This is a genomic window from Stenotrophomonas sp. Ker107b (genome assembly GCF_053847245.1).
This window is the reverse complement of sequence record NZ_JBSPHX010000001.1, coordinates 448697-563044: the sequence shown is the minus strand read 5'-3', so window position 1 is coordinate 563044 and position 114348 is coordinate 448697. Positions and strand designations below refer to the sequence as shown.

The 114348-nt window shown below is 66.9% G+C and carries 96 protein-coding genes, 3 tRNA genes and 1 pseudogene (2 of these 100 only partly in view); 61 read left to right on the top strand and 39 right to left on the bottom strand.

What is annotated here, in order from left to right; translation table 11 throughout:
* Together rlmKL and ACWV8V_RS02700 are read right to left on the bottom strand one after the other, a co-directional pair.
* Nucleotides 1–2075: the 5' portion of a bifunctional 23S rRNA (guanine(2069)-N(7))-methyltransferase RlmK/23S rRNA (guanine(2445)-N(2))-methyltransferase RlmL gene (gene rlmKL / locus ACWV8V_RS02705; RefSeq protein ID WP_455898882.1), read on the bottom strand. 70 nt of this gene lie to the left of the window's left edge; only the first 2075 of its 2145 coding nucleotides appear in the window; its start codon is at nt 2073–2075; its stop codon lies beyond the left edge, outside the window.
* A gap of 107 nt (nt 2076–2182) precedes the next feature.
* Entirely contained in the window at nt 2183–2710 is a 528-nt protein-coding gene (locus ACWV8V_RS02700) for a hypothetical protein (protein WP_070471803.1), read from the bottom strand.
* A gap of 57 nt (nt 2711–2767) precedes the next feature.
* Between ACWV8V_RS02700 and ACWV8V_RS02695 the strand changes: the two genes are divergently transcribed.
* Nucleotides 2768–3337, top strand: a complete 570-nt coding sequence (locus ACWV8V_RS02695) for an N-acetylmuramoyl-L-alanine amidase (protein ID WP_455898881.1) — start codon at nt 2768–2770, stop codon at nt 3335–3337.
* A 3-nt stretch (nt 3338–3340) separates the two neighbouring features.
* On the opposite strand, the gene ACWV8V_RS02690 is transcribed toward ACWV8V_RS02695, so the two are convergent.
* The 3 genes from ACWV8V_RS02690 to ACWV8V_RS02680 form a co-directional block, all read right to left on the bottom strand.
* Nucleotides 3341–4231, bottom strand: coding sequence for a sulfurtransferase (locus ACWV8V_RS02690; RefSeq protein ID WP_455898880.1), 891 nt, complete (start codon nt 4229–4231; stop codon nt 3341–3343).
* A complete protein-coding gene (locus ACWV8V_RS02685; RefSeq protein ID WP_455898879.1) occupies nt 4228–5031 on the bottom strand; it encodes a CoA pyrophosphatase in 804 nt (267 codons plus the stop codon). The genes ACWV8V_RS02690 and ACWV8V_RS02685 overlap by 4 nt, the downstream gene beginning before the upstream one ends.
* Before the next feature lie 87 nt (nt 5032–5118).
* On the bottom strand, nt 5119–5820 hold the full coding sequence (locus tag ACWV8V_RS02680) for an FKBP-type peptidyl-prolyl cis-trans isomerase N-terminal domain-containing protein (RefSeq protein ID WP_019185884.1): 702 nt from the start codon (nt 5818–5820) through the stop codon (nt 5119–5121).
* 192 nt (nt 5821–6012) lie between these two features.
* Here ACWV8V_RS02680 and ACWV8V_RS02675 point away from each other — a divergent pair, with 192 nt between their 5' ends.
* The 15 genes from ACWV8V_RS02675 (at nt 6013) to rnt (ending at nt 19140) form a co-directional block, all read left to right on the top strand.
* On the top strand, nt 6013–6771 hold the full coding sequence (locus tag ACWV8V_RS02675) for an enoyl-CoA hydratase/isomerase family protein (protein WP_455899597.1): 759 nt from the start codon (nt 6013–6015) through the stop codon (nt 6769–6771).
* A gap of 3 nt (nt 6772–6774) precedes the next feature.
* Nucleotides 6775–7143: a hypothetical protein gene (locus ACWV8V_RS02670; protein WP_455898878.1), complete on the top strand. Its 369-nt coding sequence runs from the start codon at nt 6775–6777 to the stop codon at nt 7141–7143.
* Nucleotides 7143–7817, top strand: coding sequence for an endonuclease III (gene nth / locus ACWV8V_RS02665; RefSeq protein WP_455898877.1), 675 nt, complete (start codon nt 7143–7145; stop codon nt 7815–7817). Before ACWV8V_RS02670 ends, nth begins: the two co-directional genes overlap by 1 nt.
* Before the next feature lie 180 nt (nt 7818–7997).
* Nucleotides 7998–9209, top strand: a complete 1212-nt coding sequence (locus tag ACWV8V_RS02660; RefSeq protein ID WP_259260180.1) for an OprO/OprP family phosphate-selective porin — start codon at nt 7998–8000, stop codon at nt 9207–9209.
* 104 nt (nt 9210–9313) lie between these two features.
* Nucleotides 9314–10093 carry a PA3715 family protein gene (locus ACWV8V_RS02655; protein WP_455898876.1) on the top strand — a complete coding sequence of 260 codons (780 nt, stop codon included), beginning with the start codon at nt 9314–9316 and terminating at the stop codon, nt 10091–10093.
* A 123-nt stretch (nt 10094–10216) separates the two neighbouring features.
* Nucleotides 10217–11236: a phosphate ABC transporter substrate-binding protein PstS gene (gene pstS, locus ACWV8V_RS02650; protein ID WP_046272026.1), complete on the top strand. Its 1020-nt coding sequence runs from the start codon at nt 10217–10219 to the stop codon at nt 11234–11236.
* 231 nt (nt 11237–11467) lie between these two features.
* Entirely contained in the window at nt 11468–12559 is a 1092-nt protein-coding gene (pstS, locus tag ACWV8V_RS02645; protein ID WP_259260177.1) for a phosphate ABC transporter substrate-binding protein PstS, read from the top strand.
* Nucleotides 12560–12646: 87 nt separating this feature from the next.
* Nucleotides 12647–13615 (top strand): phosphate ABC transporter permease subunit PstC, encoded by a 969-nt coding sequence (pstC, locus tag ACWV8V_RS02640; RefSeq protein ID WP_121041561.1) that lies wholly within the window; start codon nt 12647–12649, stop codon nt 13613–13615.
* Entirely contained in the window at nt 13615–14481 is an 867-nt protein-coding gene (gene pstA / locus ACWV8V_RS02635) for a phosphate ABC transporter permease PstA (protein ID WP_121041559.1), read from the top strand. Before pstC ends, pstA begins: the two co-directional genes overlap by 1 nt.
* 19 nt (nt 14482–14500) lie before the next feature.
* Nucleotides 14501–15331, top strand: a complete 831-nt coding sequence (gene pstB, locus ACWV8V_RS02630; RefSeq protein WP_070471812.1) for a phosphate ABC transporter ATP-binding protein PstB — start codon at nt 14501–14503, stop codon at nt 15329–15331.
* Between the two features lie 30 nt (nt 15332–15361).
* Nucleotides 15362–16069, top strand: coding sequence for a phosphate signaling complex protein PhoU (gene phoU / locus ACWV8V_RS02625; RefSeq protein ID WP_070471813.1), 708 nt, complete (start codon nt 15362–15364; stop codon nt 16067–16069).
* 378 nt (nt 16070–16447) lie between these two features.
* Nucleotides 16448–16822 (top strand): HvfA family oxazolone/thioamide-modified RiPP metallophore, encoded by a 375-nt coding sequence (locus ACWV8V_RS02620; protein WP_455898875.1) that lies wholly within the window; start codon nt 16448–16450, stop codon nt 16820–16822.
* Entirely contained in the window at nt 16809–17681 is an 873-nt protein-coding gene (locus ACWV8V_RS02615) for an HvfB family MNIO-type RiPP peptide maturase (RefSeq protein WP_455898874.1), read from the top strand. Before ACWV8V_RS02620 ends, ACWV8V_RS02615 begins: the two co-directional genes overlap by 14 nt.
* Nucleotides 17674–18429 carry an HvfC family RiPP maturation protein gene (locus tag ACWV8V_RS02610; protein ID WP_455898873.1) on the top strand — a complete coding sequence of 252 codons (756 nt, stop codon included), beginning with the start codon at nt 17674–17676 and terminating at the stop codon, nt 18427–18429. The genes ACWV8V_RS02615 and ACWV8V_RS02610 overlap by 8 nt, the downstream gene beginning before the upstream one ends.
* A gap of 123 nt (nt 18430–18552) precedes the next feature.
* Nucleotides 18553–19140 (top strand): ribonuclease T, encoded by a 588-nt coding sequence (rnt, locus tag ACWV8V_RS02605; protein WP_455899596.1) that lies wholly within the window; start codon nt 18553–18555, stop codon nt 19138–19140.
* A gap of 6 nt (nt 19141–19146) precedes the next feature.
* On the opposite strand, the gene ACWV8V_RS02600 is transcribed toward rnt, so the two are convergent.
* The 3 genes from ACWV8V_RS02600 to ACWV8V_RS02590 all read right to left on the bottom strand — a co-directional run bounded on the left by ACWV8V_RS02600 (nt 19147) and on the right by ACWV8V_RS02590 (nt 24471).
* Nucleotides 19147–22119, bottom strand: coding sequence for a two-component regulator propeller domain-containing protein (locus ACWV8V_RS02600; protein ID WP_455898872.1), 2973 nt, complete (start codon nt 22117–22119; stop codon nt 19147–19149).
* A 208-nt stretch (nt 22120–22327) separates the two neighbouring features.
* Complete coding sequence (locus ACWV8V_RS02595) at nt 22328–23746, bottom strand: sensor histidine kinase (RefSeq protein WP_259260172.1); 1419 nt, start codon at nt 23744–23746, stop codon at nt 22328–22330.
* A complete protein-coding gene (locus ACWV8V_RS02590) occupies nt 23743–24471 on the bottom strand; it encodes a response regulator (protein ID WP_455898871.1) in 729 nt (242 codons plus the stop codon). Before ACWV8V_RS02590 ends, ACWV8V_RS02595 begins: the two co-directional genes overlap by 4 nt.
* Before the next feature lie 172 nt (nt 24472–24643).
* Here ACWV8V_RS02590 and ACWV8V_RS02585 point away from each other — a divergent pair, with 172 nt between their 5' ends.
* The 3 genes from ACWV8V_RS02585 to ACWV8V_RS02575 are packed head-to-tail and all read left to right on the top strand — an operon-like array spanning nt 24644 to nt 29303.
* Nucleotides 24644–25900 carry an efflux RND transporter periplasmic adaptor subunit gene (locus ACWV8V_RS02585; RefSeq protein WP_259260433.1) on the top strand — a complete coding sequence of 419 codons (1257 nt, stop codon included), beginning with the start codon at nt 24644–24646 and terminating at the stop codon, nt 25898–25900.
* Nucleotides 25897–27867 carry a MacB family efflux pump subunit gene (locus ACWV8V_RS02580; RefSeq protein ID WP_455898870.1) on the top strand — a complete coding sequence of 657 codons (1971 nt, stop codon included), beginning with the start codon at nt 25897–25899 and terminating at the stop codon, nt 27865–27867. Before ACWV8V_RS02585 ends, ACWV8V_RS02580 begins: the two co-directional genes overlap by 4 nt.
* Nucleotides 27864–29303, top strand: a complete 1440-nt coding sequence (locus tag ACWV8V_RS02575; RefSeq protein ID WP_455898869.1) for an efflux transporter outer membrane subunit — start codon at nt 27864–27866, stop codon at nt 29301–29303. Before ACWV8V_RS02580 ends, ACWV8V_RS02575 begins: the two co-directional genes overlap by 4 nt.
* Before the next feature lie 38 nt (nt 29304–29341).
* On the opposite strand, the gene rlmB is transcribed toward ACWV8V_RS02575, so the two are convergent.
* From rlmB to rnr, 3 genes are all read right to left on the bottom strand, one after another.
* Entirely contained in the window at nt 29342–30088 is a 747-nt protein-coding gene (gene rlmB, locus ACWV8V_RS02570) for a 23S rRNA (guanosine(2251)-2'-O)-methyltransferase RlmB (protein WP_019184367.1), read from the bottom strand.
* Nucleotides 30089–30185: 97 nt separating this feature from the next.
* On the bottom strand, nt 30186–30662 hold the full coding sequence (locus tag ACWV8V_RS02565) for a GFA family protein (protein WP_455898868.1): 477 nt from the start codon (nt 30660–30662) through the stop codon (nt 30186–30188).
* A gap of 109 nt (nt 30663–30771) precedes the next feature.
* Entirely contained in the window at nt 30772–33240 is a 2469-nt protein-coding gene (gene rnr / locus ACWV8V_RS02560; RefSeq protein ID WP_455898867.1) for a ribonuclease R, read from the bottom strand.
* Nucleotides 33241–33367: 127 nt separating this feature from the next.
* On the opposite strand from rnr, the gene ACWV8V_RS02555 reads away from it, so the two are divergent.
* From ACWV8V_RS02555 to ACWV8V_RS02545, 3 genes are all read left to right on the top strand, one after another.
* A tRNA-Leu gene (locus ACWV8V_RS02555) sits at nt 33368–33454 on the top strand.
* A gap of 180 nt (nt 33455–33634) precedes the next feature.
* Nucleotides 33635–33721, top strand: a tRNA-Leu gene (locus tag ACWV8V_RS02550).
* 207 nt (nt 33722–33928) lie between these two features.
* A tRNA-Leu gene (locus tag ACWV8V_RS02545) sits at nt 33929–34015 on the top strand.
* 110 nt (nt 34016–34125) lie between these two features.
* On the opposite strand, the gene ACWV8V_RS02540 is transcribed toward ACWV8V_RS02545, so the two are convergent.
* The 4 genes from ACWV8V_RS02540 to ACWV8V_RS02525 are packed head-to-tail and all read right to left on the bottom strand — an operon-like array spanning nt 34126 to nt 38831.
* Nucleotides 34126–35697, bottom strand: coding sequence for a DHA2 family efflux MFS transporter permease subunit (locus ACWV8V_RS02540; RefSeq protein WP_121041533.1), 1572 nt, complete (start codon nt 35695–35697; stop codon nt 34126–34128).
* A 7-nt stretch (nt 35698–35704) separates the two neighbouring features.
* A complete protein-coding gene (emrA, locus tag ACWV8V_RS02535; RefSeq protein ID WP_123728786.1) occupies nt 35705–36886 on the bottom strand; it encodes a multidrug efflux MFS transporter periplasmic adaptor subunit EmrA in 1182 nt (393 codons plus the stop codon).
* Between the two features lie 11 nt (nt 36887–36897).
* Nucleotides 36898–38382 (bottom strand): efflux transporter outer membrane subunit, encoded by a 1485-nt coding sequence (locus ACWV8V_RS02530; RefSeq protein WP_455898866.1) that lies wholly within the window; start codon nt 38380–38382, stop codon nt 36898–36900.
* Nucleotides 38383–38387: 5 nt separating this feature from the next.
* Entirely contained in the window at nt 38388–38831 is a 444-nt protein-coding gene (locus ACWV8V_RS02525; RefSeq protein WP_346467586.1) for a MarR family winged helix-turn-helix transcriptional regulator, read from the bottom strand.
* 143 nt (nt 38832–38974) lie between these two features.
* On the opposite strand from ACWV8V_RS02525, the gene ACWV8V_RS02520 reads away from it, so the two are divergent.
* Nucleotides 38975–39853: an AraC family transcriptional regulator gene (locus ACWV8V_RS02520; RefSeq protein ID WP_259260165.1), complete on the top strand. Its 879-nt coding sequence runs from the start codon at nt 38975–38977 to the stop codon at nt 39851–39853.
* Between the two features lie 58 nt (nt 39854–39911).
* The gene (gene parC, locus ACWV8V_RS02515; protein WP_121041523.1) at nt 39912–42155 is read left to right on the top strand and encodes a DNA topoisomerase IV subunit A; all 2244 of its coding nucleotides are present in this window, start codon (nt 39912–39914) and stop codon (nt 42153–42155) included.
* 194 nt (nt 42156–42349) lie between these two features.
* Here the strand turns inward: parC and bfr are convergent, their stop codons facing one another.
* Nucleotides 42350–42838: a bacterioferritin gene (gene bfr / locus ACWV8V_RS02510; RefSeq protein WP_121041522.1), complete on the bottom strand. Its 489-nt coding sequence runs from the start codon at nt 42836–42838 to the stop codon at nt 42350–42352.
* Nucleotides 42839–42990: 152 nt separating this feature from the next.
* On the opposite strand from bfr, the gene ACWV8V_RS02505 reads away from it, so the two are divergent.
* On the top strand, nt 42991–45333 hold the full coding sequence (locus tag ACWV8V_RS02505; RefSeq protein ID WP_455898865.1) for a penicillin acylase family protein: 2343 nt from the start codon (nt 42991–42993) through the stop codon (nt 45331–45333).
* A 25-nt stretch (nt 45334–45358) separates the two neighbouring features.
* On the opposite strand, the gene ACWV8V_RS02500 is transcribed toward ACWV8V_RS02505, so the two are convergent.
* Together ACWV8V_RS02500 and asnB are read right to left on the bottom strand one after the other, a co-directional pair.
* Nucleotides 45359–46741 carry a cation:proton antiporter gene (locus tag ACWV8V_RS02500; protein ID WP_455898864.1) on the bottom strand — a complete coding sequence of 461 codons (1383 nt, stop codon included), beginning with the start codon at nt 46739–46741 and terminating at the stop codon, nt 45359–45361.
* Nucleotides 46742–46830: 89 nt separating this feature from the next.
* Nucleotides 46831–48522 (bottom strand): asparagine synthase B, encoded by a 1692-nt coding sequence (gene asnB, locus ACWV8V_RS02495; RefSeq protein ID WP_259260161.1) that lies wholly within the window; start codon nt 48520–48522, stop codon nt 46831–46833.
* A 368-nt stretch (nt 48523–48890) separates the two neighbouring features.
* Here asnB and ACWV8V_RS02490 point away from each other — a divergent pair, with 368 nt between their 5' ends.
* Both ACWV8V_RS02490 and ACWV8V_RS02485 read left to right on the top strand, forming a co-directional pair.
* Nucleotides 48891–49769: a tetratricopeptide repeat protein gene (locus ACWV8V_RS02490; RefSeq protein WP_455898863.1), complete on the top strand. Its 879-nt coding sequence runs from the start codon at nt 48891–48893 to the stop codon at nt 49767–49769.
* Between the two features lie 90 nt (nt 49770–49859).
* Entirely contained in the window at nt 49860–50543 is a 684-nt protein-coding gene (locus ACWV8V_RS02485; RefSeq protein WP_282262698.1) for a pentapeptide repeat-containing protein, read from the top strand.
* A gap of 25 nt (nt 50544–50568) precedes the next feature.
* Here the strand turns inward: ACWV8V_RS02485 and dapE are convergent, their stop codons facing one another.
* The 5 genes from dapE to map are packed head-to-tail and all read right to left on the bottom strand — an operon-like array spanning nt 50569 to nt 56570.
* Nucleotides 50569–51708 (bottom strand): succinyl-diaminopimelate desuccinylase, encoded by a 1140-nt coding sequence (gene dapE / locus ACWV8V_RS02480; RefSeq protein WP_455898862.1) that lies wholly within the window; start codon nt 51706–51708, stop codon nt 50569–50571.
* Nucleotides 51705–52067, bottom strand: a complete 363-nt coding sequence (locus ACWV8V_RS02475; RefSeq protein ID WP_455898861.1) for an arsenate reductase — start codon at nt 52065–52067, stop codon at nt 51705–51707. Before ACWV8V_RS02475 ends, dapE begins: the two co-directional genes overlap by 4 nt.
* A gap of 8 nt (nt 52068–52075) precedes the next feature.
* Nucleotides 52076–53155 carry a 2,3,4,5-tetrahydropyridine-2,6-dicarboxylate N-succinyltransferase gene (gene dapD, locus ACWV8V_RS02470; RefSeq protein WP_455898860.1) on the bottom strand — a complete coding sequence of 360 codons (1080 nt, stop codon included), beginning with the start codon at nt 53153–53155 and terminating at the stop codon, nt 52076–52078.
* Complete coding sequence (locus tag ACWV8V_RS02465) at nt 53155–55776, bottom strand: [protein-PII] uridylyltransferase (protein ID WP_455899595.1); 2622 nt, start codon at nt 55774–55776, stop codon at nt 53155–53157. Before ACWV8V_RS02465 ends, dapD begins: the two co-directional genes overlap by 1 nt.
* A gap of 20 nt (nt 55777–55796) precedes the next feature.
* A complete protein-coding gene (gene map / locus ACWV8V_RS02460; RefSeq protein WP_123728774.1) occupies nt 55797–56570 on the bottom strand; it encodes a type I methionyl aminopeptidase in 774 nt (257 codons plus the stop codon).
* 265 nt (nt 56571–56835) lie between these two features.
* Between map and ACWV8V_RS02455 the strand changes: the two genes are divergently transcribed.
* The 23 genes and pseudogenes from ACWV8V_RS02455 to ACWV8V_RS02345 all read left to right on the top strand — a co-directional run bounded on the left by ACWV8V_RS02455 (nt 56836) and on the right by ACWV8V_RS02345 (nt 85445).
* Nucleotides 56836–57360, top strand: a complete 525-nt coding sequence (locus tag ACWV8V_RS02455) for a Csu type fimbrial protein (RefSeq protein ID WP_259260154.1) — start codon at nt 56836–56838, stop codon at nt 57358–57360.
* A gap of 8 nt (nt 57361–57368) precedes the next feature.
* Nucleotides 57369–58115 (top strand): fimbrial biogenesis chaperone, encoded by a 747-nt coding sequence (locus tag ACWV8V_RS02450; RefSeq protein WP_259260153.1) that lies wholly within the window; start codon nt 57369–57371, stop codon nt 58113–58115.
* A gap of 7 nt (nt 58116–58122) precedes the next feature.
* The gene (locus tag ACWV8V_RS02445) at nt 58123–60468 is read left to right on the top strand and encodes a fimbria/pilus outer membrane usher protein (protein WP_455898859.1); all 2346 of its coding nucleotides are present in this window, start codon (nt 58123–58125) and stop codon (nt 60466–60468) included.
* On the top strand, nt 60465–61529 hold the full coding sequence (locus tag ACWV8V_RS02440; protein ID WP_455898858.1) for a Csu type fimbrial protein: 1065 nt from the start codon (nt 60465–60467) through the stop codon (nt 61527–61529). The genes ACWV8V_RS02445 and ACWV8V_RS02440 overlap by 4 nt, the downstream gene beginning before the upstream one ends.
* Nucleotides 61530–61908: 379 nt before the next feature.
* Entirely contained in the window at nt 61909–62589 is a 681-nt protein-coding gene (locus ACWV8V_RS02435) for a fimbrial biogenesis chaperone (RefSeq protein ID WP_455898857.1), read from the top strand.
* A 214-nt stretch (nt 62590–62803) separates the two neighbouring features.
* The gene (gene rpsB, locus ACWV8V_RS02430; RefSeq protein WP_346467597.1) at nt 62804–63658 is read left to right on the top strand and encodes a 30S ribosomal protein S2; all 855 of its coding nucleotides are present in this window, start codon (nt 62804–62806) and stop codon (nt 63656–63658) included.
* A 127-nt stretch (nt 63659–63785) separates the two neighbouring features.
* The gene (gene tsf, locus ACWV8V_RS02425) at nt 63786–64664 is read left to right on the top strand and encodes a translation elongation factor Ts (RefSeq protein ID WP_088433310.1); all 879 of its coding nucleotides are present in this window, start codon (nt 63786–63788) and stop codon (nt 64662–64664) included.
* 192 nt (nt 64665–64856) lie between these two features.
* Complete coding sequence (locus ACWV8V_RS02420; protein ID WP_455898856.1) at nt 64857–66356, top strand: HDOD domain-containing protein; 1500 nt, start codon at nt 64857–64859, stop codon at nt 66354–66356.
* A 134-nt stretch (nt 66357–66490) separates the two neighbouring features.
* A complete protein-coding gene (gene pyrH, locus ACWV8V_RS02415; protein WP_123728765.1) occupies nt 66491–67219 on the top strand; it encodes a UMP kinase in 729 nt (242 codons plus the stop codon).
* 98 nt (nt 67220–67317) lie between these two features.
* Nucleotides 67318–67875 (top strand): ribosome recycling factor, encoded by a 558-nt coding sequence (gene frr, locus ACWV8V_RS02410; RefSeq protein ID WP_123728764.1) that lies wholly within the window; start codon nt 67318–67320, stop codon nt 67873–67875.
* A 5-nt stretch (nt 67876–67880) separates the two neighbouring features.
* Nucleotides 67881–68651 carry a polyprenyl diphosphate synthase gene (gene uppS, locus ACWV8V_RS02405; RefSeq protein WP_455898855.1) on the top strand — a complete coding sequence of 257 codons (771 nt, stop codon included), beginning with the start codon at nt 67881–67883 and terminating at the stop codon, nt 68649–68651.
* Complete coding sequence (locus ACWV8V_RS02400) at nt 68648–69472, top strand: phosphatidate cytidylyltransferase (RefSeq protein ID WP_123728763.1); 825 nt, start codon at nt 68648–68650, stop codon at nt 69470–69472. The genes uppS and ACWV8V_RS02400 overlap by 4 nt, the downstream gene beginning before the upstream one ends.
* Before the next feature lie 2 nt (nt 69473–69474).
* Nucleotides 69475–70665 (top strand): 1-deoxy-D-xylulose-5-phosphate reductoisomerase, encoded by a 1191-nt coding sequence (locus tag ACWV8V_RS02395; RefSeq protein ID WP_455898854.1) that lies wholly within the window; start codon nt 69475–69477, stop codon nt 70663–70665.
* 34 nt (nt 70666–70699) lie between these two features.
* A complete protein-coding gene (rseP, locus tag ACWV8V_RS02390) occupies nt 70700–72058 on the top strand; it encodes an RIP metalloprotease RseP (protein ID WP_455898853.1) in 1359 nt (452 codons plus the stop codon).
* Nucleotides 72059–72131: 73 nt separating this feature from the next.
* Complete coding sequence (bamA, locus tag ACWV8V_RS02385; protein WP_455898852.1) at nt 72132–74498, top strand: outer membrane protein assembly factor BamA; 2367 nt, start codon at nt 72132–72134, stop codon at nt 74496–74498.
* A gap of 566 nt (nt 74499–75064) precedes the next feature.
* The gene (gene lpxD / locus ACWV8V_RS02380; RefSeq protein ID WP_455898851.1) at nt 75065–76087 is read left to right on the top strand and encodes a UDP-3-O-(3-hydroxymyristoyl)glucosamine N-acyltransferase; all 1023 of its coding nucleotides are present in this window, start codon (nt 75065–75067) and stop codon (nt 76085–76087) included.
* Nucleotides 76084–76539: a 3-hydroxyacyl-ACP dehydratase FabZ gene (gene fabZ, locus ACWV8V_RS02375; RefSeq protein WP_019184406.1), complete on the top strand. Its 456-nt coding sequence runs from the start codon at nt 76084–76086 to the stop codon at nt 76537–76539. The genes lpxD and fabZ overlap by 4 nt, the downstream gene beginning before the upstream one ends.
* A 19-nt stretch (nt 76540–76558) precedes the next feature.
* The gene (lpxA, locus tag ACWV8V_RS02370) at nt 76559–77350 is read left to right on the top strand and encodes an acyl-ACP--UDP-N-acetylglucosamine O-acyltransferase (RefSeq protein ID WP_259260138.1); all 792 of its coding nucleotides are present in this window, start codon (nt 76559–76561) and stop codon (nt 77348–77350) included.
* A 104-nt stretch (nt 77351–77454) separates the two neighbouring features.
* Nucleotides 77455–78627: pseudogene (lpxB, locus tag ACWV8V_RS02365) on the top strand (lipid-A-disaccharide synthase); the annotation flags it as partial.
* Nucleotides 78624–79286 (top strand): ribonuclease HII, encoded by a 663-nt coding sequence (locus ACWV8V_RS02360; RefSeq protein ID WP_455898850.1) that lies wholly within the window; start codon nt 78624–78626, stop codon nt 79284–79286. The pseudogene lpxB and the gene ACWV8V_RS02360, both read left to right, overlap by 4 nt.
* A gap of 601 nt (nt 79287–79887) precedes the next feature.
* Nucleotides 79888–83469, top strand: coding sequence for a DNA polymerase III subunit alpha (gene dnaE, locus ACWV8V_RS02355; RefSeq protein ID WP_455898849.1), 3582 nt, complete (start codon nt 79888–79890; stop codon nt 83467–83469).
* Nucleotides 83470–83503: 34 nt separating this feature from the next.
* On the top strand, nt 83504–84373 hold the full coding sequence (locus ACWV8V_RS02350) for a hypothetical protein (RefSeq protein WP_455899594.1): 870 nt from the start codon (nt 83504–83506) through the stop codon (nt 84371–84373).
* Between the two features lie 112 nt (nt 84374–84485).
* On the top strand, nt 84486–85445 hold the full coding sequence (locus tag ACWV8V_RS02345; RefSeq protein WP_123728752.1) for an acetyl-CoA carboxylase carboxyltransferase subunit alpha: 960 nt from the start codon (nt 84486–84488) through the stop codon (nt 85443–85445).
* A gap of 53 nt (nt 85446–85498) precedes the next feature.
* Here ACWV8V_RS02345 and ACWV8V_RS02340 read toward each other — a convergent pair whose 3' ends face one another.
* Nucleotides 85499–85954, bottom strand: coding sequence for a CopD family protein (locus ACWV8V_RS02340; RefSeq protein WP_259260134.1), 456 nt, complete (start codon nt 85952–85954; stop codon nt 85499–85501).
* Between the two features lie 160 nt (nt 85955–86114).
* On the opposite strand from ACWV8V_RS02340, the gene ACWV8V_RS02335 reads away from it, so the two are divergent.
* Both ACWV8V_RS02335 and ACWV8V_RS02330 read left to right on the top strand, forming a co-directional pair.
* Entirely contained in the window at nt 86115–86711 is a 597-nt protein-coding gene (locus ACWV8V_RS02335) for a class I SAM-dependent DNA methyltransferase (RefSeq protein ID WP_123728750.1), read from the top strand.
* Between the two features lie 57 nt (nt 86712–86768).
* Complete coding sequence (locus tag ACWV8V_RS02330; protein ID WP_455898848.1) at nt 86769–88124, top strand: polyhydroxyalkanoate depolymerase; 1356 nt, start codon at nt 86769–86771, stop codon at nt 88122–88124.
* 147 nt (nt 88125–88271) lie between these two features.
* Here ACWV8V_RS02330 and ACWV8V_RS02325 read toward each other — a convergent pair whose 3' ends face one another.
* The gene (locus ACWV8V_RS02325; RefSeq protein WP_259260132.1) at nt 88272–89252 is read right to left on the bottom strand and encodes a sensor domain-containing protein; all 981 of its coding nucleotides are present in this window, start codon (nt 89250–89252) and stop codon (nt 88272–88274) included.
* Nucleotides 89249–89614 carry a PadR family transcriptional regulator gene (locus ACWV8V_RS02320; protein ID WP_455898847.1) on the bottom strand — a complete coding sequence of 122 codons (366 nt, stop codon included), beginning with the start codon at nt 89612–89614 and terminating at the stop codon, nt 89249–89251. The genes ACWV8V_RS02325 and ACWV8V_RS02320 overlap by 4 nt, the downstream gene beginning before the upstream one ends.
* A gap of 220 nt (nt 89615–89834) precedes the next feature.
* Here ACWV8V_RS02320 and ACWV8V_RS02315 point away from each other — a divergent pair, with 220 nt between their 5' ends.
* Nucleotides 89835–90308: a lytic transglycosylase gene (locus tag ACWV8V_RS02315; RefSeq protein ID WP_137188983.1), complete on the top strand. Its 474-nt coding sequence runs from the start codon at nt 89835–89837 to the stop codon at nt 90306–90308.
* 136 nt (nt 90309–90444) lie between these two features.
* Here the strand turns inward: ACWV8V_RS02315 and ACWV8V_RS02310 are convergent, their stop codons facing one another.
* Complete coding sequence (locus ACWV8V_RS02310) at nt 90445–91929, bottom strand: HEAT repeat domain-containing protein (protein ID WP_455898846.1); 1485 nt, start codon at nt 91927–91929, stop codon at nt 90445–90447.
* Between the two features lie 124 nt (nt 91930–92053).
* Between ACWV8V_RS02310 and ACWV8V_RS02305 the strand changes: the two genes are divergently transcribed.
* Nucleotides 92054–92956, top strand: coding sequence for a peptidylprolyl isomerase (locus ACWV8V_RS02305; RefSeq protein ID WP_455898845.1), 903 nt, complete (start codon nt 92054–92056; stop codon nt 92954–92956).
* Nucleotides 92957–93045: 89 nt separating this feature from the next.
* Here the strand turns inward: ACWV8V_RS02305 and ACWV8V_RS02300 are convergent, their stop codons facing one another.
* On the bottom strand, nt 93046–93927 hold the full coding sequence (locus tag ACWV8V_RS02300) for a DMT family transporter (protein ID WP_137188980.1): 882 nt from the start codon (nt 93925–93927) through the stop codon (nt 93046–93048).
* Nucleotides 93928–94088: 161 nt separating this feature from the next.
* Here ACWV8V_RS02300 and ACWV8V_RS02295 point away from each other — a divergent pair, with 161 nt between their 5' ends.
* A complete protein-coding gene (locus tag ACWV8V_RS02295; protein ID WP_313246289.1) occupies nt 94089–95036 on the top strand; it encodes a LysR substrate-binding domain-containing protein in 948 nt (315 codons plus the stop codon).
* A gap of 69 nt (nt 95037–95105) precedes the next feature.
* The gene (locus ACWV8V_RS02290; RefSeq protein WP_038689504.1) at nt 95106–95399 is read left to right on the top strand and encodes a hypothetical protein; all 294 of its coding nucleotides are present in this window, start codon (nt 95106–95108) and stop codon (nt 95397–95399) included.
* A gap of 44 nt (nt 95400–95443) precedes the next feature.
* Here the strand turns inward: ACWV8V_RS02290 and ACWV8V_RS02285 are convergent, their stop codons facing one another.
* A complete protein-coding gene (locus ACWV8V_RS02285) occupies nt 95444–96256 on the bottom strand; it encodes a DUF4349 domain-containing protein (protein WP_455898844.1) in 813 nt (270 codons plus the stop codon).
* Nucleotides 96257–96613: a GFA family protein gene (locus ACWV8V_RS02280; RefSeq protein WP_455898843.1), complete on the bottom strand. Its 357-nt coding sequence runs from the start codon at nt 96611–96613 to the stop codon at nt 96257–96259. It lies immediately after the preceding gene.
* Nucleotides 96614–96716: 103 nt separating this feature from the next.
* Between ACWV8V_RS02280 and ACWV8V_RS02275 the strand changes: the two genes are divergently transcribed.
* Nucleotides 96717–98528: a DUF885 domain-containing protein gene (locus tag ACWV8V_RS02275; RefSeq protein ID WP_455898842.1), complete on the top strand. Its 1812-nt coding sequence runs from the start codon at nt 96717–96719 to the stop codon at nt 98526–98528.
* An 85-nt stretch (nt 98529–98613) separates the two neighbouring features.
* Here the strand turns inward: ACWV8V_RS02275 and smrA are convergent, their stop codons facing one another.
* Both smrA and ACWV8V_RS02265 read right to left on the bottom strand, forming a co-directional pair.
* A complete protein-coding gene (smrA, locus tag ACWV8V_RS02270; protein ID WP_455898841.1) occupies nt 98614–100446 on the bottom strand; it encodes a multidrug efflux ABC transporter SmrA in 1833 nt (610 codons plus the stop codon).
* An 89-nt stretch (nt 100447–100535) separates the two neighbouring features.
* Nucleotides 100536–102113 (bottom strand): serine hydrolase, encoded by a 1578-nt coding sequence (locus ACWV8V_RS02265; RefSeq protein ID WP_259260125.1) that lies wholly within the window; start codon nt 102111–102113, stop codon nt 100536–100538.
* Between the two features lie 111 nt (nt 102114–102224).
* Here ACWV8V_RS02265 and ACWV8V_RS02260 point away from each other — a divergent pair, with 111 nt between their 5' ends.
* Nucleotides 102225–102665: a VOC family protein gene (locus ACWV8V_RS02260; protein ID WP_259260124.1), complete on the top strand. Its 441-nt coding sequence runs from the start codon at nt 102225–102227 to the stop codon at nt 102663–102665.
* Nucleotides 102662–103480, top strand: a complete 819-nt coding sequence (locus ACWV8V_RS02255) for a DUF72 domain-containing protein (RefSeq protein WP_455898840.1) — start codon at nt 102662–102664, stop codon at nt 103478–103480. The genes ACWV8V_RS02260 and ACWV8V_RS02255 overlap by 4 nt, the downstream gene beginning before the upstream one ends.
* Nucleotides 103481–103484: 4 nt before the next feature.
* On the opposite strand, the gene ACWV8V_RS02250 is transcribed toward ACWV8V_RS02255, so the two are convergent.
* Nucleotides 103485–104141, bottom strand: a complete 657-nt coding sequence (locus ACWV8V_RS02250) for a Pr6Pr family membrane protein (RefSeq protein ID WP_455898839.1) — start codon at nt 104139–104141, stop codon at nt 103485–103487.
* 78 nt (nt 104142–104219) lie between these two features.
* Here ACWV8V_RS02250 and ACWV8V_RS02245 point away from each other — a divergent pair, with 78 nt between their 5' ends.
* A complete protein-coding gene (locus ACWV8V_RS02245) occupies nt 104220–105167 on the top strand; it encodes a DMT family transporter (protein ID WP_123729696.1) in 948 nt (315 codons plus the stop codon).
* 24 nt (nt 105168–105191) lie between these two features.
* Here the strand turns inward: ACWV8V_RS02245 and ACWV8V_RS02240 are convergent, their stop codons facing one another.
* The 5 genes from ACWV8V_RS02240 to ACWV8V_RS02220 all read right to left on the bottom strand — a co-directional run bounded on the left by ACWV8V_RS02240 (nt 105192) and on the right by ACWV8V_RS02220 (nt 113378).
* Nucleotides 105192–106262 (bottom strand): sensor domain-containing diguanylate cyclase, encoded by a 1071-nt coding sequence (locus ACWV8V_RS02240; protein ID WP_455898838.1) that lies wholly within the window; start codon nt 106260–106262, stop codon nt 105192–105194.
* Between the two features lie 47 nt (nt 106263–106309).
* Nucleotides 106310–107032: a pseudouridine synthase gene (locus tag ACWV8V_RS02235; RefSeq protein WP_123728735.1), complete on the bottom strand. Its 723-nt coding sequence runs from the start codon at nt 107030–107032 to the stop codon at nt 106310–106312.
* 57 nt (nt 107033–107089) lie between these two features.
* Nucleotides 107090–108715 (bottom strand): sensor domain-containing diguanylate cyclase, encoded by a 1626-nt coding sequence (locus ACWV8V_RS02230; protein ID WP_455899593.1) that lies wholly within the window; start codon nt 108713–108715, stop codon nt 107090–107092.
* A gap of 111 nt (nt 108716–108826) precedes the next feature.
* The gene (locus ACWV8V_RS02225; RefSeq protein WP_455898837.1) at nt 108827–111256 is read right to left on the bottom strand and encodes a putative bifunctional diguanylate cyclase/phosphodiesterase; all 2430 of its coding nucleotides are present in this window, start codon (nt 111254–111256) and stop codon (nt 108827–108829) included.
* Nucleotides 111257–111434: 178 nt separating this feature from the next.
* Entirely contained in the window at nt 111435–113378 is a 1944-nt protein-coding gene (locus ACWV8V_RS02220) for a DEAD/DEAH box helicase (protein ID WP_259260118.1), read from the bottom strand.
* A 267-nt stretch (nt 113379–113645) separates the two neighbouring features.
* Between ACWV8V_RS02220 and ACWV8V_RS02215 the strand changes: the two genes are divergently transcribed.
* Nucleotides 113646–113876, top strand: coding sequence for an RNA-binding S4 domain-containing protein (locus ACWV8V_RS02215; protein WP_019184435.1), 231 nt, complete (start codon nt 113646–113648; stop codon nt 113874–113876).
* A gap of 15 nt (nt 113877–113891) precedes the next feature.
* On the opposite strand, the gene ubiM is transcribed toward ACWV8V_RS02215, so the two are convergent.
* Nucleotides 113892–114348: the end of a 5-demethoxyubiquinol-8 5-hydroxylase UbiM gene (gene ubiM / locus ACWV8V_RS02210; protein ID WP_455898836.1), read on the bottom strand. Its footprint extends 728 nt past the window's final position; 457 of the gene's 1185 nt are visible here — the last part of the coding sequence; its start codon lies beyond the right edge, outside the window — the gene reads right to left on this strand; it ends in the stop codon at nt 113892–113894.

Sequence of the window (114348 nt, the reverse complement as noted above, 5' to 3'; positions counted from 1 at the left end):
GTCTCGGGCGAAATCTCCTTGCACTCCGCGAATTCCTTGATCGCTTCGTCGTCCAGCTTGAAGCGGCGGAAGTTGTTGGAGAAATACAGCACGCCTTCCGGGCTCAAGCGCGCCACGGCCGCACGCAGCAGGCGCACGTGTTCGCGCTGGATGTCGAAGTCATCGGCGCGGGCGGAGTTGGAGAAGGTCGGCGGATCGCAGAAGATCACGTCGAAGCGGTGACGCTCGGCTTCCAGCCACGCCAGCGCATCGGCCTGGATCAGCTGGTGCTGGCTGCCGCCCTTGCCGTTCAACGCGAGGTTGTCGGCGCACCACTGCAGATAGGTGCCGGACAGATCCACGCTGGTGGTGGTCGCGGCACCGGCCACGGCGGCCTGCACCGAGGCGACGCCGGTGTAGCAGAACAGGTTGAGGAAGCGCTTGCCCTGGGCTTCCTGCGCCATGTGCCAGCGCAGCGGACGGTGATCCAGGAACAGGCCGGTGTCCAGATAATCGAACAGGTTCACGCGCAGCAGCGCATCGTTCTCGCGCACCAGCACGAACTCGCCGCGCTGCTCGAAACGACCGTACTTGCTGCCGCCCTTGCCACGCTCTCGCGACTTCAGCGCGACCTGCTCGGCCGGCACCTGGAAGACCTCGCGCGCAGCCGAGAGCAGCTCGTTGCGGCGGCGACGCACATCCACGTCCGGAATGGTCGCCGGGGCCGCGTATTCCTGCACATGCAGGAACGTGCGGCGGGCACCGCCGTCTTCTTCATAGACATCGATGGCGGCTGCGTACTCGGGCAGATCGGCATCGTAAACGCGGTAGCAGGTGATGCTCTCGCGCGTCCGCCACGTCTTGAACTTCTTGATGTTCTTGCGCAGGCGGTTGGCCACCATCTGCGCGCCCTCGCTCAGCTCGCGCGGCTGGCCGGTGTTCTCGCGCTGCGGCACTGCGATCGGGTCGCAGACGATCAGCGCACACTCGATGGCACCGTTGAACAGCTGGTACTTCTTGTTGGCGCGCAGGCCGGTGGCGAAAGCCAGGTCGGCGCTGCCGCACAGCAGGCTGGCACGCCACTGCGGCACCGCGCGCTTGAGCGCGTCGCCAAGTTGGCGGTACAGCACCGCGTCGGCGGCCAGGCGCTCGTCATAGGGCGGGTTGCAGACCACGCAGCCGGTCTCCTGCGGGGGGACCTGCACATCGGTGATGTCGCGCACGCCGAACCAGATGGCATGGCCCACACCGGCCGTTTCGGCGTTCTGCTTGGCCGCATGGATGGCGTGCGGATCCACGTCGCTGCCGTGGATCACCTGCTTGAGTGCGCTGCGGCCGACGGTTTCGCGGGCGCGCGCTTCTTCCATCAGGCTGTTCCAAGCGTCGCGGTCGAAGCCCAGCCAGCGGCTCGGCGGAATGCTGCCGTGGCGCTGCAGGCCCGGGGCCACGTCGGCGGCCATCAAGGCGCCTTCGATCAGCAGCGTGCCGCTGCCGCACATCGGGTCGAGCAGGCCACCGCCTTCGCTGTGGATCTTCGGCCAGTTGGCGCGCAGCAGCACCGCGGCGGCCAGGTTTTCTTTCAGCGGCGCATCGTTCTGCGCCATGCGCCAGCCGCGACGGTGCATCGGGCCACCGCCCAGGTCGATCGAGATCGTGGCCCGGCCCTTGCGCAGCGACAGGTTGATGCGCACGTCCGGGAAGTCGGTGTTGACCGACGGCCGCTCCAGGCCCTGCGCGCGCAGGCTGTCGACCACGCCGTCCTTGACCCGCTGCGCGGCGAAGCGCGCGTGCGTGATCTCGGTACCGGACACATGCGCGTCCACCGAGAGGGTCAGCTCGGGGCTGATGTGCTGCTCCCACGCCATCGCCGAGACGCCCTGGTAGAGCGATCCCTCGTCCGGGCACTCGAACTCGGCCAGCGGCCACAGCACCCGGCTGGCCAGGCGCGACCACAGCACCACACGCTGCGCCTGCGCCAGCTCGCCCTCGGCGTTGACACCGGAAATGGTGGCGGTGGCCTTGTCCAGGCCGAGCGCCAACAGTTCGTCGGCGAGCAGATACTCCAGGCCCTTGGCGCAGGAAACAAAGAATTTCACGGAATCGGTATCGCAGGTCAGCGGAGAGGGGGTGCCCACGGGCACGGCAAGCAGCCGGGCACGGGGTCCGGGGGGCCATTGTACGTGAGGTGGGCTGGAACGCCCGGTTACAGCGAGGCCAGCAGTTCCTCGAAGGCCCGGCTCGAGGCCTCCACGTGATCGGTCAGGCGGTGGCCGTCGTCCACCATCAGCAGGCGGGCCGAGCGGGCCTGGGCCCAGGCGATCACCTCGGCCGGCGGGATCAGCTCGTCGTGCCAGGCATGCACCACGCTGGTCGGCACGCGGGCGGCATCCAGCGCCGGCATCGGCCCCATCCGGGTCGGCGGCACCATCAGGAACAGGCCCTGGACCGGCACCTGCAGCGAGGCGATGGCCGAGATGTACGAGCCCAGGCTGGAACCGGCCAGCACCACCGGGCCCTGCGCGGCACGGGCGGTGGCCAGGGTGACCAGGCGCTGCAGGCGGGCACGAACATCGCCCAGGCTGCTGACCTCGCGCTGGGCGTCCAGGTCGGTGTAATCCGGGCGCTCGTGGGTCCAGCCCAGGCGCTCGGCCACCTCGGCCAGGGCGGTCACTTTGATGGCGTCCGGGCCGCTTTCAAAGCCATGGGAGAGGATGCAGTGGCCGCGGCTCATGCGCATACCGCGCGGGAATCGATAGGAGCGTTCATGCCCGAATGCTAGCATCGCCGCATGCCCGACCGCGCCCCGCCCGCCATCGATGCACAGCCCCTGCCCTACCAGGACAGGCTGCTGCCCCGCACGCACGACGAGATCGATCTGGTGGTCATCCACTGCACCGAACTGCCGGACCTGGCGATGGCACGCGAGTACGGCGAGCGCGTACTGTATGACAGCGGCACCGGCAACAGTGGCCATTACTACATCGACCGCGATGGGCGCATCGTGCAGTACGTGTCATTGGACCGCGTCGCGCATCAGGTCAGTGGCTATAACCCGCGCTCGATCGGCATCGAACTGGTCAACACCGGGCGCTACCCACACTGGTGGGATTCCCGCCACCAGGCGATGGACGAGCCCTACCCGGATGCGCAGATCGCGGCGCTGATCGACCTGCTGCAACACCTGTGCGGGAGGCTGCCCGCGTTGGCACATATCGCCGGGCATGAGTGGCTGGATACGCGCGAGGAAGTGGCCAGCGATGATCCGGAGCGGCGGGTGCCGCGCAAGCGCGATCCCGGTCCGATGTTCCCGTGGCCACGCGTGCTGGCGGCGGTGCCGTTGCAGGAACTGCGTGGGTGATGATCAGCCGGTTGCGACAGGACGCGAAGCGTCGCTGACCCAGCCGCTCCACGAATCCGCATAGATCCGCGCCCCTTCCAGCCCGGCGGCTTCCATCGCCAGCAGCAGATGGCACGCGGTCACCCCCGAGCCGCACATCAGCACGACCTCGTCCGGTGCGTGCGTGCCGATCAGCGGCTGCAGCGCGGCGCGCAGATCCTCCGCAGGGCGCAACCGTCCCTCATGCACGTTCAACGCGAACGGCCGATTCACCGCGCCAGGCACGTGGCCGGCGACCGGATCCAAGGGTTCCACTTCGCCCCGGAAACGCTCGCCCGCCCGCGCATCGATCAGCCAGCCCGGCGCGTGCTTGAGACGCGCCTGTACCTCCTCGACGGAGGCGATCTGACTGCGGTCGAACTGCCCCGGGTACGGCGGCAATGCCGTCACCTGCGGCAGCGCTGCGGTGACCGGCAGACCGGCGGCCTGCCACGCCGCAAATCCGCCATCGAGAACGCGTACCTGTGCATGCCCGATCAGCCGCAGCAGCCACCACAGCCGCGCGGCCGCCATGCTGCCGTCGCCGGCGTCGTGGATCACGACATCGGTCTGCGGCCCGATGCCCCACGCACCCAGGCGCGCGGCGAACGCATCGCTGTCCGGCAGCGGATGACGGCCATGCCCAGTGCTGCCAAGATCGGACAGATCCCGGTTGAGATCGGCGTACAGCGCACCGGGCAGATGGCCCTGCGCATACAACGCCGCACCGGACTGCGGATCGGCCAACGAGAAGCGCGCATCCACCACCCGTAGCGTGGGGACGGCACTGGCCGTCGCACGTGCATCCATGAGGCGCGTCGCGCCGTCGTCCAACGCCTGTGCGAGGGTGGTGACATCGATCAACGGCGTGGTCATGCGGTCTGCTCCAGGCGGCGACGCAGGTTGTAGAGAATGGCGGCGGTCGCACCCCAGATCCGCTGCCCGGGCCAGCCGTATTCGAGCACGTGGCGGATGCGACCGCGGTGGTCGATCTCGACGTGGTGCAGGTTGGCCGGATCCATCAGGTAGGACAACGGCACTTCGAACACTTCCGCGACCTCGCCCGGCTCGGGCACGGCCACGAAGGCGGGATCGATCACGGCCACCACCGGCATGACCCGATAACCGGTAATCGTCACGAACGGATCCAGATACCCCAATACCTGCACCTGGTCCGGTTTGAGAGCGATTTCCTCATCGCTCTCGCGGATCGCGGCCGCGACGGCATCGCGGTCCTCCGGCTCCATGCGGCCACCGGGAAAACCGACCTGCCCACCGTGATGGCGCAACGTGTCGGTGCGCCGGGTCAGCAGCACCTGGGCGCCGCCCTCGCGCGGAATGATGCCGGCCAGCACGGCCGCTTCAACCGGCGGACCGGGCGGTAACAGATCGATCAGTTCGCTGCGGTTCCAGCCATCACCGGGCGGCGGCTGGTCCAGCGGATGCAGCGCGCGCAGCAGGCGCTCGTGTTCGGCCAGCGAGCCGCGCAGCGATTGCCGCAGTTGTTCGCGCAGGGGCAGCGTGTGCTGCATGACGTGATGTTGTTCGGGTCGGCTCATGGTTCGCCAGCGGGTGATTTCATCCACGGTGCGCAGGCAACCCGTGCAGACACCGGCGCGGTCCAGCGCGCAGATTCCGATGCAGGGAGTGGGCACGGCATGCGGGGAGTGTTCCATCGATTGCACCGGTCAACAGTACCGCGATTGCACGGAAACAAAAAACGCGCCGGTGTTTCCACCGGCGCGTTCTTGATGTTGCAGAAATTACTTGACGCTGACGAGCTTGATTTCGAACTGCACCGCGACGTTCGGCGGGAACGGCGTGCGCGGATCGGCACCATAGGCCTGATCCGGCGGCAGCGTCACTTCCCACTTGGAGCCCGCCGGCATCTGCAGCAGGGCTTCACGCATGGCCTTCATTTCGACTTCGCTGACCTTGATGCCCGGGATCTGCTGGGCCGGACGTGCTTCAGCCGGACGGGTGCCGAACGGGTACGGACCCGCCACTTCCAGCTGCACGGTGCTGGCCTGGGTCGGCTTGGCGCCCTTGCCGGCTTCGATCACGCGGTACTGCACGCCGCTCGGAAGCGACTGCACGCCGGCCTTGGCCTTGTTGGCGGCCAGGAACTGGGTGCTCTTGGTCTTGTTTTCGGCGGCAGCCTTGTCGTACTCAGCCTTGGCGGCCTGCGCACGACCCTGCTCACGCTTCTGGAAGGCTTCGACGGCGGGCTTCAACTGCTCGGCCGTGATCGACGGCTGCTTCTTGGCGTAGGCATCCTGCAGGCCCTTCACCACCGAGTTGATGTCCAGCTGCTCGCCGCGTGCGGTGAGTTCAGCCAGGTTGTTACCGTAGTCGTAACCGAAGTAATAGCTCAGCTTGCCCTTTTCGGACGAGGTGTCCTGGGCGAAGGCATTGCCCGTCAGGGCCAGGGCCGCGACGGCGACCGCGATAGAACGCAACTTCATCAAACTTTTCTCCAGGGGTGGTAACTCAGGACGCGTTGGGCCGCCCTGAGGCGACGGGTTAGGATAGCCGCCGCAACGTTGAACCGCCACTAACGACGCAGGCTCTGACCTGACTTCGTTTCAAGAGTTCAACAATCACTTTTTTTTAACGTTTTCAGGAGTCCTGCCGTGGCCGACGCCCTTATCTCGATTATGGACGATGCAGCCGTGCGCACCGTGACGGTCAACCGCCCGGACAAACTCAACGCCCTCAACCGGGCGACCCTGGAAGCCCTTGATACCGCGTTCTCCGCAGCAGCCGCCGACCCGGCCGTGCGGGTGGTTGTGCTGACCGGCGCAGGCCCCAGAGCCTTCGTGGCCGGGGCGGACATCGCCGAAATGAACGGCCTCAGCGCGGTTCAGGGTCGTGATTTCTCGTTGCTGGGCCAGCGCTTGATGCGCCGCATCGAGCGCATGCCCAAGCCGGTGATCGGCAAGATCAACGGTTTTGCGCTGGGCGGCGGGCTGGAGCTGGCCATGGCCTGCCACCTGCGGGTGGCCTCCGAGACCGCCAAGGTGGGGCAACCGGAGATCAATCTGGGCCTGATGCCCGGCTTCGGTGGCAGCCAGCGGCTGCTGCGCCTGTGCGGCCGCGCCGCCGCGCTGGAGCTGTGCCTGCTGGGCACCCCGATCACTGCCGCGCGTGCCGCGCAGTTGGGCATCGTCACTGAGGTGGTCCCGGCTGCGGAGCTGGATGCCCGCGTCCAGGCACTGGCGTCGCAATTGGCCTCGGCCGCGCCTCTCGCGCTGCGCGGCATCCTCGATGCGATCCATATCGGCGGCGAGTGTCCGCTCGGCGAGGGGCTGGAGTACGAGAGCGTGCAGTTCGGCCTGTTGTTTGCCACCGAGGACATGCGCGAAGGCACCAGCGCGTTCCTGGCGCGCCGGCCGCCGGTGTTCCAGAACCGCTGAGCCATGTCGCCTTCCGATACCGCTTCGCCGGCACAGTTGCTGGCACTCGTCCTCGACGATCAATGGGAAGCTGCGCTGGCGGCCGGGTTGATGGACTACGTGCCGCAGCCGGGCGATGAAGCGCTGCGTCCCGATCATCCCGATCTTCCACAGCGGCTGCAGCACGCACAGCAGCAATTGCAACGCGCCTGGGCCGCACGCGAGCGCTACCGCCAGCGCCAGCAACGCCTCGCGCGCCGCGCCGCCGAGCGCGATGCACGCCGCGCACCGCCCCCCACACCCGAGATCCAGAAACCCGCCCTGCCCTCGGCCGCTGCCGCGATCCTCGCGCGCGCCAAGGCCAAGGCCAAGGCCGCGGGCCGTACATCCTGATGGCCACGATGAAGAAAACCGCCGCACGCACCGCGCGCATGCCCAAGGCCGACGTGATCGAAATGTTCACGCGCCTGCGCGAACTCAACCCGCACCCCAGGACCGAACTGGAGTACAGCTCGCCGTTCGAGCTGCTGGTGGCGGTCACGTTGTCGGCGCAGGCCACGGATGTCGGCGTCAACAAGGCCACGCGCAAACTGTTCCCGGTCGCCAATACCCCGCAGGCGATCCTTGGGCTCGGTGAAGACGGCTTGAAGAAGTACATCGCCACCATCGGCCTGTACAACGCGAAAGCGAAGAACGTGATTGCGGCCTGCGCGATGCTGGTGGAACAGCACGGCGGCGAGGTGCCGCGTGATCGTGCGGCACTCGAGGCGCTGCCCGGTGTCGGCCGCAAGACTGCCAATGTCGTGCTCAACACGGCCTTCGGCGAGCCGGTGATGGCGGTGGACACGCACATCTTCCGCGTCTCCAACCGCACCGGTCTGGCGCCGGGCAAGGATGTGCGTGCGGTGGAGGATCTGCTGATCAAGGTGATCCCGGCCGAGTTCCTGCTCGACGCGCATCACTGGCTGATCCTGCATGGCCGTTACGTGTGCAAGGCACGCAAGCCGGACTGCCCGCAATGCGTCATCCGCGACCTGTGCCGTTTCAAGGAAAAGACCGCCGCCTGAACGGGGGCCGCGACTGCCATATGGACGCAACCCGGCGGTCATCTGCGCCGGGCATCAATAGCAGCCCCTGACGCCGCTTGGGATACGGGCGATGACGGTTTGTCCGAAACTGTCACATTTACGCAATCTTCACTAATTAGCCTGCGCAGCATCTTCCCACCTGCCTGCAAGGCTCCTTCCATGAAACTGCATCGCCAACTTCTTACTGCGGCCGTGGCGGCTGCGCTGTTCGTTCCGGCCGCTCACGCTGAAGTGGCCATCGATGTGATCGGCGGTTCGGAAATCACGTTCGAAGGCCTGGTCCAGGCTGACGGCAACTGGTTCGACAACGACGTGGCCGACCTCAACGGCGGTGACGCCGGCAACGGCAAGAACAGCGAATTCGAGCTGCGCCGCGCCGAGTTGGTGCTCAAGGGCAAGGGCCCGGGCAATGTGGAATGGGTGGTGGGCTACGACGCCAAGGCCGACAAGTTCCTGGACACCAACCTGAAGTACAAGCTGGCCGGCAACGCCAACCACTTCGTGCAGTTCGGCCAGTTCAAGCAGCCCAACAGCCTGGAAGAACTGTCCAGCACCAAGAACAACGACTTCATCTCCAAGGCTACGGTCACCAACACCTACGCCGTGGCCCGCCGCCTCGGTGGTGCGTACAGCATCGGTGACAACAACTGGTCCGTGACCGCCAGCGCCTTCGGCCGCGAGCTGACCCGCAACCTCGCCCACGGCAGCGGCTACGGCGCCCGTGGCACCTGGGCCCCGATCAATGAGAAGGGCCAGGTACTGCACTTCGGCCTGAGCTACGTCGACTACGACACCGACGCCGACACCCTGCGCGTGCGTGCCCGTCCGAATGCGGATCTGGCCACCGTGCGCCTTGTCGACAGCGGCAACCTGGTCGATACCGACCGCGTCAGCACGATCGGTGCCGAAGCGATGTACATCGGCGGCCCGTTCAAGGCCCAGGCCGAGTACTACACCAGCAAGGCCAAGCGTTACTCGCATGACAACTACAGCAGCGACGGTTACTACGTCAGCGGCCTGTGGAACATCACCGGCGAAACCTGGGGCTACAAGGGCGGCACCCCGACCACCGGCCTGCCGGACGAGCCGGGCCGCGGCATGTGGCAGCTGGGTGCGCGTTACGACCACATGGACCTCAACGACGGCAACCTGTCGGCGAACCCGGTGGCCGGTCGCCCGCCGATCGTCGATGGCGTGCTGGGCGGCAAGATGGACATCTGGACCGTGGGCGTGAACTACTACTGGCGCTCCAACACCAAGTTCGCGCTGAACTACGTGATGGTGAACAGCAAGAAGTACAGCTCCACCGCCCGTACCTTCGTCAACGACGACCCGAACATCCTCGAAGCGCGCCTGCAGTTCTTCTGGTAAGCCCTGCAACACGCGTGTGACACAAAGGCGCAGCTTCGGCTGCGCCTTTTTTCGTGCCCGCGCGCCGGTATGCTGTGCGCCCTTTGCCCCATGGATGGAACCCGATGCGTATCGCACTCTCGCTGTTGCTGGCCGTCGCGTGCAGTGCCGCTGCCCTGCCCGCCCAGGCGCAGGACTGCCATGACGCCCAGGCGGCGGCGCAGGAGGCGTACACGGTCCGAGCGCCCGACGTGCTGCCCGACCGCGCCGGCTACACCCGCGACACCGCCGCCAGCGTCTGCCGTCGATGGCCGGCACGCCCCGAGCTGACCCTGGTGGCCACGCCGGTCTGGCGCGACGACGGCGACAACGACGCCCGCGATGGCGACTTGGAGGTGCTGGTGATCGATACCGACACCCTCGCAACGCGCGCATGGACGGTGTTGTCCGGCGCACTCGACAGCGATGCGATCTTCTTCGACGGCATGCACCTGGATACCGCGCGCTACCAGCTTGCGCCGGACACCCTCGCCTTCGGCCTGCGTCTGCAGCGGCGCAATGGCTCCGGGCCCAATCCGTTCAGCGAAGAACAGTTGCATCTGCTGGCGGTGCAGGCAGGCACGCTGCGCACGCTCGGCCCACCGATGGTGCTGCGTCGTTTCCAGGCCGAGTGGGATACCCGCTGCGCGGGTGAATCCACCGACGTAACGCGCACCGTCGCCGTTGGATCCAAGGGCAGACACGGCTTGGCCGACCTCATCCTGCGCGAACGCCGGGTCACCACGCACAGCTGGATGGACGGCGACACCTGCCGCGACCAGGACACGCCGGTGGACGGCGAGCGCCGTGTGCTGCGCTTCGACGGCCGCCGCTACGCGGTCCCGGAGGCGCTGCAGCCGCTGTGACACCGTGCCTAGAAAGCGTGTCACGAGGTGGTCATATGACAGTCGCTGCGCTGTCATCGAACCGTTATGGAATGAGCACCGGGCGGGACACCCCGCACCTTCATCCATCCCAGGAGCCACCCCGTGATCCACGCCTTCAAGTCGCGCGCCGCCGTTGCCGTCCTCGCCGCGTCGTCCGTGTTCGCCGCCAATGCCGCCGATGTGACCGGCGCGGGCGCCTCGTTCATCTACCCGGTCATGTCCAAGTGGTCGGCCGACTACAGCACCGCGACCGGCAAGAAGGTCAACTACCAGTCCATCGGTTCCGGTGGTGGTATCGCCCAGATCAAGGCCGCGACCGTTGATTTCGGCTCCTCCGATGCCCCGCTGAAGCCGGAAGAACTGGCTGCGGCCGGTCTGGCGCAGTTCCCGTCGGTCATCGGCGGCGTGGTCCCGGTGATCAACGTGGCCGGCATCGCCCCGGGCGCGCTGAAGCTCGATGGCCCGACCCTGGGCAACATCTTCCTCGGCAAGATCAAGACCTGGAACGACCCGGCGATCGCCGCGCTGAACCCGGGCGTGAAGCTGCCGGACGGCAAGATCACCGTCGTGCACCGCTCGGACGGTTCGGGCACCACCTTCAACTTCGTCAACTACCTCTCCAAGGTCAACCCGGAGTGGAAGACCAAGGTCGGTGAAGGCACCTCGGTCCAGTGGCCGGTCGGCATCGGCGGCAAGGGCAACGAAGGCGTTGCCGCCTACGTGAAGCAGATCAAGGGCGGCATCGGCTACGTCGAACTGTCCTACGCGCTGCAGAACAAGATGTCCTACGCTGCGATGAAGAACGCTTCGGGCAAGATCGTGCTGCCGAGCGATACCTCCTTCGCCGCCGCTGCCGCCAGCGCCGACTGGGCCAGCTCGAAGGACTTCTACCTGGTCATGACCAACGCCCCGGGCGCCGATGCGTGGCCGATCACCGCCACCAACTTCATTCTGGTCCGCAAGCAGCCCAAGAACGTCGCCAACGCCAAGGCCACCCAGGAGTTCTTCCGCTGGATCTACAAGAGCGGCGATGCCCAGGCCAAGCAGCTCGATTACGTTCCGCTGCCGGACACCCTGGTCAAGCAGATCGAGACCTACTGGTCGCAGAACCTGAAGTACTGATCCACCGCACAACGAGGCAATGGCGCCGGAGGGACCTCTCTCCCCCTTCGGCGCCATCGGGCGCGGACCGCAAGGTTCCGCGCCTTTTTGTTGCCTGCCGCAGAATGCCCGGCCCTTGTGCCGCAAGGCTTTGCGTGCGCTCGGTCACGGCGTCATCAAGCTGTAACAAAAACATCATTTCATAGTCGCGTCGCCGGAAAGCCCGGCCCTTATCCCGCTATGGAGTGACGCATGAAACTGCACACGGCCAGCATCGCCGCCCTTTCCCTGGCCATCGCGCTGGGTCTTTCCGCCTGCAAGCCGGGCGCTGAAGGCCAGGCCGCCGCGCCGGCCACCGACGCGCCTGCCGCTGCCCCGGCCGCTGGCGACCGCCTGACCGCCGAGATTTCCGGCGCCGGTGCGTCCTTCATCTTCCCGCTGGTGTCCAAGTGGTCGGCCGACTACAACACCGCCACCGGCGCCAAGATCAACTACCAGTCGATCGGTTCGGGTGGCGGCATCGCCCAGATCAAGGCCGGCACCGTTGACTTCGGTTCCTCAGACAAGCCGCTGAGCAGCGAAGAGCTGGCCCAGGCCGGCCTCGGCCAGTTCCCGTCGGCGATCGGCGGCGTGGTGCCGGTGGTCAACATCGACGGCCTGGAAGCCGGCAAGCTGCGCCTGAGCGGCGCGCTGCTGGCCGATATCTTCCTGGGCAAGGTCAAGACCTGGAACGACCCGGCCATCGTCGCCGCCAACCCGGGCGTCACACTTCCGGACGGCAAGATCACCCTGGTCCACCGTTCGGACGGCTCGGGCACCACCTTCAACTTCTCCAACTACCTGTCCAAGGTCAGCCCGGACTGGAAGAGCAAGGTCGGCGAAGGCACCTCGGTGCAGTGGCCGGACGGCGTGGGTGGCAAGGGCAATGAAGGCGTGGCGTCGTACGTGAAGCAGATCAAGGGCTCGATCGGCTACGTCGAATTGGCTTACGCGCTGCAGAACGGCATGCCGTACGCCTCGATGCAGAACGCCGCCGGCAACTGGGTGCAGCCGAGCGCGGAAACCTTCGCCGCTGCAGCCGCCAGCGCCGACTGGGCCAGCGCCAAGGACTTCAACCTGGTCATCACCAATGCCCCGGGCGACCAGGCATGGCCGATCACCGCCACCAACTTCATGCTGATGCACAAGCAGCCCAAGGATGCGCAGCGCAGCAAGGACACCCTGGCGTTCTTCAAGTGGGCCTTCGAGAAGGGCCAGACCCAGGCCAACGAACTGCACTACGTGCCGCTGCCGGCCGAGCTGGTCACCCAGATCGAAGCCTACTGGACCAGCGAGTTCAAGTAAGCCAGACAGCGGGCCTGTGCACAGCGCAGGCCCGCTGTCCTCGCCGCACCACCCTGCCGAACCACCACTCGGGCCCCCGCCTCAGCCATGAATGCCATCGCCCAGCCTGTTCCCGCACCGTCCCTCCGCGACCTGCGTGATGCCCGCAACGACAAACTGTTCCGCTGGGTCCTGATCGCCACCGTCATCCTGGTGCTGGTCGCCCTGGCCTGCGCCGCGCTCTCGATGCTGTGGGGCGGCCGCCATGCCCTGCAGGAGCAGGGCCTGAGCTTCTTCTACTCCTCCGAATGGAATCCGGTGGAGAACAAGTTCGGTGCACTCGCACCGATCTACGGCACCCTGGTCACCGCCCTGATCGCGATGGTCATCGCGGTGCCGGTGAGCTTCGGTATCGCCTTCTTCCTGACCGAGGTCGCCCCGCGCTGGCTGCGTGGCCCGGTCGGTACCGCCATCGAACTGCTGGCCGGTATCCCCTCGATCATCTACGGCATGTGGGGCCTGTTCGTCCTGGTGCCGGTGATGACCGAGTACGTCACCCCGTTCCTCAACGATCACCTGGGCACGCTGCCCATCATCGGCCCGCTGTTCCAGGGTCCGCCGCTGGGCATCGGCGTGCTCACCGCCGGCTTCGTGCTGGCGATCATGGTGATCCCCTTCATCTCCTCGGTGATGCGCGAAGTGTTCCTGACCGTGCCGACCCGCCTGAAGGAATCGGCGTATGCGCTGGGTTCCACCAAGTGGGAAGTGAGCTGGGACATCGTGCTGCCCTACACCCGCTCGGCGGTGATCGGCGGCATCTTCCTCGGCCTCGGCCGCGCCCTGGGTGAAACCATGGCGGTGGCCTTCGTGATCGGCAACAGCGTGCGCCTGTCCCCGTCGCTGCTTGAACCGGGCACCACCATTGCCGCCCTGATCGCCAACGACTTCGGCGAAGCCACCGAAACCTACCGCTCGGCGCTGCTGCTGCTCGGCTTCGTGCTGTTCCTGGTGACCTTCGTGGTGTTGGCGATCGCCCGCCTGATGCTGATGCGCCTGGCCCGCAAGGAGGGCAACTGATGTCCACCGCCAACGCCCAACCGCTGTACCTGCGCCGCCGCATCGTCAACGTGGTCGCGCTGCTGATGTCCTGCCTGACCGCACTGTTCGGCCTGTTCTTCCTCGGCTGGATCCTGTGGACGCTGGCCTCCAAGGGCCTGGCCGGCATCAATCTGGATCTGTTCACCAAGATGACCCCGCCGCCGATGCAGGACGGTGGCCTGGCCAATGCCTTCTTCGGCAGCGCGGTGATGTGTGGCCTGGCCATCGCCATCGGGACGCCGCTCGGCGTGCTGGCCGGCACCTGGCTGGCCGAGTACGGCAACTTCCGCAAGACCGGCACGGTAGTCCGCTTCGTCAACGACATCCTGCTCTCGGCGCCGTCGATCGTACTGGGCCTGTTCGTCTACACCCTGTATGTGATGCAGACCGGTGGCCAGTTCTCGGCCTTCGCCGGTGCGCTCTCGCTGGCCTTCATCGTGCTGCCGGTGGTGGTGCGTACCACCGATGAAATGCTGCGCCTGGTGCCTTCGCAGATGCGTGAAGCGGCCCTGTCGCTGGGCATCCCGCAGTGGAAAGTGACGGTGCAGGTGCTGTACCGCAGCGCCGCCGCCGGCATCGTGACCGGCATCCTGCTGGCGCTGGCCCGCATCTCCGGTGAAACCGCCCCGCTGCTGTTCACCGCCTTCGGCAACCAGTACTGGAACAGCAACGTGTTCCAGCCGATGGCGTCGGTGCCGGTGGTGATGAACCAGTTCGCCGGCAGCCCGTACGAATCCTGGCAGGTGCTGGCCTGGGCCGGCGCGCTGGTGCTGACCGTGTTCGTGCTGCTGGTCAGCCTTTCCGCGCGCGGCATCCTGCTGCGCAACCGTATCTCCCATGACTGACCTTTCCACGGACATCGCCATGAACGATCTCTCCAACGCCGTGCCGATGCAGCGCATCGTGGTCCCGGCCTCGCATGAAAGCCTGCAGACCCCGGCGCCGATCAAGCTGGCCGCACGTGGGCTGGATTTCTACTACGACAAGTTCCACGCGCTGAAGGGCATCGACCTGGAGATTCCCGAAAAGCGTGTCACCGCGCTGATCGGTCCCTCCGGCTGCGGCAAGTCCACGCTGCTGCGCATCTTCAATCGCATCTACGCGCTGTACCCCAAGCTGGAAGCGCGCGGTGAAGTGATGCTGGACGGCGAGAACATCCTCTCGCCGAAGTACCCGATGAACCGCCTGCGCAGCAAGGTCGGCATGGTGTTCCAGAAGCCGGTGCCGTTCCCGATGACCATCTTCGAGAACGTGGCCTACGGCATCCGCCACCACGAGAAGCTCTCCAAGTCGGAGATGACCGATCGCGTCGAGCAGGCCCTGCGCCAGGGCGCGCTGTGGGACGAGGTGAAGGACAAGCTCAACCAGAGCGCGCTGGGCCTGTCCGGTGGCCAGCAGCAGCGCCTGTGCATCGCGCGCGCCGTGGCCCTGCGCCCGGACGTGCTGCTGCTCGACGAACCGACCTCCGCGCTGGACCCGATCTCCACCAGCCGCATCGAGCAGCTGGTCGAGGAGCTCAAGCACGATTACACCATCGTCATCGTGACCCACAACATGCAGCAGGCCGCGCGCGTGTCCGACTACACCGCCTTCATGTATCTGGGCGACCTGATCGAACACGACCGCACCGAAGTGATCTTCTCGCAGCCCAACAAGCAGCAGACCGAAGACTACATCACCGGCCGCTTCGGCTGATTCCGGCCCACGAACCCTGGATAGAACCGCATGAGCATTCCCAACGACCACATCGTCAAGAGCTACGACGAAGAACAGCAGCGCCTGGTGGCCGAGATCGTGCGCATGGGCGAGATGGCGGTCGCGCAGCTGGAGGCGTCCATGGACGTCATCGAGAAGCGCGACGAGAACGCCGCCCAGCGCATCATCGCCAACGATGAAGCCATCGATCAGCTTGAGCAGCACATCAGCCACGACGTGATGCGCCTGGCGCTGCGCGGGCCGATGGCACGCGACCTGCGCGAGATCCTGGCCGGCCTGCGCATCCCGGCCGATATCGAACGCATTGGCGATTACGCGGCCAACGTGGCCAAGCGCTCGATCGCGCTGAGCAAGGTGCCGCCGCTGCCGCAGATCCAAGGCCTGCGGGCGCTGGGCCGGCTGGCCGCGCAGCAGGTGCGCCGTGCGATCGAGGCCTACCGCGACAACGACGCCGCCGCAGCGCTGGAGCTGCGCGACGATGACGCCCGCCTGGACGCGCAGTACACCGCGCTGTTCCGCGAGCTGCTGACGTACATGATGGAAGACCCGCGCAACATCACCCCGTGCACCCACCTGCTGTTCATGGCCAAGAACCTGGAGCGCGTGGGCGACCATGCGACCAACATCGCCGAGAACGTGTGGTTCCTGGTGCATGGCGAGCAGGCGCTGCCGCCGCGCGAGAAGCGCGACGAGACGAGCAGTACCGATCACGTCTGAGCGCGTGCTTCAATAACGGAAAGCAAACGCCGCTGCCTTCGGGTGGCGGTTTTCTTTTGGTGGCTGGAAAGTCCTGGCGCGGTGAGGGCGCTGCAGGTGTCTCCGTTCGAGCCTTGGCGCGAGCGTTAGCGCCCCGAAGCGACCGGCAGGCCCCTCGGCAAATGTCCCCCGGCCGACGCCGGGGGACATTCGCCGGCAAGGGCATCGCGGCCCAGCGCCCGACCCGTCCACCGCTGTTGAATCACGCAACGCACTGCTCTGCACTTCACGAAACGTTGAATCCTGTGTGAGGATTCGATGCGCCGGGCCGGGCCACCATGGCCGCACCTGCCCACGCAGCCATAACCGGCACCCGCCCATTTCAAGGAGATCCACACGATGAGCACACCCACCCGATCGCTGTCGTTGTTGGCGGCCACCGCGCTGGCCGCGGGCCTGGGCGTCACCGCCTCGGCGTCCGCATTGAGCATGACCGAGCTGGCCCAGGGCTACCTGGTGGCCGGCCAGGCGGCGACCAAGGCCGCCGAGGGCAAGTGTGGCGAAGGCAAGTGCGGTGCGCATGGCGACAAGGCCGGCACGAAGGCGGGCGACAAGGCCGCGACCGCCGGTGCCAAGGCCGCCGAAGGCAAGTGTGGGGAAGGCAAGTGCGGCGCCGACAAGGGCAATGCTGCTGGCGCCAAGGCAACGACCGCTGGCGACAAGAAGACGGCGGAAGGCAAATGCGGCGAAGGCAAGTGCGGTGCCAAGCACTGACGCGCTCGCCGCTGGCCTGGGCCGGTCGCCGTTGCCTGCGGCGGCGACCGGACTGGGTTTGCGCCGCGCCCTGCTGCAGGACCTGCGCGACGCGCCCACCGGCGATATCGACTTCCTCGAATGCGCGCCGGAAAACTGGATCGGTATCGGTGGGCCGGCCGGCGACGCACTCGCCGAACTGGCCGCGCGCCACCCGCTCACCTGCCATGGGCTGTCGCTCTCGCTGGGCAGCACCGCGCCGCTGGATCCCGTGCTGCTGGAACAGGTACGGCGCTTCCTGGCGCGGCACCACGTGCCGCTGTACAGCGAACACCTGAGCTACTGCAGCGATGAAGGTCACCTCTACGATCTCCTGCCGATTCCCTTCACCGACGAGGCCGTACGCCATACCGCATCACGCATCGCCCGCGTGCAGGACCTGCTGGGCCGGCGCATCGCAGTGGAGAACGTGTCCTACTACCTCGCCCCGGAACCGGCCATGGACGAGCTGGCCTTCACCAACGCCGTGCTGGCAGAGGCCGATTGCGATCTGCTGCTGGACGTCAACAATGTCTACGTCAACGCCTGTAACCACGGCTACGACGCCGATGCGTTCATCGCCGGGCTGCCGGCCGCGCGCATCGTGTGCCTGCATGTGGCCGGCCATCTGGACGAGGCGCCCGATCTGAAGATCGACACCCACGGCAGCGCGGTGATCGATCCGGTCTGGGACCTGCTCGCCCGCACCTATGCGCGCATCGGTGCGCGCCCCACGCTGCTGGAACGTGATTTCAATTTCCCGCCGTATGCCGAGCTGCGCGGCGAACTGCAGCACATCCGCCAGCTGATGGCCGCTCATGCCGGGAACGGACATGACTGAGGTCCCAGCGCGCCTGCACGCACAGCAGAGAGCGTTCACCGCGCATCTGCGCGACCCGGACCATATCGCCGCACCCGATGGCATGGACCCACGCCGGCTGGGCATCTACCAGCGGTTGGTGTTCAACAACGTGCTCGGGCTGCTCTGCAACGGCTTCCCGGTCTGCGTGCGCCTGCTTGGCGAGGCAGCGTGGTCTGCGCTCATCCGGCGGTTCTTGGCAGCGCACCCGGCGCAGACCCCGTTGTTCACCGAACTGGCCGCCGAGTTCGTGCAGTGGCTGCAGCACCAGGCCACGCTGCCGCATCCGGCGCTGGCCGAACTGGCCCATTACGAGTGGGTGGAAACGGCCCTCTACCAGTTGGACGCGTCCCCCCTGCCGCCCTCGCCCAGCCTGGACCCGATGCACGCAGCGCTGCAGCGCTCCCCCCTGGCCTGGCCACTGCTCTATCACTGGCCGGTGCATCGGCTCGGCACCGATGACGCGCCCTCGCAGCCTGCCCCGGAGCCGACCGGGCTGCTGGTCCGGCGCGACCCTGATGGGCAGGTCCGCTTCGCCGCGATCAGCCCGATGGCCGCGCAGTTGCTGGATCTGATCGGCCAGCACCCCGGCAGTACCGGGGCCGCTTACCTGCAGCAGCTTGCGCAGGCGCACGGCATGGCGGCCGATGCCTTGCGCCTGCCCGGCGCCGCCCTGCTGCGCCAGTTCCACGACAACGGCGTGATCGGGCCCACCGCGCCCGCGACCTGACCGCGCGACCTGACAGCGGGGGCGTACAGGTCGCTCTGCTAAACTGGGGCGATGACTGACGACCTCCCCCGCTCCGACGCGCCGGCTGCTGCCGACGCACTGCCCGCTGCTGCCCAGCGCTTGATGGCAACACGCTTCCGCGGTTTTCTGCCGGTGGCGGTGGACGTGGAGACCGGTGGATTCGATTCTGATCGCCACGCCCTGCTGGAGATCGCCGCCGTTCCGATCGAGATGGACGAGAACGGCCTGCTCTATCCCGGCCAGACCGCCAGCGCCCACGTGGTGCCGGCCGAAGGTCTGGAGATCGATCCGAAATCGCTGGAGATCACGGGGATCATCCTGGATCACCCGTTCCGGCTGGCCAAGGTCGAGCGCGATGCGCTGGACCACATCTTCACCCCGATCCGGGCGGCGATGAAAAAGTACGGTTGCCAGCGCGCGATCCTGGTCGGGCACAACGCCCACTTCGACCTGGGCTTCGTCAATGCCGTGGTCAATCGCACCGGCCACAAGCGCAACCCGTTCCACCCCTTCAGTGTCTTCGACACCGTCACCTTGGGCGGCATCGCCTATGGGCAGACCGTTCTGGCACGCGCCGCCACCGCCGCCGGGCTGGGCTGGGATGCCGATGAAGCGCACAGCGCGGTGTACGACACCGAGCAGACCGCAAAGCTGTTCTGCAAGGTCGCCAACAGCTGGCCGCGCCCCTGAGGGGCATCACCCGATAGCGGTTCTATCACGCCCTTCGCTCTTGGCGCGGTACAGCGCGCGATCGGCGCGCTGGTAGAGCAGCATCGGGGTGCGGTCAGCAGCGTCCAGTTCGACCAGACCGGCACTGAAGGTGACCTTCAGGTCGGGGATACCGGCCCAGTCGGGATGATCATGGAACAGCCCGCGCAGCCGCGCGCAGACCTGGGCCGCTTCATCCAGGCGGGTATCGTTGAGCAGCAGCGCGAACTCTTCGCCGCCTGTACGTGCGGGCATGTCCGAGTCGCGGCAGGCCGAGGCCAGCAGCCGCGCTACCTCCACCAGCACCACATCGCCCACCGAATGGCTGTGCTGGTCGTTCACTTCCTTGAAGTGATCGATGTCCAGCACCACCAGGCACAACGGGTGGCGGCTGCGCTGCGAACGGGCGAAATCGCGCGCCAACGCTTCATCGAAGGCACGTCGGTTCGGCAGCCCGGTCAGCGCGTCTTCGCGGGCCTGGCGCTCGAACGCCTCGGCCTGCACCGCCAGGCGATCGGCCAGTTCGGTCTTTTCCTGATTCAGTGCCTGCAGGTTGACCGTCTGGGTCTGCAGATCCAGCGTGGCTTCCTGCACCAGGCGCGCCAGGCGCACGTTGCTGGCCTTGTAGCGGTTGATCAGATACCGGTACAGCGCGACCAGCCCGGCCAGCAACAGCAGCGCGGCGATCAGCTGCACGCTGTGTCGTTGCCACAGGAACGGCTCCACTGTGAACGCCCAGACCGCCTCGCTGTCGCTCCAGGCGCCACCGGGATGGGCGGCCGACACATGCAGGGTGTACTCGCCCGGCGGCAGGCCGATGAACTCAACACTGCGCTGCTGCCCCCGCTCGACCCAGCCCTTGTCCAGCCCTTCCAGGCGGGTGCGGTAGCGGATGCGCTCGGAGAGCAGGTAGCTCAGCCCCACATAGCTCACGCTCAGGCGTCGCCCGCCCGGGATGGTGTTGTGGTTGCTGCCCTGCCAGTGCAGCGGGGCGCCATCGACAAGCACGGTCTCGATCACCGCCGGTGGTGCCAGGCGCTCACGGAAACGCTGCAGGCGCAGTGGATCGACCGTGCTCAGCCCGCCGGCCGTGACCACCCAGAAGGTGCCATCCTGGCGCAGGATCGCCGAGGGGCCGGAACTGCCGTTGGCCTGTGAGTTGGCCATGCCGTCGATCTCGTTGTAATGCTCGACCTCGACCCGTGCGGCACGCCCGTCGGCGACGGCGTTGAGCATGGCCATGTCGGTCCGCAGTACGCCGCGGTTGCTGCTGATCCAGACGTTGCCCACGCGATCGGGAATCAGCTGGAAGACCGTATCCACCGGCATGCCCTGCTCCAGGCCGACCCGTGCCAGCTTGCCTTCCTGGTAGCGGTACAGGCCGCGATCGGTGCTGACCCACATCGCATCGCCGATCTGCTGGAACCCGAACACGCTGCGGCCACCCCCCAGTGCCTCCAGATCGATCGCCTGCACGCGGTTGCCACGCAACACGCGGATGCCCTCGATGGTGCCGATCCACAGGGCGCCCTCGGCATCGTGCGCCAGCGCGGTGGTCAGCCCGGTGGGCATGCCGGGAAAGGCCACCGGCTCGGCCCTGTCGGCGACGATGCGGACCACGCCCTTCTGGGTGCCCGCCCAGATCACTCCGTCACGGTCGATGCTGATCGCGCGGATGTTGCCGCCGAGCAGGCCGTCGGCGCTGCCGTACGTCCGCCGCGGTTGCCCGTTCTCGCCGACCCGGAAGATGCCATCGCCGAAGGTGCCGACCCACAGATCACCGTCGCGGTCCTGGGCCAGGCTCAGCACCGAGGGGCTCTTGCCGACGTTGTTGCGCAGCGGCACCGGACTGACGTTTCCCTGGGCATCGCGGCGATCCAGCCCGCGCGCACTGCCGATCCACAGCTGCCGTTGGCGATCCTCGAAGACCGTGCGGACGTAATCGCCACTGAGCCCGTCGCGTTCGGTGTAGCTGCTGAACAGGGTTTCGCGCAGGCGATACAGGCCGCCGTTGGCGCCCACCCAGATGCTGCCTTCGGCATCTTCGCGCAGGCTGACCACGCGCCCGCCGGGCAAGGACAGCCCGGCCGGCAGCCGCTCCAGCCCGTGCCGCGACAGCCGCAGCAGGCCCTGGTTTTCGGTCCCCAGCCACAGGTCGCCGTGGCGGTCCTGCAGCATGGCGGTGATGTGGGTCGCGCCGGGCAGGCGATGCTGCAGCAACGGCACGCCATCCTGCATGCGGTAGATGCGCTCGCTGGCCACCACCCACATCACGCCATCCGGCGCACGATAGGGCCAGACCAGCCCACGGCCCAGCCCGAAGCTTTCCGGCGCCCGGCGCAGGACCCCATCGCTGTCGCGCACCACCAGGCCATCCAGGGTGCCGACCCAGACCCGGTCCTGGGCATCCACGACCAGCTTGGTGAAGCTCATCGCCAACGGTACGTCGGCCGGTGGCGCCTGGTAGTCGAAGGTGCCGTCCGGGCCCAGACTCGCAATCCCCTTGCCTTCGTACAGCAGCCACAGGCGCCCATGGCTGTCCATCTGCATGGCCTGGATCAGCACCTGCGGTGTGTCGGCGCGGTGTTCCCACACCTGCCAGCGGCCATCCGCACTCCGGCGGGTCACGTTGCCGCGCGAATCACTGATCCACAAGCCGCCACTGCGGTCCACCAGCAACGCCCCGACCCCGTTGTCGCGCAGGCCCGGGGTGGTGCTGCGGTCGAACACGGTGAAGTCCAGGCCGTTGTAGCGGACCAGCCCCTCCCAGGTGGCAAACCACAGGTGGCCCTCCGGGGTCTGCGCGATATCGCGCAGGGAGTTGTGCGGCAGCCCGTTGCGCGAGGTCCACACATCGATGGCGTAATCGCGCAGCGGCGGCGGGCCATCCTGCGCCGCCAGCGACCACGGCAGCGCGCACAGCAGCAACAGCCACAGCGCTAGCGCCTGCAGGGTTGGCATGCCGAAGTCGTTCAGTTGTACCGGCCGCCACCGGATCCTGCCCCCCCGCTCGCTCATCCGTGTGGAGCAGCCTTGGGCAGGCGCCGTGCGCATGGGGGGAACGGCCGTGCACCAGCGCGATGGCTGGCAGAGTCGTACGCTCTCATGGGGGAGACGCTGGAAAGAGACGCCCATAGTAGGCAAAACCGGGCGTCTTGGGGGGCTGGACTCAGCCCCCGCGCGGCCCCGCCGCGGCGCGTGCCGGTGAGGACCAGCGCACGATCGCCTCCAGCCCCCCGTGGGGATGGTTGCGCAGGTGCAGCGTCGCCCCGTCCTTTTCGGCCAGCGCCCGGGCGATGGTCAGCCCCAGCCCGGCACCGCCGGTCTGGCGCGAGCGCGAGGTCTCCAGCCGCACGAACGGGTCGAACACCGCTTCGAGCTCGTCCTCGGCCAAGCCGGGGCCGCTGTCGCGGATACGTACCTCCACATCCTGACCAGCCTGCTCGACCCGGACCCGGGCGGTCTGCCCGTACATCACCGCGTTGTCGACGAGGTTGGAGAACAGGCGATGCATGGCCAGCGGCCGCAACATCAGCACCGCACCGCTGGGCTGCTCGAAGTGGACATCGGCACCGGCCTCGGCGGCATCTTCGACGATGCTCTCCAGCAGCGAATCCAGGTCCAGCGCGGCGCGCTGCTCGGCGCTCTCGGCGCTGCGGGCCAGCTCCAGACCTTCGCGGATCAACGCCTGCATCGCACCGAGGTCACCGATCAAGCGCTCACGCAGGGCCTCATCGGTGACGTTCTCCAGCCGCAGCCGCAGCCGGGTGACCGGGGTCTGCAGATCATGGGTGATCGCCGCCAGCATCTGGGTGCGCTCGCCGAGGTGGCGCTGCAGGCGTTTCTGCATGGCGTTGAACGCCTCGGCAGCGCGGCGTACTTCCAGCGGACCGGTCACCGGCATCGGCGCACCCTGCAGGTCATCGCCCAGCGCCGCGGCGGCATCGGCCAACCGCTGCAACGGCGCGCTGGCCATGCGCGCCACGATATACGCCAGGATCGCGATCGCGATCACCAGCAGGGTCAGGAACAGCGGGTCGACGGCGAGCACACCGTTGTGCGCCACCGCAGGGGAATCCAGCGCCAGCCGCAGCGGCGTGCCGTCGGTCAGCTGCAGAGTCACCACGCGGCACTTGGGCGGGATGAAGGCCGGGTCGCGTTCGCGCGGCGGATGCCGCATTTTGTCTTTGTCGCGCGGGGGCGGCGGCAGCAGCTCCGGCAGGCGCGGCAGGCAGGACCGGAACGAGGTGAAGGCGACCTGGCTGCTGGCGACGGGGCCAGGGCGGTCATCGAGGATTTCCATCAACGCCGCATCCGGTCGCCCGATCCGCGCGCCTTCCGGCAACTGGCGCACGCTCGGCCCGCCGCTGCTGAGCAGGCGCTCGCGCAGTTCCGGATTGCCGTCGAGCAGGTTCACGAAGCCCTGCAGGCGATCAGCGATGCGGTTGAGGTTCTGCCGTTCGAACTCCTGCTGGCGCTTGGTGCTGGCCAGCATGGTCGCACCGACCGCGGCCACGCTCATGCCCAGCAGCAGAATGACGAACAGCCGCCCCACCATCGAGGAAAAGAAGTGGCGCAGGCGTTTCATTCCAAGGTCACTGCCGCAGCAAGCACATAGCCTTCGTTGCGCACGGTTTTGATCAGGCCATCGCTGCCGCCATCATCGGCCAGCTTGTTGCGCAGGCGGCTGACCTGCAGATCGATGGCGCGATCCTGCGATTCGTAGTTGCGGCCGCTGCTCAGCGAGACCAGCTGCTCGCGCGACAGCACCTTGTTGGCGTGCCCGACGAACACCCGCAGCAGCCGGAACTCGGCGCCGGACAACACCACCACGCGCCCATCGGGATCGACCAGGTGGCGGTGTTCGAGATCGAAGATCCAGCTGGAGAAGCGTGCACGCCGGATCGCCAGCGGCTCCAGGTTGGCCGGCAGCGCCTCGGTGCGACGCAGCACGTTGCGGATGCGGGCGAGGAGCTCGCGCGGTTCGAACGGCTTGGCCAGGTAGTCGTCGGCGCCCATTTCCAGGCCCAGCACGCGATCGATCGGCTCGCTGCGCGCGGTCAACATGATCACCGGCGTGCTCGAGCGCGCGCGCAGGTCGCGGCACAGGGTCAGGCCGTCTTCGCGCGGCAGGTTGAGGTCGAGCACGATCAGGTCGACGTGTTCGCGCTCCAGCAGCTGGCGCATGCCATTGCCGTCGCTGGCCGTGCTCACCAGGTAACCGGCGCGGCCAAGCTGCTCGGCGAGCAGCTGGCGGATATCGTTGTCGTCATCGACGATCAGCAGTCTGTGCATGCTGTTGGCAGTCTCCATGCGGTGATCATCCCCTGTCGGGAGCTGAACCGCATCTCCTGGTTTGCGTACGTCTGTTTCAAAGGGTGATGCAGATACACAACGAAACGTGTTGAGCACCGCAGGGATACATCTTGGTACACGGCGAGCATTGAGCCGGCAGTGAACGATCTTCACAATGCTGACAACGCCGATGCACCGGCCTGCCGAGTTGACGATCATCGTGAAGCCCCGTTTGCCCAGAACCCGCCGTGCTCGCCTCCTGCTGTTGCTTGTGGTGCTCGTCCTGATCGCCGCGATTGTGGCATGGATGCTGCGCAAGCCGGCCGCGCCCACCCTGGCGACCACGCCGGTCAGCCGCGGCGACATCGAACAGACGGTGGAAGCCACCGGCGTGATCGACGCCTACAAGCTGGTCAGCGTCGGTGCGCAGGCTTCCGGCCAGGTCACGTCGCTGAAGGTCCAACTCGGCGATACCGTCAAAGAGGGCGATCTGATCGCTGAGATCGACGCCACCACCCAGCAGAACCAGGTGCTCAATGCCCAGGCCTCGCTGGACCAGGTCAAGGCGCAGCGCGCGGTCCAGCAGGCCAGCCTGCGCGAAGCCGAGCTCGAGTTCGCACGCCAGCAGCAGATGCTGGCGGCCGAAGCAACCTCGCGCGCCGAGTTCGATGCAGCCGATGCCAAGCTCAAGACCGCGCGCGCCCAGATCCAGTCCTTCGACGCACAGATCAAGGGGCGCGAAACCGAATTGGGCACCGCCCGCGCCAATCTCGCCTATACCCGCATCATCGCGCCGATGGACGGCACCGTGGTCGCGGTGGTCACCGAAGAAGGGCGCACCGTCAACGCCAACCAGACCGCACCGACCATCGTGATGCTCGCCCGCCTTGATCTGGTCACGGTCAATGCCGATGTGTCCGAAGCAGACGTGGTCAAGATCCGGGCGGGCATGCCGGTGTACTTCACCACGCTGGGCGATCCAGACCGCAAATATCACGCCACGCTGCGCCAGATCAACCCGGCCCCGGCCACCATCGTCAAGAAGGATTCCACCAGCAGCGACTCCTCCACCACCACCGCGGTGTACTACAACGCGCTGTTCGATGTGGAAAACCCGGACGGCACCCTGCGCATCGACATGACCGCCCAGGTCTCGATGATGCTCAAGCAGGCCAAGGATGTGCTGCTCATTCCCGCCGTGGCGCTCGGCCCGAAGAGTCGCGATGGGCAGTATCTGGTGCGCGTGGCCGGTGCCGACGGTATGCCGGCCCCGCGCAAGGTCAAGATCGGCATCAACAACGGTGCCAACGCCGAAGTCCTGTCCGGCCTGGAAGAGGGTGACAAGGTCATCGTCGGCGAAGGCGGTGGTGCACAGGGCGCAGGCGGCGGCAGCCGCGGTGGCGCCGTGCGGATCAGCGGCCCCGGCATGGGCGGACCGCGCCGATGAGCGCGGCCTCGACGGGCACGCCGCTGCTGCGGCTGCGCGACCTGCGCAGGGAATTCCCGGCGGGCGATGACACCATCGCGGTGCTGCGCGACGTCAATCTGGACATCGCTGCCGGTGAGATGGTCGCCATCGTCGGCCAGTCCGGCTCGGGCAAGTCCACCTTGATGAACATCCTCGGCTGCCTGGACCGGCCGACGCGCGGCAGTTACCAGGTGGCCGGCCGCGAGACCGGCCGCATGGAACCGGATGACCTGGCCGAGCTGCGTCGTGAACATTTCGGTTTCATCTTCCAGCGCTACCACCTGCTCGGCGATCTGGATGCGCGCGGCAATGTCGCGGTACCGGCGGTGTATGCCGGCAGTCCCGGCCCGGTGCGCACCGCGCGTGCCGAAGAGCTGCTGCAGCGGCTTGGTCTGGGCGACCGCATGAACCACACCCCCGGCCAGCTCTCCGGCGGCCAGCAGCAACGTGTCTCGATCGCACGGGCGCTGATGAACGGTGGCGAGGTGATCCTTGCCGATGAGCCGACCGGTGCACTGGACACGAAATCCGGCGAAGAAGTGATGGGCATCCTGGGCGAGCTGCATGCCGAAGGCCACACCATCATCATCGTCACCCACGACATGAGCGTGGCCCAGCACGCCCAGCGCATCATCGAAATCCGCGATGGCGAGATCATCGCCGACCGCGCCAATCCAGCGGCGCCGAGCTATCGCGCACAGCGCCAGCCAACCGTGGCCGCGAGCAAGGGCCACAGCTGGCGTGCCGCCCGCGACCGCTTCACCGAAGCGTTCCGGATGGCCCTGCTGGCCATGAATGCCCATCGCCTGCGCACCTTCCTGACCATGCTCGGCATCATCATCGGCATCGCCTCGGTGGTCTCGGTGGTGGCGTTGGGTAACGGCTCGCAGCAGCAGATCCTGCAGACCATCGGCTCGCTCGGCACCAACACGATCGATGTGTATTCCGGTCGCGGATTCGGCGACATGCGTTCGGCTCGCGTGCAGACCCTCAAGGCCAGTGATGCCGATGCGCTGGCCAACCAGAGTTACGTCGACAGCGCGACACCCAGCGTCTCCTCCTCGGTGACCGCCCGCTACCGCAACCAGTCGGCCACGGCCCAGGTGAGCGGCGTCGGCGAGCAGTTCTTCCGGGTCAAGGGCGTCAAGCTGCTCGCCGGCAGCTTCTTCGACCGCGACGCGGTCACGCGGCTGGCACAGGTGGCACTGATCGACGAGAACACCCGCACCCAGTTTTTCCCCAATGGCGAAGATCCAATCGGCCAGGTGATCCTGCTCGGGAATGTTCCGGTACGCGTGATCGGCGTCGCCCAGCGGCCAGGATTTGGATTTGGCGGCAGCACCAGCCTGGGCGTGTGGGTGCCTTACACCACCGTGATGTCGCGCATGCTCGGCCAGAGTCACGTGTCCGGCATCACGGTGCGGGTGGATGATGCGACCCCGATGGATGCTGCCGAAGCAGCCATTTCCAAGCTGTTGATCATGCGCCACGGCACCGAGGATTTCTTCCTCAGCAACAGCGCTGAAATCCGCCAGACCATTGAACAGACCACTCGCAGCATGACCCTGCTGATCAGCGCCATCGCCGCGATCGCGCTGCTGGTCGGCGGCATCGGCGTGATGAACATCATGCTGGTCTCGGTGACCGAGCGCACCCGCGAAATCGGCGTGCGCATGGCCGTGGGCGCGCGGCAGAGCGATATACGCCAGCAGTTCCTGATCGAGGCGGTGCTGGTCTGCCTGCTCGGCGGCCTGCTCGGCGTCGGCCTGTCGCTGGTGGTCGGCTGGCTGTTCGGCAGATTCGCGCCGGACTTCCAGATGCTGTTCTCGACCGCGTCCATCGTGGCCGCCTTTGCCTGCTCCAGCCTGATCGGCGTGGCGTTTGGTTTCCTGCCGGCCCGCAATGCCGCCCAACTTGATCCCGTGGAGGCGCTGGCGCGCGAATGAAGATTTCTCCTGCTCTCCCACACCCCGCTTCGCTGCGTCCGCTGGCCCTGGCCTGCGTGACTGCACTGGCCCTGTCGGCCTGCGTCAGCACCGGTCGCTACCAGGTCGAGGCGCCGGCAGTACCGGCCACCTATGGTCGTGGCGATGCCACCTTGAACACGCCCACCGAGGCAGTGAGCGAGCAGCCGCAGGCGGCTGCCGCCGATGTCCGCAGCGATGCCTGGTGGACCCAGTTCGGCGACACCGGGCTGGACCGCGTGATCGATCGCGCCCTGGCCGCCAACACCGACCTGGTCTCGGCCGGGTTGGCGGTGCAGCGCGCGCGCCTTCAGGCCGGTCTGGCCGACAACGCGCTGTGGCCGCAGCCCTCGGGCAGCATCAGCAGCAGCGGCAACCGCCCCATCGACCAGCGCGCGGACTGGAACCGCGGCAGCTCGGCCGGCGTGTCCCTGCAGTGGGAGATCGATCTGTGGGGCCGCCTGCGCACGCAGCGTGACATCGCCCAGTGGGAAGCCCAGGCCAGCCAGGAAGACCTGCAGAACACCGCCCTGCTGGTGATCAGCGACGTGGCCACGCAGTACTGGACGCTGGCCTTCCTCAACCAGTCCATCGCCGCCGGCCAGGCCAATCTGCAGCGCCTGGAGCGCACCCGCGAGCTGGTCCAGGCGCGCTTCGACGCCGGTGCGGTCTCGCGCCTGGAAGTGCGCCAGGCCGTCCAGAGCCTGGAGGCACAGCGTGCCGCGCAGAGTGCACTGGAGCAGCAGCGTGTCGCCGCGCGCAATGCACTGACGGTGCTGCTGGATGGGCAGCCGCTGGCACTGGCCGAGGAGCCGCAGCAGCTGCAGCGCGCGGGCAGCCCGCTCGTGGCCGAAGGCCTGCCGGCCGATCTGCTCGGCCGCCGCCCGGACCTGCGCGCCGCCGAGCTGCGCCTGCGCAACAGCCTGAAGACCATCAAGGTTACCGCCACCCAGTACTACCCGGCGCTGAGCCTGACCGGCAGCGTCGGCACCGGCGCCACCTCGCTCTCGGACGTGCTGAAGAATCCGGTCGCCACCTTGGGTGCGGGGCTGTCGCTGCCGTTCCTCAATGTGCGCCAGGCCCAGTTGAACACCCGCCTGGCCGGCACCGATTACCAGATCGCGGCCAACGGGTTCCGCCGCACGCTGTACACCGCGCTGTCGGAAGTGGACAACGCCTTGTCGGCGCGCACCCAGTTCGCCACGCAGGTGGCGGCCTCGCAGGCGTCCTACGACGAAGCGGTGGAGATCGAGCGGATGTACGAAGTGCGCTACCGGGTCGGTGCCACCGACCTGCGCACCTGGCTGGAAGCGCAGCAGACCCGGCGCGATGCCGAGCTGTCACTGGCCTCCGTGCGCCAGCGGCAGTTGATCAACGATGTGACGTTGTTCAAGGCGCTGGGCGGCAGCGCGGGGTGATCCCCCGCGCCAGGCGCATCACAGGTAGAGCGCGCGGCTTACAGCCCGCGCTGACGCACGGCTTCGAACAGGCTCACGCCGGTGGCGACGGAGACGTTCAGGCTCTCGATATCGCCCGGCATCGGAATCTTGACCAGACCATCGCAGTTTTCGCGGGTCAGGCGGCGCAGGCCGTCGGCTTCGCCGCCCAGCACCAGCGCCACGTTGCCCTTGAGGTCGATCGCATACAGCGACTCGGTGGCTTCACCGGCCAGGCCGTAGATCCACACGCCCAGCTTCTGCAGGTCCTTCAGGCAGCGCGAGAGGTTGGTCACCTGCACCACCGGGATACGGTCGGCCGCGCCGGCCGAGGTCTTGCGCACGGTCGCATTGACCGAGGCCGACTTGTCCTTGGGAATGATCACCGCCGTGGCACCGGCTGCCGCCGCGCTGCGCAGGCAGGCGCCGAGGTTGTGCGGGTCCTGGACCTCGTCGAGGATCAGCAGCAGAGCCTTGCCCTCTGCCGCTTCGACCAGCCCTTCCAGCTCGTTCTCGCCCCAGGTCCGTGCGGCCTGGTAGCGCGCCGCCACGCCCTGGTGACGCACCGAACCGCCCACACCGTCCAGCGCCTGGGTGTTCACCTTGCGCACGTCGATGCCCTTGCGGCGTGCGTTTTCCTCGATCTCGGTCAGACGCGGGTTCTTCGCACCGGCCTCGATGAGGACCTCGCGGACGTTCTCGGCATCATTCTCGATCGAAGAGGCGACGGCGTTGACGCCGACGATCCACTGGCTTTGCTTGCTCATTGCGGGGGGCGGGACCGGTAAAGGGGTTGGTAATGGTAGAGCATCAAGGCCCACCCTGCCCTGCCGGGCGTTCACGGGGGGCGTTCACTGGCCGCCTTCAGTCCGGTGGCCACTCCGCGGTGTCGTGGTCCGGGTGCTGGTGGGAGAGGATATGCAGCAGGAAGTCGCCAGCCTCGGCGTCCTCTTCGCTGCGCAGCGCGCTGAGCGACCCCAGGGCATCCACGAACGGGAGCTTGGCCTCGATCCCGTACTGGATCGTCGGTGGCAGGCGGGCCGGTTCGTCGAAGGCGCCGGCCGCGACCGCCACGCCATCCGGAGCTTCGTAGGTCAACGGGGTGCCACAGTCAGCGCAGAAGCCGCGCTTGACCCTGTTGGAGGATTGGAAACGTCGGGGCTCGCCGCGGGTCCAGCGGAACTCGCTGCCACGGACCGAGACCAAGGGGGCGTAGTAAGCGCCGAAGGCCTTCTGGCACATCCGGCAATGGCAGATCGAGCTGTGGGTCAGCGCACCGACCACGTGGAAGCGGATTGCGCCGCACTGGCAACCACCGCTGTATTCGGGGAGGGCCTGCATGGGATCGCTCCGGTGGAATCCGTGTGCCCACCAACGGTGGGCGGGTAGACAGCGTGCCGACCAACGGTCGGCACCTGCCGCTTACCGGCCGTGGGCCGGTAAGCGATGATCAGTACTTCTGCTTCTGGCGCTTGGCCGGCTGGCCGCGCGGCGGCAGCTCGGGCAGCGAATCGTCCTTCTCTTCCACCAGGCGGAAGTCGATCTTGCGCTCTTCCATGCTGGCCTTGAGCACCAGGATCCGCACCCGGTCACCGAGGCGGTAGATCTTGCCGCGGCGTTCGCCGTTGAGCGTTTTGCGCACCGCATCGAACTGGTAATAGTCGTGCGGCAGCTGAGTGACGTGGACCAGGCCATTGACCTTGGATTCGTCCAGTTCCACGAACAGGCCGAAGCTGGTCACGCCACTGATCACGCCCTCGAACTGGCCACCGACGTGCTTTTCCATCCATGCGGCGCGGTAACGCTCGTCCACTTCACGCTCGGCTTCATCGGCACGGCGCGCCCGCTCGGAGCACTGCAGGGCCAGCGCAGCCATCTCACGCGGCGAATAGGTGAACTTCTCCGGCGCGGCTCCGCTGAGCGCGTGCTTGATCGCACGGTGCACCAGCAGATCGGGGTAGCGACGGATCGGCGAGGTGAAGTGGGCGTACGCATCCAGCGCCAGGCCGAAGTGGCCCAGGTTGTCCGGCGAGTACACCGCCAGGCTCTGGCTGCGCAGCAGCACCGATTCCAGCAGCGCTGCGTCCGGGCGATCGCGCACTTTCTTCAGCAGCTTGGTGAAATCGGCCGGCTGCACCTTCGACCACGGCGGCAGGCTCAGCTTGAATTCCTTCAGGAACTCGAGCAGATCGGCGTACTTGGATTCCGGCGGACGCTCATGGTCACGGAACGGCGCCGGCACCTGCTTGGCCAGCAGGTAGCGCGCAGCCTGCACATTGGCCGCGATCATGCATTCTTCGATCAGCTTGTGCGCATCGTTGCGCACCATCATCCCGGCCTGGGTGACTTCGCCGGTGTTGTCCAGCACGAAACGCACTTCGGAGGTTTCAAACTCGATCGCACCGCGGCGGTTACGCGCCTTGGCCAGCACGTGATACAGCTGGTACAGGCGATCCACCTGCGGCATCAGCGGACCGATCGCCTTGCGCGCGGCCGGGTCGTTCTCGCCGACCGCTTCCCAGACCTGGTTGTAGGTCAGGCGCGCGTGCGAGTTCATCACCGCTTCGTAGAAGCGCGAATGGATGACCTCGCCTTCGCGGTTCACCTGCATGTCGCAGACGAAGCACATGCGGTCGACCTTGGGCATCAGCGAGCAGATGCCGTTGGACAGCGTCTCCGGCAGCATCGGCACCACGAACCCGGGGAAGTAGACCGAGGTCGCGCGCTTCTGCGCTTCATTGTCCAGCGGCGTACCGGGACGCACGTAATTGGAGACGTCGGCGATCGCCACGACCAGGCGGAAGCCTTCGGCATTGGGTTCGCAGTAGACCGCGTCGTCGAAGTCCTTGGCGTCCTCACCATCGATGGTGACCAGCGGCGTATTGCGCAGGTCTTCGCGGTGGCCGATCTGTTCGGGTGTGACCACCATCGGCACGGCGGTGGCTTCCGCCAACACTTCAGCCGGGAACTCGAACGGCAGCTCATGGCCGTGGATGGCGGTTTCCACCACCAGCGAGGCCGTCAGCTTGTCGCCGAGTACGGCGATGATGCGGCCGATCGGCGGGCGGCGGGTGTCCGGCGCCTGGGTCAGCTCGCAGACCACCAGCTGGCCATCGCGGGCATCGCCGGTCTGGTCGGGCGGAATCTGCACGTTGCGCTGCACGCGCTTGTCGTCGGGCACCACGTAGTTGATGCCGAACTCGACGCTGAAGCGGCCGATCAGGCGGCTCATGCCACGCTCGAGCACACGCGAGATGCTCGCCTCGCGACGGCCACGACGATCGATGCCGGTCACGTTGACCAGTACGCGGTCACCATGCAGCACCTTGCGCATTTCGAACGGCGGCAGGAACAGATCGTCGCCACCTTCGACCGGGCGCAGGAAGCCGAACCCTTCCGGGTTGGCGATCACCACGCCGGTGATCAGGTTGACCGCCTGCAGCGGCGCGAAACCGCCACGGCGGTTCTGCACCAGCTGGCCGTCACGGCACATCGCGCCCAGGCGCTTGCCCAGGGCATCGGCACGGTCCGGCTCGGTCAGGCCGAGGTGGATGGCGATCTCTTCGGCGGTCTGCGGGCCATCGCAGCGGTCAAGCAGCTGCAGAATCGCCTCACGGCTGGCGATCGGCTGCGCATAGCGCTCGGCCTCGCGGGCGGCGAAGGGGTCGACCTGGACCTCACCGTCGAGCGGGGTCGGATGCGGGCGGCGGCGGGTCGGGATCGGCCCGGCATGCGCAGGCTTTGGGCCGCGCTTGTTGCCACGCGGCGGCTCAGCGGTGTTCAGGGATTCGGGCATCCAGGGTGGCAGCTTGCCGGCTTTCTTGGCGGCAGCGCGGGGCTTGCCCGACGGACCGGCTGCCTTCTTGGGCGCCGGGGACTTGGGGGCTTTCGCGCCCTGGGTCGGTTTCTTTGATTTCATTGACCTCAATAGTAACCGCTGCGCGTGTGCAGAACCGGTCAGCGGCGCTCCTGTGCAGGATTGTGAAGAAATTTCACAAAACCGTTGACAACCCGCCGGGACATGCCCAGAATTCGCCCCCTGAGTCGCCCAGGTGGCGGAATTGGTAGACGCACTAGCTTCAGGTGCTAGCGGGGGCAACTTCGTGGAGGTTCGAGTCCTCTCCTGGGCACCATGACTCGGAAAATGATCAAACCCGCGCAAGCGGGTTTTTTCGTTTCTGGCGCCCTGCATCCGCCACGCACGATTCGCGCGTCACCGTGGGCGATGACGCTGCATCGAGCGACGAACAAAAATTCCTGCGACATCCTGTTGACACATTCGCGGTTCTCCCGCAGAATTCTCCTCCTGAGTCGCCCAGGTGGCGGAATTGGTAGACGCACTAGCTTCAGGTGCTAGCGGGGGCAACTTCGTGGAGGTTCGAGTCCTCTCCTGGGCACCATGACTCAGAAAATGATCAAACCCGCGCAAGCGGGTTTTTTCGTTTCTGCGGTTCGTCAATGCGCGGCTCTGCCCTGCGTAGTGCGTAACGCACGAGGTGCGTGGCATCAACACGACGATGACGCGGCGACTGACGACTGACGTAAAATTTCCCACGCGATCCTGTTGACACGATCACCGTTCTCCCGCAGAATTCTCCTCCTGAGTCGCCCAGGTGGCGGAATTGGTAGACGCACTAGCTTCAGGTGCTAGCGGGGGCAACTTCGTGGAGGTTCGAGTCCTCTCCTGGGCACCATGACTCAGAAAATGATCAAACCCGCGCAAGCGGGTTTTTTCGTTTCCGGGCATCGGAAAAAAACCCCGCCTTTCAGCGGGGTTTTTTCGTTTCAGCTCACCGCAAGCACGTCAATGCCCACCGGCCGAGGCAGCGCCCGCCCCTGCACCGAACGGCGGCTTGGCCAGCCACAGGAAGGCGATGATGGCCAGGAAGATCCAGCCCAGCAGGAAGAAGATGTCGTTGAAGCCCATCTGCGAGGCCTGGTGGTTGATCATGTTGTTGAGCGCCGCCGCGCCATGCTGCAGGTCGCCCTGCCCCATCGCGGTCACCTGGTCCTGCATGCCCGGGGTGTAGCCGGAGATGTGCTCGGTCAGATGCGCGTGGTGCTCCTGGGTACGGCGTGCCCACAACCACGTGGTCAGCGAGGCGGCGAAGCTGCCGCCCAGCGTCCGCAGGAAGGTGGCAAGACCGGAACCGGCTGCGATCTCGCGACCGTCCAGATCCGACAGCAGGATCTGCAGCACCGGCATGAAGAACAACGCCACGCCGATACCCATGATCAGCTGGATGCCGGCCACATGGCCGAAGTCCACCTGCAGGTTGAAGCCCGAGCGCAGGAAGCTGGTGAAGGACAGGAAGATGAAGGCGATCGTGGCCAGCATGCGCATGTCGAACCGCGAGGCGTACTTGCCCACGAACGGCGTCATGATCACCGGCAACACACCGATCGGTGCGGTCGCCAGACCGGCCCAGATCGCGGTGTAGCCCATGTCACGCTGCAGCCATTGCGGAATCAGCAGCGCCACGCTGAAGAACGCCGCGTAGGCCACCACCATCGCCAGCGTCCCGGCACGGAAGTTGCGGTGCCGGAACAGGCGCAGATCGACGATGGGATCCTTGTCGGTCAGTTCCCAGATCAGGAACACCGCCAGCGCCACCACCGACACACAGGCCAGCACGACGATCTTGGTCGAACTGAACCAGTCTTCGTCGTTGCCCAGATCGAGCACCAGCTGCAGCGCGCCCACGCCGATCACCAGGGTGATCAGGCCGACGTAATCCATCTTCGGCTTTTCGATCTGTTCCGGGCGCCCCTTGAGCTGGTTGCCCACCACCAGCGCGGCGAAGATGCCCAGTGGCACGTTGATCAGGAAGATCCATTCCCAACTGTAGTTGTCGGTGATCCAGCCACCGAGGATCGGGCCGGCGATCGGCGCGACCACGGTGATCATGGCCAGCAACGCCAGCGCTTGGCCGCGCTTCTCACGCGGATAGAGCGAGACCAGCAGGCTCTGCGTGATCGGGTACATCGGGCCGGCAACGAAACCCTGGATCGCACGTGAGACGACCAGCATGCCCATGCTCTGGGCCAGGCCGCACAGCAGCGAGGCCAATGTAAAGGCCAACGTGGCCCACACGAACAGCTTGGTCTCGCCGAAGCGCCGGCTGAGGTAGCCGGTCAGTGGCAGCGCGATGGCGGTGCTGACCGCGAACGAGGTGATGACCCAGGTGGCCTGCTGCGAACTGGCGCCGAGATTACCGGCGATGGTCGGCAAGGAGACGTTGGCGATGGTGGTGTCCAGGACCTGCATGAACGAGGCCATCGCCAGGCCTGCGGTGCACAGGGCGACGTTGGCCGGCCGGAAGGCCGTGCCCGGGGCCGCGGGGGCGCCCGGTGCGGCGGGAGCTTGTGCGGACATGGTCGCCTCAGCTCGCCTTGCCCTGCTGCGGCAGGTTGCGCTGGATGATCTGGTGGATCACATCGTCAGCGCTGTGCAGCTGCTTGGCGTAGACGTCGGTATCGAACACCTGGCCCTTGGCGATGTCGGTCGGCAGCACGGTGCCCTTCTGGTCACGCAGGCTCACTTCGGCCTTGATCGACAGACCGATGCGCAGCGGATGCTCGGCCAGCTGCTTGGCATCGATGGCGATACGCACCGGCACGCGCTGCACGATCTTGATCCAGTTGCCGCTGGCGTTCTGCGCCGGCAGCAGCGAGAACGCCGAACCGGTGCCCAGGCCGAGGCTGTCGATGCGGCCCTTGTAGGTCACATCGCCACCGTACAGGTCCGAACGCAGCTCCACTTCCTGGCCCAGGCGCATGTGGCGCAGCTGGGTTTCCTTGAAGTTCGCTTCCACCCACATCTGCTCGGTCGGCACCACGGCCATCAGGGCATTGCCCGGCTGCACGCGCTGGCCGACCTGCACCGAACGACGCGCCACGTAACCGGTGACCGGCGCGACGATGCCGGCACGGGCATTGTTGAGGTAGGCCTGGCGCAGCTGCGCGGCAGCGGCCTGCACGTCCGGCTGGGTCGCGATCACGGTGTCATCGACCAGCGCGTTGCTCTGCTCGAAGGTCTCGCGCGAACCGGCCACGGCGGCTTCGGCAGCCGCCAGTTCGGTGCGGGCGTGCGCCAGTTCTTCATTGGAGATCGCGCCGCTGCTGGCCAGATCCTTACGGCGGTTGAAGTCCTCGCGCACGCGCTTGAGGGTGACCTGGCGCGCGTTCAATTCGGCCTGGGCACCTTCCACGCTGCGGTACAGACCGCGCACCTGGCGGACCGTCTTGGCGAGGTTGGCTTCGGCCTGCTGCAAGGCCACTTCGGTGTCGGCCGGGTCCAGCTGGACCAGCAACTGGCCGCGCTCGACGCGCATGCCGTCATCGGCGTTGATCCCGACCACGGTGCCGCTGATCAGCGGGGTGATCTGGACCTGGTTGCCCTGCACGTAGGCATCGTCGGTTTCTTCGAACCAGCGGCCGAACATGAAGTACCACAGGGCCAGCGCGGCCAGCAGCAGCACCACGATGACCAGCAGGCCGCGCAGCAGCTTGCCACGACGGGAGGGAGCTGCCTTCTCGGCAGCGGGGGCGGAGGTCTGACTCATGGGGATGACTCTCAGGAATGCGAGGATTCGGGGGTGGCGGCGACCGTGGCGGCATCGCTGGTCGGGGTGAAGCCACCGCCCAACGCCTGGCTCAGGCGGACCGAAACAAGGATCTGACGCGATTGCAGTTCGGCCAGCCGCTGCTGGGAGACCAGCAACTGCTCTTCGACGCTGAGCACGTCCAGGTAGCTGCCGATGCCGGCGCGGTAGCGCTGCTCGGCCAGGTCATGGGCGGCACGTGCGGTGCTGACGGCCTGGGCCTGGGCACTGGCCTGGTCGGCCAGCGAGCGCACCGCGTTGACCTGGTCGGCGACATCGCGCAGTGCGTTGAGCACGGACTGGTTGTAATCGGCCACGGCCAGGTCGTACTGCGCGTCGGTCTTGCCCAGGTTGGCGCGCAGGCGGCCACCGTCGAAGATCGGCAGGCTCAGTGCCGGGCCGAGGAAAGCGAACGTCGAGCCACTCTTGAGCAGCTGGTCCACTTCACTGGAGACCACGCCGCCGAGGGCGGTCAGATTGAGGCTGGGGTAGAACGCGGCCTTGGCCGCGTGGATCTCGCGGTTGGCCGCTTCCACGCGCCAGCGCGCGGCGACGATGTCCGGGCGGCGGCCGAGCAGCTCGCTCGGCAGTACGCCGGGCAGCTGCAGGGCCAGCGGGTTCAACACCTGCGGGCGCGCGATCTGCAGGCCCCGGTCCGGGCCCTGCCCGACCAGCGCAGCGAGCGCGGTACGGGCTTCGTCGATCTGCTGCTGCGCGGCCTGCCGTTGCTGCTGCGCGGCCGGAATACGGGCTTCGGCCTGACGGGTCTGCAGGTCGCTGTCGATGCCGGCGGCACGCCGCTGACGGGTCAGCTCCAGCGTCTTCTGCGAGCGGGCCAGTTCTTCGCTGGCCACGTCATGCAGCGTCCACGCGTAACCGAGCTGCGCATACGCCTCGGCGATGGCAGCCGAGAGATTCAGGCGTGCGGCCTGGGCGTCCACTTCGGCGGCGTGGCCGCTGTCCACCGCTGCTTCCCAGGCGGCGCGCTTGCCACCCCACAGGTCGATGCCGTAGCTGAAGCTCAGGTAGGCCTGGCCGCTGCCGGCGTAGCTGCCGCCGAGTTCGTCGCCGACCATCGATTCGGGCAGGCGTACGCCGGTGTAGCCACCGGAGGCGGAGACGCTGGGCAGGCGGTCGGCGCGGGCGGTGCCGATCTGGGCACGCGCCTGGCGCAGGCGTGCATCGGCCGCGTCCAGCCCCGGATTGCGCTGCAGGCCTTCGGCGATCAGCGCGTCCAGCTGGGGATCGCCCAGCGCGCGCCACCAGTCCGTGGCCGGCCAGCCGGGCTGGCTCAGGCCATTGGCGGCCAGGGTGCGCTGGGCCTGCAGGCTGTCGGCATCGAGCAGGCGGCCCTGCGGCTCCAGGCCGCGGCTGCTGGCACACGCGGCCAGCGCAAGCGCCAGCGCTGAGATCAGCACCGGCCGCAGCGGGCGCAGTGAGTAAGAACGTTCAAACATGGAAGTCATGGCGTTACCAGTGAGTCGCGTACACGGGTCATGAGGGAAAGCAGCTGCGCGCGTTCGTCCGCAGACAGATCACGCATGGCGTCGTCGATGGTCTGGTCGCCCCGCTGTTTGAGGCGGGCCCACAACTGGCGGCCCGGCTCGGTCAGCACGATCTGCAGCGCCCGCCGGTCCTGGGCATGCGGCTCGCGCCGCACGCATTCCAGGGCTTCCAGCTTGTCCAGCAGGCGGGTGACCGCGCTGGGCACCTGGTCCAGGGCCTGGGCCAACTCGTTGGCGGTGCACGGGGCACGCGCCGCGAGCACCTTCAGGCCGAGATAGTGGGTAAAGCCAATACCGAGGTTTTCCTCGGCCATCGACGTGTCTAGCTGACGGACCAGGCCATCGCGCACTTGGCGCAGCAGCAGTCCGAAGCTGGGGGGATGGGCATCAGGGCAGATCATGGGTGAGCATTCTCTTCCAAAAAATATATTTCTCAATAGAAATATTCAATCTGGAACCAAATGCTGTGTTGCAGCAATCAGAACAATGGGGAGGTCGTTACCTTAATGGCGCCCGCCACTGGCCGGGTATTACAATTTGGACAATGGATGACACTTTCAGGCCAGCGCTGGAGACCGACGCCACCCAGATGATCCGCAACCAGGTTCTGGACTGGTTCGAGCGGGATGACGGGCTGGGCGTGCTCGGCTTCCGCATCGAGAGCCCCAAGGGGCTGGAACGCGAGATCGACTGGCACCAGCACCGGCGCGCCCAGCTGATCTGCGTGGAGGCTGGGCTGCTGACCACCCGCACCCGCCACGGCACCTGGTCGCTGCCACCGGGCTGTGCCGGCTGGATGCCACCGGGCGAGCCGCATACGGTGGATATCTGCGGGCCGCTGCGTGGCTGGGGCGTGATCGTGAGCGCGCCGATGGCCTGTGATCTGCCCGACGAACCCTGCGTGCTGGCCATTTCCGATCTCCTGCAGGCGCTCGCGCTGCGCGTCACCGCGTGGGTGCCCGCGGCCGAGCCGAGCCTGCGCCAGCAGCACATGATCGAGGTCCTGCTGGACGAGATCCGCAATGCGCCGCGCCAGCGCATGCACCTGCCGATGCCGCAGGACCGGCGCCTGCTGCGGATCGCTTCGCAGCTGATCGCCGACCCGGCCGACGGCCGCAGCCTGGAGCAATGGGCCCAGTGGGCCGGGCTGTCGCCGCGTACACTGACCCGACACTTCCGCGATGAAACCACGCTCAGCTTCGCCCAATGGCGCCAGCAGGCCCGGCTGGCCGAGGGGCTGCGCCGGCTGTCCGATGGCCAGAGCGTGTCCGATATCGCGCACGAACTGGGGTTCAGCAGCCCCAGCGCCTTCGTCACCGTGTTCCGCCGCCACTTCGGCAGCCCGCCCGGGCGCTATCTGGCGCGCAGCGGACACCCCCTGAACCCATCACGCGGCTTGGCATCCCCGGCCGCATCCGGATAATCATCCGCCTGCGAGGGCGACAGCCGTCGCCGTCCCTTGCCACAGGTAACAATCCCGCATGACCGATCTTGCCCGCCCCGCGTTCCACGGCTTTGAACAGCTGCCCCTGCGCGAGTACGCCGAACGGGCGTACCTGGACTATTCGATGTACGTGGTGCTCGACCGCGCACTGCCGTTCCTCGGCGACGGCCTCAAGCCGGTGCAGCGCCGCATCATCTACGCGATGAGCGAGCTGGGTCTGAACGCGTCCTCCAAGCCGAAGAAGTCCGCGCGTACCGTCGGTGACGTGATCGGCAAGTACCACCCGCATGGCGACAGCGCCTGCTACGAAGCGCTGGTGCTGATGGCCCAGCCGTTCTCGTACCGCTACCCGCTGATCGAAGGCCAGGGCAACTTCGGCTCGACCGATGATCCCAAGTCGTTCGCGGCCATGCGTTACACCGAGTCCAAGCTGACCCCGATCGCCGAAGTGCTGCTGGGCGAGATCAACCAGGGCACCACCGACTGGACCCCGAACTTCGACGGCACGCTGGAAGAGCCGACCTGGATGCCGGCGCGCCTGCCGCACCTGTTGCTCAACGGCACCACCGGCATCGCCGTGGGCATGGCCACCGACGTGCCGCCGCACAACCTCAACGAGATCGTCAGCGCCCTGCTGCACCTGCTCGACGACCCCGATGCGACGGTCACCGACCTGTGCGAGCACGTGAAAGGCCCGGACTACCCGAGCTTCGCCGAGATCATCACCCCGATCGCCGATCTGCGCACCATGTACGAAACCGGCTACGGCAGCGTGCGGGCGCGTTCCACCTTCCTGAAGGAGAACGGCAACATCGTGGTCAACGCGCTGCCGTTCCAGGTGTCGCCGTCGAAGGTGATCGAGCAGATCGCCGCGCAGATGCGCGCCAAGAAGCTGCCGTGGCTGGAGGACATCCGCGATGAGTCCGACCACGCCAACCCGGTACGCGTGGTGCTGGTACCGCGCTCCAACCGCGTGGACGCCGAGCAGCTGATGGGCCACCTGTTCGCCACCACCGATCTGGAGCGCAGCTACCGGGTCAATCTCAATGTGATCGGCCTGGACGGCCGCCCGCAGGTCAAGAACCTCAAGACCCTGCTCAGCGAGTGGCTGCAGTTCCGCAGCACCACCGTGACCCGCCGCCTCAACCATCGCCTGCAGAAGGTCGAGCGCCGCCTGCACATGTTGGATGGCTTGCTGATCGCCTTCCTAAACCTGGATGAAGTGATCCACATCATCCGCACCGAGGACGAAGCCAAGCCGGCGCTGATCGCGCGCTTCGCGCTGAGCGAGGAACAGGCCGAGTACATCCTGGAAACCAAGCTGAAGCAGCTGGCCCGCCTGGAAGAGATGAAGATCCGCGGTGAGCAGGACGAGCTGGCCAAGGAGCGCGACAAGATCGTCGGCATCCTGGAGAGCAAGGCCAAGCTGAAGAAGCTGATCCGCGATGAGCTGGTGGCCGATGCCAAGAAGTTCGGCGATGACCGTCGCTCGCCGCTGGTGCAGCGTGGCGCGGCGCAGGCCATCGATGAAACCGAGCTGGTGCCGAGCGAGCCGATGACGGTGGTGCTCTCGGAGAAGGGCTGGATCCGTGCGGCCAAGGGCCACGATATGGACCCGTCCACCCTGTCCTACCGTGATGGCGATGCGCTGCTCGGTTCGGTGCGCGCACGCAGCACGCAGCAGGTGGCGTTCCTGGACAGCGAGGGCCGCGCCTATTCGACCCTGATCCACACCCTGCCCTCGGCCCGTGGCAACGGCGAACCGCTGACCGGTCGCTTCTCGCCGGCGCCGGGCAGCGCCTTCATGACCCTGGCCAGCGGCGAGAACAACACGCGCTTCGTGCTGGCCTCCACGCACGGCTATGGCTTCGTGACCCGCTTCGAGAACCTCACCGGCCGCAACAAGGCCGGCAAGGCGATGCTCAACCTGACCTCCGGCTCCAAGGTGCTGACCCCGGCCGTGGTCGCCAATCCGGAGACGGACCGCATCGTGGCCGTGACCAGCTCGGGCAACCTGCTGGCGATCGCGGCCAGCGACCTGCCGGAACTGGACAAGGGCAAGGGCAACAAGATCATCGACATCCCCAAGGCCAAGCTCGCCACCGAGCGCGTGGTCGCGGTGGTGTCGGTGGCCCCGGGCAACACCCTGCTGGTGCGCAGCGGCCAGCGCACGATGAACCTGTCGTTCAAGGATCTGGACACCTACCTGGGCACCCGCGCCACCCGTGGCCATCTGCTGCCGCGTGGCTGGCAAAAGGTGGAAGGGCTGGCGGTGGAGTAAGCGCCGCGGTGTTGACGTGAATCGGAACGGCCGGGGAAACCCGGCCGTTTTTTGTTGCGCCCACAGAAAAGGCCGGGTTTCCCCGGCCTCTCTGTTCGAATCAACGTCGGCTGGCTGGCAGAGGCTGGCGGGCGGACGGGGGTTCAGCAGCTGGCGGGCGAAGGCTGGCTGGCGTGCGGAACCCGATGCCGCACTCAGTGCGCAGCGGTACCCTTCGCATCCATCTTGCTGGTCTGGTACAGCGCCAGGCCGATGCGCTTGATCAGGCCCAGCTGCTGCTCCAGCCACCAGGCGTGGTCTTCTTCGGTGTCCTTCAACTGCACCAGCAGCATGTCGCGGCTGACATAGTCCTGGTGCTGTTCGCACAGCTTCATGCCGGCGGCCAGGTTGTCGCGGACGCTGTACTCGGTCTCCAGGTCCTTCTGCAGCATCTCTTCCACGGTCACGCCGGGCTCGAACACATGCGGGCGCATGTCCGGGTCGCCGCCGAGGAAGAGGATGCGGCGCAGCAGCGCATCGGCGTGCTGCGTCTCTTCTTCCATCTCGTGGTTGAGGCGCTCATAGAGCGCGAACAGGCCCTGGTCTTCGTAGCGGCGCGAATGGATGAAGTACTGGTCGCGCGCGGCCAACTCGCCGCGCAGCAGTTCCTTCAAGCAGGCGATGACGTCCGGGTTGCCTTTCATGGGGGTGCTCCTGATGAATCAATGCGCGCATGGTGCCCTATCTGGAATTCCGGTGATCTAATCGGAATCAGTTGCAGTTGCGCTTCGTTCGGCGTGCACAGGGCGTTCACGCCTCCCTACAATCGAACCACACCTACAGGGGGACGCGCGGGATGCGGCATTGGCTGAAGCGGTTGGTCTGGGGAGTGCTGGTACTGACGCTGGCGACGGTCTTCATGGTCTGGTGTCTGCTGCGTGGCAGCCTGCCCCGCCTGGAAGGCGAACAGGCCATGACCGGCCTGGCGGCGCCGGTGAGCATCACCCGTGACGCATTGGGCGTGGTCACCATCGAGGCCGAAACCCAAGCCGATGCGATGCGGGCGCTCGGCCTGGTGCATGCGCAGGAGCGCTACTTCGAGATGGACCTGATGCGTCGTACTGCCGCTGGCGAGCTCGCCGAGCTGTTCGGCCCGGCGGCGATCGAGATGGACAAGCGCATGCGCGTGCACCGGCTGCGGGCGCGCACCAGGGCCCATCTGGAGGTTGCCACGGGCAGCAGCGCCGCTGCCCTGCAGGCCTATGTGGACGGCATCAACCAAGGCGTCGCGGAGCTTCGGGTACGGCCTTGGCCCTATCTGCTGCTGCGCCAGACGCCCGCACCGTGGCGGACCGAAGACAGCGTGCTGACCGGGCTGGCGATGTATGCCGACCTGCAGGACCCCACCAATCAGAACGAACTGGCGATGGCGCGGATCCGCGCGGTGGTGCCACCGGCGCTCTATGCGTTGCTCAGCCACGAGGGCAGCGAATGGGATGCCCCCCTGTTTGGCGGGGCGCGCGGCAACGCACCGCTACCGGACGCCACGGCGCTCGATCTCCGACGGCTCGATGCGGCGCAGGCAACCGGTGCCGCCGCCGGTCATCTGGACCCGGACGTACTGGGCAGCAACAACTTCGCCGTGTCCGGTGCACTGACCACGGACGGCCGCGCCATCGTCGCCGACGACATGCACCTGGGACTGCGCGCGCCAAATCTCTGGTTCCGGGTACGGCTGCGCTATCCCGATCCGCAGGCGCCCGACGGGCGCGTCGATGTCAGCGGCTTCTCGCTGCCCGGCCTGCCGGCCATCGTCGTCGGCAGCAACGGACACGTTGCCTGGGGCTTCACCAACAGTTACATCGACACCGCCGATTTCCGCAGCGTACCCGCCGATGCCCAAGGCATCACCACGCATGAAGAGCGTATCCGCGTCGCCGGTCAAGCGCCGGTGACGCTGCGCGTGCGCGAGACCGCCTGGGGTCCGGTACTCCACGAACGGCCGGACGGCAGTGGCGAGGCACTGCGCTGGACGGCGCAGCTTCCCGGTGCGGTCCGTCTGGACTTTGCCGAGATGGCGCGCGCAAGGGATCTTGACCAGGCGTTCCAGGTCGCCGACCGCAGCGGTATTCCCGCACAGAATCTGGTCATCGCCGACCGTAACGGACGCATCGCCTGGCGGTTGATCGGCACACGCCCGGACCGCGCTGCGGGCTGCCCGCCAGACGGCAACACGATCACGGCGCCCGCGAGCTGCACGCCGTGGGCGATCCGCAGCGATGGCGCGCCCGCATTGATCGATCCACCCACGCATCGGCTGTGGACCGCCAACGGCCGCGTGCTCGAAGGGGACGCGCTGGCCATCGCCGGGAACGGGGGCTACGACCTGGGTGCGCGCGGCCGGCAGATCCGCGATGGCCTGATGGCGAAGGAGCGCTTCACCGAAGCCGACCTGCTGGCGATCCAGCTCGACGATCGCGCCCTGTTGCTCACGCGCTGGTGGCACCTGCTGCGCGAGGTGGTCACCGCCAGCGACGACCCTGCCCTGCAGCGGCTTGAGGTCGCAACCCGGCAATGGGAAGGCCATGCGGCCGTCGATTCGGTCAGCTACCGGATCACCCGCGGTTTCCGCGGCATGTTGATCGACCGCGTTGGCGAAGGCCTGCTCGCGCCAGCGAAAGCACAGCTCGGCGAGGCCTATCTGGAGCCGCGACTGGGGCAGTTCGAGGGCGTGTTGTGGCCATTGGTGAGCGAACGGCCGGCGCATCTGCTGCCACCCCCGTATGCCAGCTGGACGGCGCTGTTGACCGATACCGCCAAGGCGCTGGAGGCAGACCTGAGCAGTCAGGGACCGCTGGAGGCGCGTACGTGGGGCGAGCGCAACACCGCCGCGATCTGTCACCCGGTCAGTCGCGCCCTGCCCAACGTCGCCCGACGATGGCTGTGCATGCCTGGCGATCCGTTGCCCGGCGACCGCGACATGCCCCGCGTGCAGGGGCCTGCGTTCGGGGCGTCGCAGCGGATGGTGGTCTCGCCCGGCCACGAAGCCGAGGGATGGATCCACATGCCCGGTGGGCAGAGCGGTCACCCGTTGTCACCGTTCTGGGGCGCCGGACACGACGCCTGGGTGAAAGGAACACCCACCCCGTTCCTGCCGGGCAAGACCGCGTACACGCTGACGCTGGTCCCCGTGGAATGATCACGGGCGGTGGCCGAGCCTACGGCTACCGCCTCTTCCACCGCTCCATCGCGTTGAGCAGCGGCCCGGTCATGGCCGTGGTCACCAGGGCCATGATCACCAGCACGGCAAACAGGCGGTCGCCGAGGAAGCCCAGCTCGTAGCCCAGGTTGAGCACGATCAGCTCCATCAGGCCGCGGGTGTTCATCAGGGCACCGAGCTTCCACGCCTCATGGCTGCCCATGCCGGCACTGCGCGCTGCGCTCCAGGTGCCGATCAGCTTGCCCAGCGTGGCCACCACGATCACGATCAGGCACAGCACCAGGTCGCTGGCCTGCAGGGCATCGGCGCGCATGCGCAGGCCGGTCATGGCGAAGAACAGCGGCAGCAGCAAGGTGACCGCGAACGGCTCGACGCGCTCGGCCACGGTATGCCGCAGGGTGGCGTTGCCGGAGACCGCCACGCCGGCCGCGAAGGCACCGAACAGGGCGTGGATGCCCAGCATCTCGGTAACCAGCGCGCAGCCCAGCGCCATCAACAGCATGATCAGCAGCCAGCGCCCTTCCTGGCCGGGGGCGATCACCAAGCGCGAAAACCACGGACGCACCACGCCCAGCATCAGCGCGACGAAGGCGACCACACAGACCAGGTTGATCGTCGCGGGCACCCAGCCCTGCGATTGCGCAGCCGCCACGATCAGGGCCAGCAGGCACCATGCGGTGGCATCACCGAGCGCGGCACAGGCGATCGCGGTCTGGCCCAGCGGCGTGCCGGTCATGCCCCGGTCGGCCAGAATGCGCAGCAGCACCGGGAAGGCGGTGATGCTCAATGAAATACCCACGAACAACGCGAAGCCGGTGAAGCCCACGCCCGGCGGTGCGTGCGCGCCGTAGAGCCAGATCGCCAGCCCCACGCCCAGCACGAACGGCACCGCGATGCCGGCATGGCTGACCACGAAGGCAAAACGACGTCGCCCCCGCAGCCCGCCCAGATCCAGCTCCGCCCCGGCCACCAGCAGGAACATCAGCACGCCGAGCTGGCTGAGCAGACCGAGCGAGCCAAGCGAGGCTGCGGGGAACAGCACGCCATGCACCTGCGGCAACACGGCGCCCAGCACCAGCGGCCCCATCATCAGGCCAGCCGCCATCTCACCGATCACCCCCGGCTGGCCCAGCCGGCGGAACACCCAGCCCGCGCCCTTGGCGACCATCAGCAACACCAGCAACTGCAGCAGGAACAGACCGAGCGGCGCATGCAGATGCGCGGCCCAGTCGGCCCCCAGCGACGACTCGGCACGGGCCACCTGTGCGGTTACGGCCGGGCCGGCAAACCGCGCCAGGCCCAGGCCGATCAGCAGCGGCAGCGCCACCCAGCCCAGATAGCGCCAGGCCAGCCCGCTGCGGCGCATGCCGGTGGTGTCAGAGTCCATGACCGATCCCCATCGATTGAAGGGGCGATTCTACGGGCTGCACGCGTCGCCACACCACCGCGGACGACGCGGCGGTGTGGCGCATCCGATCAGGCCAGTGCCTGTTCGTGTACGCCGGCGATGGCGCGCCCGGAGGGATCGGCCATCGCGGCAAAGCTGGCGTCCCACGCGATCGCCGCTGGCGAGGAGCATGCGATGGATTTGCCACCCGGTACGGTCTCCGCCGCGGCCTGGGTGGGGAAGTACTGCTCGAACACGTGACGGTAGAAGTAGGCTTCCTTGGTCTGCGGCGGGTTGTGCACGAAGCGCTTGTCCGCCGCGGCCATCACCCGGTCACTGACCTGCGCTTCGGCGTGTGCCTTGAGCCCGTCGATCCAGCCATAGCCGACGCCATCGCTGAACTGCTCCTTCTGGCGCCACAGGATCGAGTCCGGCAGGTAGCCTTCGAAGGCTTCGCGCAGCACCGCCTTCTCGATACGTCGCGTACCGGCAGGGCCCTGCCCGACCATCTTGTGCTTGGCATCGATGCGCATGGCCACATCGAGGAACTCGCGATCCAGGAACGGCACGCGCGGCTCCACGCCCCAGGCCATCATCGACTTGTTGGCGCGCAGGCAATCGTAGTTGTTGAGTGCGTCGAGCTTGCGCACCAGCTCCTCATGGAACTCGCGCGCGTTCGGCGCCTTGTGGAAGTACAGGTAGCCACCGAAGATCTCATCGCTGCCTTCGCCGGACAGCACCATTTTCACGCCCATCGCCTTGATCCGGCGCGCCAGCAGGAACATCGGCGTAGAGGCGCGGATGGTGGTGACATCGTAGGTTTCCACGTGGCGGATCACTTCCGGCAGCGCATCCAGCCCCTCTTCGAAGGTGTACTCGAAACCGTGATGCACGGTGCCCAGGGCTTCGGCCGCGATGGCGGCGGCCGCCAGATCGGGCGAGCCCTTCAGGCCGATCGCGAAGGAGTGCAGGCGCGGCCACCAGGCTTCACTCTGATCGCCATCTTCGACACGGTGGCGGGCATAGCGCGCGGCGACGGCTGCGACCAGCGACGAATCCAGCCCCCCGGAGAGCAGCACGCCGTAGGGCACGTCGGTCATCAGCTGGCGGTGCACCGCACGCTCGAACGCCTCACGCAGTTCGACGCGGTCCGCCTCCACGCCTTCGACTGCGTCGTAGTCGCGCCACGGGCGCTCGTAGTAACGGGTGAGCGTGTCGGTGGCGCTGTCGTACCAATGCCCCGGCGGGAACTGCGCGGCGTCGGCGCAGATGTCCACCAGCGACTTCAGTTCGGAGGCCACCACCAGGCGGCCGTCCTTGTCGTGGCCCCAGTACAGCGGCACCACGCCGATCGGATCACGGGCGATCAGCACGCGCTGCTCGGCGCGGTCCCACAGCGCGAAGGCGAAGATGCCGTTGAGGCGGTTCAGGAACGAGGCCGGGCTGTCTTCGCGGTAGAGGGCGTTGATCACCTCGCAGTCCGAGCCGGTCTGGAAGGCGTACGGCTGGGCCAGCTCGGCCTTCAGCTCGCGGTGGTTGTAGATCTCACCGTTGACCGCCAGCGCCAGGCCGCCGTCTTCGGAGAGCAGTGGCTGTGAACCACCGGCGGGATCGACGATGGCCAGGCGCTCGTGGACCAGGATGGCGCCGTCATCGACGTACACCCCGCTCCAGTCCGGGCCGCGATGGCGCTGGCGCTGCGAGAGGTCCAGCGCGTGGCGGCGCAATGCGGCGAGGTCGTCGCCCGCCTGGAGGCCGAAAATACCGAAAATCGAACACATGGGAACAGCTCCTGATGATGGGGGAATACACGTATTGCAGGCATTCGACCGGCCACCCAGGCCCGGAAGGGGTAAACCCGGGCCACAAAAAAACCCGCATCGGTCGATGCGGGTTTTCTGGGGTCCGGGCGTGTTGCTTGTACTAGCCCTGGTCGCAGTCCCGCATCGGCCGCGCACGATTATTCGCGCGCAGATTAGTGCGGTTGGTATTGCTGACAGCGGTGGCCGGGAACGAGGACATGGACCGACCGTAACCGGGTTTGGGCGGCGGTGCAACTGTTGCGATGGCAACCAAACCGACCGCCGCGGACAACCCCGCGCTTCGAGGCCGGGCGATAATCGCGGTCCTTCTGCACCCACTGGCTGGCATGACCCCTCGCATCGGACGCATCGCTACACGCCTGGGCGGCATCGCGCTGACCCTTTCCCTCATCGCCTGCACCAGCGCCCCATCACGGACGCCTGCGAGCATCGTGAAGTCGGTCGAAACCAAGGCGGCCGATGGCAGCTTCGACAGTGCCTGGGAGGCCGCCAGGACCTACGAGACCTTCAACGACCCGCGCGCCGTGACCTGGTACGAGCGTGCCGCCGCGGTCACACCGTGGACCTTCCACAACCCCCAGGCCGAAGAGGCGCTGGGCCGGATCTGGACCCACGGTGAGCTGCTGCATGGCACCGGCCCGAACATCCTCCAGGGCACTGCACTGCGCGCGTCACCGCGCAAAGCAGAGCGCTGGTACCGCGCTGCCGCCGAGCACGGCAACCCGATGGCGATGCTGATGCTGGCCAAGTTCCATCGCGAACGCGGTGACACGGCCAGCGCGCTGCGCTGGGACCTGCGCGCGACGATCTACCACCACATGCCGTCCGAATCCTCGCGGCTGCCGCAGGCGATCGCCGCGCAGCCGGATGGCACTCTGCATCCGCTGGTCGTCGACATCCAGCGGCGTGCGCAACGGGGCGATGCCGATGCCCAGGTGGATCTGGGTGCGATGTACGAACTGGGCATGGGCCTGCCGCGCGATGGTATCGAGGCGCTGCGCTGGTATCGGCGTTCGGCCGACCAGGGCAACGTGTATGGCCAGTATTTCAGCGGTCTGCTGCTCGGCCGCGGCCGCGCCGGTGTGACGCGTGATCTGGACGCGGCCGCGGGTTGGTTTGCCAAGGCCTATGCGCAGAAGTTCTACCTGGCTGGCGAAACCTATTGGCGCGAGCGGATCACAGCGCCGTTCTGGACGTTCGGATAGTGCCGGGCATTGGCGTCGATCCGTTTTGTACACATTCTGCAGCGACCTTCAAGTCTGCCCCTGGTCCGGCCCATCACCCAGAATGGACGCATGAACACTGTCACCTTCCGCGATGAAATCCTCACCCGCGAGCGCATGCAGGCCATCATCGCCGCGCACCCGCGGGCGGCCGTCTTCGAGAGCTGCACGTTCGATCACGGCGACTTCTCGCGGCTGGACATGGATGGGTTCCAGTTCAACCAGTGTTCGGTCACCGGCACGAGCTGGTTGGCGGCCTCGCTGGAAGAAAGCCAGTGGACGAAGTGCCGCGGCAGCCAGTGCGATTTCAGTTCGGCCCTGCTCAGCGATGCACGCTTCTCGCACTGCGATCTCAACAACAGCCACTGGCGCCGCGCGACGCTGTCCTCGGTGCAGTTCCAGGACTGCAAGCTGACCGGCGCGCACCTGCAGGAAGTGACCGGCTGGGCGCTGGAATTCCGCGATTGCCTGCTGGTCAGTGCGGACCTGCGCGGGATGTCGTTCCGCAAAGCGCAGCTGGAGGGCATGGATTTCTCCGAGGCCGAGCTGTCCGGCTGCGATTTCCGCGATGCGGTGTTCAACGGCGGAAGCCTGCGCAACGCACAGACGCGGCTGACGCGGTTTGAAGGCGCCGACCTGCGCGGCACCGACATCAGCGGGCTCAACGTGATGGACGCCAAGCTGTTCAAGAAGGCAGTGATTTCACAGCGCCAGGCAGCGGCCGCCTTGGCGTCGTTCGGGTTGATCGTGGCGTAAGGGCGAACCGACCGACGGTCGGTTCCTACCCGACGCGGTAGGCGAGCAAACGCTCGATCAACCGCTGGTACAACGCCGGCAGCGCTTCCAGATCCGCGACGCGTACGTTCTCGTCGACCTGGTGGATGCTCGCATTGACCGGCCCCACTTCGATGCACTGCGCACCCAGTGGCGCGATGAAGCGCGCATCGGAGGTGCCACCGCCGGTGCTCTCTTCCGGCGGCGCACCGGCAAACTCACCGAGCACGTCACGCGCGACACGGCGCAGCGTGCCTTCCGGGGTGTAGAACGGCTCGCCACTGCGATGCCACTTGAGCGTGTACTCGAGCGCATGACGCTGCAGCAGCGCGGCGATCTCCTGCTCCAGCGCCGGCGCATTCCAGTGCGGGTTGTAGCGCAGATTGAACAACACCTGCAGCTCGCCGGGAATCACATTGTTGGCACCGGTGCCGGCATGGATGTTGGAGACCTGCAGGCTGGTCGGCGGGAAGCTCTCAAAACCGTCATCCCAGTGCCGCGCGGTCAATTCGGCCAGCGCGGCGGCCGCCAGATGGATCGGATTGCGCGCCTTGTCCGGATACGCGACATGGCCCTGCACGCCCTTCACCGTCAGCGTGGCCGAGAGGCTGCCGCGGCGACCGACGCGCAGCAGATCACCGAGCACGGCCGTGGAGGACGGCTCACCGGTGATGCACCAGTCGATGGCCTGGCCGCGCTCGCGGAAGATATCGGCGACGCGACGCACACCGTCGATGGCATCGCCTTCCTCGTCACTGGTCAGCAGCACGGCCAAGGTGCCGGGATGGTCCGGATGGGCGGCCACGAACTGCTCGGCGGCCACCACGAAGGCAGCCACACTGCCTTTCATATCGGCCGCGCCACGCCCGTACAGCACGCCATCACGGATCTGCGGATCGAACGGATCACTGGTCCATGCCGAGACCGGGCCGGTCGGCACCACATCGGTATGCCCGAGCAGCACCAGCACCGGCGCGCCCTGCCCGTGTGTGGCCCACAGGTTGTCGACCTCGCCCAGGCGCAGGTGTTCGCAGTGGAAGCCCGCACGCTCGAGACGGCCGGCCAGCAGTGCCTGGCAGCCGGCATCCTCGGGCGTGACCGACGCACGCGCGATCAGGTCGCAGGTCAAGGCAACGACGTCGTTCACGCGCTCACTCCGAACCGCTGCTTGAAGCCGTTGTCCGAGAAGCCCTGCGTCATCACGCCATCGGCGCTCACCACCACCGGGCGCTTGATCAGCTGCGGGTACTCGCGCAGCAGCAGCTTCCATTCGGCCTCGGAGTCGGCCGCTTTGCGGTTCTCCGGCAGTTGCCGCCACGTGGTGGAGGATCTGTTGATCAACGCAGGAAAGCCACCGGCCTGGCCGGCCCAGTCGATCAGGGTCTCCGGCGTCGGCGTGTGGTCGCGGTAGTCGACGAAGGTGTACGGCACCTGGAAACGGTCCAGCCACTTGGTGGCTTTCCTGCAGGTGTCGCAGTTCTTCAATCCGTAAACGGTCGTGGTCATCGCAGGACTCAGTCGGCCAGGCCGCGCAGCAGCTCGTTGACGCTGGTCTTGCTGCGGGTCTTGGCATCGACCTGCTTGACGATCACGGCGCAGTACAGCGAGTGCGAGCCGTCCTTGGACGGCAGCTGGCCGGACACCACCACGCTGTACGGCGGTACCGAACCGTAGCTGATCTCGCCGGTGGCGCGGTTGTACACGCGCGTGCTCTGGCCAAGGAACACGCCCATGCCGATCACGCTGTGATGGCCGACCACGAAGCCTTCCACCACTTCCGAACGCGCACCGATGAAGCAATGGTCTTCAATGATGGTCGGGCTGGCCTGCAGCGGCTCCAGCACGCCACCGATACCGGCGCCGCCGGACAGGTGGCAGTGCTTGCCGATCTGCGCGCACGAACCCACCGTGGCCCAGGTGTCGACCATGGTGCCCTCGCCCACGTAGGCGCCGATGTTGGTGAAGCTCGGCATCAGCACCACGTCCTTGCCGAAGTAGCTGCCACGACGCGCGATCGCACCGGGCACCACGCGCACGCCGGCGCGACGGAACTTGGCTTCATCGAAGCCGGCAAAACGCGATTCGACTTTGTCCCAGAACGGCGCCGGGCGCGCATCGACCACGGCCATGTCGTTGACGCGGAAGTACAACAGCACGGCCTTCTTCAGCCATTCGTTGACCTTCCAGCCACCGTGGCCATCGGGCTCGGCAACGCGGAATTCACCGGTTTCCAGGCCGTCGATGACGCGGCCGACCAGCGGCTTGGTCGAGCCTTCGATCTCATGCAGGGTCAGCGTGGCACGGCGCTCGAACGCGCTCTCGATGCCGAACTTGAGTTCTTCCACACCCGGCGTGGCCGGCTTGCGCAGCGACTTGCGCGCGATGGTGGCATCCCGGCTGGCACTGCGCTTGGCGGCGCTCTCGGCCGGGGTGGCTGCCACCTTGCGGGCCGGTGCCTTTTTCACGGCGGCCTTCTTCACTGCGGGTGCCGACTTTTTCGCTGCGGCAGCGGTCTTCTTCGCCGCAGGCGCGGCAGCAGGGGTCTTGGCCGCCGCGGTCTTCGCGGCGGTCTTCTTGGCAGGCTTGGTGGCCATCAGTGGGGGTCTCCGGCGTTTCGATCAGGGTCCAGGCAGGCAAGCATCGCGTCTTGCAGCTGCTGCCTGGCGGATTCGGTCAGGGCGTGATCATGCTCATCGCTGATCACGAACATGTCTTCGGCGCGCTCGCCGAAGGTGGCGATGCGCGCATCATGCACGCGCAGCCGCTGGTTGCGCAGCACGAACGCCACGTCGGCCAACAGGCCGGGGCGGTCGGGGGCGACGAGGCTGAAACGGGTGCTGGTGGTGTCACCATCGGTGACATCGCGGAACTCGATGCGCGGGGCGAAACGGAAGTGCCGCAGCTGGCGCGGAATGACGCGGCGCGACGGGCGCAGCCGGGTCAGATCGCCGGCCAGCGCCTCACGCAGGCCGGCCTCCAAGCGCAGCGCATCGCCATCGGCGAAGCTGTCGGCCGGGGTCACTTCAAACGTATCGAAGATGGTATCGACCGGGCCGTCCAGCACGCGCGCGCGATGGATGCCGTAGCCCTTGCGGTCCAGCGTCATCACGATCGCGGCGAACAGGCCATCGCGATCCGGCGAGTGCACGAACACTTCCAGCGCGTGGTCGTCCGGGGTGATCCGGCGCACCTTGACCAGGGTCTTGCCCTGCTTGATCGGCACCAGCGCGGCGGCCTGCCAGGCAAGCTGTTCGGGCCGCAGCCGGATGAAGCTCTCATCGGGCATCACGGTGAACTGGCGCTCGATCGTCGCGTCGTCGTAGCCGCGCTCGCGCACCAGCTGGCGCACCGATTCGCGCGCTTCGGCGACACGCTCGGCGGCCGGCATCTGGTTCTCCAGCCCGTCGCGCAGCGCGCGCCGCGCGGCGAAATACAGGTCGGCCAGCAAACGGTCCTTCCACGCATTCCACAGCTTGGGGCTGGTCCCGGCGATGTCGGCGCAGGTCAGCAGATAGAGGTAGTCGAGCCGGTCGCGGCTGGCCACCAGGGTGGCGAAGCGATGGATCACGTCCGGATCGGAGATGTCCTGCTTCTGCGCAGTGACCGACATGCGCAGATGCTGCTCGACCAGCCAGGCCACCAGCTCCGTATCGGAACTGCTCAGCGCCAGCGCCTGGCAGAATTGGCGGGCGTCCACCGCACCAAGTTCGGAGTGATCGCCGCCGCGGCCCTTGGCGATGTCATGGAACAGGCCTGCCAGCAGCAGTAGTTCCGGCTTGCGCAGGCGCGGCCAGACTTCATGCGCGATCGAGAAGCGCTCATCGGCGCGGCTGCTGGCGAACAGGCCGATGTTCCGCAGCACCATCAGCGTGTGCTGGTCCACGGTGTAGACATGGAACAGATCGAACTGCATGCGCCCGGAGACCTGCGCGAACGCGGGGATCCACTGGCCGAGCACGCCCAGGCGTGCCATCCGCGCCAGGGTATCGACCGCGCGCGGGCTGCGCAGCAGCGCCAGAAACTGCTCACGCGCCGCAGCGCTGGCGGCGGTGTACGCCGCCAGCTCCGGCAGCGATTCGGCCAGCGCGCGCGCGGTCAGCGAGTGCAGGCCGCGCACATCCGGGTTGTAGGCCCAGCTGGAGAACAGCGCGAACACCTGTTCGATATCACCCTGGGGCCAAGCCGGATCGTTGGCAGCCAGATAGCCACGGCGCAGCGAGAAACCGACGCTGACCGGTTCTGGGACTGCTTCGCCATCAAACTGTTCTTCAAAGCGCTGCAGCAGGCGGTCGCTGATCCGCCGCACCACGGTGGCGCTGCGGTAGAACCCCTGCATCATCTTTTCCACGGCCAGGCTTTCGATGTCGTCTTCGAACCCCAAGCGGGCGGCCAGTGTCTTCTGGTAATCGAACCGCAGGCGTTCTTCCGGCCGGTTGGCGACCAGGTGCAGGCCGAAACGCAGCCGCGCCAGCGCACACCGTTCGCGTTTGAGCGCGGCCGCTTCATCCGGGCCGAGATGGCCGAGGCCGACCAGCGCTTCCAGGTCGCGCACGCCGAACGCCCGCAGCGCCATCCAGCCCAGCGTATTGAGATCGCGCAGCCCGCCGGGGCCGTCCTTGATGTCCGGCTCAAGATTGTCGGCGGTGTCGCCAAAACGCTGATGGCGGGCCAGCAGCTCTTCGCGCTTGGCGAGGAAGAATTCGCGTGGCGGCCACAGGCCCTCCACGTTCACCGCCGCCTTCAGTGCCTGACGCGCGGCGTCATCGGCGACCACCGGGCGCGACTCGATCAGCGCGGTGAGCACCGTCTGGTCGGCGCTGGCCTGGGTGCATTCGGCCGGCGAACGCACCGCGTGGCTGACCGGCAGGCCGCAATCCCAGAGCAGGGCGAAGAAACGCGCCAGCCCGGACTCGTGCCGGCGCTGCTGCTCGGGCGTGCCCAGCACCAGCACGTCGATATCCGAGCGCGGGAACAACTCACCGCGCCCGTAGCCGCCCACCGCGAACAGCGCCATCCCCGAACCGGCGGGCAGGCAGCGCTGCCAGGCCAGCCGGATCAGGTGATCGGCCGCCCGCGCGCGCAGGGCGAGCAGGCGTTCGATATTGTCGTTCTGGTCGAAGCGGCGGTACAGCCGCGCGTCGGTCTGTTGCAGCGACTGGCGCGCCAACGCCGCCCAGTCCGGGTCGGCGACGGAATCGGCCGGCGCGTCCAGCATCGGGCTCGCCGGCAGCATGCTCAGACCTGCGATTCGCCGGGCGAGAGGGTCAGCACGTCGACGCCGGTCTCGGTGACCGCGACCATGTGCTCCCACTGCGCCGACAACTTGCGGTCTTTGGTGACCACGGTCCAGCCGTCCGGAAGCACCTTGTTGTAGCGGGTGCCCTCGTTGATCATCGGCTCGATGGTGAAGGTCATGCCGGGCTGCAGCACCAGGCCTTGGCCGGGGCGGCCGTAATGCACCACCTGCGGTTCGTCGTGGTAGACCTTGCCGATGCCATGGCCGCAGTACTCGCGTACCACGCTGAAGCGCTCGGCTTCGGCATAGCTCTGGATCGCATGGCCGATATCGCCCAGCGTCGCGCCCGGCTTGACCGCGCGGATGCCCCGCCACATGGCTTCGTAGGTCGCATCGACCAGGCGCTTGGCCATGACCGACGGCGTGCCGACGTAGTACATGCGGCTGGTATCGCCGTGCCAGCCGTCCTTGATCACGGTCACATCGATGTTGACGATGTCGCCGTCCTTGAGGACCTTGGCTTCGCTGGGGATGCCGTGGCAGATCACGTTGTTGACCGACGTGCAGACCGTCTTCGGGAAGCCGCGGTAACCGACATTGGCCGGCGTCGCCTTCTGCACATTGATGATGTGGTCGTGGCAGATGCGGTCCAGCTCTTCGGTCGTCACGCCCGGTTTGACGTGGGGGGTGACGACGTCGAGCACTTCGCTGGCCAGACGGCCTGCGATGCGCATCAGTTCGATTTCCTCGGGGGTTTTCAGATTCACGCTCATGGGAGTCATTATCGCCGATCCGGGGCCAATCTGAACGGGATCGGGTGGAACGCTGACAGCCGCGGTTTGGGCGGGCTCCCACAGTCAGGTCCCTGAACAACTGCGACCAACGTCTCAGAACGCGACTTTGTGCCGAAAACGGCCATTGATTCCGTCAAATCTCACGGCCTCCAAACAAGACCGAACCTATAAAAGAGTGAAGACGATTTCACTGTCCGGCAGCATCGTGTTGTTCAGCAAGGACTTTTGTCCAAGGAGGATGCCCATGCGATTTTTCCGCCCTTCCCTGCTCACCTTGGCCCTGACCGGCCTCGCCACCCCGGCCTTCGCGGCTGATACCACGACCTTCAATGTGAAGGTGATCATCACCAAGGCCTGCACGATCACTGCGGCCGCCGCGACCGACGTGGACTTCGGCTCGGCGCTGTCTACCGCGACTACCCCGTCCAATGCGCAGGGCACGATCACCGCGCAGTGCTCCGCCCTGACCCCCTACACGGTGGCACTCAATGCCGGCTCCAACGCGGGCACCGCCAATGACGTGACCACCCGGCGCATGAAGAACACCGACGCCAGCGTGACGGCCAACAATTTCGTGGGCTATCAGCTCTATCGCGATGCGGGGCACACCGATGTGTGGGGGGCCACCGCTGGCACCAATACGACGGCCGGCATCGGCACCGGCCTGGCACAGACATTGAATGTCTATGGCCAGATCGCCAACCCCAGCGTCAACAACGCCGCTGCGGGCAACTATCAGGACACGATCACCGCCACCATCACCTATTGAGGACCGCCATGCCGATTTCCGCAGGGCGTCGCCCTGGGCGGCTCGGGTGTGCGGTGCTGGGTTGGCTGTGGTTGCTGATGGGGAGCGCCACCGCCGCGAGTCTGCAGGTCGCCCCGACCTCACTGCAGCTGACGCCGCGGCAGAATGCCGATGCGCTCTGGCTGACCAACAGCGGCACCACGCCCGTACAGGTGCAGGTGCGGGTCTTCGAGTGGCGCCAGGACGCCGGCCAGGACCAACTGCTGCCCACCACCGATCTCCAGGTGAGCCCCCCGATGCAGTCGCTGGCTGCCGGCCAGCAGCAGCTGATCCGGGTGGTCCGCAGCGAACCGACCCCGCCCGCCTCGCAACGCGCCTACCGGGTGATCGTCGATGAGCTGCCCACGGTGGATCCGCGCCGTAGTGGCATGCAGTTCGTGCTGCGCTATTCGATGCCGGTGTTCGTACAACCCGATAAGGATGCCCCGCTCCAACACACCCTGCAGGCGCGCCTGACACGCCTGGATGACGGGCGACCGGCCCTGGAAGTGCACAACAGCGGCAGCAGTTACGCGCAGCTGGCCGATATCGGCCTGGGCCCGGCCAACCGCCCGCAGATCATCCATCCCGGCCTGCTCGGTTACGTCCTTGGCGGACAGACCATGCGCTGGCCACTGGACGTTCCGGCCGCCCGCCTGGCGGGCGCCACGTTCTCGGCAAAGATCAATGGCGAGTCGGCCCAGACGCCACTGCCCGCCGCGCCGCCGGCTCGCTGAGGCCTGCATGCGGATGCTGCTTACCGCGACGCTGACCCCGTGCGCCGCGATGGCAGCCGATGCGGACATTGGCGCCTCGGGCGATGCGATGCTGCCGCCGCCGACGCCACTGACCGCCGCGCAGACCCTGCATCTGGAGGTGACGCTCAACCAGACGCCGCGCGGACTGCTGCCCTTCACCGAACTGCAGGGCCGGCTGATGGCCTCCGGCACCACGCTGCGCCAACTCGGCTTTTCGGCCCGCGGCGAGGAGCCGGTCGCGCTGGAGCACCTCAGCGGGGTGGTCGTGCGCTATGACGCGGCGCTGCAGACGCTGGCCCTGGAGGTGCCGCTGGAGCAGTTGTCGCTGCCCACCACCCGGCTCGAACGGGAGGCCGACACTGCACCGGCAGCGGCCGCCTCGCCCGGCATGGTGCTCAACTATGACGTCTACGGCAGCCACAACGAGGGCGGCGGCAACCTTGCCCTGACCAACGAACTGCGTCTGTTCGGGCTGGGCGAAGGCGTCCTGGAGACCAGCTCGCTGCTGCGTACCTACCAGGATCCCGCCGATCGGCAGTGGCGCGGGGAGAGCGTGCGTCTGGACACCGCGTGGCGCCTGGATTTTCCGGCATCGGCCGTGTCGCTGACCGTGGGCGATTTCTACAGTGGCTTTGTCGACTGGAGTCGGCCGGTCCGCATGGGCGGTGTGCAGATCGGCCGCAACTATGCCCTGCAGCCTTACCGCGTCCTGACCCCCACCCCCACCTTCCTGGGCGAAGCGGTCGTCCCGTCCAACGTGGAGCTGTATGTGGACGGCCTGCGCCAGTACAACGGCGAGGTGCCGATCGGCCCCTTCCAATTGGCCGCACAGCCCGGCATCAACGGCACCGGCAACGCACAGGTGGTGATCACCGATGCGTTCGGCCGGATGCAGACACTGGACTTTGCCTTCTACGGCACCCAGCAGCTGCTGGCCAAGGGCCTGTCCGACTGGTCGGCCGGCGTGGGCCGGATGCGGAAGGACTACGGCCTGCGCTCGTTCGCCTACGAAACGCCGGTGATCGGCAGCGCCACCTGGCGCTATGGCGCCAGCGACCGGTTCACCGCCGAGGCACACGTGGAAGGCGGTGGCGGCGTGATCAATGGCGGCGCGGGGGGCTGGTGGTTGCTGGGCGGCGCCGGGGTGGTCAACGCCGCCTATGCGCACAGCCGGGTCGATGGTCTGCAGGGAGGCCAATACGCTGTGGGCTACAGCTGGAACAACCGCCGCTTCAACATCAACCTGCTGACCCGGCGGACCCATGGCACCTACCGTGACCTGGGCGCACTGCAGGACACCCTGCCTCCGGACATCAGCGAACAGGCCACGTTGGGCATGAACCTGCAGCGCGCCGGCTCGCTCAGCGCCAGCTATCTGCGGCTGCGCTACCCGGACGGCGAGGACAACCGCTACGCCAGCCTGTTCTGGTCGCGCAGCTTCGGCGACCGCTGGTCGGCCTACCTGTCGTTCAACCAGAACCTGACCGACAGCGAAGACCGCAGCGTCTATCTGTCGGTCTCGGCCGCCCTGGGGCGCAACCGGCAGAGCAGCCTGTCAGCGCAGCGCAACGGCGAGCGGCTGACGTATGTCGCCGATCTGTCCCAGCCCGTGCCGGGCGACGGCAGCCAAGGCGGCTATGGTTGGCGGGTGCAGGCGCGCGGCGGTGACGACGGTGCCGGCGGACTGGCCGAACTCGGCTGGCTCAACCGGGTCGGGCGCTACTCGATGGGGTACGCGCGCCAGGGTGATCTCGATTACGGGTACGCCAGCGCCAGTGGCAGCGTGGTCTGGATGGGTGGACACGTATTTGCCGCACGCGAGGTACCCGATGCCTTCGCCGTGGTCTCCACCGATGGGTACGCTGGCATTCCGGTACGCCTGGAAAACCGGCTGATCGGCAGCACCGACAAGAACGGCCTGCTGCTGGTGACCCCCTTGCTGTCCTGGCAGCGCAACCGGCTCTCCATCGATACGCTGGATCTGCCGGCGGACATGCGCGCCGACCGCGTGGATACCTGGGTGACGCCACGACAGAGCGCCGGCACCGGGGTCAGCTTCGGGCTGCGCCGCACCCGGGCGCTGAACGTGATCCTGCACGATGGGCAGGATCGCCCGGTCGCAGTGGGCAGCAACGTGCATCTGCCCGACGGACGCAAGGTCACTGTCGGCTACGACGGCCAGGCCTACATGGAGGATGTGGCCAACGGCAGCCAACTGCAGGTGGACACCCCCCAGGGCCGCTGCAGCGTCACCCTCAGCATGCAGCGCGTGAACAGCACCGGCCCGCAGCGCATTGGGCCACTGCGCTGCCTGCCAGGTACCGGCCGATGAGCCTGCGCGCACTCCTGTCGGCGGGTCTGTTTCTGATCGCGCTGCTGGGCAGCGACGTCGCACGCGCGGACACCACCTGCACGGCCAGCGCACCGACCACATTGCCCTTTGGCACCATCACCAACGGTGCAACCGGCGTCACCGATGCCAGCATCACCATCACCATCACCTGTTCCACCGCCGCGCTGAGCCTGTTGGCCACCGCATCGGTACGCATGTGCATCGGGCTGGGGACCGGCACCACCGGCACCACCCTGCTGCCGAGCCGGAGCATGGCGATCAGCGCCGCGCCACCACAAGGCAACGGTGACACGCTGGCCTACCAGCTCTACAGCAATCCCAACCGCACCACGCCATGGGGCCTGGCACCGGCGGGGACCCCGGCTGCAGTGGTGGCGGATCTGACCTACGCGGTCCCCTTGCTGGGCGGCTCGGGAAGCACCACCGTGACCCTGTATGGACGCATCCCGGCCGCCCAGACCTTGTCGGCGGGTACGTTTTCCAGCAGCTACGCCGGCGCCAACGTCATCCTTCAGTACGCCTACAACGAGCGATTGGCCCTGAACTCGCCAACACCGGCGACCTGCAATGCCGCCAGCGGCGTTACGGGCACCAAAAGCGCCACCAATGCGTTCACCTTCACCACCAGCGCCACCGTGCTGCCCCAGTGCAGCACCTACGTCACCACCGACATGGATTTCGGCAGCAACGCCGGCGCGATCACCGCCAACCTCGATCGCACCTCGACGATCCGCCTGACCTGCATCAACCGCACCGCCTACAACATCGGCCTGAGCAACGGACAGAACGCGCTGGGCAACGTCCGGCGCATGCGCTTCACCGCGCCGGACAGCAGCGCGTACTACATCCCCTACGAGTTGTACCGCGACGCAGCGCGCTCGCAGCGCTGGGGCAACGCAATCAACACCGACACCCAGGCCGGCACCGGCACCGGGAGCGCGCAGACGCTCACCGTCTACGGCCGGGCCCCGCCGACGACCGGGGCGATTCCTGCCCAAGGCAGCTACAGCGACCTGATCACGGTGACCATCACCTATTGAGGGGCCGGGCACTCAAGAGCCCACCCTCCTGGCCGCTAACGGTCGCATCCCCTGCCGTCCGATGTTCGATGCCCGCGCGACCGCCCGCTCTCGTCCTCGCCTGCCTGCTGGCTTCCTGCGCCACGGCGCCCGCTGCCGCTCGGCCGGGCACCGGCACCGGCGCCCTGCGCATCGGCGTACGGATAATGGCCGATTGCCACGCTGCCGGAGCGCGCGACGCCGCCTGTCAACCGGCCCGGCAGCGCAGCGATGGCGACCATCCCGTGCCTGCACACGTCGCGGCGCTGAGCCCGCCAATCGGCGGTGCCACTGGAGCACCGTCGGCCACCATCACCGTGACCTACTGATGCGCCGGCTGCTGGCTGCCCTGTTGGCAGGCATGTGCACCTTCCCCGCACACGCGCTGGATATCCGGCCGGTCAGTGTCTCCGTTCCGGCCGGCCCGGCGCATGCAGCGCTGTGGCTGGACAATCCCGAGCCGACCGCGTGGACGGGACAGGCCCGCCTGTATCGCTGGACCCAGCAGGGCGACGAAGAGCACCTGCTGCCAGCCACCGAGGTAGCGGTCAGTCCGGCGCACCTGGCTATCCCAGCTGGCCGGCGCCAGCGCCTGCGGGTCGTCCGGCTGGGCGCGGCACCGCACGATGCCCAGCAGGGCTACCGACTGATCCTCACCCCCGCGCCCGGCGCGGCCCCAGCACAGCCCCGCTACTCACTGCCGGTCTTCCTGGAGGCGGCCACCGGCACGCCCCCGACCTCCCGCCTGCGCGTCATTGCTGAAGGCAGCCCGGCCCTTCCCCGGCTGCGCCTCTATAATGACGGTGACGCCCACGCGCACCTGGCTGACCTGGTGTTCGTGGATGAGCAGGGGCGGCGCCAGCCCTTGATCGATGGGCTGGCGGGCTACGTCCTTCCCCACAGCCACCGCAGCTGGGCCCTGCCGTCCCGCCCGGATGGTTATGCCGGCGGCCGTTTCAGGGCCCGCCTGGACCACGCAGCAGAGGCTGCCCTGCCCGCCGCCGCGCCCGAGATTGCAGCCCCGGCCCAGGCCGGGCTATAATCGACCGGATCTCCTGCCTCATCGAAGCAGGGAACACGTCAACACCGGACGTCACCGGTGAATCCACACCTGCCGCCCATATCCGTGCCGGGGTGCTCCGCAAGGAGTTCGGTCACGGAAGCGACAGGGAAGCCAAACCCCGGAACCACCCGCCTTGCGGCGGACCGCCCAACTATTACCCGTGGCGGCCGGTTCCCTATCAGGAGTTACTGCAATGCCCCAGGTCACCATGCGTCAGATGCTGGAAGCCGGCGTCCATTTCGGCCACCAGACCCGTTACTGGAACCCCAAGATGGGCCAGTACATCTTCGGCGCCCGCGGCAAGATCCACATCATCAACCTGGAAAAGACCGTTCCGCTCTTCAATGACGCGATGAACTTCATTTCCAGCGTTGCGCAGAAGCGCGGCACCATCCTGTTCCTGGGCACCAAGCGCAGCGCCCGCGAGTCGATCCGTGAAGAAGCCGAGCGTTGCGGCATGCCCTTCATGAACCAGCGGTGGCTGGGCGGCACCCTGACCAACTTCCGTACCGTGAAGCAGTCGGTTGCCCGCCTGAAGGAACTGGAAGCCGGTGAGACCGACGGCAGCTTCGACAAGCTGGTCAAGCACGAAGTGCTGGGCCTGCGTCGCGAGCGCGACAAGCTGGAAGCCTCGCTGGGCGGCATCAAGGACATGAACCGTCTGCCCGACGCGATCTTCGTCATCGATATCGGCCACGAAGACATCGCCATCAAGGAAGCCAAGAAGCTCGGCATCCCGGTGATCGCGGTCGTCGATACCAACTACAACCCGGAACTGGTCGATTACGCGATCCCGGGCAACGACGACGCCATCCGCGCTGTGCAGCTGTACGCCCGCGCCGCTGCCGACGCCGTGCTGGAAGGCAAGGCGGCTGCTCCGCACGCTGCCACCGTCCGTGAAGAAGAGTTCGCCGACGCTGCTGCCACCGAAGAAGCCAAGCCGGCCCGCCGCGCTCCGGCCAAGAAGGCTGCTGCTCCGGCTGCTGCCGCTCCGGCCGCTGAAGCCCCGGCTGCCGATGCTCCGGCCGCTGGCGAAGCCCAGGCCTGATCCAGGCCCACGGTGGGCGCAGCGCGCCCACCGTTCCTGTCCGCTGCCGATGGCGCGACGACAGGACACCTGTCACACGGGCCGGCCACCATGCCGGCCCAACCCCTTTCTTTCGTGAGGAAATCCCGTGGAAATCACTGCTTCCCTGGTCAAGGAACTGCGCGAGCGCACTGGCGCCGGCATGATGGAGTGCAAGAAGGCACTCGTCGAAAACGGCGGCAACATCGACGCCTCGGCCGAATGGCTGCGCAAGTCCGGCCTGGCCAAGGCCGACAAGAAGGCTGACCGCGTGGCTGCCGAAGGCATCATCGTGGCGGCCCAGGACGGCGGCAAGGCCGTGCTGGTCGAAGTCAACTCCGAAACCGACTTCGTCGCCAAGGACAGCAACTTCCTGGACTTCACCAAGGCCGTTGCTGCCACCGCGCTGAGCTCGGGCGCTGCCGACATCGACACCCTGAAGGCCGCCAAGCTGCCGTCCGGCGAGACGATCGAAGAAGCCCGCGCTGCCGTCATCGCCAAGGTCGGCGAGAAGGTCGACGTGCGTCGCATCGTGCGCCTGGAATCGACCAACAACGTCGCTGCCTACGTGCACGGCGGCCGCATCGGCGTGCTGGTCGAGCTGGCCGGTGGCAACGAAGAGCTGGCCCGTGGCCTGGCCATGCACGTGGCTGCCATGAACCCGCCGCACAACAAGGCCGCCGATGTGCCGGCCGAGTTCGTTGCCAAGGAAAAGGAAATCGAACTGGCCAAGATGTCCGACAAGGACAAGTCCAAGCCGGCCGATATCCTGGAAAAGATCATCAGCGGCAAGATCGCCAAGATCGTCAACGAAGTGACCCTGTACGGCCAGCCGTACGTGCTGGACACCAACCAGTCGGTCGAGCAGGTCCTGAAGGCCGCCGGTGCCGACGTGGTCGGCTTCCAGCGCCTGGCGGTCGGCGAAGGCATCGAGAAGGTGGTGGAAGACTACGCCGCCGAAGTGATGAAGCAGGCCGGCCTGGCCTGATCCTCACCGCTCGAATGTGGTACGAAAGAAGCCGCGGATTCCGCGGCTTCTTTTTTTTGCCCGCTGGCTTTGCTTTGTGTGCCGGATCAGCGCAATACTCCCAAACCGATCTGCCGCTTCGACGCAAGAAATCAGGGACAAAACTGTGATGCGCCTCAGGTATTCTTGCCTCAACATACTGAAAGCCCCGCCATGCCTCCCGAGCTGACAGCCGCCCTGGCGCTCTGCCGCAACCTGCCCTCCCCGCCCGGTATTGCCCTGCGCATCATCGAACTGGCGCAGGACCCGGAAACGGACATCACCACCGCCGCCGACATCATCGCCATCGACATGGCGCTGAGTGCCCGCATGCTGCGCATCGCCAATTCGCCGCTGTACGCCAGCCGTCGACGCATCGAGAACCTCGGCCAGGCGTTGACCATGCTCGGCCTCAACGCCACCGTGACGCTCGCCCTGGGCTTTACCGTGACCCAGGGACTGACCGCCGCCGGCGATGGCCAGGACCTGCGCGAGCGTGCATGGCGTCGCAGCATTCTCAGCGCACTGGCCGCCAGCCTGCTCGGCCAGGCCCGCGGCCTGCGCAAGGCCGAAGAGCTGATGCTGGCCGGCCTGCTGCAGGACATCGGCATCCTCGCTCTCGCCCAGACCCAACCGGACACGTATCTGCCCTTGCTGCGCCAGGCGGCCGACAACGACGCCCTGGTGGCGCTGGAGCGCGAACAGCTGCAGTGCACGCATGCCGATGTCGGCGCATGGATCACCGAAGAGTGGGGCCTGCCGCGCTACCTGGTGGACAGCATCGCGCGCAGTGAATCGCCGGTTGATGGCGAAGACAGCTTCCAGGCCTGCGTCGCCCTGTCCGGCGCCGTGGCCGATATCTGGCTCAGCGCCGATGCCGACGCCGCGCGCGAACACGCGCTGCAGCAGGTGCACGCCACCCTCGGGCTGGACAGTGCCCAGTTCGACCAGGTACTGACCCGGATCGGCGAGTCCCTGCCGGACATCAGCGCCCTGTTCGAGACCCCGTTGTTCTCGCCCTCGCGCGTCCAGCAGCTGATCGATCACGCCCAGGAACTGGCGACCCTGCGCAACCTGCGCGAGGTGCAGGACGCCGCCCTGGCCCGCCAGCGCGCCGATGAGTTCGAGGCGCGCGCCAACCGGCTGGCCGAACAGGCGCACCGCGACGCCCTGACCGGCGTGCTCAACCGCCGCCAGCTGGAAGCCGTACTCGAGCAGGAATTCCTGCGCGCCACCCGGCATGGCTGGCCGCTGTCGGTCGCCTTCATCGATCTGGATGACTTCAAGAAGATCAACGACGCGCACGGCCATCTGATGGGCGACCAGGTCCTGCGCATGTTCGCCAGCAAGTTGCAGGAACAGCTGCGCAACAGCGACACGGTGGCCCGCTTCGGTGGCGAGGAATTCATCGCACTGCTGCCCAACACCACCGAGCCGGTGGCGCTGGAAGTGGTGCGCCGGGTACTGGCCAACATCGTCAATACCCCGATGGCCGAAGTGCCCAGCGGCCCCCTGTTCGTGACCTTCTCGGCCGGTGTGGCGACCCAGGGCGGCTACGAGCGTTTCGCCGATGTTCAGGACCTGCTGAAGGCCGCTGACGACGTGCTGTACCGCTCCAAGAACCTGGGCCGCAACCGTGTCATCGCGCGCTCTCCGGGCACTGCGCCAGCCTGATCGCAGGCCCCGGTGGCGCCCCCGGCCCACCACGCGATCCGGGCGGCCATTCGCCGCAGCGCAGCAAATTTATGCTGCCCGATCACCCGGCTTCCAGTAGAATCCGGGCGTTTTCCACGCATCCAGAGATCGCCATGTCAAAGCTCGCCTATCGCCGCATCCTGTTGAAAGTTTCCGGGGAGGCGCTGATGGGAGACGAGGACTACGGCATCGACCCCAAGGTCATCCACCGTCTCGCCCGTGAGGTGATGGAGGCGCAGGCCGCCGGTGCCGAAGTGGCCCTGGTGATCGGCGGTGGCAACATCTTCCGCGGTGCCGGCCTGGCCGCAGGCGGCATGGACCGGGTCACCGGCGACCAGATGGGCATGCTGGCCACCGTGATCAACGCGCTGGCCATGCAGGATGCCCTGGAGAAGCTGGGCGCCAAGGCCCGCGTCATGAGCGCGATCAAGATCAACGATGTCTGCGAGGATTACATCCGTCGCCGCGCGATCCGTCATCTGGAAAAGGGCCGTCTGGTCATCTTCGCCGCCGGCGTCGGCAGCCCGTTCTTCACCACCGATTCCGGCGCCGCACTGCGTGCGATCGAGATCGGCGCGGACCTTCTGCTGAAGGCCACCAAGGTCGACGGCGTGTACGACAAGGATCCGAACAAGTACAGCGATGCGGTCCGTTTCGACAGCCTGACCTATGACGAAGTCATCCGCCGCGGCCTGGAAGTGATGGACACCGCCGCCTTCGCGCTGGCCCGAGACAGCGATCTGCCGCTGCGCGTGTTCGACATGGGCCAGCCGGGCGAACTGCTCAAGATCCTGCATGGCGACAACATCGGCACCCTGGTGCAGGGCCGCGACAACAGCTGAGCCTGAGCGCAGGCCCACGGCTGCGCCCTGAACGGCCCGGCGAAGACCCTTCTTCGCCTATAATCGCCCGATTCCCAGTGACATCCAGGATTCGGGCGATGCTCAACGAAATCAAGCAGGACGCGCAGACGCGCATGGCAAAGAGCATCGATGCTCTGAAGCACACCCTCACCTCCATCCGCACCGGCCGTGCTTCCCCGGCCCTGCTGGACCGCATCACCGTCAAGGCCTACGGGACCGACACCCCCCTGAACCAGGTCGCCTCGATCAGCGTTTCCGAAGGCCATTCGCTGGTCATCACGCTGTTCGACAAGGGCATGATCAAGGACGTCGAGAAGGCAATCTACGCCTCCGACCTCGGTCTGACCCCTAACGTGGCCGGTACCGTCATCCGCCTGAACCTGCCGCCGCCGACCGAAGAGCGCCGCAAGGAGCTGGGCAAGCAGGTGCAGAAGGAAGGCGAAGGCGCCAAGATCGCCATCCGCAACATCCGCCAGGACGCCAACAAGGCGATCGCCAGCCTGATCAAGGACAAGGCGATCAGCGAAGACGACAAGAAGCGTGGCGAAGACGACATCCAGAAGCTGACCGACAAGTCCATCAAGGACGTCGATAGTGTTGTCGCCGAGAAAGAAAAGGAACTGATGGCGGTCTGAGCCCTATGTCCCAGGCCCCGACCAGCAGTTCTGACGCGCCCATCCCGCGCCACGTTGCCATCATCATGGATGGCAACGGGCGTTGGGCGCAGAAGCGCCGTCGCCCGCGCGTGATCGGCCATCGTGCCGGCGCGCGCGCGGTCAACCGCACCATCGATTTCTGCCTCGACCACGGCATCGCCGCGCTGACCCTGTTCGCCTTCTCCAGTGAAAACTGGGGCCGGCCGAGCGATGAGGTCGACGCGCTGATGAAGCTGTTCCTCAATGCGCTCGACCGCGAAGTGGACGAGCTGCATCGCCGTGGCGTGCGCGTACGTTTCATCGGCGAGCGTGAGCGCTTCGGCGCCGGGCTGGTCAGCCGCATGCAACTGGCCGAACAACGCACCGCCGGCAACCGTGCGATGACCCTGAGCATCGCTGCCAGCTACGGCGGCCGCCAGGACATCGCCCGCGCCGCACGCGAGCTCGCCGCCGAGGTTGCGGCCGGTCGCCTGCTCCCCGAGCAGATCGACGAAGCAATGCTGAGCAGCCGGGTAGCGCTGGCCGACCTGCCGCCGCCGGACCTGTTCATCCGCACCGGCGGCGATACCCGCATCAGCAATTTCCTGCTGTGGCAGCTGGCTTACACCGAACTGTGGTTCACCGACGTACTGTGGCCCGAGTTCGATGCCACCGTCCTGCAGGAGGCGATCGATGCCTATGCTTCGCGTGAACGCCGTTTCGGCCTGACCAGCGCCCAGATCGCCGCCTTGGCCACCGAGACCTCTTCCCCATGACCAAGACCCGAGTCATCGCCGCGCTGATCATGGCGCCGGTCGCCATCCTCGCCATCCTCATGCTGCCGACCCAGTGGCTGGCCGCCGCCGCCGCCGCCGTGTTCCTGATCGGGCTGTGGGAATGGCTGAAGCTGGCCGACGTCGAAGACACCCTCGCCCGCACCGTCCTGCTGGTGCTGAACCTGGTGCTGATGGTGCTGATCGTGTGGGCCGATGCAGGCTCGCTGGTGCTGTACCAGATCGCCGCACTGGTCGGCATCGGGTGGTGGCTGCTGGCGCTGCTGTGGCTGCGCTTCTTCAACTTCGGCGCCAGCCCGAGCAGCCCGGCGCGTGCGCTCAAGCTGCTGGCCGGCACGCTGGCGATCGTTCCGGCCTGGGCCTCGCTGGTGCTCATCCATGCCAGCGGTGACAACGGCCACCTGTGGCTGCTGACCGCGCTGGCCGTGGTCTGGGCCGCCGATTCGGGCGCCTACTTTGCCGGCCGCACCTTCGGCCGCACCAAGCTGGCCCCGCGCATCAGCCCCAACAAGACCTGGGAAGGCCTGGGTGGCGGCATGGTCGCCGGCCTGATCGTGGCGCTGGGCTTCGGCTGGCTGGCCGGCATCGACAGCGGTCACCTGGTCGGCCTGGTCATCACCGCCGTGGTCACCGTGTTCGCCTCGGTGCTGGGCGATCTGTACGAGAGCCTGATCAAGCGCCACGCCGGTGCCAAGGATTCGGGCCATATCATTCCGGGCCATGGCGGCGTGCTCGATCGTATCGACGGCGTGCTCGCCGCCCTGCCGGTGTTCGCACTCGGCAAGGAAATTTTCGGGTTCTAACCATGTCCAGCGCTTCCGCCCCCCGCCAGGTCGCCGTGTTCGGCGCCACCGGTTCCATCGGCGCATCCGCGCTGGATGTGATCGCGCGTCATCCGGACCGCTACCAGGTCACCGTGCTCGCGGCTGGCCGGCAGGTGGACGCGCTGGTCGCGCTGTGCGCCACGCACCGCCCGGCCCATGCGGTGATCGCCGACGCGTCGTTGTACGCCGCTCTGCGCGACGGCCTGCGCGGCGCCGGCCTGGCCACCCAGGCCCACGCCGGCGCCGCGGCGCTGGATCAGCTGGCCGCCAGCGACGCGTGCGACACGCTCGTCGCGGCCATCGTCGGCGCCGCCGGACTGTCCTCGACCCTGGCCGCCGCCGCCGCCGGCAAGCGCATCCTGCTGGCCAACAAGGAATCGCTGGTGCTCGCCGGCGAACTGCTGATGCGCCAGGCCGCTGCCGCCGGTGCCGAGATCATCCCGATCGACAGCGAGCACAGCGCGATCTTCCAGTGCCTGCGCTCGCGCGATGCCAGCCTGGACGGGGCCGGTGTACGCCGGATCATCCTGACCGCCTCGGGCGGTCCCTTCCGTGGCCGCAGCCGTGCGCAGCTCGCCCAGGTCACCCCGGCCCAGGCCGTTGCCCACCCGAAGTGGTCCATGGGCCCGAAGATCTCGGTCGATTCGGCGACGTTGATGAACAAAGGCCTGGAAGTGATCGAGGCCCACCACCTGTTCAACGTGCCCGGCGAGCGCATCGACGTGCTGGTTCATCCCCAGAGCCTGGTGCATTCCCTGGTCGAGTTCGTCGACGGCTCGACCCTGGCCCAGATGGGCCTGCCGGACATGCGCACCACGCTGGCCGTCGGCCTGGGCTGGCCGCAGCGGATCGAATCGGGGGTCGGCGGGCTGGATCTGCTCACCCAGGGCCGGCTGGATTTCGAAGCGCCGGATACCGACGCCTTCCCCTGCCTGAAGCTTGCCTGGCAGGCCATGGCCGCCGGCGGCACCGCCCCGGCGATCCTCAATGCGGCCAATGAAGTCGCTGTTTCAGCGTTTCTTCAGGGGCGGGCAGCTTTCCTTGCCATTCCAACGCTGGTCGCTAACGCTCTGTCAACACTGTCGACCGAGTCCGCCGATACACTGGAGGGCCTGCTGACCGCCGATCAGCGCGCCCGCCAGATCACCCAAGCCGCTATCGACCACGCCTGAATGCCCGACACGTCCCTTAACAGCGCTGATCACCATGGGTGATTTCATCGGATCCGTCTGGTGGATGATCGTCAGCCTTGGCGTGCTGGTGACCTTCCACGAATTCGGTCATTACTGGGTCGCCCGCCGTTGCGGGGTCAAGGTGCTGCGCTTCTCTGTCGGGTTCGGCAAGCCGCTGTGGTCGCGCCGCAACCGCGCCGGCACCGAATTCGCGATCGCCGCCATCCCGCTCGGCGGCTACGTGAAGATGCTGGATGAGCGCGAGGTGGAGGTGCACCCGGCCGAGCGCGGCCAGGCCTTCAACCACAAGACCGTCTGGCAGCGTATCGCCGTGGTCGCCGCCGGTCCGGCCGCCAACCTGATCCTGTGCATCGCCCTGCTGTGGGCGATGTTCGTGATCGGCAAACAGGATTATTCGGCCACCATCGGACGCACCACCGGCATGGCCCAGACGTCCGGGCTGCAGGCCGGCGACCGCGTGGTGAAGGTCGACGGCCGCAGCGTGGCCACCGCCGGTGAGGCCAGCATGGCGCTGACCACGGCGGCCATGGACCGCCAGGATGCGAAGGTCGAGGTGCTGGATGGCCTGGATCAACCCCGCACCCGGACCGTGCCGCTGTCGCAGCTGCCCGCCGGCTTCGATGAACGCCGCGTGCCGCAGCTGGCCGGCCTGAGCTGGCAGTTCTGGCTGCAGCCGGCCCTGGTGGACAAAGTGCTGCCCGATGGCGCCGCCCAAGGCGTGCTTGTTCCGGGTGACCTGATCGTAGCCGTGGACGGCCAGCGCATCGAAGGCGCCGACCAGGTACCGGCCCAGGTCGCCGCATTGGGCCAGCGTGGCGGCCCCGGGATGATCGACGTCCTGCGCGGCGGCGAACGGCTGGCGCTGGAAATCACCCCCCGCCAGGGCGTGGATGGCCACGGCCAGGCCACCTGGCAGATCGGCATCGGCTTCCCCGAGACCCATGCCCCCGCGTATGACGCCGAACTCAAGTTCGGGCCGTTTGCGGCAGTCCCGGTCGCCCTGCGTGAAACCGCCCGCATGGCCGGCGATTCGCTGGGCATGATGCGACGCATTGTCACCGGCAATGCCTCGCTGCAGAACATTTCCGGGCCGGTCACGATCGCCCGGGTCGCCAATGTCTCGGCCAAGCGCGGCCTGGACTGGTTCCTGTATTTCCTGGCTTTGCTGTCCCTGAGCCTGTGCATCATCAACCTGTTGCCCATCCCCATCTTGGACGGCGGGCACCTGCTGTATTACCTTATCGAGTTGGTCAAGGGCAGCCCGCTGAGCGAGCGTGCCATGGCCGCCGGACAGTATGTCGGCCTGGCCCTGCTGGCCGGACTGATGGGATTGGCGTTCTACAACGACATCCTTGGTCTGGTCCCGCGATGAACTTTTATCCTTTTGTCGTCGTCTTATGCGCCGGCATCCCGCAATGTTGAAATCGACTCCAACCGGACGTGACATGACGCGACTCCCCAATCGCCGCCTGCTGGCCCTCGCACTCGTTGCCGGTTTCGGCGCGCCCGCCCTGGCGCAGGCAGCCGAGCCCTTCACCGTCAGCGACATCCGCGTGGATGGTCTGCAGCGCATCACCTCCGGTACCGTGTTCACCTACCTGCCGGTGGAACGTGGCGACACCATCACCGACAACAAGGTCGGTGAAACCATCCGTGCGCTGTACAAGACCGGCTTCTTCGAAGACGTCCAGCTCGACCGCCAGGGCGACATCCTCGTGGTCACGGTCAAGGAACGCCCGGCGATCAACAAGTTGACCGTCACCGGCAACAAGGACATCAAGAGCGACCAGCTCCTCAAGGGCCTGAGCGACATCGGCCTGACCGAGGGCGGCACCTTCGATCGCCTGAGCCTGGACCGCGTGACGCAGGAACTGCGCCGCCAGTACAACGACCGTGGCAAATACAACGTGGACATCACCCCGACGGTGAGCCCGCTGGACCGCAACCGCGTGGACATCGCCATTGCGATCAAGGAAGGCAAGGCCGCCAAGATCCAGCACGTCAACCTGGTCGGCACCGAGAAGTTCGCCTCCGAAGACATCCTGGAAACCTGGGAATCGAAGGAGCACAACTGGGCGTCGTGGTACCGCCGCGATGACCAGTACTCCAAGGAAAAGCTGTCCGGCGATCTGGAAAAGCTGAACTCCTGGTACCTGGACCGCGGCTACGTGGATTTCAGCATCGATTCCACCCAGGTCTCGATCAGCCCCGACAAGCGCGACATGTTCATCACCGCCGGCGTGACCGAGGGTGAGCAGTACAAGATCTCCGAGATCAAGGTCACCGGCGACACCATCCTCCCGCAGGAAGATGTCGAGCGCATGGTGATCCAGAAGTCCGGCGATACGTTCTCGCGTGCGCTGCTGGAATTCAGCTCGGACCAGATCACCAATTCGCTGTCCAACATCGGTTACGCCTTCGCCAAGGTGAACCCGATTCCGACCAGCAACCGTGCCGACCGCACGGTGGCCATCAACATGCAGGTCGTTCCCGGCCCGCGCGTGTCGGTGCGCCGCATCACCTTCAAGGGCAACACCCGCACCTCCGACGAAGTGCTGCGTCGTGAAATGCGCCAGTTCGAGAACAGCTGGTACTCGCAGGCCGCGATCGACCGTTCCAAGATCCGTCTGCAGCGCCTGGGCTACTTCGAATCGGTCGACGTGGAAACGCCGCCGGTCACCGGCAGCAACGATCTGGTCGACGTGGTCTACAACGTCAAGGAAACCACCTCGGGCAGCTTCGTGTTCGGCCTGGGCTATTCGCAGTCCTACGGCATGACCACCTCGGTGCAGCTGTCGCAGAACAACTTCCTGGGCGGCGGCAACCGCGTGTCGGTCGAAGCCTCGCGCAGCAGCTACCTGCAGCGTTACGGCTTCAGCTACACCAACCCGTACTTCACCGATGACGGCGTCTCGCTGGGCTACAACCTGTCCTGGCGCGAACTGGATTACTCCGACTTCAACACCGCGCAGTACAACAGCACCAACGGTGCCGCGCAGGTGGTCTTCGGCGTGCCGATCACCGAGAACGACACCGTCTCGCTGATGGTGGGCATCGACAGCAACCAGATCACCACTTACCAGGGCTCGACCCCGCAGGCGATCATCGATTACATCGATGCCATCGGCCAGCGCACGTTCCACTCCTGGCGCAGTGAGCTGGGCTGGGCGCGTGATACCCGTAACGATTACTTCATGCCGACCCGCGGTACCTACCAGCGCGTCGGTCTGGAGACCACGCTGCCGGGTTCGACCGTCGAGTACTACAAGCTGAACTACCAGTTCTCCAAGTACTGGCCGATCATCCCGCAGCTGGTCATCAACACCCGCGCCGAAGTCGGCTACGGCGACAGCTACGGCAATGACACCTCCCGTGTGATCACCAACCCGGATGGAAGCACCCGCGTCGTGACCGCCTCGGGCCTGCCGTTCTACGAGAACTTCTACGCCGGTGGTACCAACTCGGTGCGTGGTTTCGAAGACAACACCCTGGGCCCGCGCTCGGAACCGACCTTGAGCTACAACCGCGGCCAGCCGCTGGGTGGCTCGCTCAAGACCGTCGGTTCGGTCGAAGCCTACTTCCCGCGCCTGTTCGACAGCCCGTCGGCCCGCATCTCGGCCTTCGTGGACTTCGGCAACGTCTATACCGGCGTGGACAACTTCAAGGCCAACGAACTGCGCGTGTCCACCGGTGTGGCCCTGCTGTGGCGCGCCCCGGTCGGCCCGATCTCGATCAGCTACGCCTTCCCGCTCAAGAAGGAAGATGGCGACGAGGTGGAGCGTCTGCAATTCACCTTTGGCGGTCAGTTCTGACCGCCTAAGGTGAATTGCCCAAGGTTTGCGCAGCAAACCTTGGGGCCCAACGATTCCTCCTATCCCCCGCGCCGTCGGCGCGGCCCCCTTAACAGAAGGGGGCCTCTCCACCAGACGCGGTACGCATTCGCCGGGCTTTGCCCGGCGTTTTCGTTTTGGGACCCGGAGCGATCATGCGTCCGTTCCGATTTGGGTTCGAACCAATCATTGGTCGATGCCGCTTTGGGTTGGGACTTATCGTTCGATGCCGCTTTGGGTAGGTGCCGACCGTTGGTCGGTACGAACCTCCGGGATCATCGAGAGCCGGCCAGCGGCCGGCACTAACCTGCCGCGCTCGCGCTGAACCGTCGGGGGTCGTGGCGGGCAGCCCTGGCCAGGACCGTTGGGCCGCATGGATGCGGCCCACGAGCCCCCAAGGATGGGTTTACGGCGCGTCCTGGCCAGGGCTGCCCGTCACGACCCCGCGCGATGGCAACCAAGGCGCCGGAGCCACAGCAAACCGACACACCCACCCCAAAACCCCCGCCCCGCATGACCGTTTCGGCAGCACACGGTAAACTCCCCCGGTGAACACTCCTACCTATACCGCCCAGCAACTCGCCGAGCAGTTTGGCCTGCAGGTCCATGGTGATGGCAGCACCGCCATCCATGGCGTGGCTACGCTCGCCCATGCCGGCCCTGGCCAGCTCACCTTCCTGGCCAATCCGCGCTACCGCGTGCAGCTGGCCGACAGCCAAGCGGCCATCGTCGTGCTGCGCGCCGAGGATGCCGAGGCCGCGCCCGGCGCCGCCCTGGTCGCCAAGGACCCGTATACCACGTTCGCCAAGATCGCCGCCCTGTTCGACATCGCACCGCCGCGCGCCCCGGGGATCCACCCCAGCGCCTGCATCGATCCGGACGCCCAGGTCGCTGCCAGTGCCCACATCGGCCCGTTCGTCACCATCGGCGCCCGTAGCGTTGTCGGTGAGAACTGCATCGTCGGCCCCGGCAGCATCATCGGCGAAGACTGCACCCTGGAGACCGGCTGCGAACTGATCGCCCGCGTCACCCTGGTCACCCGCGTCAAGCTCGGCAAGCGCGTGCGCATCCATCCCGGCGCCGTGCTCGGTGCCGATGGCTTCGGCCTGGCCATGGACGCCGGCCACTGGATCAAGGTGCCCCAGCTCGGCGGCGTGCGCATCGGCGACGACTGCGAAATCGGCGCCAATACCTGCGTTGATCGCGGCGCGCTGGAAGACACCGTGCTCGAAAACGACGTGCGCCTGGACAACCTCGTGCAGGTCGCCCACAACGTCCAGATCGGCGCCCACTCGGCCATCGCCGGCTGCACCGGCATCGCCGGCAGCGCCAAGATCGGCCGCTACTGCCTGCTGGGCGGCGCCGTCGGCGTCGTCGGTCACCTCGAAATCTGCGACAAGGTCGTCATCACCGGCAAATCGGTGGTGCGCAACTCCATTCATGAGCCGGGCGAGTATTCCTCCGGCACCCCACTGACCGACAACCGCACGTGGCGTAAAAATGCCGCGCGCTTCAAGCAGCTCGATGCGCTCGCCCGGCGCATCCTGTCTGTGAGCAAGGAGAAGGAATGAGCAACAACCAGAATCTGCCGGACATCAACCAGATCCAGCAGTTGATCCCGCACCGCTATCCGTTCCTGCTGGTGGACAAGGTGATCTCGCTCGATTTCGAGAACCGGAAGATCGTCGCCACCAAGAACGTCAGCATCAACGAGCCGTTCTTCCAGGGCCACTTCCCGGGCCAGCCGATCATGCCCGGCGTGCTGATCATCGAAGCCATGGCCCAGGCCGGTGGCGTACTGACCCAGCTCACCCTGGGCCGCGATGCGCAGTCCAAGCTGTTCTACATGGTCAAGGTCGACAAGGCGCGCTTCAGCAAGCAGGTCGTGCCCGGCGACGTGCTGGAAATGCACGTGGAGATCAAGCGCGTGATCCGCAACATGGCGGTGTACGACTGCGTGGCGAAGGTCGATGGCGAAATCGTCGCCTGCGCCGAAGTGCTGTGCGCCGGCACCCGCGAATGATCCAGGCAGGAGATCTGCAATGAGTGACAACGCCCCTCTCATCCACCCCACCGCGGTCATCGACCCGTCGGCGTCGCTGGCTGCGGATGTGCGCGTGGGTGCGTTCTGCCTGATCGGCGCGGACGTGGAAATCGGTGCCGGCACCGAGATCGGTCCGCACTGCTCGATCCACGGCCCGACCCGGATCGGCCGCAACAACCGTTTCATCGGCCATGCCGCGATCGGTGGCGAGCCGCAGGACAAAAAGTACAAGGCCGAACGCACGGAACTGGTGATCGGCGATGACAACGTCATCCGCGAATTCGTCACCATCAACCGCGGCACCGCCGGTGGCGGCGGCATCACCACGGTCGGCAACGACAACTGGATGCTGGCCTACACCCACGTGGCACATGACTGCCACGTCGGCAGCCACTGCGTGTTCTCCAACAACACCACGCTGGCCGGCCACGTCACCGTGGGCGACTACGTGATCATCAGCGGCTTCGCCGGTGCCCACCAGTTCTGCCGCATCGGGGCCCACGCCTTCCTCGGCATGGGCGCGTTGACCAATGGCGACGTTCCGCCGTTCACCATGGTCGGCAGCGACAGTCTGGGCCGCCCGCGCGGCATCAACAGCGAAGGCCTCAAACGCCGTGGCTTCGATGCCGAACGCATCGCCAGCATCAAGCGCGCTTACCGCACCCTGTACGTGGCCGGCCTGCCGCTGGCCGAAGCCAAGGTGCAGCTGGCCGAACAGGCCAGCCACAGCGCCGACGTGAAGGACCTGCTGGACTTCATCGAAAGCGCCGAGAGGCCCTTGCTGCGATGACGGGTCCAGGCGGGCAGACCCCGGGCATCACGACCGCCGAGATCATCCCGCTCGCTGCGATGGCGACCAGCGTCGAACAGACGCTGGCGCTGCGCACCTCCGAGCGCCCGGTGCGCATCGCCCTGGTCGCCGGCGAAGCCTCCGGCGATCTGCTCGGTGCCGGCCTGGTCCGCGAACTGCGCCTGCGCTTCCCGAACGCCGAATTCGCCGGCATCGGCGGCGATGCCATGCGCAGCGCCGGCTGCCAGACGTGGTTCGATGCCAGCGAACTGGCGGTGATGGGCCTGACCGAAATCCTGCGCCACCTGCCGCGCCTGCTCAAACTGCGCCGCGAGTTCCGCGCGCGTGCGCTGGAGTGGCAGCCGGACGTGTTCATCGGCATCGACGCGCCCGACTTCAACCTCGGCGTCGAGCGCTGGCTGAAAGAACGTGGCGTCCGCACCGTCCATTACGTCAGCCCCTCGGTCTGGGCCTGGCGCGAAAAACGTGCCGAGAAGATCGGGGCCAGCGCCGACCTGGTGCTGTGCCTGTTCCCGATGGAACCACCGATCTATGCCAAGCACGGCATCGACGCCCGCTTCGTCGGCCACCCGATGGCCGACGACATCCCTCTGCACAACGACCGCGAACAGGCGCGTGCCGAGCTCGGCCTGCCCTCCAACGCGAAGGTGCTGGCGGTACTGCCCGGCAGCCGCCTGGGGGAAATCAGCAAGCTCGGCGAACCGTTCTTCGAAGCGGCCTGGCAGGTCTCCGAACGCATTCCCGGCCTGCACGTGGTGGTCCCGGCCGCCAACGCCGCCTGCCGCCAGTTGATCAGCGAGCAACTCTCCGCCTCGGCGCTGCCGGTCGCGCATTCGCACCTGCTCGACGGCAACGCCCGTACCGCGATGATCGCCGCCGACGTGGTTGTGCTCGCCTCCGGCACCGCGACGCTGGAGACGATGCTGGTCAAACGCCCGATGGTGGTCGGCTACCGCGTGGCCGAACTCACCTACCGCATCGTCAAAGCGCTGGGCCTGCTCAAGGTCGACCGCTTCGCCCTGCCCAACATCCTCGCCGGCAAGGACCTCGCTCCGGAGCTGATGCAGCACGACTGCATCCCGGACAAACTGGCCGCCGCCATCCTGCAGTGGTTCGACCACCCCCAGCGCGTGATCGACCTGCAGGACACGTACGAGCACCTGCATCTGCAACTGCGTCGCGACGCCTCGGCGCGCGCCGCCGACGCCGTCACCGAGCTGCTCGAACGCGGCCCCAACCGCGACCGCACCGCATGAGCCGCCGCCACGCCGCCGCCGCTTCACTGGCCCTGTTCGACGGCGCCGCCCTGGCCACCGTCGCCCCGCGCTACGTGGCCGGCGTGGATGAAGCCGGACGCGGCCCGCTGGCCGGGCCCGTCGCGGTCGCCGCCGTGGTGTTCTGCCCCGACCGACCGCGCCTCAACGGCCTGGACGACTCCAAGCAGCTCACCGCGGCACGCCGTGACCAGCTCTACGACAAGATCCTCGACCGCGCCCTGGCCTGGCACGTGGTGATGGTGGACGTCGGCGAAATCGACGCCCTCAACATCTACCAGGCCACGATGCTCGGCATGCGCCGCGCCGTCGAAGGCGTCGCCCACGTCGCCCAGTTCGCCCGCATCGACGGCAACGTCGTCCCCAAAGGCCTGCCCTGCCCGGCCCAGGCCCTGATCGGCGGCGACACCCTCGACCGCGCCATCATGGCCGCCTCGATCCTTGCCAAAGTCAGCCGCGACCGCTTCATGCAGACCCTGCACGACGCCCACCCCGAATACGGCTTCGACCAGCACAAAGGCTACGGCACCCCCGCCCACCTCGCCGCCCTGCGCAACCACGGCCCCTGCCCCCAGCACCGCCGCAGCTTCGCCCCCGTCCGCGCATGCCTGGAACCCGACCGCAGCAGCCTCCCCGCCTGAGCGCGGCAACGGCTGGGCGCCGCCCGGCACGGCATGACACCCCTCAGCACACGGCGATTGTCAGCTCGTCCGCATCAACGATGTCGAAAGCTTGGCGGTTGCTCGCTCCCGTGTATCAGATGTCTCTCGAAGGATGACGGTTGCCTGCCTCTGCGCACCAGCACCCTCTCGAAGGATCGGCTGTTGCTCACCCCAACGAACCGGCCATCTGTCGAAGGAGCGCTGTCGCCTGCCCCAACGCACCGGCTATCTGTCGAAGGAGCGCTGTCGCCTGCCCCAACGCACCGGCCATCTGTCGAAGGGGTGGCGGGGGTAGAGGCGCGGGACCGTCAGGCAGCATGGATGCTGCCTACGAGCTTACAGGGACGTATTCACAGCGCGTCCCGCGACTCTGCCCCCGCCGCCCCAGCCCGCAGCACCACAGAGCCCACCGCTCCTGCACTTGCTTCACCAACGCCAAACCCCGCAACCGCTGCAACCGCTGCAACCGCCGAAGCAAACCTGAACCCCACCGCCAACCCGCGCCCCCGCAACACCCCTGTCAAGCCTTGTTAGCGACCACCGCCACCGCTACCCTGACCGGGCATCACATTGGTTCGGCATGTCCACTTCCCGTTTCGTACATCTCCACGTCCACACCGAATTTTCGCTGGCGGATTCGACCATCCGTGTCCCGGCGAAGCCGGATCAGGCTGACCCGAAAAAAGCAAAGCAGGCCAACCTGCTCAGCCGCGCGGTCGAACTGAAGCTGCCCGCACTGGCAGTGACGGATCTCAACAACCTGTTCGCGCTGGTCAAGTTCTACAAAGCCGCCGAAACCGTGGGCATCAAACCCATCGCCGGCGCGGACATCATGATCGCCGAAGAAGGCATGACGCCCTGGCGCATGACCCTGCTCTGCCGCGACCGCGAAGGCTACCTCAGCCTCTCCAGGCTGCTGACCCGCGCCTGGATGGAAGGCCATCGCCCCGAAGGCGGCGTCGCCGTCCACCCGGACTGGCTCAAAGCCGGCTGCCACAACCTGTTCGCACTGGCCGGCCGCGACAGCCTCGCCGGCCGCCTCGCCGGCGACGGCCGCCACGATCTGGCCGAGCAACAGCTCGCCGACTGGCAGCGCGTGTTCGGCGACGGCCTGCATCTGGAGCTGACCCGCACCGGCCGCGATGGCGAAGAAGCCTTCAACCAGTTCGCCCTGCAGGCCGCCGGCCAGCGTGGCCTGCCGGTGATCGCCAGCAACGATGTGCGCTTCCTGCAGCCGGAAGACTTCAGCGCCCACGAAGCGCGCGTCTGCATTTCCTCCGGCCGCGTGCTGGACGATCCCAAACGCCCGCGCGACTACAGCGACCAGCAGTACCTCAAGTCCGCCGAGGACATGTGCGCGCTGTTCGCCGACATCCCCGACGCGATCGACAACACCCTGGCGCTGGCCGAACGCTGCAACATCGAGATGCGCCTCGGCACCTACTTCCTGCCCAACTATCCGGTCCCCGAAGAGGAAACCCTCGACAGCTGGATCTGCAGCGAATCGCGCAAGGGCCTGGAAGCGCGCCTCGAAAAGAATCCGCTGGCGCCGGGCAAGACCCGCGCCGACTATTTCGAGCGTCTCGAATTCGAACTGGCCACCATCATCAAGATGGGCTTCCCCGGCTACTTCCTGATCGTGGCCGACTTCATCCAGTGGGGAAAGAACCAGGGCATTCCGATCGGCCCCGGGCGCGGTTCCGGTGCCGGCTCGCTGGTGGCCTGGGCGCTGCAGATCACCGATCTGGATCCGATCCCGTACAACCTGCTGTTCGAGCGGTTCCTCAACCCCGAACGCGTGTCGATGCCCGACTTCGACATCGACTTCTGCATGGACCGCCGCGACGAGGTCATCGACTACGTCGCGCGCAAGTACGGTCGCGACCGCGTCAGCCAGATCATCACCTACGGCACCATGGCGGCCAAGGCCGTGGTGCGCGATTCCGGTCGCGTGCTCGGCTTCCCGTACGGTCTGGTCGACGGCGTCTCCAAGCTGATTCCCAACATCCTGGGCATCTCGCTCAAGGATGCGATGGGCGAAGGCAAGGATTCGGAAATGGCGTCGCCGGAGTTGATCCAGCGCTACCAGAACGAAGACGATGTCCGCGACCTGATCGACCTGGCGCGCCAGCTCGAAGACCTCACCCGCAACGCCGGCAAGCACGCCGGTGGCGTGGTGATCGCACCGGAACCGCTGGCCGAATTCTGCCCGCTGTTCGCCGAACATGACGAAGGCGGCCGCGGCCGCAACCCGGTCACCCAGTTCGACAAGAACGACGTCGAAGAAATCGGCCTGGTGAAGTTCGACTTCCTGGGCCTGCGCACGCTGACGATCATCGACTGGGCGGTCAAGGCGATCAACAAGCGGCACGAGCGCGCCGGCATTCCGCCGGTGGACATCACCGCGCTGCCGCTGGATGACGTGCCTACCTACAAGGACATCTTCGCCAACGGCAATACCGGCGCGGTGTTCCAGTTCGAATCCTCGGGCATGCGCCGCCTGCTGAAAGACGCGCGTCCTGACCGCTTCGAAGATCTCATCGCGCTGGTGTCGCTGTACCGACCCGGCCCGATGGACCTGATTCCCTCCTTCAACGCGCGTAAGCACGGGCAGGAAGAAATCATCTATCCCGATCCGCGCACCGAAGCGATCCTGAAAGACACCTACGGCATCATGGTGTACCAGGAGCAGGTGATGCAGATGGCGCAGATCGTCGGCGGTTACTCGCTGGGCGGCGCCGATCTGCTGCGCCGTGCGATGGGCAAGAAGGTGCCGGCCGAAATGGCCAAGCACCGCGAGATCTTCCGCGAAGGTGCGGCCAAGGACGGTGTCGTCGAAGCCAAGGCCGACGCGATCTTCGACCTGATGGAGAAGTTCGCCGGCTACGGCTTCAACAAGTCGCACGCCGCCGCCTACGCACTGGTGAGTTACCAGACCGCCTGGCTCAAGCGTCATTACCCGGCCGAATTCATGGCCGCGACGCTGTCCTCGGACATGGACAACACCGACAAGGTGGTCGGCTTCCTCGCCGAAGTGCGCAACCTCGGCCTGACCGTGCTGCCGCCGCGCGTGAACGAATCGGCGTACATGTTCGAAGCCTCCAGCGCCGACACCATCGTGTACGGCCTGGGTGCGATCAAGGGCGTCGGCCAGGGTGCCTGCGAAGCGATCGTGGAAGAGCGCCAGCGTGGCGGCCGCTATGCGTCGCTGCTGGATTTCTGCATGCGCGCCGAATCGGGCAAGCTCAACCGCCGCACGCTGGAAGCGATGATCAACTGCGGCGCGATGGACGGGCTCGGCAAGAACCGCGCCTCGCTGATGCTGCAGCTGCCCGAAGTCCTCAAGGCCACCGACCAGATGGCGCGCGAGAAGGCCTCCGGGCAGAACTCGCTGTTCGGCGCGCCCGATCCGGTCAGCACCGCGATGCAGCTGGAGCTGCCGGAAGCCAACGAGTGGGCGCTGGGCCAGTTGCTGGACGGCGAGCGCGAAACGCTGGGCTTCTACCTCAGTGGCCACCCGTTCGATCCCTACGCCGATGACGTCAAGGAACTGGTCGGCACCGACCTGGGCAAGCTGGAAAAGCTGATCCCGCCGGCCCGCCCGAGCAAGGACGGCGAGAAGCGTGCCTGGCGCCAGGAAACGCCGGTGATCCTGGCCGGCCTGGTGGTCGGCGTGCGCCGCAAGGGCGAAAGCCAGATCTTCATGCAGCTCGAAGACGGCAAGGGCCGCGTGGAATGCAGCGCCTTCACCGATGGTCTGGCCGAGTTCGGCCACCTGATGACCAAGGACCGCATCCTGGTGGTCAAGGGCGGCCTGCGCGAAGACGAGTTCAACGGCGGCTATGCGCTGCGCATCCGTCAGGTCTGGGATTACGAAGACATCTGCGCCAACTACGCCACGCGGCTGTCGCTGCGGGTGGATCTGCGCCAGGACGGTGCGGTGTGGAACCGCGTCAACGCCCTGCTCGACCGGCATCGCCCCGGCCGTACACCGCTGCGCCTGGACCTGCTGCTTGGCTCGGAACAGGGCCCGGTGGCCGGCATGCTGGATGTCGCCGGTGACATCGCCGTGCGCGTGGACAGCCACCTGGTCGATGCGTTGCGCGCCGATCCCGCGGTCCGCACGGTGAAGGTGCGCTACAGCCCGCCCTGGGCGAACTGATTTTTTTCTGTTGCAACACAGGTATTTTGTTTTGATCAAGCGTTTTGCCGTGCTGCTGAGTGCAGCCGTCGCCATCACCGGCTGTTCCAGCCCCGCCCAGACCTTCGAGATCGACAACCCGGGCGCCACACCGCTGACCCTGCGCATCGATGGCAATGAACTGCCGATCGCCGCGCACGCCTCGTGCCCGGTCAAGCTCAAGCCGGGTGAACATCATCTGCAGACCGACCAGCTCGGCGATGTGCGTTTCATCGTCTACGCCAGCGGCAAGGGTGGCTTGATCAACCCGACCCTGGCCGAGTACGTGATCGCCAATGAGATCTACGTCACCGGTGAAGACAAGCTGCAGCACTTCGGCAGCCTGAAGAACCAGATCGAGCTGGGCGGCGTGACGTTCGAAGGCCCGTACCAGACCACCCATGACCTGTTCATCGACCAGGCCTGGAGCTTCGGCGTCCGCGAGCCGTTCCCGGAGGTCCAGACCGTGGCCCATGTGGACGCCAGCGGCGGCCGGATCAACGCCAAGATCTTCACTGCCCCGGATTTCATCGCCTACGTCGAAGCAGGCACGGGCCAGCCCGGTGCTTACGCACGCCAGCAGCCCCAGGGCTACGTGGCACCCGCCTACACGCTGGAGGCAGCCCCGACCGCCCTGCCGCCGCTGGATCCGGCCTTCGAGGTCCATGCCGGCCCGCTGCGCGAGCTGTACACCCGCTACCTGCACGCCACCTCTGCCGATGCGCAGCTGCAGCTCCAGCAGGAGGCCTTCCAGGCGCAGATGGCGTTCACCGCAGCGACCGCCCGACTGGGCTCGGGCCTGCCCAAGGAGGCCAACGAGGGCTACAACACCTTCGTGAAGACCCGCAGCACGCTGATGGGCAGCGCGGCGCTGGTCGTCCCCTGACCTGCTGGCGCCCTTCGCCCCGCTGCGCTACCGTCGGTTTCCAGACGACGGCGTACGGGGCTTTTCGGCGCATTCGGCTACACTTTCCCTCTTTTCTTCACGACGGTTTCCGATGAATCCGAACTACCTCGACTTCGAGCAACCCATCGCTGATCTGGAGGCGAAGATCCAGGAACTGCGCAGCGCCAGCGCCGGACCTGCGGTCAATGTCGAGGCCGAGGTGCATGCCCTGCGGGACAAGCTGCGGGTGCGCACCGCGCAGATCTTCCGCAACCTGACCTCCTGGCAGGTGCTGCAGCTGGCCCGGCATCCTTCCCGCCCGTACACCGAGGACTACATCCGCATCATCTGCGATGAGTTCCAGGAACTGGCCGGCGACCGCGCCTTCGCCGACGACAAGGCGATCATCGGCGGTCTGGCCCGCATCGGTGGCCGCTCGGTGATGCTGATCGGCCATCAGAAGGGCCGCGACACCAAGGAAAAGATCAAGCGCAACTTCGGCATGCCCAAGCCGGAGGGCTACCGCAAGGCGCTGCGCCTGATGAAGATGGCCGAGCGTTTCGGCCTGCCGGTGCTGACGCTGATCGACACCGCCGGCGCCTGGCCGGGCATCGATGCCGAATCGCGCGGCCAGTCCGAAGCGATCGCACGCAACCTGATGGAAATGGCCGAACTGAAGGTGCCGGTGGTCTGCACGGTGATCGGTGAAGGCGGCTCGGGTGGCGCACTGGCCCTGGGCGTGGGCGACCGCACCGTGATGCTGGAGTACAGCGTGTACTCGACCATCAGCCCGGAAGGCTGCGCCTCGATCCTGTGGAAGGACCCGGCCAAGGCCAAGGACGCCGCCGAACAGCTCGGCCTGACCGCCCCGCGCCTGAAGGGCCTGGGCCTGGTGGACAAGGTGGTGCGTGAGCCGACCGGTGGCGCCCACCGCAACCCGAACCAGATGGCCAAACGCCTCAAGGCCGTGCTGCTCAACGAGCTGGACGTGCTGGAGAAGCTGCCGGTCGATGAGCTGCTGCAGAAGCGTTACGAGCGCCTGCGCAGCTACGGGACCTACGAAGTGGCCTGATCAGGCTGCGGCGCAGACGAAAAAGCCGGACGCGCAAGCGCCCGGCTTTTTTTTCAGAACGGCTTGGCGATCACCAGCCAGACCACGCCGATGAACAGCACCAGCGGCAGTTCGTTGAACCAGCGCAGCGCGCGCGAGGACGGCAACGGCTTGCCGCGTACCGCGCCCTTCAACAGGCGCCCGGTCCACGAGTAATACACCAGCAGCAGCACCACCAGGCCGAGCTTGGCATGCAGCCAGCCCGCCGCACCGGGCGCGACCATGGTCGGGAAATCGGGAATCACGCGGTAGCCCAGCCACAGCACCACGCCCAGGATCAGCGCGAGGCCGAACATCATGTGGCCAAACTTGTACAGGCGCAGGCCCATCAGCTGCAGCCGCTCGGTCACCGGCAGCTGGCCGGCGGTCTCGCTGAGGTTGACCAGGATCCGGGGCAGATAGAACACCGCCGCCATCCACGCCACCACGAACAACAGATGGAAGGTCTTGACCCAGTAATAGGACTGCATGTGCTTGCTCCGGCGGCTGGCATGGGTTGGCCGCCATTCTCGCATGCCCGGTAGAGCCGCCCCATGGGGGCAGGCGCGACCCATCGCCACACCTCCACTACGCATCCGCGCGCGCCACGCCGTACGATAAGCGCCGCTTTCACCCACGTGCACATCTTCCATGGACAAAACCTACGACGCCGCCTACTTCCAGCGCTGGTACCAGCCTGACCAGACCGGTGGCGCCGCGCGCCTGGCGCGCAAGGTGGCGCTCGCCGTGGCCAGCGCCGAGTACTACCTGGAACGCCCGATCCGCAGCGTGCTGGATATCGGCTGTGGCGAAGGCGCCTGGCGTGCGCCGCTGCTCAAGCTGCGCCCCCGCGTGCAGTACCTGGGCTTCGACAGCAGCGATTACGCCGTGCACCGCTACGGCCGCAGCCGCAACCTGCACCCGGCCAAGGTCGGCGATTTCGCCTGGCTGCGCCCGTGCGCACCGGTCGATCTGCTGATCTGCTCGGACGTAATGCACTACGTGCCCAGCCGCGAGCTGCGCCCGGCACTGGAGGGCTTTGCCGAACTGACCGCCGGCGTGGCCTTCCTGGAGGCATTCACGGCCGAGGATGACTTCGATGGCGACCACGAAGGTTTCCAGCCGCGACCGGCGCGCTGGTACCGCAGCCAGCTCAAGCGGGTCGGCTTCACTGCCTTGGGCTCGCACTGCTGGTTGTCTCCCGCACTGGCAGGTCACGCGGCTGCCCTGGAACGCGGCGCGCCCTGAGTCTCGATAACAACTGAGACAGGCCCCGCATTAACGCGCCCGCCCGACGGGTGCGCTATGCTGCGCGGCAACATAAGACCATACATATTGGACGTCATGCTATATCAGCTGCATGAGTTGACCCGCAACCTGCTCGCCCCGTGGGTGCACCAGGCCCAGGCCAACGCGAAGTTCTTCGCCAATCAAGGTCATTGGTGGTCGCAGATGCCCGGCGCGGATCGCCTGGCCGCTGTGAACGAGCTGTTCCACCGCATCGGCAAGGATTACGAGAAGCCCGAATGGGGCATCAATGAAATCGACGTCGAGGGCGAGCGCGTGCCGATCGTCGTCCACGAAGAAATCAGCAAGCCGTTCTGCAAACTGCTGCGCTTCAAGCGCCACAGCAATGAAGCCGACCAGCTGCACACCATGCTCAACCAGCCGTTCGTGCTGGTGGTAGCGCCCTTGTCCGGCCACCACGCCACGCTGCTGCGCGATACCGTACGTACCCTGCTGCGCGATCACCGCGTGTATGTGACCGACTGGGTCGATGCGCGCATGGTGCCGGGCAGCGAAGGCGAGTTCGGGCTGGATGACTACATCGCCTATGTGCAGGAATTCATCCGCCACCTCGGTGCGGAAAAGCTGCACGTGATCAGCGTTTGCCAGCCGACCGTGCCGGTGCTTGCCGCCGTCTCGCTGATGGCCAGCCGTGGCGAAACCACGCCGCGGTCGCTGGTGATGATGGGTGGCCCGATCGATGCGCGCTGCAGCCCGACCGCGGTCAACAACCTGGCCACGCAGAACCCGATGTCGTGGTTCGAGAACAATGTCATCCACACCGTGCCGGCCACCTTCCCCGGCGCCGGCCGCCGCGTGTACCCGGGCTTCCTGCAGCACGCCGGGTTCCTGTCGATGAACCCGAGCCGCCACTTCAGTTCGCACTGGGATTTCTATGCCGACCTGGTCAAGGGCGACATGGAAGATGCCGACGCGCACCGTCGTTTCTACGATGAGTACAACGCGGTGCTCGACATGCCGGCCAAGTACTACCTGGACACGATCCGCGTGGTCTTCCAGGAGTTCCTGCTGCCGCGCGGCGAGTGGTACGTGCAGGGTGAACGCGTGGATCCCAGCGCGATCACCGGCACCGCACTGCTGAGCATCGAAGGCGAGCTGGACGATATCGCCGGCCTCGGCCAGACCGAAGCGGCGCAGGACCTGTGCACCGGCATTCCGGCCGCGCATCGCGAGCATTTCATCGTCGAAGGTGCCGGCCACTACGGCATCTTCAGCGGCCGCCGCTGGCGCGAAACGGTCTACCCCAAGGTGCGCGATTTCTTCGCGGCCCATGCGCAGACCGTGGCCAGCAAGCCGAAAAAAGCCGCGAAAATCGCGAGCAACGTGACCCCGTTGCGCCGTAACGCGGGCTGACGAGCGCTTGGCGTAAGCCCCCCGACCAGGGGGCTTACGCTGTGGGTAGTGCCGGCCGCCGGCCGGCCGCGCTTTCATCCAGCAGCTTGGGGAGCCGGCCAGCGGCCGGCACTACCGGATCCTCGGGTTCCAACCTGTGGCCGTGGGTTACAGCCGCACCAGCAGATGCTTGGCCATCATCCCGTGCAGGTGACCGATGCCGCGGGCCAGGTGCAGCGTCGCGAACAGCAGCAGCACGCCGATGATCGCCAGCAGCGGTGTGACCCAGATCGGCAGCATCTGGATGCCGTCGATGTGGATGCCCACGTAGTCACTGGAGAACAGCGCCGCCACGGGTGCCCAGATGAAGCCGATGGAGGTCGACAACAGCGTGGTGGCGATCGTGAAGTAGACGATGCCCAGCGGCAGCATCAGCACGAAGTACAGCAGGGTCAGCCAGGTGCGGCCATCGGTGAACATGTCACCGATGCGCTGCAGCCAGCTGCGGCTGCGGTCGGAATACGTCGGCCGGCGCGGCATGCGCTCGCCCAGCAGGGCCTCCACCAGTCGTCCTTCCAGCAGCGACAGACCGCGCACCGAACCGAAGAACAGCACCGCCACCGGAATGCCGATGATCAGCACCATCAGGCCCAGCGACAGCGACAGGCCGGTGACCACCCAGGTAAAGAAGAAGATACCGGTGGCCAGCGAGAGCAGCATGTAGAACAGCGCGCCATAGGTGCGTGCCTCCAGCGCGACGCCGAAGAAGCGGGCCAAGGCCGAGCGTGGCTTGGGCGGCGCCTGCGGCGGTGGTACCGAGGCGATGCCGGGGCTGGTGGCCGCTGCACGCCGGATCGGTGCAGCACCCGCGCTCGGCGTGCGCAGCGCACGGTTCACGGTGATTTCCGTTTCGCGGTAGATCTCGGCCACTTCTTCCGGCGCACCGTAGCTGCCGGCCACATCGGCGATCACCTCGGCCTCGCTGCGGCCCGGCTGGGCGGCCAGCTCCGAGCGCAGGTATTCCTCGGCGTCGTACAGGGCGTCCTGCACCATCGCCGGATCGGCGTCGTGCAGCGCCGCGCGCAGCTGTGCCAGATACGCCGGGATGGTGGTCGGCAAGGCCCGACCGGCCACGGATTCGATGTTCATGCGGTTACCCCTTCCAGGACGGAATCGACGGAATCACGGGTGGCACGCCACGCGGCGGTCCATTGACTGAGCACTTCACGCCCCGTGTCATTGATGCGGTAGTAGCGACGCGGCGGACCAGCCACCGACGGTTCAACATGGCTTTCCAGCAACCCGGCCCCTTCCAGGTTGCGCAGCACCGGGTACAGCGCGCTCTGCTTGCCGCTCAGCACGCCCTCGCCGACCCGCTCCAGCTCCTTGGCGATCAGGTAGCCATACAGCGGCTCACCGGCCTTGGCCAGCACCGCCAGCAAGGCCAGGGATACCGTGCCGGAGCTGAGCTCTTTCTGGAACTTCTTGAGGTGGACTTCGTCTTCGGACATGACCGGCCCTCCACTACGTTGAAGTCAACAGTAGTGCGAAGTCCGCTATAGCGAATGTGTCGTTAGTCACTCTGCCGGTTGGCGAGGGCCGGCTGACAACCAGGTCGGCGGACCCATTGGCTTGCTTGCCCCTCTGCGAGCCGCGGCATACTGTCGCCTTCCAATATCGCAGTGGCTGATCCAGCTGCCGCAGGCACGACGATCCCGGGAATATTCACTTATGACTGAACTTCACTATTGCGACTTCTGGTTTTCCGCAAAGAAGTCCGCGCGAAACATAATCAATGAATCCGAGGCCAAGTCGAGACACGAAAACCACGCTCGCTATACCGTTCTCGTTGGCTCCACCACCACTCCATCAGCGATTGTCGATGTGCTATTGGGCAAAGATATGATTGGCGTCGACTTTCTGGATGAACATCTAAGGGAGCGTCTGACGTATCAGTTCCAACGGGTGGCATCGGACAAGCTGTTCTTGAGCATGGTGGTGCATAGGGAATTCACTGGAAAGAGCGACAACGTTGCTAAAGGAACTTGCTATATATTCAACGAAGATGGTCGGCTCACCATAATCAAGGAAGCTTTTTCGCCCCATCATCTGGAAGAGTGTTCGACTACGCACGACCCCATAGGCAACTACGAACCTGTTCCTGTCTTCGGCCATTACTCCGGTCTAATTGCAGAAGAAAGATAGATGTTGATGCCAGACCGATTGGATCGTCCAAGAGGCGGCGCGCAGGCTGACGCGATTGCCCCGTTGTCTGCCCTCGTCGGCCTCTCTCTTACACCGCAGTTCCGTGCGGCCTTCGTCAAGCAGCAGCGTGCATGATTCAGGCCCCACGTACCGACGCGAGCACCTGCGCGGCGACTGATTCCGGCAGGGTGTGCCTGCCCTCTTCAAGACGGCTGCTCAATGCCTGCCGGCGGGGAGCCCCCAACGGTGAGTAGTGGTGGCTCACCCGAAGCCAGTTCTCCACCAACCGCAGGTGCCAGGCTTGCTCATCGGCGCGCTGCGGCACCGCGTCCAGCAGTAGATCGAGGTGCTGCCAAAGGGGCAACCTGATCAACTGACTCAGCAGGCCTACCTGTGCCACGGCAGAAGGACCATCGTGGCAGAACGCCATCAGCCGGACCGGATCCAGCTCCGCGGCCCACAGTGCTGTCGCGCGGGCCCGCAGCGTGCTCACGGTCCGCCCTTGCTCCTCCAGTGCGGCTCGCAGCCAGTCCAGGCTGGCACCGTCCTCGGCCCGCAGCCAGCCGCGCAGGCAGTTGCGTCGATGGCGCGCCGATACCTGGGGCAGCAGGGTGCGCAATCCATGCACATCGCCAGCCTCGGCATGATCGCCAAGAGCCTCCAATGCCTCGCGCCAGCGCCCGCGTGTACGGTGCTTGAGCTCGTCGCGCCACAATTGGATTGCAGGGGTAGCCTGACGCTGTTGAAGCAACCACGCCGCCAACCTACGCACGCTGCGCGAACGGTCGAACGCAGCAGCGTCGATGTACACGTCGAGGCCAGGCGCTTCGCGTTCGACCAGCGCACGCAGTGCCGCGCCACGTACCCTGCTCGAGGGGGCGGACAATGCGAGGACGCATTGCGCTTCGACCTGTGCGGGCTCGCCGTGTTCCAGAAGATGGTCAAGCGCCAGATGCGAGACATGTGGATCACTGTCCAGCAGCGCGTGTGCGCGCAGTTCCGCCTGGTCCGGATGGATCTGCAGAGCGATGGCATAGGCCGCCAGCCGGGTTCGTGCATCTGGATGACCCAGCAGCCCTTCCAGCACGGCCTGAGCGGAGGGCAATGACAGCCAAGCATACAGGCTGCCCTCGAGCCAATCGCGTTGCGCGCGCTGTGTGTCCCGCAAGCGGACGGCAATCGGCCAGGCAGTCAGCACGTCATGCACCAGGCATTGCCCGAGCAGGGACATCACCACTTCCTGCGCTACCACACGCACTTCGGCTACCCAGTCATTGCAGCGGAGCAAGGCACAGGACAAGGTGAGATGGCTGGGCACCGAGGGCATCATCCGCAACGCGGCTTCGCGCGTGTGACCATTACCATCCGAGCCCGCCAGGAACAGTGCCACTGCCTGTACTTCAACCGGGGCATCCGGACAAGCCTGCAGGCAAGCGAGCAGTCCATCATCGTTGGGGGCCCACCAACTGCGTCGACGCTCATCAAGATCGAACAGGCCCCGTGGCGGCAACGCCTGCAGCCAGCACACGCGGTCCACACCTTCATCGACGACCCCCTTCAGGATCGGGTCGATCATCACGCGCAGTGCGGCTTCGGGCGCTTCCAGGTGCGACATCACCATCGCGTGCTTCCATGGGGAGGATGACCATCGTGCCGCACACGCATCGATCGGGCCAGCACGCCACCGTGGCGCAGGCGCGCACTCTCGCGCAGAATCAGGACATCGTTCATGTTCCGGGGATCCCATGCCACAGCATCGCCGCCTTGCCCTGACCGCCCTCGCCCTCGCCTGCCTGCTGCCCGCAGTAGCCAGCGCGGCCACGCCCTACCGCAGCCCGCAGCAGATTCTGGATGCCTCCCCGGCCAGCGATTGGCGCACGCCGGACCCGGCCAATGTGCTGTACATGAATCTGCCGGCCGGGCGCGTCACGATCGAACTCGCCCCGGCGTTCGCGCCCCAGCACGTGGCCAACATCCAGACGCTGGCGCACGAACATTTCTGGGATGGCGAGAGCATCTACCGGGCGCAGGACAATTTCGTGGTGCAGTTCGGCGACGCCGATGCCGACGATGCGGCCAAGGCCAAGCCCCTGGGCAGTGCCAAGCGCACGCTCCCGGCCGAGTTCCAGCGCGACAGCAAGGGGTTGAAGGTGAGCGCGCTGCCCGACCGTGACGGCTGGGCCGATCAGACCGGCTTCGTCGATGGCTTCCCGGTGGGCCAGGACCGGCAGGACGGGAAGACCTGGCTGGCGCATTGCTACGGCGCGCTGGGTGCCGGCCGCAGCAACGAGGAAGACAGCAGCATCGGGGCGGAGCTGTACGTGGTGACGGGGCAGTCGCCGCGCCAGTTGGACCGCAACATCACGGTGGTGGGACGGGTGCTGCAGGGCATGGAGCTGCTGAGTGCGCTGCCGCGTGGGCCGGCGCCGATGGGGTTCTATGCCGAGGCCGCGCAGCGCACGGCGATTCAGTCGATCCAGCGCGCCAGCGATGTGCCGGCGGCGCAACGGCCGAAGCTGGAGGTGCTGCGCACCGAGTCGAAGACGTTCGCCGATGTGGTGGAGGCACGCCGCAACCGGGTGGATGATTTCTACAAGCGCCCGGCCGGGCACATCGACCTGTGCAACATCGCGGTGCCGGTGCGGTAACGGCACACGCGTTGGCGTTTTGATTGTCTGCGCGCACGGTCGGGTAGAGCCGACCGTTGGTCGGCTGCTCCTCGCCGCGACCGCACAACCTACCGCTTCTGCGACGCGGCCACGCTGCCCAGGATCAACGCACCGGCAACCACCATCGCCCCGGTCACCGCTTCGCCCAGGAACAACCACGCAAACAGCGCGCCGAACATCGGGACCAGGTAGGTGACGGTCGAGGCGCGGGCCGGGCCGATGCGGGCGATGAGGCGGTAGAACATCAGGAACGCCAGGCCGGTACACACCACGCCCAGGGCAATGGCGCAGGCCCAGGACACGGTCGGGATCGGGCCGGTGGGCCAGTGGGTAAGCGCCATCGGCAACAACGCGATGGCAGCGCACCCGAGGGTGGCCCCCGCGGATGCGGCCGGCGGCAAGCCGGTCATGTGCCGCTTCACCAGGTTCACCCCCAGGCCGTACAGCAGCGCGGCCAATGCGCCGGCGATCACCGCCGCGCCGATGCTCAGCCCCGACACCTTGGCGGTGGCCAGCACCACCACGCCGGCAAAGCCGACCAGCAGCGCGATGGCGCGGCGCATGCCGATCTTTTCGCCGAAGAACAGGAAGGCAATCAGCGCGGCGAACAGCACGGTCATGGCATTGCAGATCGCCCCGATCGCAGCCGGGGCGTGTTGCGCGGCCCAGGCGAACAGCACGAACGGGATCGCGGAGTTGATCACGCCGATCGGCGCCAACCACAGCCAGCGCCGCGCCGGGAACTGCGCGCGGGCTTGCCACAGGAACGGCAGCAGCACGAGCGCGCCCAGCAGCAGCCGCACCTCCACCAGCGCATAGGGGCCGAAGCTGGGCACCGCCACGCGCATGAACAGGAACGAGCAGCCCCAGATCGCGCCCAACACGGTCAGCTCCAGCGGGGTGCGCCAGTCGCGTTCGACCACGGCGCTGGCCAGCGGTGCGCCGCTCATGGCCGCACCCCGGACAACAGGCAGATGCGTGGCTGAATGGCGGTCGCGGACGGCAACATGGGGGCGGCTCCAGGGGACAGGGGCACAGCATCCGCCTACCGGAACGGGCCTACAAGCGCGTAGTATCCGGGCAAGCCACAAATCTCATTTGGGTCTCGCCCATGATCCTGCGCCCTGCCCTGCTGCCCGCGCTGGGGGTCTTCGCGGTCGCCGCGCGCCACCAGAATTTCGCCCATGCCGCCGAAGAGCTGCACCTGACCGCCAGTGCGGTCAGCCACCACGTGCGCAAGCTGGAAGTAGTGCTGGGCACGGTCCTGTTCCAGCGCCACGCGCGCGGGGTGCGGTTGACCGCCGAGGGCCGCCAGCTGGCCGATGCCGCCGCCGCGGCGTTGAGCGATCTCAATGCGGTGGCCGGCAACCTGCATCCCCAGGCCGACATCGTGCCGCTGCGGGTGACCACCATCCGTTCGCTGTCGTACTGCTGGCTGGTGCCCCGGTTGGCCCGCTTCACCGCCCAGTACCCGCAGGTGCGCATCGAACTGCAGACCAGTACCGAGCTGGTGCGTTTCGACGAGGCCGGGCCGGAACTGGGCATCCGCTACGGGCTGGGGCAATGGCCCGGCCTGCGCGCGCATCACCTGATGGACGACGCGCTGTGCCCGGTCGCGTCGCCCGCGTTGGCAGGCGTGGCGGCCCTGCGCGAACCAGCGCAGATCGCGGCGTTGCCCCTGATCAGCGACATGTCACCGCAGGGCTGGCGCGACTGGTTCCGCGCCGCCGGGGTGCGCGGCCTGGAACTGCCCTCAGTGCATTCGTTCAGCGACAGCACCGACGCGATGCGCGCGGCGGTGTATGGCATCGGCGCGGTGCTGGCGCGCAAGCACATCGCCCAGCCGTATCTGCAACGCTATGAACTGGTGCGGTTGCCGGGCCCGGCCCTGAAGGCGCGCTATGCCTATTACGTGGTGCATGCCGAACACCGCCCGCTCAGCCCGACCGCAGTGGCCTTCATGGATTGGCTCAAACGCGAAGCGCTGGATGAGCGCACGCCGATACCGGCGCTGCCGGACGAATTGCTGGGCCGGCCCGCATTGTCCGGTGCGCGGTAGTGCCCATCCTCACCCGGCCTTGTCCACGCGCTGGCTAGGCTGGAGTTCCTTTCCCCCAAGGCGTGTTCCATGGCCCTGTTGCGACTCAGAATTACCGGCAGCGATGACGACGCGCGTGCCATCACCGACCTGCTGCAGAGCATCGAAGGCATCGAGCATGTCGAGGAAACCGACGACCTGATGCCGCACATGGACGATGACGATTCCAGTTCGGCGGGCCTGTCCGACGACATCGGCCCGGGCATCCACGAGCTGGAAGTGGAGGTGGGCAATGCGCTCGCCGCCCAGCGCGTGCGCGATGCGGTGCAGGAACTGGCGCTGGAGCTGGACGTGTTCGTGGAATACGAGCACGACGAAGGCTGATGGCTGCGCGGTGCCGGCCTTGACCGGCACCGCGCCTTGCCGCGTCAGCTGGCCCGTGCGGCCAGGCGGCGTTTGCGGCGGCGCCACAGCACGCTGCCGATCCAGGCGAACACCCAGGCCACCACGGCCCACGGCAGCAACGCCGACAGCGCGCGGATCAGGAAGGCCACGCTGGTGGTCAGCACGGCACCGGACTCGCTCAGCGCTTCACCGATCTGGCTGCGGCTGCGCTGCCCGGACGGGGTGTGGAACTGCATCGTCACCAGCTGCGTGTCGATACGGCGGTGCTGCTGGGCCGCCTCCTTGTTGGCCTGCTCCACCCCGGCCTCGATTTCCGAGAGGCGCTGGGTGATGGTGAGCAGGTCGGCCAGCTTGATGTCCTTGCTGTCCTGGTAGGCCAGCAGCCGCTCGTGCTCCTTCTGCAGGCGCGCCTTGGTGAGCGCGGTGTCGGCCACCTGCTGGGCGAGGTCTTCGGCATGGGTGTTGCGCGAGGCCACCTCACCGCCCTGCCCGGCCAGCCCGATCAGTGGCTCGACCCCCTTGGGCGCGATCCGCACCTTGACCGAACCGCTGGGGTATTCGCCGCCCTGCTGGCCCACCTGCAGGACCGCGCAGTCACCGAACCGCGCGGACTGGCACGCCTCGGCGATCTGCTTCACGCGCGGGGCGATGCCGGCCGCGTCCAGGGTGATGTCCAGATCGTGTTCGTAGGCCAGCATCGCCCCCTCCGGCGATGCCAGTGCACCGGCGCCCGCGTCGGCGGCCGCTTCGCCGTGCTTCTGGGCCGCACAGCCGGCCAGCCCGAGCACCAGCATCCCTGCCCATGCACCCTTGGGGTGCCACATCGTCCGTTTCATCTATTTGCTTGCTCCGTCGAAGCGATTGATCGTAAGCCCGTCCAGGTCCACCCCGGGCAGGCAACGTACGTTCACCGCCACCATTTTGCTTCCACTGCGGGGGTCCACGCCCTCGCTGAACGGGGCGGTGCCACAGGTGCGGCAATGGTGGTGGTCCAGGTGGTGCTGGTTGAACTGGTAGGTGGCCACGTCGGCCGGATCGGTGGTCAGCCGCAGCGCCTCGCGCGGGCCGAACCACAGCAGGCCACCGCGGCGGCGGCACAGCGAACAGTTGCAGTCCAGGGCCTCGGTGATCGGCTCGGCCGCCTCGACCACGAACGCGATCTGCCCGCAATGGCAGCTCCCTTCGTACTGCATGGCGCACCCTCCGGCTGGGAAAGGGCCATGGTAATCCAATGGCACGGGCGCGGCCGGGCGCGGGGGCCTATGCTCGGCGATTGACCACAGCACAGGATCGCCGATGCGCCAGCATCTTCTCGCCCTCGCCCTGATCGCCGCCCTCGGCGGCTGCCAGCAGGCCGACGCCCCGACCGCCGCACCCGGTACGCCGGCCGCCGCTGCACCTGCCGGCGACGCCGCCGTGGACGCCGCCTTCGCCGACCTGTCCAAGCGCGCCCTGGACACCTGGATGCAGCTGTCCCCGATCAGCGCCACCCAGATCGGCGATCACCGCTACGACAGCGAGATCGACGACCTGAGCGCGGCCGGCCAGCAGAAAGTGCTGACCGCGTACAAGGCACTGCTGGGCGATCTGGACAAGATCGACGTCAGCAAGCTCTCGCGCGAGAACCAGGTGGACGCGGCGATCCTGCGCAACCAGCTGCAGTCCGAAGTCTGGACCGCGGAAGTGCTGCAGTCGCCCAAGTGGGACCCGCAGATGTACAACGGCATGGCCGGCAGCGCGCTCTATGGCCTGATGGCGCGTGAGTTCGCGCCGCTGCCCGACCGCCTGAAGTCGGCGACCGCGCGCATGGAGAAGCTGCCGCAGATCTTCGCCCAGGCCCGCGAGAACCTGGACCCGGCCCGCGTGCCGAAGATCCACGCCGAAACCGTGGCCAAGCAGAACCGCGGCATCCTGAGCATCGTCGATACCTTCATCACCCCGCACATCGGTGAGTTGCCGGCCGAAGACCAGACGCGCCTGCAGGCTGCGATCGAGGGCCTGAAGAAGGCCGTCGACGAACAGCAGACCTGGCTGGACAAGACCCTGGTGCCGAACGCCAAGGGTGACTTCCGCATCGGTGCGGAGCTGTACGACCAGAAGCTGAAGTTCGCGCTGAACGCCTCGCTCTCGCGCGCCGAGATCGGCGAGCGCGCGCGTGCCGAACTCAAGCGCGTGCGCCAGGACATGTATGGCATCGCGCAGACCGTGCTCAAGGACAAGCCCGGCGCCCCGGCGCTGCCGGCCAACCCGAGCGACGAGCAGCAGCAGGCCGCGATCGAAGCCGCGCTGGAGCTGGCCTATGCCGACAAGCCGGCACGCGACAAGGTCGTTGAAGACGCCAAGGCCGCGCTGGAGCAGTCCACCGAATTCGTGCGCAAGCATGACCTGATGACCCTGCCCGATTCGCCGGTCGACATCATCCTGATGCCGGAATTCCAGCGTGGCGTGGCCGTGGCCTACTGCGATTCGCCGGGCCCGCTCGACAAGAACCTGAAGACCTTCTATGCGGTCTCGCCGATCCCGGACGACTGGACCGACAAGCAGGTCGATTCGTTCCTGCGCGAATACAACAGCCGCATGATCCACCTGCTGAGCATTCACGAAGGCACCCCGGGCCATTACCTGGAAGGCTGGCACTCGGGCAAGTTCCCCTCCACGCTGCGCGCGGTGCTGCGTTCGGGCCTGTTCGCCGAAGGCTGGGCGGTCTACACCGAGCGGATGATGCAGGAGCAGGGTTACCTGGACAACGATCCGCTCTTCCACCTGGTGCAGCTGAAGTTCTACCTGCGCACCATCTCCAACGCGATCCTGGATCAGGGCGTGCACGTGGACAACTGGACGCGTGAGCAGGCGATGCACCTGATGACCCACGACGCCTTCCAGCAGGAAAGCGAAGCCTCGGGCAAGTGGGTGCGTGCGCAGCTGACCTCTGCGCAGCTGCCGACTTACTTCGTCGGCGCGCAGGAACACTTCGATACCCGCAAGGCCGTGCAGGACAAGCAGGGCGCGAAGTTCAACCTGAAGGCGTACCACGATCAGATGCTGTCCTACGGCGCCCCGCCGGTGCGCTTCGCGCGCCAGCTGATGCTGGATCAGCCGATCGAGTAAGCACTGCCTCGTTCCTCGTCAGACAGGCAAACGGCCCGGGGTGACCCGGGCCGTTCTCTTTTCTGCGTGGCGGGCATGACGCGCCTTACGCGTCGGCAGCCACGAAGCCCCCGGTCTGCCGCGCCCACAGCCGCGCATACAATCCGCCGGCCGTGATCAGCTCGGCGTGCGTGCCGGTTTCCACGATGCGGCCCTGATCCATCACTACCAGCCGGTCCATGCGCGCGATGGTGGACAGGCGGTGCGCGATCGCGATCACCGTCTTGCCGGTCATCAATTCATCCAGGTTGTCCTGGATCGCCGCTTCCACTTCCGAATCCAGTGCCGATGTTGCCTCGTCCAGCACCAGGATCGGGGCGTCCTTGAGCAGCACCCGCGCGATCGCGATGCGCTGGCGCTGGCCACCGGACAGCTTCACCCCGCGCTCGCCGACATGCGCGTCGTAACCACGACGCCCTTCCCCATCGACCAGCGTATCGATGAAGGCCGAGGCGCGCGCCTTGGCCACCGCGGCGTGCAGCTGCGCTTCGGTTGCATCCGGACGCCCGTACAGCAGGTTGTCGCGGATCGAACGGTGCAGCAGCGAGGTGTCCTGGGTGACCACGCCGATCTGCCGGCGCAGGCTTTCCTGGGTGACCCGGGCGATGTCCTGGCCATCGATGCGGATCTGCCCGCTTTCCAGGTCGTACAGCCGCAGCAGCACATTGACCAGGGTCGACTTGCCGGCACCCGAGGGACCCACCAGACCGATCTTCTCACCGGGCTTCACCTGCAGGTCCAACCCGGCGATCACACCCCCGCGTTTTCCGTAATGGAAATGGATGTGATCGAAATGCACGCCGCCCTGGCTCACGACCAAGGGCACGGCATCGGCGCGGTCCTGCACGGTCAGCGGCTGGGAGATGGTGGTGATCCCGTCCTGCACCGTGCCGATATCTTCGAAGATGCCGTTGATCGTCCACATGATCCAGCCGGACATGTTGTGGATGCGGATCACCAGGCCGGTGGCCAGTGTGATCGCACCGACGCTGATGTGCCCGCCGTTCCACAGCCACAGCGCAAGGCCGCAGGTGCCCACGATCAGGAAGCCGTTGACGATGGCGATGGTGACTTCCAGCCCGGTGGTGACCCGGGTCTGGCCGCGGTGCTTGGTGGCCAGTTCGTCGATCGCCTCGGCCACGTAGGCCTGCTCGCGCCCGCCATGGGCGAACAGCTTCAGCGTGGGCACGTTGGTGTAACCATCCACGATGCGGCCCATCGCTTTGGAGCGCGCTTCGGAGGCGATCCACGCACGCTCTTTCGCCCGCGGCACGAAGTACCACATGATCACCGCATAGCCGGCCATCCACAGCCCCAGCGGGATCATCAGCCGCCAGTCCGCCTGCGCGAACAGGTACAGCGCGGTGCCGGTGTAGACGATGATGTACCAGAGCGAATCGACCATCTGCACGGCCGATTCGCGCAGCGAGGTGCCGGTCTGCATGACCCGGTTGGCCATGCTGCCGGCGAAATCGTTCTGGAAGAAGCTCAGGCTCTGCCGCACCACATAGTTGTGCATCAACCAGCGCGAGCGGTTGCTCAGCCCCGGCACGATCGCCTGGTTCACCAGCAGGCTGTGCAGCGACACCAGCAGCGGCCGCGCGATCAGGGTGATGCCGGCCATCCACATCAATGTATTCGCATGCCGGGCGAAGAAATCGCTGCCGGGCTGCTCGGCGACCATGTCCACGATGCGGCCAAGGAAATCGAACATCGCCACTTCGACCAGCGCCAGCAGCAGGCCGGCGATCAGCGTGGCCAGCAGCACCGGCCACACCGGGCGCAGATAGTGGATATAGAACGGCACCACCGTGCGCGGTGGCATGCGCGCATCGATCGGCGGGAAAACCGGAATCAGCGATTCGAACCAGCGGAACATCGCAGTGCACCGAAAATAAAACAGGCCGCGATTATCCCACCGCGGCCTGCTGTTTTACTCTCACCTCCATCACACGCCGGCGACGGGGTTCAGCCCTTGGCCTCCGGCGCGATCGGTGTCAGCAGCAGGTCCTGGAAATCGAAACTGAAATCGGTCAGCGAGGACACCGCCTGCAGGCGGACCTCGCGGACCTTGCCGTCCGGATCGAGACTGAAATTCACGAAGGCATCGGCGTTGAGCGAGCGGTCGTCCCAGCGCACCAGGAAGGTATCGTGCTGCCAATGCTCCAGCGTGCCGATCAACTGTGCGGTCTTGCCGAAGCGCAGGCGCAGCTTGCCGCCCTGCTGCTCAACGAATACATCGCCGTACCATGCGTCGCGGTAGCCTCCTGCGTAGCGCGCCAGCGGCAGCGACGGCTTGGACCTCGCATCACGTGCGGCCTGGTGCTTGGCCCAGCCCTCGTCCGCCTTCTCCTGCGATTTGGCCACGGCGGCCGCATAGGCGGCGACCCAGTCGGTGGCCGGTGCCTGCAGATAGGCATCCAGCGCTTCCATCGTGATCGCGTTGAAGGCCGCGCCCACTTCCTGGTTGGTCAACACCACGATGCCCAGCTTCTGCGCCGGTACCAGGGTCACGCGCGAGACCATGCCCGGCCAGCCGCCGGTATGCCAGACCAGTTTCTGGCCCCGGTAATCGCTCAGGCTCCAGCCCTCGCCATAGCCGGCGAAGTTCGGCCGTGCCGCCGCCAGCTGCGGCACGCTCGGCTCGGGCACCACCTGCGGGGTGATCATCTGCCACATCGCCTGCTGGGTCTTGGCGGTGAACAGCGGCTGCCCGTTCTCCAGCGTGCCCTGGGCCAGCTGCACGTTCATCCAGCGCGCCATGTCGTGCACGCTGGAATAGATGCCGCCGGCGCCGGCGTTGTTGGACCAGGTCAGCGGCGCGACGGTACGCAACTGGCTGAAATCATACTTGGCGTGCCCCACTGCAGCGTTGTCGCCGGGCTGCAGATGATCGGCGTTGTAGCGGGTGCCTTGCATGCCCACCGGGGTGAAGATGTGCTGCTGCAGGAAGTCCGCATAGGTCTGCCCGGACACCTGCTCGATCACCTGCTGGGCGACCGCGTAGAGAATGTTGTCGTAGGCATAGCGATCACGGAAGCCGGCCTTCAACGGCACCTTGCCCAGCCGCTGCACCACCTCTTTGTTGCTGTAGGAGGTGGTCGGCCAGAACAGCAGGTCGCCCGCGCCCAGGCTCAGGCCACTGCGGTGCGACAGCAGGTCGCGGATGCGCATTTCCCCGGTCACGTACGGATCGGACATGCGGAAGCCAGGCAGATGATCGATCACGCGATCATCCATCTTCAGCTTGCCCTGCTCGGCCAGCAGATTCAGCGAGGTGGCGGTGAACGCCTTGGTATTGGAGGCGATCGCAAACAGCGTATCGGCCTGCACCGGGTCCGGCTTGCCCAGCTCGCGCACCCCGTAGCCGCGCTCCATCACCACCTTGCCATCCTTGACCACCGCCACGGCGATGCCGGGGATGTCGAACTCGCTGCGGGCGCGTTCGATGGTGGCGTCCAGCCGCTGCAGTTCGGCCGGCACGGCGGCCGATGCCAAGGGTGCGCATGCCAGCAGCACGGCGCCTCCGATCCAGGATGTATTCAAGCAGTGTCTCCGGTTGCGTGTGGCGGGGGCGTCGAGGGTGCCGATGCCCCGGTTTCGCACGATGGTAACGCGGCCCGGATCAGGCTCGCCTGTGCCAGAAGGAGGCCCGCCATGACCGCGCCCGCTGAGACCGTCGCCACCCTCATTCCCTGCCTGCGCTACCGCGATGCGCACGCCGCCATTGCCTGGCTGCAGCGCGCGTTCGGCTTCCAGAAACAGGCGGTCTACGCCGATGGCGATACCGTTCACCACGCCCAGCTTGTCTACGGCCACGGCATGATCATGCTGGGCTCGGTCGACAACGGCAGTGAGTGGGGCCGCTACAGCGTCCACCCGGACGAGGTCGGCGGTCGCCAGACCCAGAGCGCCTGCGTGATCGTCGCCGATCCGGATGCGCATCATGCGCGCGCCGTTGCCGCCGGCGCGCAGATCGTCATGGACATCGCCGACCAGCCCTATGGCGGCCGCGGCTATGCCTGCCGCGATCTGGAAGGCTACCTGTGGTGGTTCGGCAGCTACGACCCATGGGTCGACCACGCGGACGGCGCATGAGCGCTGCGGCCGGCTCCATCCGCACGGGTATCGGTGGCTGGGTCTTCCCGGCGTGGCGGGGCGGCACGTTCTATCCGGCTGGATTGCCGCAGCGCGAAGAGCTGGCCCACGCCAGCCAACACCTGGGCTGCATCGAGATCAACAGCACGTTCTACCGTGCGCAGAAGCCAGCCATCTATGCGCAGTGGCGCGCGCAGACCCCCGAGGGCTTCCGCTTCTCGGCCAAGGCACCGCGAACCATCACCCAGACCCATGACCTGACCACCGTCGGCGAACGTGCGGAGCGCTTCATCAACGGCATCAGCGCGCTGGAGGACCGGCTGGGTCCATTGATCTGGCAGTTCGGCGACAGCCATCCCGCCGGTGCAGCCGAATTCGATCGGTTCCTGGGCATGCTGCCGCGCAAGGTCGACGGCCACCGCCTGCAGCACGCACTGGAGGTGCGCAACCCCGCGGCATGGACGCCGGCGCTGCTGACCGCTGCCCGTGCGCACGGTGCCGCACTGGTGTTCAGTGGCTCGGATGAGTACCCCAGTTTCGCCGACCCCACTGCCGACTTCATCTATGCGCGATTGATGCACTCACGCGCGAACCTGCGTGCCGGCTACCCGGCACGGGCGCTGGAACAGTGGTGCCTGCGTGCGATGCGCTGGGCCCGCGGCGAAGACAACCCGGACCTGCCCCACCTCGCTGCCGAGGCGCCCGCAGGGACACCGCGGCAGGTCTACGTGCTGTTCATCGGCGCGGCCAAACACCGTAATCCTTGCGCGGCGATGGCCCTGCGCGACCAGCTGCTGCAGCTCGGCGACGGGTGAGTCCTCAGCCGCGCCGGCGGCGGGCGGCCAGCGTGCCATCCAGCCACCACAACAGCGCGCCGCTCACCATGAACAATACGGCCACGCCCAGCACGTTGCGCAGGACCAGCGCCGCGCCCAGCGCGCTCGGATCCAGAAACGGGTACGGGTACTGACCGCTGAGGCGGCCGACCAGCAGCGCCCAGCCCAGATAGACCGTCGGGAACGCCAGGGCGGCGAGCAGCCCACGCCGGTGCAGGCCGCCATGCGGTCCGGCCAGCCAGCCGACCAGGTACATCACCGGCACGGCGTAATGCAGGCCGGTATCGGCCCACCACTGTGCGCCCTGCGGGTCCCACAACGGCGCCAGGAGGGTCACGTAGATCAGCCCGGTGATGCCGATGAACAACGCCACCGCCGCGCGCGGTACCGGACCGGCCAGCCCTGTCCGGCGGCCGCAGGCCAGCGCCACGCAGACCGTAGCCACCCCGATGTTGCTGAGGATGGTGAAGTAGCCCAGATAGCGCAGCGTCGCGTCCGCCACCGCCAGGCCAGGCGTGCGCAGCAGCAGGGCGTACTGCAGCAGCAGGGACGCCACCGCCACCGCGGCGGTGAGACCGGCCCAGCCGCGCAGCGCCGGTGACAGGACGGAGGCAAGCGTTTCGATGTGATGGCGTGTCATCAGCGCAGGATGCCACGGCCCTGTAGAGGATCGCGTGGAAGGCATCGCTACGGGCGCGGCTTGCCGCACAATATGCAGATGCCGATGACCGATACCCGCAGAGCCCTGCTGCAAATCCATTTCTGTGTGCTGCTGTGGGGCGTCACTGCCATCCTCGGCAAGCTGATCACCCTGCCCGCTCTGCCGCTGGTGTGGTGGCGCATGCTGCTGGTGGTGGCAATGCTGGCGCTGGTCCCGCGCGTGTGGCGTGGGCTGCGCCAGCTGTCGCCGCGCCTGGTCGCCGGCTACTGCGGTGTGGGCGCCCTGGTCGCGCTGCACTGGCTGACCTTCTATGGCGCAGTGAAACTCGCCAATGCCTCGGTGGCCGCCACCTGCATCGCGCTGGCGCCGGTGTTCACCGCCGTGATCGAACCGTGGGTGGCCAAGCGCCCGTTCCAGTTCCGCGAACTGGCCTTCGGCATTCTGGTCTTGCCGGGCGTGGCGCTGGTCGTGGGTGGCGTGCCCGATGGCATGCGCCTGGGCGTGCTGATCGGCGCGCTGTCGGCGCTGCTGGTGGCGATCTTCGGCTCACTCAACAAGCGCCTGGTCAGCCACGCCGACCCGCTCACCGTGACCGCGCTGGAACTCGGCGCGGGCACGCTCACCCTGACCCTGCTGGCGCCGGTACTGCCCTTCCTGCTGCCCGCCCTGGCCAGCGACCTGTGGGTTATCCCGGACCTGCACGACGGCCTGCTGCTGTTGGCCTTGGCGGGGCTGTGCACGCTGCTGCCATTCGCGCTGGCGCTGGTGGCGTTGCGCCACATCAGCGCCTACACCTCGCAGCTGGTCACCAACCTGGAGCCGGTCTACGCGATCCTGCTGGCGATGGTGCTGCTCAGCGAGCAGCGCGAACTGACCCCGTTGTTCTATGCGGGTGTGGCGATCATCGTTGGCGCGGTGTTCCTGCACCCGCTGCTCAACCGCCGCAGGAAGGTCCAGCATCCGGAACTGATGGCGACCTCCGAAGCGCGCAACATCGCCGATTGAGCGGGCCAACACGGTCCACACAGCTCAGTCGGCGCGGATCACCCGATTGCGGCCCTCGCCCTTGGCCCGGTACAGCGCCGCATCGGCGCGGGCCAGGGTCTGCTCGATCGCATCGCCATGGCGGTGCGCGGCCACCCCGATGCTGATCGTCAGCGGCAGGCCCAACGGCAGATCAGTCACCGCCATGCGCAGGAAATCGCACTGCAGTTCGGCCGTGGCCAGCGGCGTGTCGGGCATCAGCACCACGAACTCCTCGCCGCCATACCGCGCGGCCAGGCCGTGCCCGGCGAAATGGGCGCGCAGCAGCCGGGCCAGTTCGGACAGCACATGGTCACCGGTGGCATGCCCGTACAGATCATTGACGGTCTTGAAGTGATCGATGTCCAGCAACGCCACGGCGGTCGCGCGCGGTTGGCCATCGGCATCGCGTACCGCCGCTTCCAGCGCCGCACTCATCGCGCGGCGGTTGGGCAGGCCGGTCAGCGGATCGGTCCGGCTCTGTTCGGCCAGGTCCGCGTTCTGCTGCTCCAGCAGTTCGTTGTATTCGGCCAGCCGCTGTTCGTACCAGGCACGGTCGGTCATGTGCTGCTGGATTTCATGCGCATAGCGGCGCAGTTCCATCACCAGCGAGACCTGCCGGGACAGCGCGGTGAGCGCCAGCAACTGGCTGCTGTCCAGATGCCCCGGGGCCGCATCGAACACGCACAGTGTGCCCAGCGGCAAGCCTTCGACACTGAGCAGCGGCGCGCCGGCGTAGAAGCGCACGTGCGGGTCGTCCACCACCACCGGGTTGTCCGAGAAACGTGGATCGCTGCGCGCGTCCTCGACCACCATCACCTGGTCCGGGGTCAGGATGGCGTGGGCACAGAAGGAGAGGTCGCGATGGGTCTCACAGGCGTCCAACTGCTGGCGCGCCTTGAACCACTGGCGGTCCTGGTCGACCAGGGTCACTGCCCCCATCCGGGTGCCGCACAGGGCGGTGGCGATCGTCACCAGATCGTCGAACGAGCGTTCCTGGGGGGTATCGAGAATCTGGTAGCGCTGCAGCGCCAACAGGCGCTGCGCTTCATTGTCCGGCTTGGAAGGCTTGATCATCGCGGCGGGCATCGACAGTACCCGCGCAGTCTATCCCTAGCGCGGCGTTACCAGTCCAGCTGCTTGGGCAGCAGGCCCTTCAGCTCGGCGTCGGTCAGGTTGCGCCATTGACCGGGCTTGAGCGCGCCCAGCTTGATGTTGTCGATGCGCACCCGGCGCAGCTGGGTGACGCGGAAACCGAACGCGGCGGCCATCAGGCGGATCTGCCGGTTCAGACCCTGCTGCAGGGTGATCCGGAAGCCGAACTTGGCCAGCTTGCTGGTCCGGCACGGCAGCGTGACTTCGTCGCGGATGCGCACGCCGCGCGCCATGCCCCGCAGGAACTCATCGGTGACCGCCTTGTTCACCGCCACCATGTACTCCTTCTGGTGGCCATTCTCGGCACGCAGGATCTGGTTGACGATGTTGCCGTTGCTGGTCAGCAGGATCAGGCCTTCGGAATCCTTGTCCAGGCGCCCGATCGGGAAAATGCGCTGTTCGTGGCCGACGAACTCCACGATGTTGCCCTTGACCGAGCTTTCGGTGGTGCAGGTGATGCCCACCGGCTTGTTCAGCGCGATATAGACGTGTTTGCGGCCGCCGGCCTTCTTCGCCTCGCGGGCGCGCAGCGGCTGGCCATCGACCAGTACCACGTCCTGCTCGCCAACCACCGCGCCGGTACCGGCGGGATGCCCATTGACGGTGACGCGGCGCTCGCCGATCAGGCGGTCGGCTTCGCGCCGGGAACAGAAGCCGGTATCGGCGATGTGCTTGTTGAGTCGGATTGTCATGCGCCCATTATCGGGCAAAAGCCGCGTCCCGCTGCGGATTTCGCACGCGCCGCCGTTTCAGGCCGGCAACGGATCGCCGGCCGTGGTGGTGCGTTCCCCATCATGGATCTGGTTGCGGCCGTTGCGTTTGGCGCAGTACATGGCGTGGTCGGCCCGGCGCAGCAGGCCGGCCAGGTCATCACTGCCGGGTTTGAGCACGGCCAGGCCGATGCTGGCTGACACCCGCAGCCCGTGAATGCCCAGGCCCTGCGCGACGGTGGCGACCTGTTGGCGGACGGTCTCCAGCCGGGCGACCGCGGCGGCGTGGCCAGCCCCCGGCAGCAGCACCAGGAACTCCTCCCCGCCCATCCGGATCACGTTGTCCTGGTTGCGTACGGCCCCCCGCAGGGCGCGGGCCACGGCCACCAGCACCTGATCCCCCCGCTCATGCCCGAACTGGTCGTTGATGTCCTTGAACAGGTCGATGTCCAGAAAGCCGATCGACAACGGCATCGGATCACGGCGCGCCTGCTCCAGATACTCGGCGAGCAGGCGCAGGCCTGCGCGACGATTGGGCAGGCCGGTCAGCATGTCGGTGTCGGCCAACTGGCGCATTTCATCGCGCTGACGGCGCAGGCGGCCCAGGCGCAGATTGAGCGCGTAGGCGGCCATCATCAGGAACCAGGTCGTGGACAGCTGCAGCGCTTCGATCCGATATGCCACCAGCCACTGCGCGTTGAACGCGTCGGCCACGATCATGATCCACCACGGTGCCAGCGCCAGCAGGCCCCGCAGTGCATACGCGTCGCGCCGCGACAGTCCCCACAGGCCCGCGCCGAGGCACAGTACGCAGCCGGCCATGAAGAACCACTCGAGCAGCTCGGAGACCACGGCCAGACCGTCCGGCCCCCACAACGGTACGGTCAGCCCCATGGCCATCAGGCCCCACAGCACGGCGTACTGGGCCGGGCGGGAACGCGGCCAGCGACGATCGCCGCCGTTGAGGCGCCACAGGATCGGCAGCAGCAGCGCTTCGCTGCAGGCACTCAGCGCCACCAGCCACCACGAGGCGTGCTCGTGCACGGGCAGCCACGGCTCGGGATAGCCGCTCAAGCCCCCCAGCACCGCCTGCCACAGCACGAACACCACGCACGCGCCGACATACACGAGGAACGAGCGGTCGCGGGTGGTGACCCACCCCATCAATGCCGACAGTGCCAGCGCGATCGCCACCGCGATGCAGGCCGCGCGCATCAGCAGCCGTGCCGTGTCGTTCTGCTGCACCGGACTCGGTGCCCCCAACTGGATGGTCGGCACCCAGCGCGGCTTGAGCGGGCGCGTCCAGGAGACCACGATCGGCTCGTGGTTGCCGGCCTCGGGCACCACCACCAGCCCGACCCCGGCACGGAACCGGGAATCGCGCGTGCGGGCGTCGTGCATGCTGCCGCAGATTTCGCGGTCGCCATGACTGATGCGGACCTCACCGGTGAGCACGCCGAACACATCCACGGCCTGCGGTTTCCCCGACCAGCCCTGCTGCGGAGACGGAATCGACAGGACCTCCTGGTGGCGGGCCAAAACATCCGGCGCACAGGCACGCTGGGGCGTCACCTCATCGGTGGCCCCGCCGAGCAACAGAAAATCCTGCCCCATCGTCGGCGATGCGGCCTGCGCGCTCCATGGCAACAGCCACAGCAGCAGCATCAGCACCACACCCCCGCTTGAAAACCCGCCCCCGTTGCTCACACCTGTGCCCCGCCCGCCCATGGTCGTCAGTGGACACCCCGCCCGCTGCCGTCTTCCACGATTATCGCATCATGGCGTGCCACGCCATGCATCCGATGACACACCGGCACGGGCCGGCCGCAGGGCTGGCTGGGTCATGCGTTCCAACGGAATCGGCCGCTCGATCGCGTACCCCTGCAGACCTTCCACCCCCATCTGCGCCAGTTGATCGGCCACCACCGCCGATTCCACCCACTCGGCGACCACCAGCATGTGCAGTTCGCGCCCGACTTCAGTGATCGCGCGCACCGCGGCGCGGTTGACCGGATCCAGGTTCATGTCGCGCACGAATACGCCATCGATCTTGAGCATGTCCGCCGGCAACTGACGGAGGTAGCCGAACGAGGACAGCCCCGAACCGAAATCGTCCAGCGCCATCCGGCAGCCGCGGGCCTTCACCGCATCGATGAAGGTGCGCGCCTGGTCGATGTTGCTGACCGCTGCGGTTTCGGTGATCTCAAAGCACAGCTTGCGGGCCAGGCCACGGTTGCGCTCCAGCAGATCGGTGACGAAGGCCAGGAAACTGGGCTCGGCGATCGACTGCGCGGACACGTTGACGTTGCACAGGCCAAGCTGCTGCACGTGCGCAGGGCACACCTGCAGGTGCCTGAACAACAGCGACAGCACGTGCCGATCCAGCGCCATGCCCATGCCGTAGCGCTCGACCGCCCCCATGAATTCCCCCGGCCCCTGCAGTACGCCTTCCGGGCTGCGCATGCGCACCAGTACTTCGTAATGCAGGAAGTCCGGATCGCCGACCCGCTCGATGCGCTGGGCGTACAGCAGCATGCGGTTTTCGGCGATCGCGCTGGAGACATTGGCCAACCGCTCCGCTTCGCGCCGACGCTCGTCCAGCGCCATGCGGCTTTCGTTGTAGCAATGCACGCGGTTGCGACCGGCCTCCTTGGCCGCGTAGCACGCACTGTCGGCTGCACTCATGAGCCAGTTCACATCCGGCGCTTCCGCGGTGACCTCGACCACGCCGATGCTGCAGCTCACCTTGGGAGCCCCGTCGCCATGCTGGAAACTCACCTGCCCCAACGTGCGGATTACCCGCTGCAGCACCTGCTTGGCCTCGTCCTGGCTGGCGTTGGCCAGGAACAAAGCAAACTCGTCACCGCCCAGGCGGCCCACCCAGTCGCCATCGCGCACGGCACCCACCAGGTAGTCGGCGAAGCTGCGCAGCAACTGGTCGCCTGCCGCGTGGCCGAGACCATCATTGACCAGCTTGAAGTAATCCAGGTCGATGTAGCACAGCGCGTGAGTACCGCCCTCGGCACACACCGTCGTCAGCGCGTGATCGAGCAGCCGCTCGATTTCACGGCGGTTTATCAGACCGGTCAGCGGATCGTGGCTGGCGTGGTGTTCCACCTCCCGCGCCAGCGCATGGTTCTGCGAAACATCCTCGACCAGCGCGAACACCGTCGGCGCCCGTGCCCGGGTGCGCACCACGGTGCCGCTCCAGCGGCCCCACATCAGGCTGCCGTCGGCACGCAGGAAGCGCAGCTCACCGGGGCGCAGCTGCCGCGGCCAGTCGATCCGGCCATGCTCGTCCAGTACCAGCTCGCCTTCCACCAGAACATCGGCCAGCGACAGGCTCAGCAAGGCCTCACGCCGGTGGTCGAGGATGTCGGCCATCGCCTGGTTGGCCTCGACGATCCCGCCTTCCTCGTCCAGTTTGAGCATGCCCACCGTGGCCTGATAGAACGCCGCCCGGAACCGGCTTTCCTGTTCGGTCAGGTCGTTGCGCACGCGCCGCGCCAGCAGCACGGCGATCAACGTGATCGCCAGCACGGACAACCCGCCGACGATGAAGGTGGTCATCCGTACCATCGCTGCGGTGTGCAACAACGCACCCGAGAACGCGCGGGCCTGGTTCTGCATGCCGACATCCAATGCCTGCACCTGGCGCAGCAGTCCCTGCTGGACGTCGGGCGTCAGGCCGCCAGTGGCATGCCCGGCCTGCACGCGATCGGTGATGGCCACCAACTGCAGCAGATCGTCATCGGTATCGCGCCACAGGCGGACCGCGTCGCGGAAATACGGCTGATCGCGCAGGTAGCGGTACGACAGGATCAGGCGGTTGATATCGCCGCGTGCGTTGCCGCCTTCGATGAAGCCCTGGCGCGCCGCGGCGATGTCCGGGTCGGCCTGCTCAAGGGCGCGGCGCGCGGAAAGATCGCCCAACGGCACCCGCAGCGCCTGCCGTGTCGCCGTCAGATCGTGCGACTCGCCGGAGGTGATGTAACGCGAGAGCGCGTGCGTGGCCTGTTGTTGGCCGCGTGACCAGTGACTCTGGCCCATGATCCAGGCCGTGGACGCGGCCTGCAGTTCCTGGATCAACGCGGAAATGCCGACCAGGCCAATGGCCATGCCGGTCAACAGTGCGAACCGCAGGGTCAGGCCCCGCGTGGAATACGGTACTGCGGTAACGCCACCATCCTTGCGACTTCCAACCATCGCCGATCCCCCCTGGGGCTGCGTGTGTGGAAACTCATTCCATTCGGACCTTGTCCAAACCGCAGGCTAGAGCCCCGGATGTTGAAACGGTGCGAAACCGGACCCCTTGGCAGGATGCCCTGTCGGAAACGACAACGCCAGCCCGGAGGCTGGCGTTGAGGCAATCACCCGGGGGTGATCAGAAGTTGCGCGGGCCGCGCGGCTTGAAGCCGTCGCGACGCGGCGGGCGGTCGTTGCCGCCCGGGCCGCTGCGCGGGCCACCCGGACCACGCGGCTTGCCCTGGCCGAACTTCGGCTTGAACGGCGGACGCGCCGACGGGGTCAGGTCTTCACCCGGCTCGACCTTGCGCATCTGAAGCTGCTGGCCCGAGACCCACACCTTCTTCAGGTGGGTCAGCAGGTCCTGCGGCATTTCGGCCGGCAGGTCCAGCACCGAGAAGTCGTCATGGATGTCGATGCGGCCGATGAAACGGCTTTCCAGGCCGGCTTCGTTGGCGATGGCGCCGACGATGTTGCCCGGCTTCACGCCGTGGACATGGCCCACTTCGATGCGGAAGGTTTCCATGCCCGGCTCGGCGGCACCGCGCGGGGCGATGTCACGGCGCGGCGCGCGCTCGGCGCCGCCTTCGCTGTTGCCGAAGTCGCCTTCCGGACGCGGCGGACGCGGGCCACGGTCGTCTTCACGGCGCGGACCACGCTCGAAGCGCGGCTCGAAACGGGCCGGGCGCTCGCCACGGTCGTTGCTGCGCTCGTTGCGCTGATGCGGGGCACGCTCTTCACGGGCACCACGGACCGGCGGGGTCAGCAGGAACGGCGAATCGCCCTGCAGCAGCTTGGCCAGCGCGGCGGCGATCTCGATCGCCGGCACGTTCTTCTCGCCTTCCAGGCGCTGCAGCAGGTCGCGGTAGAACTCGGTGCCACCGGCATCGAGCACATCGCTGATGCGGCTCATGAACTTGGTGATGCGGGTGTCGTTGACCGCGTCCACGCTCGGCAGCTGCATCTCTTCGATGGGCTGGCGGGTGGCGCGCTCGATCGCACGCAGCATGCCCTTCTCGCGCGGGGTGGCGAACAGGATCGCATCACCGGTGCGGCCGGCACGGCCGGTACGGCCGATGCGGTGCACATAGCTTTCGGTGTCGTACGGGATGTCGTAGTTCAACACGTGGCTGATGCGCTCCACGTCCAGACCACGGGCGGCCACGTCGGTGGCGACCAGGATGTCCAGCTTGCCTTCCTTCAGCATCCCGATGGTGCGCTCGCGCTGGGCCTGCTGCATGTCGCCGTTGATGGCGGCGGCGGCCAGGCCGCGCGCCTGCAGCTTCTCGGCCAGCTCTTCAGTGGCTGCCTTGGTACGCGAGAAGATGATCATCGCGTCGAACGGTTCCACTTCCAGGATGCGGGTCAGCGCGTCCAGCTTGTGCATGCCGCTCACCCACCAGTAACGCTGGCGGATGTTGGCCGAGGTCGTCGTCTTGCTGACGATGGTGACTTCGGCCGGGTTCTTCAGGTAGGTCTGCGCGATGCGGCGGATCTGCGACGGCATGGTGGCCGAGAACAGGGCGACCTGACGGGTCTCCGGCAGCTTCTTCAGCACCGCTTCGACGTCGTCGATGAAGCCCATGCGCAGCATTTCATCGGCTTCGTCGAGCACCAGCGTCTTCAGCTCGGACAGGTCCAGGGTGCCGCGCTCGAGGTGATCGATCACGCGGCCCGGGGTGCCGACGATGACGTGCACGCCACGGCGCAGGGCCTGCAGCTGCTGGCCGTAAGGCTGGCCGCCGTACACCGGCAGCACGCGGAAGCCGGGAATGCCGGAGGAATAGGTCTGGAACGCCTCGGCGACCTGGATGGCCAGTTCGCGGGTCGGCGCCAGCACCAGCACCTGCGGCTTGGTCTGGTTGAAATCGAGGTTGGACAGCACCGGCAGCGCGAAGGCGGCGGTCTTGCCGGTACCGGTCTGGGCCTGGCCCAGCACATCACGGCCTTCCAGCATCGCCGGAATGGTCGCTGCCTGGATCGGCGACGGGGTTTCGTAACCGACAGTGGCGACGGCCTGCATCACAGCGTCGGACAGGCCGAGATCTGCGAACAGCAGCGGCGCGGGGGATTCTTGGGACATGGGAAACTCCGAAACACCGCCGTTTTGGATGGCAGTGAGATAAAAAAGGGGGATGGTCCGCGCTTTGGGCGCCCTTTCTTATCGCGTGCCCTGGCGCTGCTCGGTCGGAGGAGAATTCACTCACTCAGGGGGCGATGATACCGCATCGTTCCTGAACAACGTATACAGATTCCAGGATGGATGCCGTTGCGCCGCCGGCTGGCGCACAATACGCGCCCTTTCCCGGCCCGGCCCCACGTCCGCGCCTCTTCCCAGGATACCCGCTCCATGCAGACCCTCGAATTTGAACTGGACCGCGACTACGTCGAGCTCAAGCAGCTGCTCAAGCTGGCCGACCTGGTCACCAGCGGCGGCGAGGCCAAGACCGTGATCGGCGACGGCCAGGTCCTGGTCGACGGTGAGGTCGAGCTGCGCAAGGCCTGCAAGATCCGCGCGGGCCAGCAGGTGCAGTTCGCCGATACGGTCATCCACGTGATCGCCGACAGCGACGCGCCCTGACCGTTCCGGCCGGACTCAGCGCAGTGTATCGCGCTGGGTCAGATGGGCGGTGATCAGCTGGCGGAACGGGGCCACGCCGTGCGCCAGCCGCAGCCCGGCCCGGCGCAGCAGCCGCGCCGGCAGACGGTCATCGGTATACAGCGAAGCGATCGCATTGGTCGCCTCATAAAGCGGGCGCGAGGCCAGCCGATGGCCACGCTCGTATGCGGCCAGCCCTGAGCGCGCGGCGATATCACGCCCCTGCCCGGCGGCCGTGCGCAGGATGCCGGCCAATCGATGCTGGCTCTGCAACCCCAGATTGAAGCCATGCGCGGTGACCGGATGCATGCCGACGGCGGCATCGCCGATCAACGCACAGCGATCGCCTGCGAACGCGTTGGCATACACCCCCACCAGGGGATACGCCACCGGGGTGGCCACCGGCCGCATCGCGCCCAGCCGGTGCTCGAAGAAGCCACTGATGCTGCGCCCG

Coding starts and splice junctions, on each gene's coding strand:
- ACWV8V_RS02695 (WP_455898881.1), top strand. CDS start 2,768: ATGCCCGACCGCGCCCCGCCCGCCATCGATGCACAGCCCCTGCCCTAC.
- ACWV8V_RS02540 (WP_121041533.1), bottom strand. CDS start 35,697: ATGTCCGCACAAGCTCCCGCCGCACCGGGCGCCCCCGCGGCCCCGGGC.
- ACWV8V_RS02290 (WP_038689504.1), top strand. CDS start 95,106: ATGGCCCTGTTGCGACTCAGAATTACCGGCAGCGATGACGACGCGCGT.
- fabZ (WP_019184406.1), top strand. CDS start 76,084: ATGAGCAACAACCAGAATCTGCCGGACATCAACCAGATCCAGCAGTTG.
- ACWV8V_RS02655 (WP_455898876.1), top strand. CDS start 9,314: ATGCGTATCGCACTCTCGCTGTTGCTGGCCGTCGCGTGCAGTGCCGCT.
- pstA (WP_121041559.1), top strand. CDS start 13,615: ATGTCCACCGCCAACGCCCAACCGCTGTACCTGCGCCGCCGCATCGTC.
- pstS (WP_259260177.1), top strand. CDS start 11,468: ATGAAACTGCACACGGCCAGCATCGCCGCCCTTTCCCTGGCCATCGCG.
- parC (WP_121041523.1), top strand. CDS start 39,912: ATGACCGATCTTGCCCGCCCCGCGTTCCACGGCTTTGAACAGCTGCCC.
- ACWV8V_RS02690 (WP_455898880.1), bottom strand. CDS start 4,231: ATGACCACGCCGTTGATCGATGTCACCACCCTCGCACAGGCGTTGGAC.
- ACWV8V_RS02215 (WP_019184435.1), top strand. CDS start 113,646: ATGCAGACCCTCGAATTTGAACTGGACCGCGACTACGTCGAGCTCAAG.
- ACWV8V_RS02575 (WP_455898869.1), top strand. CDS start 27,864: ATGAAGATTTCTCCTGCTCTCCCACACCCCGCTTCGCTGCGTCCGCTG.
- asnB (WP_259260161.1), bottom strand. CDS start 48,522: ATGTGTTCGATTTTCGGTATTTTCGGCCTCCAGGCGGGCGACGACCTC.
- pstC (WP_121041561.1), top strand. CDS start 12,647: ATGAATGCCATCGCCCAGCCTGTTCCCGCACCGTCCCTCCGCGACCTG.
- pstB (WP_070471812.1), top strand. CDS start 14,501: ATGAACGATCTCTCCAACGCCGTGCCGATGCAGCGCATCGTGGTCCCG.
- ACWV8V_RS02260 (WP_259260124.1), top strand. CDS start 102,225: ATGACCGCGCCCGCTGAGACCGTCGCCACCCTCATTCCCTGCCTGCGC.
- ACWV8V_RS02600 (WP_455898872.1), bottom strand. CDS start 22,119: ATGCCAACCCTGCAGGCGCTAGCGCTGTGGCTGTTGCTGCTGTGCGCG.
- ACWV8V_RS02685 (WP_455898879.1), bottom strand. CDS start 5,031: ATGGAACACTCCCCGCATGCCGTGCCCACTCCCTGCATCGGAATCTGC.
- ACWV8V_RS02235 (WP_123728735.1), bottom strand. CDS start 107,032: ATGACAATCCGACTCAACAAGCACATCGCCGATACCGGCTTCTGTTCC.
- ACWV8V_RS02305 (WP_455898845.1), top strand. CDS start 92,054: ATGCCACAGCATCGCCGCCTTGCCCTGACCGCCCTCGCCCTCGCCTGC.
- rlmB (WP_019184367.1), bottom strand. CDS start 30,088: ATGAGCAAGCAAAGCCAGTGGATCGTCGGCGTCAACGCCGTCGCCTCT.
- ACWV8V_RS02445 (WP_455898859.1), top strand. CDS start 58,123: ATGCGGATGCTGCTTACCGCGACGCTGACCCCGTGCGCCGCGATGGCA.
- ACWV8V_RS02395 (WP_455898854.1), top strand. CDS start 69,475: ATGTCCAGCGCTTCCGCCCCCCGCCAGGTCGCCGTGTTCGGCGCCACC.
- ACWV8V_RS02240 (WP_455898838.1), bottom strand. CDS start 106,262: ATGATCAAGCCTTCCAAGCCGGACAATGAAGCGCAGCGCCTGTTGGCG.
- ACWV8V_RS02315 (WP_137188983.1), top strand. CDS start 89,835: ATGACTGAACTTCACTATTGCGACTTCTGGTTTTCCGCAAAGAAGTCC.
- ACWV8V_RS02230 (WP_455899593.1), bottom strand. CDS start 108,715: ATGCTGCTGCTGTGGCTGTTGCCATGGAGCGCGCAGGCCGCATCGCCG.
- ACWV8V_RS02300 (WP_137188980.1), bottom strand. CDS start 93,927: ATGAGCGGCGCACCGCTGGCCAGCGCCGTGGTCGAACGCGACTGGCGC.
- ACWV8V_RS02565 (WP_455898868.1), bottom strand. CDS start 30,662: ATGCAGGCCCTCCCCGAATACAGCGGTGGTTGCCAGTGCGGCGCAATC.
- emrA (WP_123728786.1), bottom strand. CDS start 36,886: ATGAGTCAGACCTCCGCCCCCGCTGCCGAGAAGGCAGCTCCCTCCCGT.
- ACWV8V_RS02285 (WP_455898844.1), bottom strand. CDS start 96,256: ATGAAACGGACGATGTGGCACCCCAAGGGTGCATGGGCAGGGATGCTG.
- ACWV8V_RS02435 (WP_455898857.1), top strand. CDS start 61,909: ATGTGCACCTTCCCCGCACACGCGCTGGATATCCGGCCGGTCAGTGTC.
- ACWV8V_RS02455 (WP_259260154.1), top strand. CDS start 56,836: ATGCGATTTTTCCGCCCTTCCCTGCTCACCTTGGCCCTGACCGGCCTC.
- ACWV8V_RS02335 (WP_123728750.1), top strand. CDS start 86,115: ATGGACAAAACCTACGACGCCGCCTACTTCCAGCGCTGGTACCAGCCT.
- ACWV8V_RS02450 (WP_259260153.1), top strand. CDS start 57,369: ATGCCGATTTCCGCAGGGCGTCGCCCTGGGCGGCTCGGGTGTGCGGTG.
- ACWV8V_RS02525 (WP_346467586.1), bottom strand. CDS start 38,831: ATGATCTGCCCTGATGCCCATCCCCCCAGCTTCGGACTGCTGCTGCGC.
- dapD (WP_455898860.1), bottom strand. CDS start 53,155: ATGGCCACCAAGCCTGCCAAGAAGACCGCCGCGAAGACCGCGGCGGCC.
- ACWV8V_RS02610 (WP_455898873.1), top strand. CDS start 17,674: ATGACTGAGGTCCCAGCGCGCCTGCACGCACAGCAGAGAGCGTTCACC.
- ACWV8V_RS02220 (WP_259260118.1), bottom strand. CDS start 113,378: ATGTCCCAAGAATCCCCCGCGCCGCTGCTGTTCGCAGATCTCGGCCTG.
- pyrH (WP_123728765.1), top strand. CDS start 66,491: ATGTCAAAGCTCGCCTATCGCCGCATCCTGTTGAAAGTTTCCGGGGAG.
- ACWV8V_RS02485 (WP_282262698.1), top strand. CDS start 49,860: ATGAACACTGTCACCTTCCGCGATGAAATCCTCACCCGCGAGCGCATG.
- nth (WP_455898877.1), top strand. CDS start 7,143: ATGGCCACGATGAAGAAAACCGCCGCACGCACCGCGCGCATGCCCAAG.
- bamA (WP_455898852.1), top strand. CDS start 72,132: ATGACGCGACTCCCCAATCGCCGCCTGCTGGCCCTCGCACTCGTTGCC.
- ACWV8V_RS02360 (WP_455898850.1), top strand. CDS start 78,624: ATGAGCCGCCGCCACGCCGCCGCCGCTTCACTGGCCCTGTTCGACGGC.
- phoU (WP_070471813.1), top strand. CDS start 15,362: ATGAGCATTCCCAACGACCACATCGTCAAGAGCTACGACGAAGAACAG.
- ACWV8V_RS02590 (WP_455898871.1), bottom strand. CDS start 24,471: ATGGAGACTGCCAACAGCATGCACAGACTGCTGATCGTCGATGACGAC.
- frr (WP_123728764.1), top strand. CDS start 67,318: ATGCTCAACGAAATCAAGCAGGACGCGCAGACGCGCATGGCAAAGAGC.
- ACWV8V_RS02520 (WP_259260165.1), top strand. CDS start 38,975: ATGGATGACACTTTCAGGCCAGCGCTGGAGACCGACGCCACCCAGATG.
- ACWV8V_RS02700 (WP_070471803.1), bottom strand. CDS start 2,710: ATGAGCCGCGGCCACTGCATCCTCTCCCATGGCTTTGAAAGCGGCCCG.
- rseP (WP_455898853.1), top strand. CDS start 70,700: ATGGGTGATTTCATCGGATCCGTCTGGTGGATGATCGTCAGCCTTGGC.
- ACWV8V_RS02475 (WP_455898861.1), bottom strand. CDS start 52,067: ATGACCACGACCGTTTACGGATTGAAGAACTGCGACACCTGCAGGAAA.
- ACWV8V_RS02660 (WP_259260180.1), top strand. CDS start 7,998: ATGAAACTGCATCGCCAACTTCTTACTGCGGCCGTGGCGGCTGCGCTG.
- ACWV8V_RS02675 (WP_455899597.1), top strand. CDS start 6,013: ATGGACGATGCAGCCGTGCGCACCGTGACGGTCAACCGCCCGGACAAA.
- rpsB (WP_346467597.1), top strand. CDS start 62,804: ATGCCCCAGGTCACCATGCGTCAGATGCTGGAAGCCGGCGTCCATTTC.
- ACWV8V_RS02595 (WP_259260172.1), bottom strand. CDS start 23,746: ATGAAACGCCTGCGCCACTTCTTTTCCTCGATGGTGGGGCGGCTGTTC.
- ACWV8V_RS02500 (WP_455898864.1), bottom strand. CDS start 46,741: ATGGACTCTGACACCACCGGCATGCGCCGCAGCGGGCTGGCCTGGCGC.
- ACWV8V_RS02530 (WP_455898866.1), bottom strand. CDS start 38,382: ATGTTTGAACGTTCTTACTCACTGCGCCCGCTGCGGCCGGTGCTGATC.
- ACWV8V_RS02505 (WP_455898865.1), top strand. CDS start 42,991: ATGCGGCATTGGCTGAAGCGGTTGGTCTGGGGAGTGCTGGTACTGACG.
- lpxA (WP_259260138.1), top strand. CDS start 76,559: ATGAGTGACAACGCCCCTCTCATCCACCCCACCGCGGTCATCGACCCG.
- ACWV8V_RS02275 (WP_455898842.1), top strand. CDS start 96,717: ATGCGCCAGCATCTTCTCGCCCTCGCCCTGATCGCCGCCCTCGGCGGC.
- rnr (WP_455898867.1), bottom strand. CDS start 33,240: ATGAAATCAAAGAAACCGACCCAGGGCGCGAAAGCCCCCAAGTCCCCG.
- ACWV8V_RS02670 (WP_455898878.1), top strand. CDS start 6,775: ATGTCGCCTTCCGATACCGCTTCGCCGGCACAGTTGCTGGCACTCGTC.
- bfr (WP_121041522.1), bottom strand. CDS start 42,838: ATGAAAGGCAACCCGGACGTCATCGCCTGCTTGAAGGAACTGCTGCGC.
- ACWV8V_RS02225 (WP_455898837.1), bottom strand. CDS start 111,256: ATGGTTGGAAGTCGCAAGGATGGTGGCGTTACCGCAGTACCGTATTCC.
- ACWV8V_RS02465 (WP_455899595.1), bottom strand. CDS start 55,776: ATGCTGGACGCGCCGGCCGATTCCGTCGCCGACCCGGACTGGGCGGCG.
- ACWV8V_RS02245 (WP_123729696.1), top strand. CDS start 104,220: ATGCCGATGACCGATACCCGCAGAGCCCTGCTGCAAATCCATTTCTGT.
- ACWV8V_RS02320 (WP_455898847.1), bottom strand. CDS start 89,614: ATGTCCGAAGACGAAGTCCACCTCAAGAAGTTCCAGAAAGAGCTCAGC.
- ACWV8V_RS02280 (WP_455898843.1), bottom strand. CDS start 96,613: ATGCAGTACGAAGGGAGCTGCCATTGCGGGCAGATCGCGTTCGTGGTC.
- ACWV8V_RS02310 (WP_455898846.1), bottom strand. CDS start 91,929: ATGGTGATGTCGCACCTGGAAGCGCCCGAAGCCGCACTGCGCGTGATG.
- ACWV8V_RS02295 (WP_313246289.1), top strand. CDS start 94,089: ATGATCCTGCGCCCTGCCCTGCTGCCCGCGCTGGGGGTCTTCGCGGTC.
- ACWV8V_RS02255 (WP_455898840.1), top strand. CDS start 102,662: ATGAGCGCTGCGGCCGGCTCCATCCGCACGGGTATCGGTGGCTGGGTC.
- ACWV8V_RS02330 (WP_455898848.1), top strand. CDS start 86,769: ATGCTGCGCGGCAACATAAGACCATACATATTGGACGTCATGCTATAT.
- ACWV8V_RS02325 (WP_259260132.1), bottom strand. CDS start 89,252: ATGAACATCGAATCCGTGGCCGGTCGGGCCTTGCCGACCACCATCCCG.
- rnt (WP_455899596.1), top strand. CDS start 18,553: ATGGCAACACGCTTCCGCGGTTTTCTGCCGGTGGCGGTGGACGTGGAG.
- ACWV8V_RS02345 (WP_123728752.1), top strand. CDS start 84,486: ATGAATCCGAACTACCTCGACTTCGAGCAACCCATCGCTGATCTGGAG.
- ACWV8V_RS02250 (WP_455898839.1), bottom strand. CDS start 104,141: ATGACACGCCATCACATCGAAACGCTTGCCTCCGTCCTGTCACCGGCG.
- ACWV8V_RS02620 (WP_455898875.1), top strand. CDS start 16,448: ATGAGCACACCCACCCGATCGCTGTCGTTGTTGGCGGCCACCGCGCTG.
- ACWV8V_RS02420 (WP_455898856.1), top strand. CDS start 64,857: ATGCCTCCCGAGCTGACAGCCGCCCTGGCGCTCTGCCGCAACCTGCCC.
- dnaE (WP_455898849.1), top strand. CDS start 79,888: ATGTCCACTTCCCGTTTCGTACATCTCCACGTCCACACCGAATTTTCG.
- smrA (WP_455898841.1), bottom strand. CDS start 100,446: ATGTTCCGCTGGTTCGAATCGCTGATTCCGGTTTTCCCGCCGATCGAT.
- ACWV8V_RS02490 (WP_455898863.1), top strand. CDS start 48,891: ATGACCCCTCGCATCGGACGCATCGCTACACGCCTGGGCGGCATCGCG.
- ACWV8V_RS02340 (WP_259260134.1), bottom strand. CDS start 85,954: ATGCAGTCCTATTACTGGGTCAAGACCTTCCATCTGTTGTTCGTGGTG.
- ACWV8V_RS02440 (WP_455898858.1), top strand. CDS start 60,465: ATGAGCCTGCGCGCACTCCTGTCGGCGGGTCTGTTTCTGATCGCGCTG.
- ACWV8V_RS02400 (WP_123728763.1), top strand. CDS start 68,648: ATGACCAAGACCCGAGTCATCGCCGCGCTGATCATGGCGCCGGTCGCC.
- map (WP_123728774.1), bottom strand. CDS start 56,570: ATGAGCGTGAATCTGAAAACCCCCGAGGAAATCGAACTGATGCGCATC.
- ACWV8V_RS02585 (WP_259260433.1), top strand. CDS start 24,644: ATGCACCGGCCTGCCGAGTTGACGATCATCGTGAAGCCCCGTTTGCCC.
- ACWV8V_RS02680 (WP_019185884.1), bottom strand. CDS start 5,820: ATGAAGTTGCGTTCTATCGCGGTCGCCGTCGCGGCCCTGGCCCTGACG.
- uppS (WP_455898855.1), top strand. CDS start 67,881: ATGTCCCAGGCCCCGACCAGCAGTTCTGACGCGCCCATCCCGCGCCAC.
- ACWV8V_RS02580 (WP_455898870.1), top strand. CDS start 25,897: ATGAGCGCGGCCTCGACGGGCACGCCGCTGCTGCGGCTGCGCGACCTG.